Here is a 111569-nt window from a genome sequence, read left to right on the forward strand (position 1 = left end):
GTGACCTATCGCGTGCAGGGGGGCAACCAGGCGCCGCGCATGGTGCCGGTGGCCTGGCTCGCGGCGGCCGAGCGCATCCGCGCCGAGCCGCCGGGCCTGCCTGGCTGGCTGCTGGTGGATCTGCCCCGCAACGAGGCGCTGCTGGTGATCGAGGCGCAGGGCATGGCGGTGCGGCTGCCGGCGGGCGACGTACTGCCGATGCTGGGCGGCATCCCGCCGGGCACACGCATGGCGCCGGCAGGCAGCGGCACGGTGGCCGGGCATCGCTGCGAGATCTGGCAGGTCAGCCGCCAGGACGCCGCGGGGACCGTCTGCCTGACGAAGGATGGCGTGATCCTGCGGGCCGAAGGCGCGCGGGACAATCGGCGGGGCCGCCTGGAGGCAACGCGAGTGGCCTATGGGCGCCAGGACCCGAAGCAGTTCCAGCTTCCCGCCGGTCTGCCGGTGGTGAACCTGCCACCGGCGCTGCTGTCCGGTCTGCTGGGCGGCCGCTGAAGGCTCAGGCCTGCAGGAGGCGCTCGAAGGCGGCGAGGCGCGCCAGCAGGACGAGGGCAGCGGCATAATAGGTCTGTGCCTCCCGCACGCGCGGCAGGTCGGCGGGCCCAGCCTCCGGGTCCTGCACCAGCCGGGCAATCGCCCGGATGCCGGCATCTGCTGCGTAAGGGGCCAGGCTGTTGGAGACCAGCTCTGTCCAGGCCGGCATGTCCTGGGGGGGGGCGGCGCCCCAGAACTGCGCAGCCGCCCGTGCGGCCGGCTCGTGCGCCAGGCCCGCCCAGGCGAGGTAGAGCGGCACCCGCACGGCGTCGTAGGAGAAGCGCGGTGGCCAACCCTGCGCCGGCCTGGGCCTGCCGCCATCGCCGCCCCGGGAAAGCTGCACCCAGTCGGCCGGCAGACCCCAGCGCCCGAAGCGTGCCTGGCGCAGCAGGGTCAGCCCAGTCTGCTGCACGCCGAGCCAGTCGGCACTGGGCATCAGGTTCGCGAACTCGGCGAATGCAGGAAACACGTAGTAGGACGGGTTGATCACCACATAGCCCGGGTGCTCAAAGCCGAAGGCGGCAGGCAGCAGCAGCGGCTGGCCACCGGCATTCCGCACGCAGGCCTGGTGCAGGTCCCGGACAATCCTGCGGCTCAGCTCCTGCAGCTCCGGCCGGTCCCAGCGCCGCGCGCCGCGCGCCGCGGCCCAGGCGATGAACACGTCGCCATCCGTGGCGTTGTTCTGGTCCTCCACGGGAACGGGGCGGCCTGGGCGCCAGGACCAGGCATGCAGCGAGTCATAGGGGCGGGCCAGCTCGCGCCGGGTCCAGGACAGGATGCGGTTGAAGCTGGACTGGTCGTCGAAGGCCTCGGCAAACAGCAACCCCCAGCCCTGGCCCTCGGAATGGGAGCTGTTCTGGTTCGCCGTATCCACCACCCGGCCCTCGGGCGTCACATAGAGGCGCTTGAACTCTTCCCATTCCTCCGCCCCGCCCAGGCGGGGCTGGGGCGAGAACTCCACGTTGCGAGCGGGGCGCGGGAGCCCGGTGAGCAAGGCCGCACTCAGTACAACCAGCCCGTGCCGCCTCGTTGTGGCCAGCATGAAAAACTCCCAGGCGGCCTGCCACAAGACACGCGGCCGCGACAGGGGAGATTTACCTTTGCCTCTAATACGCGCACAAGTTGAATCACAAACATTTTATAGTTGCCGATCCAGCCTGTCTCACAAAGCGGGCGTTGTGTCTCCGGCCGGACCTGAACGGCGCAGCGGCAGGAGCGCGGCCGCGAAAGCCGCCGCCAGCGCCACCGAGCAGAGCCACCAGCTCTGCCAGACTCCGAAGCTGGCGAGGAAGGTGACAAAGGCCGAAGCCATGGCGCCGCAGGCCGCTGCGGCTGCGGCCAGCCACCGCGCCGCGAGGCCCAGCAGCAGCAATGCCGTGGCGGCCAGAAGGCTGCCCGCCCAGCCGAGCTCCAGCCGGATCTGCAGCGGCCCGTTGTGGGGGTGCAACGGCATCAGCTCCAGATGGGGCGCGGCGAACCAGACATCCAAAGCGGGGCTGTGCACACCCAGCCGCGCCAACCGTTCCGGCTCGGGATGGCCCTTGCCGCCGGGCAGGGCACGCGCCGCCTCCATGCCCCAGCCCTGCAGCGGCTTCAGGGCGGCCGCCTCAAGGGCGAAGTCCCAGATCACCAGCCGGTGGATGGCGGAAGGCGGGAGGCGCTCCACCACCGGCGCCACCCGCGCCAGCGCGCTCGGAAGGGCGAGGGGCGTGGCCACCACCACCAGCGCCATCGCCGTGCCGAGGAGCAGCGGCACGGTGCGCGGCTGGTGGCGGCGCCGGGTCTCGACAGCCGCGGCGGCCACGGCAGCCAGTCCGGCCAGCATGGCGATCCGTGCCGTGTCGCCCGGCAGCCAGAGCACGATGCCGCCACCAAGGACCAGCAGCACGGCTTGCAGGCGCGGCGGGAAAGCGGTCCCGGCCAGCAACGGCAGCAACAGCGCCAGCAGCGAGATGGCAGGCTTCAGCCCGAAGGCCAGTTCCGGTGGGATCGTCCGCAGGCCGCGCACGGCCGCGCGCAGGCCAGAGTCGGTGGCGTGGTCGAGCACCGCCGCGGCGAGGCCGAGGACGAGGCCGGCCAGCAGCGCGTGGCCGAAAAGCCGGCGGTTCTCAGGGCTGTCGGCGGCGGCGGCGCGGCCGGCGGCGCCGGTCAGCAACACCAGCCCCATGAGGGAAAGGCCGGCGGTCAGCGCACGGCCCGGCTCCAGCGCCCAGAGCGCCGAGGCCGTGCCCCAGGCACCCAGCGCCAGCCCCGCCCAGACGGCGCCGCCGCGCGGCCAGGGCCAGGCCCCATGCGCGCGCCGCGCCAGCAGCACGCAGGCCACCAGGGCAAGCAGCGCCACCGGCGTCATCGCCTTGGATTGCAGGACCGCCGCCAGCGGCGCCACCAGCGCCGCAATGGCGAGCGGCGCGGTCGGTGCGCCCCAGTCGAAACGGGGGCGCGAGACGCGGTGGATCAAACGACGGTCAGCCCCTCGCGGCGGAGCTGGGCGGAGAGCGCATCGAGGGCGCGGCCGAACTTCTCCACCATCTCCTCCACCTCGGCCGCGGAGATCACCAGCGGCGGCGAGAAGGCGATGCTGTCATTCGGCAACGCGCGCAGGATCAGCCCGTGCTCCTCGCCCAGCGCGACCAGGCGGGCGGCGATCTTGCGGGCCGGGTCGAAGTTGCGGTGCTCCGCCAGGTCCTCAACCAGCTCGACCGCCCCCACGAGGCCGACGCCGCGCACCTCGCCCACCAGCGGGTGGTCGGTGAGGCGCTCGCGCAGGCGGCGCTGCATCAGCGCGCCAACCTCGGCGGCATGGGCGACGAGGTTCTGTTCGTCGTAGATCTTCAGCGTCTCGACCGCGACCGCGGCGGAAACCGGATGGCCGGAATAGGTGAAGCCATGGCCCCAGGTGCCGATCTGGTGGCTGCCGTCGGCCAGCGCCTCGAAGACGCGCTCATTCACCATCACCGCCGAGATCGGCAGGAAGGAGGAGGAGAGGGCCTTGGCGCAGGTCAGGATGTCCGGCCGCATCCCCATGGTCTGGCTGCCCCAGTAGTTGCCGGTGCGGCCGAAGCCGCAGATCACCTCGTCCGCCACCAGCAGCACGTCGTGCTTGCGCAGCACGGCCTGGATCTTCTCGAAATAGGTGGCGGGCGGCACGATCACGCCGCCGGCGCCCATCACCGGCTCGGCGAAGAAGGCGGCGACCGTCTCCGGGCCTTCCGCGACGATCATCGCGTCCAGCTCCTCGGCGAGGCGGGTGGCGAAATCCTCCTCGGACTCGCCGGGGCGCCCCTCGTGGTAGAAGTGCGGCGTCGCGGTGTGCAGGATGCCGGCGATCGGCAGGTCGAACAGCTTGTGGTTGGCCGGCAGGCCGGTCAGGCTGGCGGAGGCGATGGTGACGCCGTGGTAGCCCTTCTTGCGGGCGATCACCTTCTTCTTCTGCGGCCGGCCCATCGCGTTGTTGACGTACCAGATCATCTTCAGCGCGCTGTCATTCGCCTCCGAACCGGAGTTCGCGAAGAACACCTTGCTCATCGGCACCGGGGCGCGCTCGATCAGCATCTCGGCCAGCTCGATCATCGGCATGTGCGAGCGGCCGGTGAAGGCGTGGTAGAAGGGCAGCTTGCGCATCTGCTCGGTCGCGGCGCGCACCAGCCGCTCATTCTCGAAGCCGAGCGAGGCGCACCACAGGCCGGCCACCGTCTCGATATATTCTTTCCCCGCCTCGTCGGTGACGCGCACGCCCTTGCCGCTGGTGATGATCAGCGGGCCCTTTTCGCGGTGCACCTTCTGGTCCGTGTAGGGATGCAGGACATGGGCGATGTCCCGCGCGGCCGGCGAGTTGGCACCATGGGCGGGAGAGGCGGGCGGCGGAGGGGTCATGGCGGCGATCCTGCGGTAACGGGAAGTCACCAGACTACGCCTGCGGCACAGGATCGCAACCATGCTGCATTGGCCCGGAGATGGGGACGGATGCATGCCCCGCCCGCATGCCCGGCACGGCGGAATCGGCGGAACCCCGGCTGGCGGCCCTGATCTTCTCAGTACTGCCGTCCGCTGCCGGACAGCGGCATCGCACCGCCTCCGGGCAGGAAGGCAGGGGCGGAGCAGGCGCGACATGGTCCCGCCACCGGACATAGGGCGGCCGCCCTTCCCGCCGGCCAACCTGCGCAACCCTGGGACATGCCAGAATGGCCCGGCGCGGGAAGCAGGCACCGGACCCGCATGACCGCAGGAATGGCCAGGAACCGCAGCAGGAGCATGGCGGGCAGGGCGGTTCCGGCAAGGCCTCGCTGGAGGCGCGGAAGTGCCGCGACGCGAAGGGCGAGATCCATCGCCACCCCCAGAGCTACATGGAGGACGACCTCTCCCCGTGGGGGGTGGAAAAGGTGCATCGCCAGCCGCACGCTCTCGGGCTTCCGACCATTCTTGAGGTCCGGGACAACTCCGAGTGCCTGGCCGAGGAGCCCGGCGTCCCGCGGCGTTGAGGCGAGGGCGGGGCAGGGCGCTGGGCGACAGGTCCGCGCCCTCCCTGCCGGGCCGCCCGGCGAGAGCCGCGTCGGACATTCGTCAAGCGCCTGTCACGGAGCGGTCACGGCACCGTCGCATCCGTCCCCTATGGGGCGCTCGGACGCAATCCCCCGGCGGCGGCGGAATCGCCACCGGTCGGGGCCCAGCCGAGGGACGCCGGAATGCCGCCCAGCCCCGCCCAGCGCCGCTATCGCGCCCTTTTCCTCTCCGACACCCATCTCGGGATGCGCGGCTGCCGGGCCGACCTGCTGCTCGACTTCCTCAGGCAGGTGGAGTGCGAACACCTCTACCTGATTGGCGACATCGTGGATGGCTGGCGCCTCCGCCGCTCCTGGTACTGGGATCCGCTGCATGACCAGGTGATCCGTCGCGTGCTGGCGATGGCGCGCACCGGCACGCGCGTCACCTACATCCCCGGCAACCATGACGAGGTGTTCCGCGACTGGGCGGGGCCGGAATTCGCCGTGGCCGGCGTCAACCTCGTGCTGGAGGCCGAGCATGTGGCCGCCGACGGCCGCCGCTTCCTGCTGATCCATGGCGACGAGTTCGACAGCGTGGTGCGCTACGCCACGCTGCTCGCCCATCTCGGCGACGGAGCCTATGACGCCGCGCTCACCGCCAACCGCTGGTTCAACGCCGTGCGCCGGCGGCTGGGCTATCCCTACTGGTCGCTCTCGCAATGGCTGAAGCGGCAGGTGAAGGGGGCGGTGAAGGCGATCGACCGCTTCGAGGTGGCGCTGGCCGAGGAGGCCCGCCGCCGCGGCTTCGACGGTGTGATCTGCGGCCATATCCACCATGCCGAGATGCGCATGGTGAACGGCATCGCCTACATGAACGACGGCGACTGGGTGGAGAGCTGCAGTGCGCTGGCCGAGCATGCCGATGGCCGCTTCGAGCTGATCGACTGGGCCGCCGAGCAGCGCCGCCGCCATGGCGCGCCGCCGGTGCTGCCGGCGCCCACCCTGGTCTCCGCGCCCTGATGCGGCTGCTGGTCGTCTCCGACGCCTGGGCGCCCCAGGTGAACGGCGTGGTGCGCACCCTCACCATGACCACCGAGGCGCTGCGCCAGGGCGGCGACGCGGTGCTGGTGCTTGGCCCCGACCGCTTTCCCGGCCTGCCCGCGCCGGGCGAGCCGGCCCTTCGGCTGGCATTCTGCCCGCGCCGCCGCCTCGCCGCGCTGGTGTCGGAATTCGCGCCGCAGGCGGTGCACATCGCCACCGAAGGGCCGCTGGGCTGGACCATGCGCGGACTTTGCCGCGCATGGGGCTGGCGCTTCACCACCGCTTTCCATACTCGCTTTCCCGACTACCTCCGGGTGAGGTTCGGGGTGCCGGCGGCGCTGTCCTGGCGGGTGCTGCGTCGCTTCCACGCGCCGGCCGCCGGCACCTTCGTCGCCACCGAGGCGCTGCGCGAGGAACTGGCGGCGCAAGGCTTCGGCCATCTGCGGCGCTGGTCGCGCGGGGTGGACACGGCGCTGTTCCGGCCCGGCCTGCCGGACGCCTTTCCCGGTCTGCCGCGCCCCGTTTTCCTCCAGGCCGGCCGCATCGCCGCCGAGAAGGGGGTGGAACGCTTCCTGGCGCTGGACCTGCCCGGCTCGAAGGTGGTGGTGGGCGATGGCCCTGCGCGCGCGGCCCTGCAACGCCGCTTCCCGCAGGCGCACTTCACCGGATTCCTGCGTGGCGAGGCGCTGGCGGCGGCCTATGCCTCGGCTGACGTCTTCGTCTTTCCCTCCCGCACCGACACCTTCGGCCTGGTGCTGCTGGAGGCGCTGGCCTGCGGCACGCCGCTCGCCGCGCACCCGCAGCCCGGCCCGCTGGCGGTGACCGCGGGTGCCGCCGAACCCGTGGGCGCGCTCGACGAGGACCTGCGTGCCGCCTGCCTGCGCGCACTGGAGATCTCCCCCGCCGCCTGCCGTGCGCAGGCGGAGCGCTTCTCCTGGGCGGCCTGCGCCGCGCAGTTCCGCGCCCAGCTCGTGCCATTGCGTGGCTGAGCCGGGCGCGGGCGACCTTCAGCCGGCCGGCGTGTAGCGCCAGACGCTGGCGGGCGGGATGTTCCAGGGCGTCCAGGCCTCGCGCTGGGCCTGGAGCTGCAGCTTGCGCCAGGGCAGGGGCGAGGTGACGCAGTAGCTGTAGAGCAGGAAGCCGCGCCCTTCCGCCACCGACTGCACGCTCTGCAGGAAATGGCGCTGGCGCTCGATGGGCAGCAGCACCAGCGGGATGCCGCAGATGACCGTGCCGATACGCTGCCGCGCCTCGGGCGGCAGGCTGCGGGCCAGATCGAAGGCGTCGCCGCAGACCACCCGGACGCCCGGCAGCGTCTCGCGCAGCCAGGCTGCCATGCTGGGCACGATCTCCACGACGATCAGCCGCTCCGGCGGCACGCCGTGCCGCAGCAGCGCGCGGGAGAGGACGCCGGTGCCGGCGCCCAGTTCGAGGACGTATTCCTCCGGCTCCCGCCTCACCAGTTCGGCGACGCGCCGGCACAGGACAGGGGAGGAGGGCACCACCGAGCCCATCTGCAGCGGATTGGCCAGCCACCGGCGCAGGAACAGGGTGGCGTTGGCACGGTGGCGGGGCGCTGCCGCCAGCGGGCGGGGCAGGGTGTCGCGCATGTCAGGGCTCCCAGGCGCAGGAGCACCCCGTTAGCCGCCGGTCCGTGGCATCCGCGTGATGGGCCGGTGACGTTCCCGCGAAAGCCCGGCGATGCATCCATCAGCCCTGGCAGGGCGTTGCCCCAGCGGAGAACGGATTTGGTTCACGGAAGCCCGAATGCCTGTCACCCTGCGCCGCCGGTTCGCGCCGCAGCACCCGCTGTGCCCGGCGGCCGGATTTCAGTGCCGCAGGTGACGCAGGCGGCGGATCAGGGAGACGAGCCGATCCGGCAGGGGCTCGCGGGCAGCATCCTGGTACTGCTCGCGAATCCGTTCGTCGAGCCATCGCTGGCCCGCCGCTTCTTCCGGCGAGGCCGCGGGAGCGCGGGGGGCGGCTTCGGCCGCGTCGGGGCGCTGCGGGCCTTCCTCGGGAGGCGAGGGCGGAAAAGCGGGTTTGGCCATCGGCGTATTCTTCCAGCGTGGCATTCAGCTTACTGGAACTGGCAGGCTCATGACGATGTGAAAAGTGGCGTTCCCGGTATTCCTTGCCGTTTCCGGAACACTGTTGCAGGCCAGCTTCAGGATCGGGAAGCGGCCCGCATGGCGCGGAGAGGATGGTGGCGATGGCGCTGAACCCCGATGAGGCGGAAGGGCTCCTCAGCGAGTTGTGCCTTTATGCCCGGGCGGCGACTGGCTCCGGAGCGCTGGCGAATCGGGTGGTCGAGGCTGCGCTGCTCCACTTGGCGAAGGCCCCGCCGCGCATCAGCGATCCGCCGGCGCGGCTGCACCTCTTCCAGGCCGTCCAGGACCAGCTCGGCGCGTTGCCGGCGCCCGGGCAGGGCGCTGAAGGCATGGCCGACCTCGTGGCGCTGCTGGCAGGCGAGGCGCCCGCCCGCCCGCGGCAGCCCGGCCGGGCCGGGAACTTCGCAGATGCCTGGCTTTCCCGTCGGCTGGGACGCCTCTCCCCCCTGCGCCGCGAGGTGCTCCTGCTCTACCACCTGATCGGCTTCAGCACGGCCGAGATCGCCTGCATCATCCGGCGGGACGCTCCCTCCGTGGAGGCGATGCTGCGCGCGAGCTGGAAGCAGCTGGCGCCGCCGCCGCAGGCCGATATCCTGATCATCGAGGACGAGATGCTGATCGCGCTCGACCTCTCCATGCTGATGCGGGATCTGGGTCACCGTGTGCGCGGCATCGCCGCCGACCGCGCCGAGGCGGAGGCACTGCTGCAGCAGGGCGTGCCGGATCTGATCCTTTCCGACCTGCGGCTCGGCCTGCAACGGGACGAAGGCCAGCGCATCGTGGCCGCGCTGGGCGACGAAATTGCCGTGCCGGTGGTCTATGTCACCGCCTGCCCGGAGGATGCCCCCGGCACCGCGGATGATGGCCGGCCCGTCTATGTGGTGCCGAAGCCGTTCTGCAGCCTGAGCCTGAGCCTTGCGGTGTGCGACGCGCTGGCGGCGGCCGGGGAGCGGGACGGGAGCCTGAACTGAGGCGCGGCCGCTGCAACCTGCCCGGTCGCCATGGGTTGCTCCTGCATGGCCCGCCCCTCTTCGCCGGGCCCATGACAGGAGAATGACCATGTCGGCCACGGAGCCCCGCAAGGCGGATCGCACCCCCAGCGAAACGGATGCTGACAAGACGCGCGACGAGAAGCGGACGGACAACGAACTGGAAAAGGCTCTGGAAGACACCTTCCCCGCCAGCGATCCGCCCGCCACCTCCGACCCGAGCACGTCGGTCGGCTGGGAGAAGCCGGAGGGGTCCGGCAAGGGCTGAAGACCGGGCCGGCCTCACGGGGCCGGCCTTTATTTTCACCCCGCCGCCTGCGGCGGAAGGCGGATCTCGAAATGCGTCGCCGGCGCCCGCTCGATCACCAGCTCGCCCTCGAGCTGCTGCGCGCAGGACTGCACCAGCAGCATGCCGAAGCCCGCCGCCCGCATCGGCTCCAGCTCCTCGAAACCGACCCCGTCATCCTCCACCCAGAGCCGGAAGCCCTCCGGCACCTGCCGGAAGCCGACCACGATGCGCCCCGGCGTATCGGCGGAAAAGGCGTGGCGAACCGCGTTGCCCACCAGCTCGACAATGGCCAGGCCGAGCAGCAGGGCGCGGTCGGCGGGCAGGAGGGTGGCATCGGCCTCCACCGTCAGGGTGATGCCGCGATCGGCGGTGTAGACGCGCGCCAGATGATTGCAGATCCCGTGCAGATAGGCATCGAAGGCCACCTGCCCCTCGGCGCCACCCTGGGAGAGACTCTCGTGCAGCGCCGCCATGCCGTCCATGCGGTGAATGGCGCCTTCCAGCACCGGGCGCAGCCCCGGGTCGACGCGACGCGACTGCAGGCGCAGCAGGCTCGCCGTAAGCTGGAAGTTGTTCTTCACCCGGTGGGCCAGCTCCCGGTAGACCAGCTCCTGCCGGGCCAGCGCCTGCTGGCAGGCCTGCTCCATCCGCCGCTGTGGAGTGATGTCGATCAGCACGCCGGCAAGGCCGCCGGACTCACCCTGGGGAAGGCCGCGCATCAGCCGCCAGCGTGGCTTGCCATCGGCCGAGAGCACACGGAACTCCATGGCCAACTCGGGGCTGCGGCCGGCGAGCGCGGTGCTGGCGGCCGTGCGGAGCGCACCGACATCATCGGGGTCCAGCATGGTGTAGAACTGGCCGGCGCTCACCGGCTGCGCCCTCGGTTGCTGGCCCAGCAGCGCCCAGGCGCGGTCCGAGAGGTTCAGCGTGCTGCCATCGGCGGGCCATTCCCACTCGCCGATGCCTGCCAGATCCTGCACGCAGTGCAGGCGCTTCTGCAGGGCCTCCACCTCGTTCAGGGCCTGGTGCAGTTCGCCCGCCGCGAAAGCCACCGCCGTGCCGCTCAGCAGCGCGAGCAGCAGGCCGCAGGCCTCGGCAGGGGCGGAGCCGGTGGCCTGCAGCAGCCAGGCCTGGGTCAGCGCCTCCACGCCCACCACCGCCAGACCGGCTGGCCGGCCGGAAACCGTTCCCGCCAGCAGGATCGCCGGATAGAACAGCACGAGGCCCACCGCCGGCTGGCAGACGTCCAGCAGCGCCGCCCGGGCCAGCAGGCTTGCACCGGCACAGGCCAGCGCCACGGCGAGGCCGCCGCCGACGGTCGACATTCTAGGGAGCCGGGCAAAGATTCGGATCACGGGCACTTCATGGTCACAGCGCTCCTGCCGGATGCCGTTCGGCGGACCGGGGGGCGGGGAAACACCGGTGCAGCAGAGCTGGCAGGCGGCCCAAGCCTATGGCGCAAATCACGGCCGCATCCCAGGGAGGCGGCGCATCACGCTTGCGGGACCGTGACGGTTGCCTGCCCTTCACCCATTCACAACTGTGCCGCCATTCGGGTGCAGCACCTGGCCGGTCATGTAGGAGGCATCCGGCCCGGCCAGGAAGACGTAGCAAGGCGCCACCTCATCCGGCTCGCCGGGGCGGCCAAGCGGCGTGCTCTCGCCATGCTTCGCCGTCTTTTCCGCATCATAGCTGGCAGGAATCAGCGGCGTGCGGATCGGCCCCGGCGCCACGGCGTTCACCCGGACGCCCCGCGGGGCCAGCGAGATCGCCAGCGAGCGGGTGAGGCCGACGATCGCCGCCTTGGTCGAGGCGTAGTCGATCAGCGTGGGATGGCCATGATAGGCGGTGACGGAGGTCGAATTGACGATCGCGCCGCCTGCCGGGATGTGTGGCAGCGCCGCGCGGGTGACCCAGAACTGGGCAAGGATGTTGGTGCGGAAGGTGCGCTCCACCTGCTCGACCGGGATGGTGGCGAAGTCATGGTGAACGTGTTGCTCGCCGGCGTTGTTCACCAGGATGTCGATGCGGCCGAAGCGCGCCACGACCTCCCGCACCAGCCGCTCCGCCACGGCGGGGTCGCCGAGGTCACCGTGGCAGAGCAGGACCTGGCGGCCCGCCGCCTCGACCAGCCGTCCCGTCTCGCGCGCATCGTCATGCTCCTCCAGATAGGCGATGGCGACGTCCGCACCTTCCCGTGCGAAGCCGGCGGCCACCGCACGGCCGATGCCGCTGTCGCCGCCGGTGATCAGCGCCACCTTGCCTTCCAGCTTGCCGGCGGCGCGGTAGTCGCGCATCGCGGAACGGGGGGCGGGGTCCATCGCCCATTCGCGCCCGGGCTGGCGGGGCTGCACGGCGGGAGGGGGATCCTGCGGCTCGGTCATGACGCATCCTTCCGGGAGAGATGGCGGCGATGGGCCGGAACGCACGGAGAGGAGGCGCCCGGCCCGGGGCTTCCCGGCGCGGGCCGTGGAAGGCGCGGCGCGGGGCAGGCCAGGAAAGGCTCCTTCCGCGGATGCGACGGCCGGCGCTGCCGAGAACCCCTGCGGCTCCTGCCGGTTGCATCCCTCGGAGCCGGAGGCGCACCAGGGGGGAGGTTGCCGGCTTCCTGTCATCGAAGCTTCACACAACTGCAATGGAAGCGTCGCCTCCCTCGCCTAGAAGGCCCCCAACCGAGTTCGCCCGCAAGCCGTGAGCACGCGGTGGCCGGGCGCAGGAACGGAGAGACACGGTGAGCAATCGGCTTATGGCTCTGGCTGCGGGCATGGTGGCAACGATCGGCCTTTCGGCCGCGGGACATGCGCAGCAGGCGAGCATCACCGGCGCGGGTGCCAGCTTCCCCGCCCCGCTCTACCAGAAGTGGGGTGAGGCGGCCCGCGAGCCGACGGGCATCCAGCTGAACTACCAGTCGGTTGGCTCGGGTGCCGGCCAGGCGCAGATCCGCAACCGCACGGTTGACTTCGGTGCCTCTGACGCCCCGATGACGAACGAGCAGCTCGAGGAGAACAAGCTCCTCCAGTTCCCCTCCACCATGGGCAGCCTGGTGGCGGTGGTGAACGTGCCGGGCGTCGAGGACGGCAAGATGCGGCTGACCGGCGAGGTGCTGGCCGACATCTATCTCGGCAAGATCACCAAGTGGAATGATCCCCGCCTCGTCGAGCTGAACAAGGACCTGAAGCTGCCGAACCTGGCGATCGCTCCGGTGTACCGGGCGGACGGCTCCGGCACCACCTATGTCTGGGTTTCCTACCTCTCGGCCGTCGCGCCCGAGTTCAAGGACAAGGTCGGCGTCGGCACCTCCGTGAAGTGGGCCACCGGCACGGGCGCCCGCGGCAACGAGGGCGTGGCCGGCATGGTGCGCAACGTGCGGGGCGCCATCGGCTATGTCGAATACGCCTATGCCCACCAGAACAAGCTGATCGCCACCCAGCTGCGCAACAAGGCCGGCCAGTTCGTCAGCCCGACCACCGAGACCTTCGAGGCGGCCGCCTCCCATGCCGACTGGTCGGTGCCGAACTTCGCCGCCAACCTGGTGGACACCCAGGGCGAGAAGTCCTGGCCGATCGTCTCGCCGACCTTCATCCTGCTGCCGAAGAACCCGCAGGACGCGGCCCGCGAGCAGAACGTGATGAAGTTCTTCGACTGGGCCTATCGCGAGGGCGACAGCCTGGCCAGCCAGCTCGACTACATCCCGCTGCCGCAGGCCGTGGAGGACCAGGTCCGCGCCAAGTGGGCGCAGATCACGGTGGATGGCAAGCCCCTCTGGCCTGCCAAGTAAGACTGGCTGTAGACCGGAACGGAGGACGGGCAGTGCCGGAAGGTGCTGCCCGCTTCGCCACTCCAGGGCGCTGACGCGGCGCCCGACATCCCGGCGCAACGGAGCTCGACATTGCAGCAGGCCGTACCTGTTCCCGCGAACGCCCCGCCCGGCGGCACCGCCCGCCCCTCCGCACTCGGCGGCCGGGGTTCGGGGGCGACGGGCGATGCCATCTTCGCCGTGGCCTGCCGCTGCGCGGGCGTTTTCGTCCTGCTGCTGCTCGGCGCCATCATCGTGGAGCTTTTCCTGGGCGGGATGCAGGCCTTCAGGACCTTCGGCCTGAGCTTCGTCACCTCGACCGAGTGGGACCCGGTGCAGGAGCTGTTCGGCGCCGGCGTGTCCATCTACGGCACTGTCGTCACGGCCGTGCTGGCGCTGCTCCTCGCGGTCCCCGTGGCCTTCGGCGTCGCCTTCTACCTGACCGAGCTGGCGCCCAACTGGCTGCGCCGCCCGGTCGGCATGGCCATCGAGCTGCTGGCCGCCATCCCCTCGATCATCTACGGCATGTGGGGCTTCTTCGTGATCGTCCCGCTGATGTCGATCTATATCCAGCCCTTCTTCATCGACACCCTCGGCGAATTGCCGCTCATCGGCGAGCTGTTCTCGGGGGCGCCCTTCGGCACCGGCATCTTCACCGCGGCGCTGATCCTGGCGATCATGGTGCTGCCCTTCATCGCCGCCACCATGCGCGACGTGTTCGAGACCGTGCCGGCGGTGTTCAAGGAGAGCGCCTACGGCCTGGGCTGCACCCAGTGGGAAGTGGTGCGCAGGGTGGTGCTGCCCTATACGCGGATCTCGGTGGTTGGCGGCATCATGCTCGGCCTCGGCCGCGCCCTGGGCGAGACCATGGCGGTCACCTTCGTCATCGGCAACGCCAACCGCATCTCCACCAGCCTGTTCGGTCCGGGAAACACCATCGCATCGGTGATCGCGCTGGAATTCGGCGAGGCGCAGCTCGGCAGCCTGAAGCTCTCGGCACTGCTGGGGCTCGGCTTCATCCTCTTCGTCATTTCCTTCATCGTGCTGGCCGCCTCGCGCTTCCTGCTGCGCACGCGGCTGCAGGGCTGAACCCAATGAGCGCAACGACCCTGTCGCACGCGACCTCGCCGGCCAAGGACCCGAAGGTGGCCGCCGCGCTCGGCCGGCGCCGCCGCCAGGTGGCGCTGGCGGTGAAGGCCGCCTGCTACGCCGCCACGGCCCTCGGCCTGCTGCTGCTGCTCTCGATCCTGGTGACGCTGTTCTGGAACGGCTTCTCGGCCCTGTCGCTGAGCGTGTTCACCACCGTCACCAAGCCGCCCGGCTCGAATGGCGGCCTGCTGAACCCGATCATCGGCAGCCTGATCCAGACCGTCATCGGCACGGCCGTCGGCACGCCGATCGGCCTGCTGGTCGGCACCTATCTCGCTGAGTACGACAAGGGCTCGCCGCTGGCCAACGCGGTGCGCTTCGTCTCCGACATCCTGCTCTCGGCGCCCTCGATCCTCATCGGCCTGTTCGTCTACCAGAGCCTGGTCGTGCCCTTCGGCGGGTTCTCCGGCTGGGCCGGCTCGGCGGCGCTTGCGGTGATCGTCATCCCCATCGTCGTCCGCACCACGGAGGACATGCTGCGCCTGCTGCCGGACACGCTGCGCGAGGCGGTGATCGGGCTCGGCGCGCCGAAGTGGAAGATGATCACCCTGGTCTGCTGGCGGGCTGCGGCGAGCGGCATCATGACCGGCATTCTGCTGGCGATCGCCCGTGTGGCCGGCGAAACGGCCCCGCTGCTGTTCACCTCGCTCGGCAACCTGAACTGGTCGGTCAACCTGAGCGCGCCGATGTCCAGCCTGCCGATCACCATCTTCGCCTATGCCGGATCGCCCTATGAGGACTGGATCGCACTGGCCTGGGCGGGTGCCTTGATCATCACGCTTGGCGTGCTCGGGCTCAACATCATCGCGCGCCTCGCGCTGCGCGGCAGGAAGTGAGGACACCATGGGCGATTCCGTGACCCAGACCACCCCCGCGGATGCCGCGGGCCTCGGCGGGCTGCGGGCCCGCTCCGGGGCGGCGCTCAACGAGGCGCGGCTTTCGGTGCGCGAGCTGGACTTCTACTATGGGGCCCACAAGGCGCTGAAGAACATCAGCCTCGACCTGCCGGACCGGCAGGTGACAGGCATGATCGGCCCCTCCGGCTGCGGCAAGTCCACCCTGCTGCGGGTGCTCAACCGCATGTACAGCCTCTATCCGGGCCAGCGGGCCACCGGGCAGGTGCTGCTGGACGGCAAGAACATCCTCGACGCCGATGTGGACATGAACGCGCTGCGCTCCCGCATCGGCATGGTGTTCCAGAAGCCGACGCCCTTCCCGATGACGATCTACGAGAACATCGCCTTCGGCATCCGGCTGCACGAGCGGCTCTCCCGCGCGCAGATGGACGAGCGGGTGGAATGGGCGCTCACCCGCGCCGCCATCTGGGGCGAGGTGAAGGACCGGCTGAACACCAACGCCATGGGCCTCTCGGGCGGGCAGCAGCAGCGGCTCTGCATCGCCCGCACCATCGCCGTGCGGCCGGAGGTGATCCTGCTCGACGAGCCGACCTCGGCGCTCGATCCGCTCTCCACGCTGAAGATCGAGGAGTTGATCGACGAGCTGAAACGTGACTTCACCATCGCCATCGTCACGCACAACATGCAGCAGGCGGCGCGCTGCGCCGACCAGGTGGCCTTCTTCTATCTCGGCGAGCTGATCGAGATCGCGCCGGCGGAGCAGATGTTCACCGCGCCCAAGCGGAAGCAGACGCAGGAATACATCACCGGCCGGTTCGGCTGACCGGGGGAAGGCCATGGAAAACCCGCAAAGCGAGCACATCGTGCGATCCTATGAAGAGCAGCTGAAGCGCCTGCGCGAGCTGGTGGCTCGCATGGGTGGCCTCGCCGAGCGCCAGGTGGCCGATGCCGTCACCGCGCTCATCCGCCGCGACGTCGAACTGGCCAGCGAGGTGATCGGCCGCGATGGCGAGATCGATGCGCTGGAAAGCGAGATCGAGAACTTCTGTGTCCGCCTGCTGGCGCTGCGCCAGCCGATGGCGGCCGACCTGCGGCTGATCGTCGCGGCGATGAAGATCTCGACCGACATCGAGCGCATTGGCGACTACGCCCGCAACGCGGCGAAGCGCGCCATCGTCATCGCGCAGCAGCCGCAACTCGGCAGCCTGAACGGCTTCCAGTGGATGGCCAAGCTGGTGCAGGAGAACCTGAAGGACGCGATGGACGCGCTGGTCAAGGAAGACCCGGCGGTGGCTGAACGCGTCTGGGGCGCCGACGCACCGGTGGACGACATCTACAACGGCATCTTCCGCGAGATGCTGACACACATGATGGAGGACCCGCGCAACATCACGGCGGCCACCCATCTGCTGTTCATCGCGAAGAACCTGGAGCGCATCGGCGACCACGCGACCAACATCGCCGAGACCGTGCACTACGCGCTGCTCGGGCGGAACCTGCCGGAGGACCGGCCGAAGTCGGATTCCTCCGCCTATACCGTTGTCCGGCCGCCGGTCTGAGCGGACGAAGAAGGGCCGCCCCGATGGCTGAACCGAATACCGGCCTCTCCCGCCCGACCATCCTGGTGGTGGAGGACGAGGCACCGCTGCTGACGCTGCTGCGCTACAACCTGGAGAAGCAGGGCTTCCAGGTGGACGAGGCCGCCGATGGCCAGGAGGCGCTGATGCGCGTGGCCGAGGCGCCGCCCGACCTCGTGCTGCTGGACTGGATGCTGCCGGCGCTCTCCGGGCTTGAGGTGTGCCGCCAGCTCCGCCGCCGCCCGGATACCCGCAGCATGCCCATCATCATGGTCACCGCCCGCACCGAGGACCAGGACGCGGTGCGGGCGCTCGACACCGGCGCCGATGACTACATCGCCAAGCCCTTCGTCATGGAGGCGCTGCTGGCGCGCATCCGCGCGCTGCTGCGCCGCTCCGGCAGCATCGCGGCCAAGGGCACGCTGAGCTGGCATGACGTGACGATGGACCAGGATGCACATCGCGTCTCGCGCGGTGGCCGCGCGCTGCATCTCGGCCCCACCGAGTACCGGCTGCTGGAGTTCTTCCTGCAGCACCCGGGCCGTGTCTTCTCGCGCGAGCAGCTGCTGGACGCCGTCTGGGGCCGCGACATCCATGTCGAGCCGCGCACGGTGGACGTGCATATCCGCCGGCTGCGCAAGGCGGTGAACGGGGAGGGCGAGGTGGACATCATCCGCACCGTCCGCAGCGCCGGCTACGCCCTCGATCTGGAAGATCGCTGACGGGAGAGGTCCGGGCGGGGTGAGGAACCCCGCCCGGCGGCGGCTCAGCGCCGGCGCCCGTCCAGGCTCAGGGCGCCCGGGCCGGCGAACACCAGATACAGGAAGATGAAGCAGAACAGGATGGCCGCGTCGCCGCCATTCAGGACGGGGAAGAAGCTGCGCGGCGCGTGCGCCATGAAATAGGCCACCGCCATCTGCCCCGCGAGCACGAAGGCGGCCGGCCGCGTGAACAGGCCCAGCACCAGTAGCAGTCCGCCGAAGAGTTCGAGAACCCCCGCCACCCAGGAGAGCGTGAAGGCGGCGGGCAGGCTGCCGCTCGCGGGCGGCGCCGGAAAGCCCAGCAGCTTTTGGGTGCCGTGCTCGATGAACAGCAGCGCGGCCATGATGCGCAGCGCGGCCAGTGCATAGGGCGCCAGGCGCTGCAAGGCGGAGGATGTCGCCAAGGTTGTTCTCCTTCGGGTTGAAACATGGTCCCGCTCTCAGGCCGGCAGATGGCCTCGGGCGGCAAGGGGCAAAATAGGCTCCCCCCCCCCGTCAGGGGCGCCAGGGCAGAGTGCCGGCCGGCAGGCGCCGCCCGAGCAGCGTGGCCGCCGCCATCAGCCCCGCCACCAGCAGCAGAGAGAGGCAGGAGACCGCCGCCGCCTGCGGGCTCTGGCCGCCGTCCTGCAGGTTGAACACCAGCACGCCGAGCGTCACCGTGCCGGGGCCGCGCAGCAGGCTGCTGACCGTCACCTCGTTCACCGCCAGCAGCATGACGAGGATCGCGCCTGCCGCCAGCGCAGGGGCGAGGGGCGGCAGGTGGATCACCACCAGGCGCAGCATCGGCCCCGCTCCCATGCCGCGCGCGGCGTGTTCCAGCGCCGGGTCCAGCCGCGCCGCCGCGGCGGCCACCGGCCGCAGGGCGAGGGCCTGGAAGCGGGCCAGGTAGGCGAAGAGGATCAGGCCCAGCGTGCCATAGACGGCGCCGCCGCCCGGCAGCCCGAGCACCAGCAGGATGACGGAGACGGCGGTGCAGGCGCCGGGCAGGGCATAGGGAAGGTCGGCCCCCATCGTCGCCCAGCGCACGGGGCGGTGGCGCAGGGCCAGCGCGACGGGCAGCGCCGCGAGGGCGAGCAGCAGGGCCGCGACGCCCGACAGGAGAAGAGAGTTGCCGAGCGCCGCGAAGGTATGCGCGCCAGGGGCCAGGGTGGCGGCGAAGTGCCGCAGCGTGATGGTGGCCGGCGAGACCGGCACGCCCATCGCCGGCACCAGCGCCGAGACCGTCAGCGCGGCGAGGGGCAGCGCCAGCACCAGCGCCAGATAGAGACCGAGCGGAACCAGGGCGGCACGGGCGAGGGGGCTGGCGGCGATCGGCTCGAAGGGCCGGCCCGCTGCCCAGCCGGAGCGCCGCGCCGCCACGAACTGCGTCAGCAGGCCGGGCAGGGCGAGCAGCGCCAGCAGCAGCGACAGCACCGCCACCTGCGACAGCGCCGCCGGTCCGGTGGCGGAGAGCCGCTGCCAGATCAGCACCGTCAGCAGGGTATAGCGGCCGGGAATGCCAAGCAGCGCGGCGATGCCGAAATTGCCCAGCGCCGCCACGAAGGCGAGGCCCGCCCCTGCCAGCACGCCCGGCAGCAGCAGCGGCCAGACCACTCGCCGCAGCGCCACGCCGGGGCTGGCGCCCATGCCGCGGGCGGCGGGCAGCAATTCGCCCGGCACCCGGCGCACCAGCGCGGCGATCGCCAGCAGCACCAGCGGCGCGCCCTGGATGCCGAGCAGCAGCATCATGCCGCCCGCGCCGTAGAACGGGTTGGTGGTGCCCAGCGGCGGGGCGAGGCCGAGCGCCAGCAGCAGCGGCGAGGAGGGGCCGCCCATCTGGATGAAGGCCAGCGCCAGGATCTGCGCCGGCACCAGCAGCGGCAGGATGCAGAGGAAGATCAGCCCGCGCCGCCATGGGAGGTCGCGCAGCAGCAGCAGCCCGGCCTGGGCGGTGCCCAGCAGGGTGGCCAGCACTGCCGCACCGCCCGCCACCAGGAGGCTGCGCCCGGCGGCGCGCCAGACGCCCGCGTCTTCGAACAGCCGGGGCAGGGCCGGGCCGACGGCCTCGGCCAGCAGGCGCAGCGCCGGCGCCAAGCCGACCAGGCTCAGCCAGACCAGTGCCAAGGTCGGGAAGACAGGCAGCCGCCAGCGCTGGCGCAGGGCGGCGCCGCGCAGCCGCAGGGGTTTCGACGTCGCCCGCGAGGGCGCCGCCGGAGGGTTACTGACCGACAATCTGGTTGAAGCGGCGCAGATCCTGCTCCCGGTTCTCCACCGCCTGATGAGCGTCGAAGGGCAGCAGCTTGATGGTCTTGGGGTCGGGGAAGCCCTCCGGCGGCGCCACATTGGGATCCGCCGGCAGGAAGCCCTGGCTGGAGGCCAGTTCCTGACCCTCCTTGGAGAGCAGGAAGGAGATGAAGGCGGCCGCCGCCTCCGGGTTCTTGCTGGACTTCAGGATCGCCGCCGGTTCGGTAATGGCGCTGACGCCCTCCTCCGGGAAGATGAAACGCACCGGGGCGCCCTTCGCCGCCTCGCGGATCGGCATGTAGTCCACCACCATGCCGAAGGCGCGCTCGCCGCCGGCCACCGCCTGCATCACCGCGCCATTGCCGCCGCGCGGCTGCAGCCCGGCCTTGGCCAGCTTCTCCCAGTAGTCCCAGCCGAGCCCGGGCGCCTGCGCCACCGCCTGGACATGGATCGCCGCCGCGCCGGAGACGCTGGGCGAAGGCATGGCGGTCATGTTCCGTGCCTCGGGGCGAAGCAGGTCGGCCCAGCTCTTCGGGGTGAAGGGGGCGCGGGTGTTCATCACGATGCCGGTGGTCAGCAGCTTGGTGCCGAAATAGGTGCGGCCGGCGTCATGCACGGCGGCGGGCGTGTTGCCCGTCTGCACCTCCGGGCTCGGCCGCAGCAGGCCCTCCTGCTTCAGCCCCTCGAAGGTCAGGCTGTCGGCCAGCAGCAGCACGTCGGCCTTCGGTGCGCCAGCGGCGATCTCGGCCCGCAGGCGCGGCATGATCTGGTTGGTGCCGCCGCGGACCCACTCGACCTTCACCTGCGGATAGCGCTTCTGGAACAGCTCCACGGTGCGCGCGGCATCCGGCTCAAGCTGGCTGGTGTAGAGCACCAGCGAGCCGGAAGGCTCCGCCTGGGCCGTGGTGGCGGCCAGGGGCAGGAAGGGGGTCGCCAGGACCGAGAGGCCCAGCAGCAGAAAGCTCGAACGCCGCATCATGTCGTGTCCTTACCCGGGAAGGCGGCGTTCCACCTAGCCGTCCCGGCGTGGTTCGGGCAGGGGGGACTGATGAAGTTTCGATGAAGGGCCCTCCGGAGCGCCCCGTTTACAGCCGCGGGGGCGGCTCGTAAGAGCGAAGGTGAGGGCGCGGCCTCGCCTGCCCAAGGCGGCAGCCGGTGCGCCCGAGGGAACGGAACCGAGGGAAGCCCGATCATGAGCGACGCCGACGACATCCTCTTCGAGACGCTGGAGGGCGGGATTGCCCGCGTCACCTTCAACCGGCCCCAGGCGCGCAACGCCTTCACCTTCGCCATGTACGAGCGGCTGGGCGCCTTCTGCGAGGAGGTCGCGGAGGACAAGTCGGTCCGCGCCATCATCCTGACCGGCGCGGGCGACAAGGCCTTCGCCGCCGGCACCGACATCAACCAGTTCCGCGCCTTCAAGACGCCCGAGGACGCGATCCAGTACGAGGAGCGGATCGGCCGCATCGTCACCAAGCTGGAGTCCTGCCCGAAGCCGATCATCGCCGCCATCAACGGGGCCTGCACCGGCGGCGGCGGGGCCATCGCAGCCTCCTGCGACATCCGGGTCGGCGCGGCGAATGCCCGATTCGGCTTCCCGATCGCCCGGACGCTCGGCAACATTCTCTCCATGGGGGCCTTCTCGCGGCTGGTGGCGCTGGTCGGCCCCTCCCGCGTCAAGGAGATGATCTTCACCGCCCGCCTCTATGACGCGGAGGAGGCGAAGTCGATGGGCCTGCTGCACGAGGTGGTGCCGGAGGGCGGCGACCTGCAGGCGCGCGCCCTGGAGCTGGCCCGCACCATCGCCAACAATGCCCCGCTGACGCTGCGCGCCACCAAGGAGGCGATCGCCCGGCTGCGGCCGCAGATCAGCTCCGAGGAGGGCCGCGACCTGGTGCTGATGTGCTACATGAGCCAGGACTTCCGCGAAGGCATGGACGCCTTCCTGAACAAGCGCACCCCGGTCTGGAAAGGCGAATGACCCGCGGCGGGGGAGGGTTCTCCCCCGGGCGCCCCATGTCCATCTGAAGCATTCAGCTACCGGAGGCCGGCCGCCCTGGCCGGCTTCCCCAGAGAAGGCCGTCTCCCCGATGATCCCCCGCCTTGCCGCCTTGCCCGCTCCGGCCGCGCCCGCCCTGGCCTTCCTGGACGAGCTGCGGCTGCGCGGCTTCGCCGGCGAAATCTCCGCCCGCTTCGACGACCGCACCGTCATGGCGACGGACAACTCCATCTATCAGCGCCAGCCGCAGGCCGTGGTCTTCCCGCGCGATGCGGAGGATCTGGTGCGGATCGCGAAGGTCTCGGCCGATCCCCGCTTCGCCGGCGTGCATTTCGCCCCGCGCGGCGGCGGCACCGGCACCAACGGCCAATCGCTGACCGACGGCATCGTGGTGGATGTCTCCCGCCACATGAACCGCATCCTGGAGATCAACCAGGAGGAGGGCTGGGTGCGGGTCGAGCCCGGCCTGGTGAAGGACGCGCTGAACGCGGCGCTGAAGCCGCTCGGCCTGTTCTTCGCCCCCGAATGCTCCACCAGCAACCGGGCGACGCTCGGCGGCATGATCAGCACCGATGCCTGCGGCCAGGGCTCCTGCCTCTACGGCAAGACGCGCGACCACGTGCTGGCGCTGAAGGTCGTGCTGCTGGACGGCACGGTGTGGGATTCCGCGCCGCTGGACGAGGCGGCGCTGACCACCGTCGCCCGCCGGCAGGACATGGTGGGCGCCATCCACCGCGTCGCCGACGGCATCGCGCGCGAGCAGGCGCAGCTCATCGCCGACCGCTTCCCGCCGCTGAACCGCTGCCTGACCGGCTACGACCTCGCCCATCTGCGCGACGACCAGGGGCGATTCAACCTGAACGCGGTGCTCTGCGGCTCCGAGGGCACGCTGGCGATGATCGCCGAGGCGAAGATCCGCGTGCTGCCCATCCCGAAGCGCAGCGCGCTGATCAACCTGCGCTACGACAGCTTCGACGCCGCCCTGCGTGACGCCCGCACGCTGATGGCGCTCGGCGCCGCATCGGTGGAGACGGTGGATAGCAAGGTGCTCGGCCTGGCGCGTGACGACATCGTCTGGGAGGGCATCAAGGAGTTCTTCCCCGACGATCCGGAAGGTGCGGCCGCCGGCATCAACCTGATCGAGTTCGTCGGCGACACCGAGGCGGAGGTGCGCGCCAGGCTCGACCCGGTGGAGGACCTGCTGAAGGCCGAAGGCCGCGCCGCCGGCCGGCGCGGCTACACCGTCGCCTGGGACGCGGCGGGCGAGCGCATCCAGGGCATGCGCAAGCGCGGCGTCGGGCTGCTCGGCAACATGCAGGGCGAGAAGCGGCCGATCCCCTTCGTCGAGGACACCGCCGTGCCGCCGGAGAACCTGGCGGACTATATCGCCGAGTTCCGCGCGGCGCTGGACCGGCGCGGCCTGGAATACGGCATGTTCGGCCATGTGGATGCCGGCGTGCTGCATGTGCGCCCGGCCATCGACATGAAGGCCGAGGGCGCCGAGCGGATGATCCGCGAGGTTTCCGACGAGGTCTTCGCCCTGACCCGCAAGTATGGCGGCCTGCTCTGGGGCGAGCATGGCAAGGGCGTGCGCTCGGAATACGTGCCGGAGGTCTTCGGTCCGCTCTATCCCAGCCTGCAGGCCCTGAAGGCGGCCTTCGACCCGCGCAACCAGCTCAACCCCGGCAAGATCGCGGCGCCGGATGGCGAGGCGCTGCTGGCCATCGACAAGGTGCCGATGCGCGGCCAGCTCGACCGCACCATTCCGCAGCCGGTGCGCGCCGCCTATGACGAGGCGCTGCACTGCAACGGCAACGGCGCCTGCTTCAACTGGGACCCGCTGGACGCGATGTGCCCCTCCTTCAAGGCGATGGGCGACCGGCGCCACTCGCCGAAGGGCCGCGCCAGCCTGTTCCGCGAATGGCTGCGGCAGCTCTCGGACGCGGGCGTGGACCCGGCCGCCGAGGCCGAGCGGCTGCGCGCCGGCACCGGTGCGGGCGGCTTCTGGTCCCGCCTGCGCAACACGCTGGCGCGGAACAAGGGCGAGGTGGACTTCTCCAACGAGGTGAAGGACGCCATGGATGGCTGCCTCGCCTGCAAGTCCTGCTCCGGCCAGTGCCCGATCAAGGTGGACGTACCGAGCTTCCGCGCGAAGTTCCTGGAACTCTACTACGGCCGCTACCTGCGCCCGCCGAAGGACCATGCGGTGGGCAGCCTGGAATGGATGCTGCCGCTCGGCGCGCGGATGCCGGGCCTCGCCAATGCGCTGCTCGGCAGCGCCGTGGGGCGCTGGATGACGGCGAAGGTGGGTCTGGTGGATGCGCCGCTGCTCAGCGGCATCGATCTGCCGCGGGAGGCTGCCGCGCGTGGCGTCGCGCTCGCCACACGGGAGGCATTGGCCGGGGTGCCGGAGGGCGAGCGCGAGCGGCATGTCGTCATCGTGCAGGATGCCTTCACCACCCATTTCGAGACGGGTCTGGTGCTGGACTTCGCCGAGGCGCTGCAGCGCATGGGCTTCACGCCCTGGCTGGCGCCCTTCCGCCCGAACGGCAAGCCGCTGCACGTGCATGGCTTTCTCGGCGCCTTCCGCCGGCAGGCGCAGGCGAACACCGACATGCTTCGCGAACTGGCGCAGAGCGGCGTGGCGCTGATCGGCATCGACCCCTCGATGACGCTGACCTATCGCGGCGAGTATCCGGGCATGGTGCGCAACGTTCCGCGCGTGCTGCTGCCGCAGGAGTTCCTTGCGAAGCGCCTCGCTTTGTTGCCGCAGCTGCCGGCGGGGGAGGGCTTCGCGCTGCTGCCGCATTGCACCGAGCGCACCAATGCCGCCGGTTCCGTCAAGGAGTGGCAGGCGGTCTTCGCCCGGCTTGGAGCACCGCTGAAGGTGCTGGCCTCGGGCTGCTGTGGCATGTCCGGCACCTATGGGCACGAGGCGGAGCACCAGGAGGTCTCCCGCCGGCTCTATGAGCTGGGCTGGCAGCAGCATGTGGCGGCGGAAGGCGAGCGCCTGCTCGTCACCGGCTATTCCTGCCGTAGTCAGGTGAAGCGCTTCGAGGGCGTATCGCTGAAGCACCCGATTCAGGCCTTGCTGCTGCGCCTGCGCGAAGCGCCCACTGTGGTTGAGCCGGCACCGCAGCAGGTGGCGGCGTAAAACTCGAAGGAAAAAGAAGGGGGCCTGGGGGAATTCATTCCCCCAGACTTCCCTGTTCCAGGAATGCCCGCACCAGCCGCGCGCGGGCCGCATTGCGCGTCCAGAGCAACCCGAGGCGCCGGGGCGGGAAGGGGCGGGGCAGGCTGTGCTTCGCAAGCGCCAGCCCCGCCGGCCAGGGTGGCGCCCAGTCCGGCACCAGCGAGACGCCCAGACCGCGATCCACCATGACGGCGATGGCATCCAGCGCATCGAGTTCGAAGCGGTCGCGCGGGCGGATGCGCGCCTCGCGCAGGTAGCGGTCGGCGAGGCGGCCGCCCCACTGGTTGCGGTCGTAGCGGATGAAGGGTTCGCTGCTGAGCAGCGCGTGCGGGTCGGTCTGCCGCAGGGCGGCGGGAGCCAGCACGACCAGCGGCTCCTCGCGCAGCAGGCGCCATTCGCAGCTTTTCGGCAGGGCGAATTCCGGCTGCACGATCAGCGCCGCGTCCAGCTCGCCCAGCAGCACGCGGCGGTAAAGCTCCGTGGAGATGCCGGGGGAAATATGCATCTCCAGTTGCGGATAGCGCGTGGCCATGCGGGCCAGCATGGCGGGAAGCAGGCCGGTCAGGGCGGTGGCGATGGCGCCGAGGCGCAGCTCGCCGGCCAGGCCGCCGCCGGCGGCGCTGTCGCGCAGGTCGCGCACCTCCCGCAGCAGGATGCGGGCGCGCTCCAGGATGGCGAGGCCCGCCTCGGAGGCAGCGACGCTGCGGCCGGCGCGCAGCAGCAGCGGCGCCTCCAGCTCGGCCTCCAGCGCGCGGATGCGCTGGGCCAGGGCGGCGGGCGTCAGGTGCAGGCGGCGGGCCGCGGCGGCGATCGAACCTTCCTCGACCACGGCCACGAAGCTCTCCAGGAAGCGCGTGTCCATCGGAAAGGAAAACTATCTTCCGAAAGCGGGAAAGGAAGGGTTTTTCTTTGCCCTCGCCCTGTCCAGACTGGCCGCTGAACCGACTTGGGAGAATGGCCATGGATCTGGGCCTCAAGGGCCGGACGGCGCTGGTGCTGGGCGCCGGCGGCGGTCTGGGCGGCGCCATCGCCAAGGCGCTGGCGGCCGAGGGCGCGAAGCTGGCGCTGGCCGATATCAGCGCCGAGGGGCTGAAGCGCATCGAGGGCGAGGTGAAGGCGCTCGGCGCCGAGGCGATGGCCATCGAATGGGACCTCGCCGACCTCGCCGCGATCGACGGCCACGTGCAGCGGATCGAGGAGACGCTCGGCCCGGTGCAGGTGCTGGTGAACAACACCGGCGGCCCGCCGCCGACGCCGGCCAGCGGCCAGGACCCGGCGCTCTGGGCGAAGCACTTCAACGCCATGGTGCTCTCCGTCATCGCGCTGACCGACCGCGTGCTGCCGGGCATGAAGGCGGCGAAGTGGGGCCGCGTCATCACCAGCACCTCCTCGGGCGTGGTGGCGCCGATCCCCAATCTCGGCATCTCCAACGCGCTGCGCTCGACGCTGGTGGGCTGGTCCAAGACGCTCTCGCGCGAGGTGGCGCGGGACGGCATCACGGTGAACATCGTGCTGCCCGGCCGCGTGGCGACCGACCGCATCAGGTTCCTCGACGAGCAGAAGGCGAAGCGCGAGGGCCGCGCGGTGGAGGAGGTCTCCGCCGAGAGCACCGGCTCCATCCCCGCTGGCCGCTACGGCAAGCCGGAGGAGTATGGCGACGTGGTGGCCTTCCTCGCCTCGGCGCGCGCCTCCTACGTGAACGGCTCGGTCATCCGCGTGGATGGCGGGCTGATCCCCAGCATCTGAGACTGCAACAGGACCTTCCGACAATGGCCGTGGACGTTCTTCCGCTCGACCCGAAGATCATCGAGACCCTTTCCGGCATCTCCACCGCGACGCTGACGACGGTGCTGCTGAAGAAGGGCCTGCGCAACGTGTGGATGCGCGGCACCCGCCCGCTGAAGCCGGGCCAGCCGCGCCTCGTCGGCCGTGCCTTCACGCTGCGCTTCGTGCCCGCGCGCGAGGACCTGGCGACGCCGGCCTCCTGGTCCAACCCGATCTCCACCCGCTCGGCGATCGAGGCGATGCCCGAGGGCGTCATCGCCATCGCCGACGCGATGGGCGTGACCGATGCCGGCATCTTCGGCGACATCCTCTGCGCGCGCATGGCGAAGCGGAAGGTGGCGGCGCTGATCACCGATGGCGTGGTGCGCGACGGGGCCGGCGTCATCGGCACCGGCCTGCCGGTGTGGTGCCAGGGCAACGCGGCGCCGCCCTCGGTGGCCGGCCTCACCTTCATCAACTGGCAGGAGCCGGTGGGCTGCGGCGGCGTCGCCGTCTTCCCGAACGATGTCGTGGTCGTGGATGACGACGGCGCCGTGCTGATCCCGCAGGCGCTGGTGGACGAGGTGACCGGGCTCGCCGCCGAACAGGAGGCGCAGGAGAGCTGGATCATGGGCGAGGTGGAAGGCGGCGCGGCGCTGCCGGGCCTCTATCCGCCGAATGCCGAGAACAAGGCGCGCTACGAGGCGAGCCGCAGGAAGAGCTGACCGGCCCCTGGCGCCACGCCCTCCGGGAGAGGGGGCGGGCGCCGCGTGGCGCCTGGAGGAAAGGAACCGGAATGATGAACCTGACGCGTCGCAGCCTCGGGCTGCTGGGGGCGGGCGCCCTGCTGGCCCGCCCGGCGCTTGCCGCCACCACCTGGCCGGGTGACCGGCCGATCATGGTGATCGTGCCCTATCCGCCGGGCGGCGGGGTGGACCAGATGGCGCGGATGATCCTGCCCGCCGTGCAGCGCCATCTGCCCGGAGCCACCTTCGTGGTGGAGAACCGGCCGGGCGCCGGCAGCCAGATCGGCATGGAGGCCGCCTTCAACGCGCGCCCCGATGGCTACACGCTGGGTGCGGTCTCCTCGCCGGCGCTGATGACGATCCCCTTCGAGCGGCCGGTCCGCTACAAGGTGAACGAGCTCTCCTACATCGCGAATGTGGTGGATGATCCCGGCGGGCTCTGGGTGAACAAGGACTCCCCCATCCGCGACCTCGCCGACCTGCTGGCGCGCGCGAAGAAGGAGCCGGGAATGCTGAGCCTCGGCACCACCGGCATCGGCTCGGACGACCATCTGCTGATGCTGCTGGTGGAGGAGGCAGTGCCGGGCGCCCGCTTCAGCCATGTGCCCTTCAACGGCGCGGCGCCGCTGCAGACCGCCGTGCTGGGCGGTCATCTCGATCTCGGCTGCTTCAACGTCAGCGAGGGCCTGCCGGGCTTCCGCGACGGGCGCTTCCGCTGCCTCGCGCAGGGCGGCGCGGAACGCGATCCCTCCTTGCCCGAGGTGCCGACGCTGAAGGAGCAGGGCGTCTCCGTGGTGGCGACCGCTCAGCGCGGCATCGTCGGGCCGCCGGGCCTGCCGGAGGAGATGCAGCGGAAGTTGACGGCGGCCTTCGCCGCGGCCCTGGCGGACCCGCAATTCCTGGCGGATGCCAAGCGTGCGGGCCTGCCGGTGCAGGGCGCGGTCGGCGCGCAGTACCGCGAGGCGGTGCTTGGCCTGGACGGCAAGCTGCAGGATATGTGGGCCCGCAAGCCCTGGCGCGACCAGTAAGGGCGCGCGACGCCGTGGCCGCTCCATGCGGCCACGGCAGGCGGGTTCAGACCGCCTTCTTCAGGTTCGGCGAGGCCTTGAAGCGCACGGTCTTGCCAGCCTTCACCTTCACCGGCTCGCCGGTGCGCGGGTTCACCGCCTTGCGCGCCTTGGTCTTGCGCACGGAGAAGGTGCCGAAGCTCGGCAGGGTGAAGCCGCCGCTCTTCTTCATCTCCTTGATGATCGCCGCGACCAGGTCGCTCGCCGCGCGATTGGCGGCGACGCCGGTGCAGCCGACGGAATCCTGGATCACCTGGGAGAGGAAGGCTTTCGACATCTGTGTGTGACTCTCGTTGCTGGCAGCGGGCTTTTTTTGACCGCCGGAATCGTTGGCGGCGCTGCTTAGCAAGTGCCGAAGCCGCTGGCCAGCATTCCCGTGCCGCTGCTGCTTCAAAACGGCGGTGCGCGGCAGACTCCGGGCAGAGGGCGTGCGGGGGCGGCGCCGCCCCCGCCCATGCTAGAGCATTTTGTTTTGACGAGCATCTTCACCCGTTCCGATGATGCCATCGGAGCGGGATCTGCTCTAGCTGGCGGCGGCCAGGCTGCCGGTGTCGCGGGATGCCTTCCAGGCGGTGAGCCGCGCCAGCGCCTCGTCCAGCACCTCCATCCGCTTGCAGAAGGCGAAGCGCACGAAGTGGTGCGGCGCATCCGCCCCTGCATAGAAGGCGGAGACCGGAATCGCCGTCACCTTTGCCGTCTCGGTGATGTGGCGGCAGAAGGCCACGTCATCGCCCGCGAATCCGAGCGGCGTGAAGTCGGCGGTAACGAAGTAGCTGCCCTGGCTGGTCAGCACGCCGAAGCCGAGTGCCGCCAGCCCGGCCGAAAGCCGGTCGCGCTTCGCCTGCAGGTCGGCGGCGAGTTCGGTGAAGTAGCGATCATCCTTCGCCAGGCCGACGGCCACCGCGCGCTGCAAATTCGGCGCGGTGGTGAAGGTCAGGTTCTGGTGCGCCTTGGCGACATTTGGCGCCAGGCTGCGGTCGCAGGTGATGTAGCCGACCTTCCAGCCCGTGAGGTTGAAGGTCTTGCCCGCCGAGCCGATACGCAGGCAGCGCTCGCGCATGCCCGGCAGGGTCATCAGCGGAATGTGCTTCCAGCCGTCGAAGGTCAGGTGCTCATAGACCTCGTCGCAGATGGCGTAGGTGTCGTGCCGCTGGCACAGCTCGGCGATGAAGGCGAGCTCGGCGGCGGTGAACACCTTGCTGGCCGGGTTCATCGGCGAGTTGAGCAGGATCGCCTTGGTCTTGGGGCCGAAGGCGGCGGCCAGCTCGGCCCGCGGCAGCTCCCATTTGGGCGGCGAGAGGCGCACCAGCTTCGGCACCGCACCGAGCAGCTTCACCACCGGCAGGTAGGTGTCGTAGAGCGGCTCCAGCAGCACCACCTCGTCGCCCGGGTTCAGCACCGCCATCAGGCAGGCCGTCAGGGCCTCGGTGGCGCCGGAGGTCACCACCACCTCGGCGTTCGGGTCGATCTCCAGCCCGTAGAAGCGCCGATTCGCGGCCGCCACCGCCTGGCGCAGCTCGGGCAGGCCGGTCAGCGGGGGATACTGGTTGCGGTTGTCGAGCAGCGCCTCGGCGGCGGCGCGCACCACGTCCTCCGGCCCATCATAGTCGGGGAAGCCCTGGCCGAGATTGATCGCGCCATGCTGCACGGCCAGGGCCGACATCACGGTGAAGACGGTGGTTCCGGTGGCGGAGAGCAGGTCGTTCTGCGGCTTCATCGAAGGGTGCGGTATCCCTGAAGGCGCCCCATGGCGGAGGGTCGGGGCTGGCGCGGCCCGACGCTCCGGGGCTGTCGAACCCCGCGCCCCGGCCTCGGGCGAAGCGGGGATAATGGGTGCCTCGGCCCTGGCGTGCAACCATTCCTGGCGCATGGCTGCCACTTCGGCAGGCAGCCTGCCTTATCGGCGGGCGAAGCCCTGTCTAAGCTTCCGCAAAAACCCTTCCCATCCCATTGCCGGCTTGGCCTGCCTCATGCAACACAGCAACTCGAACCGCCCCGGCGCCCGTGACGGTCAAGGAAGGGGCGGCAACCCGGGAGGAGGAAAGGACGGCACGCACCCCGCGGCGGCGATCAGCGCCGAAAAGGGGGGTGGGCCGGAACGGAGCCGATGAAGAAGATCGAGGCGATCATCAAGCCCTTCAAGCTCGATGAGGTGAAGGACGCGCTGCACGAGATCGGGCTGCAGGGCCTGACGGTGCTCGAGGCGAAGGGATTCGGCCGCCAGAAGGGTCACACCGAGCTGTACCGCGGCGCCGAATACGTCGTCGACTTTCTGCCCAAGGTGAAGATCGAGGTGGTCTGCTCCGACGACGTGGCCGAGCGCGCCATCGAGGCCATCCAGGCCGCGGCGCGCACCGGGCGGATCGGCGACGGCAAGATCTTCGTCTCCGACGTGCAGGAGGTGATCCGCATCCGCACCGGCGAACGGGGCGAGGACGCGGTCTAAGCGCAGGTTTTCCGGCCGCCCCCGCCTGGGGAGGCGGTTGGCCGGCTGAGGCGGCGGCAGGGGGCGGCTCTTCGGGGCACCCCCTGCCCATGCCGCCGCGGGGACGGGGGAGGGCCCTGGTCCCGCGGACTTCTTGAAGTGTCTTAGGGGAACAGGACCGCACACGATGGCGAAGAAGCCTACCGCAGTGTCCAGCAATGCCGTCTCCAAGGTCATGGAGATGATCAAGGAGAACAGCGTCGAGTACGTGGACTTCCGGTTCACGGACCCGCGCGGCAAGTGGCAACACACCGCCCAGCACGTCTCCACCATCGAGGAGGAGATCTTCACGGACGGCATCATGTTCGACGGCTCCTCGATCGCCGGCTGGAAGGCGATCAACGAGTCCGACATGATCCTGATGCCGGATGCGGCATCCGCCTGCATGGACCCGTTCGCCGCGAAGCCGCAGCTGATCCTGTTCTGCGACATCATCGAGCCCTCCACCGGTCAGGCCTACAACCGCGACCCGCGCTCGACCGCGAAGAAGGCCGAGGCCTATCTCGCCTCCACCGGCATCGGTGACACCGCCTTCTTCGGCCCCGAGGCCGAGTTCTTCATTTTCGACAACGTGAAGTTCGGCACGGGTGGCAACTACGGCATCTACCAGCTCGACAGCGTCGAGGGTCCGGGTGCCAGCCTGAAGGATTTCCCCGAGGGCAACATGGGCCACCGCCCGGTGGTCAAGGGCGGCTACTTCCCGGTCCCGCCGGTCGACAGCGAGAGCGACCTGCGCGCCGAGATGCTCTCGACCATGATCGAGATGGGCGTCGCCGGCGAGAAGCACCACCACGAGGTGGCGCAGTCGCAGCATGAGCTCGGCACGAAGTTCGGTCCGCTGGTGCAGCAGGCCGACCACATGCAGATCTACAAGTACGTCATCCACAACGTCGCGCACAGCTACGGCAAGACGGCGACCTTCATGCCGAAGCCGATCTATGGCGACAACGGCTCGGGCATGCACGTGCACCAGTCGATCTGGAAGGCGGGCAAGCCGGTCTTTGCCGGCAACGGCTATGCCGACCTGTCCGACCAGGCGCTGTGGTACATCGGCGGCATCATCAAGCACGCCAAGGCGCTGAACGCCTTCACCAACCCGTCCACCAACTCCTACAAGCGCCTGATCCCGGGCTTCGAGGCGCCGGTGCTGCTGGCCTATTCCGCCCGCAACCGCTCGGCCTCCTGCCGCATCCCCTACGCGACGAGCCCGAAGGCGAAGCGCGTCGAGGTCCGCTTCCCCGACCCGACCGCCAACCCCTACCTGGCCTTCGCCGCCATGCTGATGGCCGGCCTCGATGGCATCAAGAACAAGATCCATCCGGGCGAGGCGATGGACAAGGACCTCTACGACCTGCCGCCGGAGGAGCTGAAGGGCATCCCGACGGTCTGCGGCTCGCTGCGCGAGGCGCTGGAGTCGCTCGCCGCCGACCACGAGTTCCTGCTCGCCGGCGACGTCTTCACCCAGGACCAGATCGAGAGCTACATCGAGCTGAAGTGGTCCGAGGTGTACAAGTTCGAGCACACCCCGCACCCGGTCGAGTTCGAGATGTACTACTCCGTCTGAACCGCGCAGCGGTTTGGACCGTCTGAACCGCGCTGCGGTTTGGGCAAACGGAAGCGCCCCGGGGGAAACCCCGGGGCGTTTTTTCTTGGGCCGGAAGACTCAGGCGGCCCGGTCGGCGGCCTCCCGCGCCGCCGCGGGCTTGCCGAAGCGGCTGAGGTTGGCGTCGCCCCAGTCCTTCAGGGCAAGCAGGATGGGCTCGATGCTGCGCCCCAGGGGGGAGAGGCTGTACTCCACCTTGGGCGGCACCTGGGCATAGACGCGGCGCTCGATCAGCCCATCCTCCTCCAGTTCCCGCAGCTGATTTGTCAGCATGCGCTGCGTGACGCCGGGGATCTGCCGCCGGATCTCGTTGAAGCGCAGGGTGCCGCCCAGGAGGTGGAACAGCACCACGCATTTCCACTTGCCGTCGATCAGGCTGATCGCCGCTTCCACCGCGCAGCCGGGATTGCAGTCGAGGCGCAGGTGCCGGGCCTTGGCCATCACGGTATCCTTTTCAACACTATGGGCGGTGCTTGTGCGTATTGGCTCCTCACGACGGTAGGCACAGTTGGAGGCCATTGCAAACGGAGCGAAGCCGATGAAAGCCGTTGCCTATCAGTCCGCCGGTCCGCTGGAGCGCGCGGACGCGCTGGTCGACGTCCAGCTCGACAAGCCGGTGCCGCACGGGCGGGATCTCCTGGTCGAGGTCCAGGCCATCTCGGTCAACCCGGCCGACTACAAGGTCCGGCGCAGCGTTCCGGCCGAGCCGGGGCAGTGGAAGGTGCTTGGTTGGGACGCCGTCGGGACGGTGGTCGCCGCCGGCGAGGGCGTGCGCTCCTTCAACCCCGGGGACGAGGTCTTCTATGCAGGATCGCTGATCCGCCCAGGGACCAACAGCGAGTTCCACCTGGTCGATGAGCGCATCGTCGGCCGCAAGCCGGCCTCGCTCACGGCGGCGGAGGCGGCGGCGCTGCCGCTGACCGCGATCACGGCCTGGGAAATGCTGTTCGACCGCCTGGACGTGGCGCGGCCCGTGCCCGGCGCGGCCAAGGCCGTCCTGATCATCGGCGGTGCCGGCGGCGTCGGTTCGCTGGCGATCCAGCTGCTTCGCGCGCTGACCGACCTGACGGTGATCGCGACCGCCTCACGCCCGGAGACCCGAAGCTGGGTGAAGGAGCTGGGCGCGCATCACGTGGTGGATCACCATGCGCCACTGGCCGCTCAGGTGGCGGCCTTGGGGATCGGGGCGCCGGCCTTCGTCTTCTCGACCAATGAAACGCATCGCCAGCTCGACGAGATCGCCGCGCTGATCGCGCCGCAGGGCCGCTTCGGCCTGATCGACGATCCGGAGACGCTGGATGTCGTGGGCTTCAAGCGCAAGTCGGTCTCGATCCACTGGGAGCTGATGTTCACGCGCCCGATCTTCGAAACCGCCGACATGGAGGAGCAGGGCAAGCTGCTGAACAGGCTCGCCGGGCTGGTGGATGCGGGCCGTATCCGCACCACGCTGACCGAGCGGATGTCGCCGATCAACGCGGCCAATCTCAGGAAGGCGCATGCGCTGCTGGAAAGCGGCAAGGCCAAAGGCAAGATCGTGCTGGAAGGCTTCTGAAGCGCGGCGGGGGCAGGAGCGGCACGAAGGCCGCTCCTGCCCATCCTCAGGCCACGGCTAGGTGCTTCGCGCCATCCCGCAGCGAGGCCTCGCTGATGCGGATACCGAGCCCCGGCGCATCCGGCACCACCACCGCGCCGTCCTTGTTGGGAATGCGCTCCTCCAGCACGTCCTCGGTCAGCACGTGGTGTGGCATGTAGAACTCGCAGCCGAGCGAGATGCCGGGCGTGGCCGCGATGAGCTGCGTGCCGGCGGCGAGCGCGATGCCGCCCTCCCACAGCGTGCCGCCATAGCCCGGCAGGCCGGCGGTGTCGGCAATGGCCATCATCGCCTGCGCCTTCAGCAGCCCGCCGCATTTCATCAGCTTGACCGAGATGGCGTCCGCCGCCTGCCGCCGCACCACTTCCAGCAGGTCGGTGGCGTCGAAGCAGCTCTCGTCAGCCAGGACGGGCGTGTCGAGCGCATGGGCGAAGCCGGCCATGGCATCGAGGTGGCGGCGCGGCACTGGCTGCTCGATGAAGGTGGGGCGGAAGCGGTCCACGTCGCGCAGGATGGTCATGGCGCCGAAGGGCTCCAGCGCCTGGTTGTAGTCGAGGCGCAGGTCCACCTTGTCGCCGAAGGCGCCGCGGATGGCCTCCAGATGCGCCATGTCCTCGGCATGCGGCTTCACGCCGGTCTTCACCTTGAACAGCCGGTGGCCGCCGGCGACCATGGTGTGCATCCGCTCCAGATCGGCGCCGAAGTCCGGATCGGCGATGGAGAAGGAGAGGGGGATGCTGTCGCGCACGCGGCCGCCGAGCAGGTCGGCCACGCTCATCCCGGTGGATTTCCCGAGGATGTCGAGCAGCGCCATTTCCACCGCCACCTTGCTCTCGGGGTGGCCGACCAGGGTGCGGTCCATCGCCGCCATCAGCGTCCTGAGCCGCCGCGCATCGGCGCCGAGGATCAGCGGCCGCAGGTAGCGGTCGAGCGCGGCAAAGGCGCCCTCCGGCGTGCCGGTGAAGACTTCCCAGGGGGCGGCCTCGCCCCAGCCCACGACGCCGTCCCGCGTGGTCAGCTCCAGCAGCACCCGCCGGACGCTGCCCTTCACGGCGCCCACGCCCTGGGCGCGGGCCATCTTGATCGGGCTTTCCACCAGGAAAACCCGCATGCGGTCGATGATGGGAGCCTGGCTCATCTCAGTTCTCGCGCTGGCGGTGGAAGTGGGAGAGGAAGGCGCGCGTCGCCTCCTCGCGCGGCGCGTCGATCACCTGCCGCGCCGGGCCGTCCTCCAGGATGACGCCGTCCCGCAGGAAGACGACGCGGTCGGCCACCTCGCGCGCGAAGGCGATCTCGTGGGTCACGATCACCATGGTCATGCCCTCGGCGGCGAGCGACTGCATGACGCCCAGCACCTCGCCCACCAGCTCGGGGTCGAGCGCGCTGGTGGCCTCGTCGAACAGCATCACCGCCGGCTCCATGGCCAGCGCGCGGGCGATGGCGACGCGCTGCTTCTGCCCGCCCGAGAGCCGGCTCGGATACTGCTCGACCTTGTCGGCCAGCCCGACCTTGGCGAGCAGGTTGCGCGCCAGCGCCTCGGCCTGCGGCTTCGCCATCCGGCGCACCGTGACGGGGCCTTCCATCACATTGGCCAGCGCCGACATGTGCGGGAAGAGGTTGAACTGCTGGAAGACCATGCCGGTCGCGGCGCGGAACTTCGCCATCTCGCCGGTGCCGGGCAGGCTGGCGCCCTCACCGAAGCGGAAGCTCCGCGCGCCGACGCGCACGGCGCCGCCATCCGGCACCACCAGCAGGTTCAGGCAGCGCAGCAGGGTGGACTTGCCGGAGCCGGAGGGGCCGATCAGCGCGACCACCTCGCCGGGCGCCACCGTCAGGTCCACGCTGCGCAGCACGGTGTGGTCGCCGAAGACCTTCTTCAGCCCGGCGACCTCGATCATCGGAGCGGTGCTCATCGGGGCGGCTCCTCTCAATCGGCCCGCGCCAGGCGGCGCTCCAGGCGGCCGACCAGCAGTGTCAGCGGGAACAGCACGGCGAAATAGAGGACGGCGACCAGGGTATAGATCTCCAGCGGCCGGTAGCTGTCATGCGCGGCGGCCTGGCCCTGGTAGAGCAGGTCCGGCACCGCCAGCACCGAGACCAGCGAGGTGTTCTTGAGCTGGATGATGGACTGGTTCATCAGGGGCGGCACCATGCGCTTGAGCGCCTGCGGCAGCACGATGCGGCGCATGGCCTGGCCGGGCGTCATGCCCAGAGCGAGTGCGGCCTCGGTCTGTCCCGCCTCGATGGAGGCGATGCCGCCGCGCACGATCTCGGCGTAGAAGGCGCCGCCATAGAGGGAGAGGGCGAGCACGGCGGCGGTGGTCGCCGTCATCTCGATGCCGGCCAGGATCGGCAGGGCGTAGTAGAACCAGACGAGCTGCACGAGGATCGGCGTGCAGCGGAACACCTCGACATAGGCCTGCGCCAGCCAGCGAAGCGGTGCGAAGCGCGCGAGGCGCAGCAGCCCCGCGGCCAGCCCGACGACGAGCCCGAGCACGACGATGGCGATGGTGAAGGCGAGGGTGACGAGGAGGCCGTTCCAGAAGAGCCAGCGATAGCTCCAGAGGATCGAGAAGTCCCATTGGTACATCGGGCAGGGCGTCCGTTGAGCAGGCGGCAGCGTCCGGCACCGGAGCGATGGCCGTGCAGCTCCGGGACCCTGCCGGGAATGCAGGGGTCCGGGGAGGCTCAGCCTCCCCGGCGGGGAAGTCCAGAAGGGGCGGCGCCCCTTCTGGCTGCGCTCAGAGCGTGATGCCCGGCGGGAAGTCGGACTCCGAGATGCCCACCAGTTCCATGTTCTTCAGGATCACGGAGCGGACGAAGCCCAGCCCCTTGTTGAACTCGATCCAGGTATTGACGAAGTCGCGCCAGGTCTTGTCCTGCTCGCGGCGGAAGCCGGCATTGGAGGTGGTGGCGAAGACCGGCTGCGGCACGACGACATGGCCGACATTGGGGTTCTTCTTCACCGCCGTCAGCGCCAGCATCATCACCAGGCACTGCGCGTCCACGCGGCCGGCCTGCACGGCCATGGTCGCCTCGTCCACCGACTTGAAGCGGCTGATCTGCGCCTTCGGCAGCAGGCGCGTCGCCACCTGGTCCTGCGAGGAGCCGACATCGGTGGAGATGCGCATCTCCGGCTTGTTCAGCTCGTCCCACGTCTTGGGCTCGAAGCCCTTCTTGGCGATGAAGCTGAAGGCGTTGCTGAAGCAGGGGACGGAGAAGTCGATGACCAGCGCGCGCTTCGGCGTCGGGTTCAGGCCGAAGAAGATGTCGATCTTGTTGGACTGCAGGTCGAGGACGGCGTTGCCCCAGGTGGTCTCGGACAGTTCCAGCTCGGCCTCAAGCTCCTCGGCGAGGGCGGTGACGAGGTCGATGTAGAAGCCGCTCCATTTCCCGCTGGCGAGGTCCTTGTGATAGTAGGGCGCCGCGCCGGCGACCGCGGCGGTGCGCAGCTTCTTGGTGCGGCGGATGCGCTCGAAGGTGGATTCGCCGCTCGCGCCCTGGGCGGCGGCGGGCGTGGCGGCGGAGGCCGCGGCAGCGAGGGCGAAGCCCGCGGCGGTCCCGATCATGCGGCGTGACACCATGGTTCCTGTCTCCTGTTGCGGCGCGCGCATGCGGCACTGTGCCGGAGCGTCGCGGCCGGTCGTGGGGCATCCCTGTTGTCCTGGCGGAGCCGCCTGCGCGGCTTTTCCCGCTTCATAGACCGAGTTTGCCGCGCCGGGGAGGGTAGGGCCATGACCCACCGGCTGTTAAACGCCCTTCGCCACCGGTAATCTTGTTGCACCACAGAAATCGCGGGAGCAGCCGCCTTGGATCGTTTCTTTGGCCTCGCCCAGCGCGGGACCACACCGCGCCAGGAAGTTCTGGCCGGCCTCGCCACCTTTCTCACCATGGCCTACATCGTCGTCGTCAATCCTGGGATGATGGCGGCGGCCGGCATCGACCATGGCGCCGCCTTCGTCGCCACCTGCCTGGCGGCGGCGATCGGCTCCACGCTGATGGGCCTGCTGGCCAACTATCCGATCGCCCTGGCGCCGGGCATGGGGCTGAACGCCTATTTCGCCTTCGCCGTGGTCGGCGGCATGGGCGTGCCCTGGCAGGCGGCATTGGGCGCGGTGTTCATCTCCGGCATGATCTTCTTCGCGGTCTCGGTCACCGGCTTCCGCGAGTGGCTGATCAACTCCATCCCGCTTTCCCTGAAGCTCGGCATCGCCGCCGGCATCGGCTTCTTCCTCGGGCTGATCGGCCTGCGCGGCATGGGGCTGGTGGTGGACAACCCGGCGACGCTGGTGGCCATGGGCTCGCTGCACCAGCCCGCCACGCTGCTCTCCTGCCTCGGCTTCGTGCTGATCGCCGGCCTGGTGGCGCGGGGCATCACCGGGGGCATCGTCATCGGCATCATCGTCACGGCGCTGCTCGGCATTCCCTTCGGCCTGACCGAGTTCCAGGGCATCTTCTCCATGCCCCCTTCGCTGGCGCCGACCTTCCTGCAGATGGACCTGGCCGGCGCCCTCGGAATCGGCCTGGTCGGCATCGTCTTCACCTTCTTCATCGTGGACCTGCTGGACAATGCCGGCACGCTGATCGCCACCACGCACCGCGCCGGGCTGATGCGGAAGGATGGCTCGGTGCCGCATCTCGGCCGCGCGCTGATGGCGGATTCGGGCGGCGCGATGATCGGCGCCGTGCTCGGCACCTCCACCACCGTCTCCTATATCGAGAGCGCGGCGGGCGTGCAGGCCGGCGGCCGCACCGGGCTGACGGCGCTCACCGTCGCCGTGCTGTTCCTGCTGACGCTGTTCCTGGCGCCGCTGGCCACCTCGATCCCCGGCTTCGCCACCGCCCCGGCGCTGGTGCTGGTGGCCTGCCTGATGGCACAGGGCCTGCGGGATATCGCCTGGGAGGAGCCGACCGAATACCTGCCGGCCATCGTCACGGCGCTGGCCATGCCCTTCACCTTCTCGATCGCCTCAGGCATCGGGGTGGGCTTCATCGCCTTCGCGCTGGTCAAGCTGGTGGCCGGGCGAGGCCGCGAGGTGGGCGGCGCGGTCTGGCTGATCGCCGCCGCCTCCGCGTTGCGCTTCTATCTGGAGACCTGAGGCCGGGGCGGTCCACCTGCCTTTTCGGCCATGCAAAAGCCCGGGGGAAGTCTTCCCCCGGGCTTCTTGCTGTCCGCGATCCGCCCCGCGGGCCGGGGCGGCATGCTCACTCAGTCCGTCGCCTCCGCCAACTCCAGCAGGGCGCGGCCGTCGCGCCGGGCGCGGGCCATCTGGGTGCCGCCGCAACGCGGGGCGCCGAGCACGGTGCTGTCCGGATTCACCACCTGCAGCTTGGCCTCGACGCGGCAGACCAGCTTGATGGAGGTCGGACCGCCACCGTTCCAGCGGCGCAGGGCGTCGGCCCAGTTGCCGGCGGCCTCGTATTGCTGGCGCAGGTAGCGGGCCGCCCAGTCGGCGGATTTCTGCGGGTCCAGCGGCCAGTCGCTGCCGCGCGGGGCATGCACCTGGGCATTCACCTGCACGCAGCCGGCCATTACCGATTGGCGTGCCGAGGCGCCGGTCAGCAGCCGTCGCGCTTCGGCGCGGGAATCGGGATAATAGGCACGGCCGCCGATGTTCAGCGCATGCGCGTGCAGCCCGGACTCGGCCAGGGCAACCGCCACCAGCAGCCCGTCGGGCAGGTCATACCTCGCCTCGGCCGCGCGGACGGCGTCGAGGCAGGCTGAGCGCGGCCCGGCCATGGCAGGGCTGCTCATCAGAAGCGGCGCTCCGAACAGGAAGGCGCCGATGGCAAGCCCCAGCCACCGTGATGGCGGCATCTGCTTTCGGGGGCGTGGTGTGTGGCCTCTCGGGCGAGGCGGGAAGGCGCTCCTTGCCTCTTGGCAGTGGAACGCCGCGGGGCGTGGGTGGCGCGGGTGCGCCACCCTGCGGATCGCGGGCGTCATACCCTTCCGCTAGCACAGGCTTCTCCGCGGGGGGAAGCAAAACCTCCCCCGGCCCTTCGCGGGGATCGCCTCAGGCGATCTCGCGAACCAGCTTGGCGCGCAGGGCGCGGGCGAAATCCGGCCGGCCGCCGGCCTCCATCACGAAAGCGCCCGGGCCGCCGATCACCTCGGCGGCATAGCGCTCCGAAAGGCCTGGGTTCGCCTGCTCGATGGCCAGGGCGTTGATGGTGACGCCGGCTGCCACCGCGGCGTCCCGCGCCGCCGGGGCGGGGCGCCGGCTGCGCATGTCCGGTGCGTCGCCGGAGAGGTCGATCACCCGCCGGGTGGCCTCATAGGGCACCCGCTCCAGCAGGGCCGCCGCGTGCTCGATGGCGTCGCCGATGGCGTTCCAGCTCTGGCGGGAGCGCGGCGCCTCCCGCAGCGCGGCCGCCAGGAGGGCGGCACTCGCCGCGTCCGTCACCCGGTGCCAGGGCACCACCGTCTCCGCCCCGCCCGGCGCGCCCCATTCCACCAGGGTGATCGCGATGGCGCCGACCAGTCCCCCGGTGATGGCGGCGAGCACCGCCGGATGCGTCACCGCCTCGGCGCAGCCCTCCCGCTGCAGGCGGAACTCCCCGGGGCTGATGCTGCCCGAGGCGTCCACCGCCAGCACCAGCGCCACGTCCACCGGCGGGCCGGCGGCACGGAGCGGGCGGGCGGGCAGCAGCGCCGGCGCGGCGAGGAGGGGCGCGGCGAGGAAAGGGCGACGTCGCATGTGGGCGCTCCCTGCATTGGGCCGATCCAGCCTCCGGTGCCGGCGCGGCACGGGTCAAGCGCAATCTCGGAACCGCCCGGACGGCGGGCAGGGCTGACGCGCGCTTGGGCAGATGCGCCGCAACTCGGGATGGCGGCCATGCTTTGATCGGCTGCAGGCGCCTTGCGCCGGACCCGTGTGCCTTGCTCAACTCGTCACATCGTTGTTCCCTGGGCGGTACCCTTGCGGGACCAAGGCCCTGGCCGTGCAGGGCGACACGTTGCGCAACCGTCGAGGATGCCGGATCTGAACGTGGCCGATCGCCCCGCCTCCGCTTTCGATGAGATGAACGCCGATGGCGGCATCCGTCCCCCCTATGCCGAAATGGCCCGCTTTCTCGAGGCAACCGGCCAGGCCGCCCTGGAGCAGAAGCGCCGCGAGGCGGAAGTGCTGTTCCGCCGCATCGGCGTCACCTTCGCCGTCTATACCGAGGGGGGCGACCCGGAGCGGCTGATCCCCTTCGATGTCATCCCCCGCATCCTCTCGCGCGAGGAATGGGAGCGGCTGGCCCAAGGACTGGAGCAGCGTGTGCGGGCGCTGAACGCCTTCCTGGCCGACGTCTATGGCCCGCAGGAGATCATCAAGGCCGGCCGCATCCCGGCCGAGCTGGTGCTGGAGAACGAGGGCTACCTGCCTGAGATGGTGGACTTCACCCCGCCGGGCGGGGTCTATACCGTGATCTCCGGCATCGACCTGGTGCGCACCGGCCCGGACCAGTTCTACGTGCTGGAGGACAATTGCCGCACCCCCTCCGGCGTCTCCTACATGCTGGAGAACCGGGAGGCGATGCTGCGCCTCTTCCCCGGCGCCTTCGCCCGCCACCGCATCGCTCCGGTCAGCCACTATCCCGAGGAGCTGCTGGAGACGCTGAAGAGCATCGCCCCGCCGAACTGCCCGGGCGACCCCAAGGTCGTGGTGCTGACCCCCGGCTCCTACAACAGCGCCTATTACGAGCACTCCTTCCTGGCCGATGAAATGGGCGTCGAGCTGGTGGAGGGGGCCGACCTCTTCGTGCGTGACAAGGTCGTCTACATGCGCACGACCGCCGGGGCGCAGCGGGTGGACGTCATCTACCGCCGCATCGACGACGATTTCCTCGACCCCGAGGTGTTCCACCCGGATTCCGTCCTCGGCGTGCCGGGACTGATGGCCGCCTACCGCGCCGGCAACGTATCCCTGGCCAATGCGCCCGGCGCCGGCATCGCCGATGACAAGGCGGTCTATCCCTATGTGCCGGAGATGGTGCGCTTCTATCTGAAGGAGGAGCCGATCCTGGCCAATGTCCCCACCTTCATGTGCGAGCGCGAAGCGGATCGCGACTACGTCCTCGCCAATCTCGACAAGCTGGTGGTGAAGCTGGCGCGCGGCTCGGGCGGCTACGGCATGCTGGTCGGCCCGCATGCGACGGAGGAGCAGCGCGCGGATTTCGCCGCCCGCATCCGTGCCCGCCCCGGCGACTATATCGCGCAGCCGACCCTGGCGCTCTCCACCGTGCCGACGCTCTGCGAGGACGGCGTCGAGCCGCGCCATGTGGACCTGCGGCCCTTCGTGCTGTTCGGCCGCACCGTGCGCATGGTGCCGGGCGGGCTGACCCGCGTGGCGCTGCGCAAGGGTTCGCTGGTGGTCAATTCCAGCCAGGGCGGCGGTACCAAGGACACCTGGGTGCTGGATGAGGCGCCGGATGAAGGGCCGGTTCAGTCGCAGGACGGAAGGGGCATGACCCAGGGGGACATGACTCAGAGCCTGGGCGGGATGACGCAGCGCATGACCGGGCCAGGGCCGGCGCCGGCCAACGACACCCGCGCCGGGGAGGGCTGAGGCCATGCTCTCCCGCACCGCCGACAGCCTGTTCTGGCTGGGCCGCTATTCCGAGCGGGCCGGCAATGTCGCGCGCGGCCTCGCCGCCACGCTCCGCATGGCGCTGCTGACCCAGGCGCTGAGCGGCGCCGAGAAGGAGTGGCGCGCGCTGATGGTCGCCGCCGGCTGCGAGCCGGGCTTTCGCGAGCGCCACCCGGGCATGCTGCAGGAGGACGCCGTCCACTGGCTGACGCTGGATCCGGCCAACCCCGCCGGCATCGCGGCCTGCATCGAGGCGGCGCGGCGCAATGCCCGCATCGTCCGCACCGCGCTCACCGTGGACATGTGGTCGGCGATCAACGACACCTGGATCGAGTTCCGCCGGCTCGATGGCAGCGCCATCCGCGGCGACCGGCTGCCGGGCTTCCTGGACTGGGTGACCTCGCGCACGCTGCTGTTCAACGGCGCTGCCGCCGACACCATGCTGCGCAACGACGCCTGGCGGTTCACCCATCTCGGCACCATCCTCGAGCGCGCCGACAACACCGCCCGCCTGCTCGACGCGCGGCACGCCGCCTTCGCCAAGGGCGCGGCGGCGGACGCCGCCTGCTACGCGCAGTGGCAGGCGGTGTTGCGCTCGGTGGCGGCGCTGCGCGCCTTCCAGCACGTCTATCACGCGCGGCTCGACCCGCAGCGGGTGGCGGAGCTGCTGATCCTGCGGCCCGAGCTGCCGCGCTCGCTGCTCGCCTGCTACCGCCGGGTGGAGCAGACGCTGCAGGCCATCGCCCTCGCCAATGGCGGGGCGCAGGGCGAGTGCCATCGCCTCGCCGGCGCGCTGCATGCGCGGCTGCGCTATGGCCGCATCGAGGCGATCATGGAGGGCGGGCTGCACGGCTTCCTGACCGGCGTGATCGACGAGAACATCCGCCTCGGCCAGGAGATCGCCGCCTCCTACCTGAACGGGCGCGCCGCATGACCTACTGCGTCGGGCTCTGGCTGGAGCGGGGGCTGGTGATGCTCGCCGATACCCGCACCAATGCGGGGGTGGACAACATCTCGACCTATTCGAAGATGTACACCACCGCCGTGCCGGGCGAGCGGATGCTCTGCATGATGGCGGCGGGCAACCTCGCCATCACCCAGGCGGTATGGAGCCGGCTGAGCGAGGGCGTGCTGCTGGAGGGGGAGAAGCAGACGCTGCACAGCGTCGGCAGCATGTTCCGTGCGGCGCAGCTGGTGGGCGCGGCGATCCGCGCCGTCTATGAGGCGGACGGGCCGACGCTGCGGGCGCAGGAGGTGGGCTTCGACGTCTCCATCATGCTCGGCGGGCAGATCGCCGGCGGGCCGCAGCGGCTCTATCTCGTCTATGCCGCCGGCAACTTCATCGAGGCGACGCCCGACACGCCCTACCTGCAGATCGGCGAGCACAAATACGGCAAGCCCATCCTCGACCGCGCGCTGAACCACCGCACCAGCCTGGAGGACGGCGTGACGCTCACCCTGGTGAGCATGGACAGCACGCTGCGTTCCAACCTGACGGTGGGCCTGCCGCTGGACCTGCTGGTCTACGAGGCCGGCAGCCTGGAGGTCCGCCTGCAGCGGCGGATCACCGAGGAGGAGCCCTATTTCCAGGACCTGCGCGAACGTTGGTCCGACGCCTTGCGCGAGGCCTACCGGCAGATGCCGGCGCCCGACTGGCTCTGACCGTTCTGCAACCCGGGAGGGTGGTTCCTGCGCCGTCTTCGTGCGTTGCGGGCAGTTCACGTCACGTCCGCGTGCTCACCCGTCCCGAAAGACGGCGAAATCTCACATCTCGCGCCAGGACACGCTACTCCGGTGAGGCCCCGCCTGCCGGGGCAGCCCGGATGCAGGAGAAGCTGAGCCGCGATGCAGAACGAAGCGCAGATGCCCTGGACCGCCAGCCATGCGTCCCGCGCCGCCGCCCGGGCGCCCGCCGCCTGGGGACGGCTGCGCCGCGCCGCGCGGCTGCTGCCGCTGTTGCTGGCGGCGCCGCTGATCTCCGCTCCGCCGGCGGTGGCGAAGGAATCCTTCACCACCCTCAGCGCCTATTCCGCCAACAACCCGCAGCTGATCCAGCAGTTCGAGAAGTGGCTGGGCTGCCCTGTTTCGCATCTGATGGTCTTCACCGACCAGGCGACCTGGGAGGGCATCGGCTGGCCGCAATGGTTCATCGACCAGTTCCGCGCGCTGGACAAGCCGGTGCTGTGGTCGGTGGCGATGATCCCGCACCATTCGAGCCTGAAGGCGGCGGCGAGCGGCGCCTACAACCGCTACTACGTCACCGCCGCGCAGGCGCTGGCCAAGACCAAGCCCTGGCCGGACGGCACCATCAAGGTCCGCCTGGGCTGGGAGATGAACGGCGACTGGTTCCCCTGGGCCGCGCGCGGCAAGGAGAAGGACTTCGTCGCCACCTTCCGCCATATCGTCGATGCCTTCCGCTCCGTCTCGGACAAGTTCCGCTTCGAGTGGAACATCAACTACGGCGAGTCGATGGACCCGCTGAAAGCCTATCCGGGGGACGACTACGTCGACGTCATCGGCATGGACTTCTACTGGAAGCACCAGTACCTGCCGAGCGATCCGGTGAAGGCCTTCGAGACGATCCGCGACAACCGCTACGGCCTGCGCTTCATCGAGGATTTCGCGGCGAAGCGCGGCAAGCCCACCGCCTATTCGGAATGGGGCATCCAGGGCGACAATGCCGCCCCCTTCATCGAGCTGTTCCGCGACTGGGTCAGCCGGCACAACGTGCTCTACACCAACTACTGGAACCACGACGCCGACTACGAGGGGCAGCTCTCCAGCGGCCGCTGGCCAGCCAGCGAGGCGGCCTTCCGCGCGGCCTTCTGCCCGGTTCCCGGCAAGGCCGCCGGCATCGCCCGGAAGCCCTGAGGGGCGAAAATCCGGCGGGGCTTGTGCAGCCTTTCGCCCCGCCCACCTCTTTCAGCAACATGGCTGCGCCGCACCCGGAACGCTGGATCCGCGTCACCCCTGAGGGGCTCTATTGCGAGCCCGGGGATTTCCACATCGACCCGGCCCTGCCGGTGCCGCGCGCCGTGGTCAGCCACGGCCATTCCGACCACGCCCGCCCCGGCCATGGCGCCGTGCTCGCCACGCCCGAGACGCTGGCCATCATGACGGCGCGGCTGGGCGAGGGCCGGGCGGGCGAGAGCCAGGTGCCGCTGCGCTACCACGAGCCGCTGGTGCAGAAGGGCGTGCGCATCACGCTGGTGCCGGCCGGGCATGTGCTGGGCTCGGCGCAGGTGGTGCTGGAATGGGAGGGCAGCCGCCTCGTCGTCTCCGGCGACTACAAGCGCCAGCCCGACCCCACCTGCGCGCCCTTCGAGCCGGTGCCCTGCGACGTCTTCGTCACCGAGGCCACCTTCGCCCTGCCGGTCTTCCGTCATCCGCCGGCGGAGCAGGAGATCCGGCGGCTGCTGGAGAGCGTGGCGCTGTTCCCGGAGCGGGCGCATCTCGTCGGCTGCTATGCGCTCGGCAAGTGCCAGCGGCTGATCGCCACGCTGCGCCAGGCCGGCTGGGACCGCCCGCTCTATCTGCACGGCGCGCAGGCCAGCATGTGCGCGCTCTACGAGCGCTTCGGCATCGGCCTCGGCGAGCTGCGCCCGGTGCCGCGCCCGCAGAAGCGTGGCGAGAGCGTGCTGCCCGGCGAGATCGTCCTCGCGCCACCTTCCGCCGAGGCCAGCCCCTGGGCGCGCCGCCTCGCCGACCCGGTGACGGCGCTGGCCTCCGGCTGGATGCGCGTGCGGCAGCGGGCCAAGGCGCGTGGCGTGGAACTCCCCCTGATCGTCAGCGACCATGCCGACTGGGACGACCTGCTCGCCACCATCGCCGAGGTCGGCGCGCCGGAGGTCTGGGTGACGCATGGCCGGGAGGAGGCGCTGATCCACGCGCTCGCCGGGCGCGGGGTGCGCGGCCGCGCGCTGCACCTGCTCGGCCGCGACGAGGACGAGACGGCGGAAGACACCGCCGCGCCCGAGGACGCCGAGGCCACGGCATGAGCCTGCCCGCCTTCGCCGAGCTGCTGGAGCGGCTGGTCTTCACCCCCGGCCGCAACGCCAAGCTTGCCCTGCTGCGCCGCTGGTTCGCCACCCAGCCCGACCCGGACCGCGGCGTCGGGCTGGCCGCCATCGCCGGGGAGCTCGCCTTCTCCACCGCCAAGCCGGCCCTGGTGCGGGATTTGGTGGCGACACGAATAGATCCGGTGCTGCTGGCCTGGAGTCATGACTATGTCGGCGACTTCGCCGAGACGGTGGCGCTGATCTGGCCCGAGCCGCCGGCCCGCCCCAACCGCCTGCCGCCCGACCTCTCCGAGGTGGTCGAGGCGCTGGAACTGCTGCCGAAGGGCCAGGTGCCGGCGCAACTCGCCGAATGGCTGGACGTGCTCGACCCCGGCGGACGGCTGGCGCTGATCAAGCTGGTCACCGGCGGCCTGCGCGTCGGCGCCTCGGCGCGGCTGGCGCGGCAGGCGCTGGCGGAGTGGTCGGGGCAGCCGGTGGAGGAGATCGAGGAGGTCTGGCACGGCGTGCCGCCGCCCTACCTGCCGCTCTTCGCCTGGCTGGAAGGGCGGGGACCGCGCCCCGATCCACGTGACGCGCCCGTCTTCCGCTCGCCCATGCTGGCGCAGCCGCTGGAGGCGGCCGACCTTGCGGCGCTCGACCACGCCGCCTTCCGCGCCGAGTGGAAATGGGACGGGGTGCGCGTGCAGGCCGCCGCCGGGCCCGGCGGACGCCGCCTGTGGTCGCGCACCGGCGAGGACATGTCCGACGCTTTCCCCGAGATCCTGGAGGCGCTGGACTTCGAGGCGGTCGTGGATGGCGAGCTGCTGGTGATCCGCGAGGGCGTGGTCGCGCCCTTCGCCGACCTGCAGCAGCGGCTCAATCGCAAGGTCGTCGGCCCCAGGATGCTGCGCGACTATCCCGCCGGGCTGCGGCTCTACGACCTGCTCTTCGAGGCCGGCGAGGACCTCCGCCCGCTGCCCTTCGACGCCCGGCGCGAGCGGCTGGAGGCCTGGTTCGCCCGCACCCGCCCGGCGCGGATGGACCTTTCGCCGCAGGTTGCCTTCGCCTCGGCGGAGCAGCTCGCGGCGCTGCGCGAGGGTGCCCGCGCCGCCGGCATCGAGGGGCTGATGCTGAAGCGCGGCAATGCGCCCTATGTCGCCGGGCGCCCCAAGGGCCTGTGGTGGAAGTGGAAGCGCGCCCCGCTCGCGGTGGATGCGGTGCTGATGTACGCGCAGCGCGGCCACGGCAAGCGCAGCAGCACCTACAGCGACTACACCTTCGGCCTCTGGCGGCCGGACGGGCAGGGGGGCGAGGAGCTGGTGCCGGTCGGCAAGGCCTATTCCGGCTATACGGACCAGGAGCTGGTCTGGCTCGACCGCTGGATCCGCAACCACACCACCGGCCGCTTCGGTCCGGTGCGGGAGGTGGAGAAGGCATTGGTGCTGGAGGTGGTGTTCGACGCCGCGCAGCTTTCCAGCCGCCATAAATCCGGCGTCGCCATGCGCTTTCCGCGTATTTCCCGCCTGCGCCCGGACAAGCCCGCCGCCGAGGCCGACCGGCTGGAGACGCTGATGGCCATGGTGGAAGGCAGCGAGAATAACTTGACCTGAGCGGGAACCGCGCCGCGCCTGCGGCGTTGCCCCTGCGGAACCGCCCAGGGCGGGAATCGCAGGAGGGTGTCAATATGCTGAAATGGGCTTTGATTTTCCTGGTCATCTCCCTGATTGCCGGTGGTCTGGGCTTCACCGGCGTCTCCGCTGCGACAGGAAAGATCGCCAAGATCCTGTTCGCCATCTTCCTTATCCTGTTTGTCATCTTCCTGATCATGGCCCTGATGGGCGGCGCAGCCATCGCCTGAGCAGGCGCGGGTGCCCTGTTGACGGCGGGGCGCGCGCGGATTATTTCCGCCCGGCCCGGCGCCATTCGGCGCCCGGCAGGTGGGTGTGGCGGCCTTAGCTCAGTTGGTAGAGCGCCAGGTTGTGGTCTTGGATGTCACGGGTTCGAGTCCCGTAGGTCGCCCCAGTCCCACCCCTTTCCTGATGCATCGCCGGACATCGCCCTCCATGCTCTCCGTGGAGGCTCTTGCCGATGCCTGAAGCGCTGCACGTTGCTCTCAACGCCTTCATCGCGCTGCTGGTGATCCTGGACCCGCCGGGACTGGCTGTCCTGTTCCTCGGCATGACGCCGGACGACACGCCGGTGTCCCGCCGCCGGCAGGCGCGGCGGGCCGTGGGCATCGCGGCGGTGATCCTCATCGCCTTCGCCCTGTTCGGCGGCCTCGTGCTGCGCGCGATGGGCATCGGCATGCCCGCGATGAAGGTGGCGGGCGGCCTGCTGCTCTTCGTGCTGGCCACCAACATGGCGCTGGGCAACACCGCGCCGCGCGCCTCCTCGGAGGAGCGGCAGGCGGCGGCCCACGAACCGGACATCAGCGTCTTTCCCCTGGCGATTCCCCTGCTGGCCGGCCCCGGCGCGATGACCACCATGGTGCTGATGCGCCAGCAGGCCGGCGATGATCCCTGGCGGCTGGCCGGCGTGCTGGTGGCCCTGCTGGCCGCGCTGGCGGTCACGCTGGCGACGCTCTGGGCGGCGGTGCCGGTCGGGCGCCTGCTGGGCGCGACCGGCGGCCAGGTGGTCGGCCGCGTCCTGGGTGTGATCCTGGCCGCGCTGGCGGCGCAGATCGCGCTGGATGGCCTGCGCGCCAGCCTGTTCTGACGGAGGGCGGGGGCCGGGGTGACATTCTTCTCCCGCCGGCTCCTCCCGCCGGGCATCCCGGTGGGGTTCCGGGGGCGGCGCCCCTGGCCGGCTTCAGCTTCGCAGCCGGTCCAGCAGCAGCAGCGCGCCGCCCGCGATCAACCCCCAGAAGGCCGCCCCGATTCCGAACAGCGCCAGCCCCGAGGCGGTGGTGACGAAAGTGAGCACGGCGGGCAGCCGGTCCCGCTCATGCGCCATGGCGGCGGTCAGCGCGCCGCCCAGGCTGCCGAGCAGTGCCAGCCCGGCCACCGCCTCGATCAGCAGCGGCGGCGAGGCGGCGATGAAGGCGGCCGCGAAGCTGGCGCCAAGCCCGAGCAGCATGTAGCTGACCCCCGCCGCCGCCGAGGCGACCCAGCGCCGCGCCGGGTCGGGATGCGCGTCCGGTCCGGCGCAGAGCGCGGCGGTGATGGCGGCCAGGTTGATCGAATGCGCACCGAAGGGGGCGATCACCGCGCTGGCCGCGCCGGTGACGGAGAAGATCGGGCCCGGTTCCGGCCGGAAGCCCTGGGAGTGCAGCACGGCGAGGCCGGGCACGTTCTGCGAGGCCATGGTGACCAGGAACAGCGGCAGCGCGATGCCGATGGCGGCGCCGAGGCTGGGATGCGGCGTCACCCAGGCGAGGCGCGGCATGATCGCGCCCAGCGCGCCCTGTGGGAGAGGGGTAGCAAGCAGGATCATCGCCGCCGCGACCACCACGGCCACCGGCACGGCATAAAGTCGGGCGAAACGCCAGGCGAGCGCCCAGGCCAGCACCACCGGCAGGGCCAGGGCGGGCAGGGCGCCCACCGCGCGCACCGGCGCGAGGCAGATCTCCAGCAGCACGCCGGCCAGCATGGCGCTGGCGAGGCTGGGCGGGATGGCGGCGACGGCGCGGCCGAAGGGGCGCCACAGCCCGGCCAGCAGGATCAGCAGACCGGTGAGCATGAAGGCGCCCACCGCCACAGGGAAGCCGCCCTCCGGCGCGCCGGTGGAGACCAGCAGCGCCGCGCCGGGGGTGGACCAGGCAAGCACCACCGGCATCCGGTGGCGCAGGCTGAGCCAGAGGCCGAGCGCACCCTGCGCCATGCAGAGCGCCAGCAGGCCGGAGGCGGCCTCGGCCGGGCTGGCGCCCATCGCCGCGAAGCCCTGGAGCACCACGGTGAAGGAGGAGGCGAAGCCGACCACCGCCGCCAGCACGCCCGCGATCACGGGCTGCACCAGCCCTCCCTTCCGTTCCACCATGCGCTGACCTCTTCCGGCGACCTGGATGAGCGGGGGAGGGTAGCGTAATGTTGGATCCAATCAACGGCCGGATTTTGGATGAAGCCAGCACCCGACCCTGTCTCGCCGCTCGATGCCCTGGCCGCCAGCGCCGCCCCGCGCTGGCGCACCGCGACCGAGTTCGTGGAGGCGACGCTGAAGGCAGCCATCCTGGAAGGGCGGCTGCCCGGCGGCACGCCGCTGCGGCAGGAAGAACTGGCCGAGCGGCTGGGCGTCAGCCGGATGCCGGTGCGCGAGGCGCTGCGGCAGCTTGAGGCGCAGGCGCTGGTGGAGGTGCTGCCGCATCGCGGCGCCGTGGTGGCGGAAATCTCCGCCGCCGACGCGGCGGACCTCTTCGCCATCCGCCGCGCGCTGGAGCCGGCGGCGCTGCGCCTTTCCATCCCGCATCTGACCGAGGCGCAGCGTGACCAGGCCGGGGCGCTGATCACCGCGATGGATGTCGAACCCGATCCGGGCAGGATGGGGCTGCTGAACCGGCAGTTCCATATGGCGCTCTACGCCGCCGCCGGGCACCCCCGCCTGCTGGCCCTGACCGAGCAGCACCTCGCCGCCTTCGACCGCTACCTCCGTTTCCACCTTGCGGCGCAGGGGCGGGAGCGCATGGCGCAGCAGGACCACCGCGCCATGCTGGAGGCCGCCGCGCGGGGCGAGGCCGCTGCGGCGGCGGCCATTCTGGAGGCCCATCTCGACCAGGCCGCCGAGGCCATCGCCCGCTTCTTCGCGGCGCGGGAGGCGGGCGCGGCGTGAGAGACGGCCACTCGCAACAAAAGCTTCACCGAATCGCCATTCGACTGACGCCCTGTTAACGTTTTCTGCCGCCCGCCCGGCGGCCCTCTCCCGTGCCGCCGCCTGCTGACCGGGATGTGACACCATGCCAGACACCAACCTGCCCCAGGGCGGGCACAAGCCGTTGGAACTTGAGGATATCGGCAGCAATCCGCAGCCGCGGAACACGATCGGGGAGCTGATCGAGCGCCGCCTGTCCCGCCGCGCGGCGCTGCGCGGGCTGATGGGCGCGGCGGCGACCGCGACGCTGGCGGATCAGCTCCTCGTCTCCGGCAGCCGCGCCCTGGCGGCGGAGGCCAGCCCGTCCAGCCTGGGCTTCAAGGAGCTGTCCCACCAGCTCACCGAGCGCGACGCGGTGCCGGAGGGCTACGAGATTCAGACGGTGATCCGCTGGGGCGACCCGGTGCTGCCCGACGCGCCCCGCTTCGACCCGCGCAACCAGAGCGCCGAGGCGCAGGCCGCCCAGTTCGGCTACAACAACGACTACGTGGACTTCTTCCCGCTGCCGCGCGGCAGCCGGAGCTCGGATCACGGCCTGCTGGCAGTGAACCACGAATATGCCGACACGCAGCTCATGTTCCCCGACATGGGGGACGACGAAGCGGCTCGCCTGAAGTCCAGCCGCGCCCAGGCGCTGGTGGAGATGGCAGCGCATGGCATGTCGATCGTCGAGATCCGCCGGGAGAACGGCCGCTGGGCGCCGGTGAAGGCCGCGAGCCTCAACCGCCGCATCACCGCCGAGACGCCGATCCGCATCAGCGGCCCCGCCGCCGGCCACGACCGGATGAAGACCAGCGCCGACCCGGCCGGCCGCCTGGCGCTCGGCACGCTGAACAACTGCGCCGGCGGCAATACGCCCTGGGGCACCGTCATCACCTGCGAAGAGAACTTCAACCAGTATTTCGGCGGCGCCGCCGCCAAGACCGGCGCGCAGGCGGCGATGTACAAGCGCTACGGCATCGTCGAGCAGGCCAGCTATTCCTGGCCGCAGCACGTGGAGCGCTTCAACCTCGACAAGGAGCCCAACGAGCCGAACCGCTTCGGCTGGGTGGTCGAGTTCGACCCCTACGACCCCGGGAGCCAGCCGGTGAAGCGCACCGCGCTCGGCCGCTTCAAGCACGAGGGCTGCACCCACGCCATCTCCGCCGATGGCCGGGTGGTCTTCTACATGGGCGACGATGAGCGCTTCGACTATGTCTACAAGTTCGTCACCGCGCGCCCCTGGAACCCGGACGATCCCGCCGCCAACCGCGACCTGCTGGACGAGGGCACGCTCTATGTCGCCCGCTTGCAGGATGACGGCCGCATGGAATGGCTGCCGCTGGTGCATGGCCAGGGTCCGCTGACCGCCGCGAACGGCTTCAACAGCCAGGCCGAGGTGCTGATCGAGACGCGCCGCGCCGCCGATCTGCTGAAGGCCACCCCGATGGACCGGCCGGAGGATGTGCAGGCCAATCCGGTGAACGGCCATGTCTATGCGATGCTGACCAACAACACCCGCCGCAAGCCGGAGCAGGTGGACAAGGCCAATCCGCGCGCCGCCAATGCGCATGGCCATGTCATCGAGATGATCCCGCCCGGCGCCGGCACCGACAAGGTGGATCATGCGGCGACCGAGGGCCGCTGGGAGATCTTCCTGGTCGCCGGCAAGCCCGGCGTGGACCCTGGCGCCACCTACCACCAGGGCACCAGCGCCGAGGGCTGGCTCTCCTGCCCGGACAACTGCACCTTCGACAGCAAGGGCCGCATCTGGATCGCGACCGATGGCGCGCCAGGCACCTCCAAGGTGGCCGACGGCCTCTACGCCGCCGATACCGACGGCCAGGGCCGTGCGCTGACCCGCCTGTTCTACCAGGCGCCCACCGGCGCCGAGGTCTGCGGCCCCTGCTTCACGCCGGATGACGAGACGGTCTTCCTGGCCATCCAGCACCCCGGCGACGACAAGGGCAGCAGCTTCGCCAACCCTTCGACGCGCTGGCCGGATTTCGATCCCGCCATGCCGCCGCGTCCTTCGATCATCGCCATCGTCAAGCGCGGGGGTGGCAAGATCGGCGCCTGAGAAGCCGGCACGGGGCCTGGCGCAACCGCCGGACCCCGCGCTGCTTGATTGCGCGGGGCGAAGGGGCAATCTGGGAGGCATGGAACAAGCCTCTTCCCCGCCGCTGGGCCGGCCGGATGGCCTGGGTTCGCCGCCGCAGAATGGCGGCGAGGCGCCGCGCGCCGCCGCTCCGGAGCGGCCGGACCTCTGGGGCCGCCGGGAAGGCCCCCGTGAAGGGCGCTCCAACGGTCCCTGGGCGGAGCAGCCCGGCCCCTGGAACCCGCGCCGGAACCCTCGCATGCCGCCGCCGCGCGGCTGGCGCCGGCCGCGCCCCGCCGGCGGGCCTGGCGCCGCGCCGGGCTGGCCCGGCCGCGGCGAGACGCTGCGCCGCATCGGCGGCTTCGCCCTGCTGGGCTGCTCGCTCTGGCTGGTCGCCATCCTCGCCTTCTTCCAGGCGATCATCGGGATGTTCTCGTGATGGAAACCGGCATCATGGAGCAGCTCCGGCTGCAGTTCCGCCAACTGCGCGGCGCGCTGCTGGTGCTGACGGCCCTGCCGCTGGTGCCGGCGCTGCTGTTCAACCTGATCGGTGGCGCGCAGAAGCCGATCCTGGGCACGCTGCTCGGCCTCGGCCTGCTGGTGCTCGCCGTCCGCAAGCTGCGGCGTGGCCATGTGCGCGCCGCCGGGCTGCTGGTGGGCGCGGCCACCGCCGTGGTCGCCGGCATGGCAGGGCATGTGGCGCCGGTGGCCGCCGTGGTGTTCGGCGCCATGGCCTATTTCGGCACCCAGCTTCTCTACACCCATGCTGAGCCCGCCGAGGTGGAGCCGCCGCCGCAGCCTGCTTCCGCCGAGCCGCGTCCCGACCCGCTGGCGGTGCCCCGCCCGCGGCTTGCCGCGCTGGAGGGCGCCGATCCCCGGCTGCGCCCCGCCGTGGCGGCGCTGCGCGAGCTGTTCGCCGAGCTGGAGCGACGGCCTGAGGCGAACGCCGAGGCGCGCCGTTTCCTGAACCTGCAGCTTGACGGGCTGGAGCGGATCGATGCCCGTCTGCGCCTCGGCGCCGAGCCGCCGGAGAGCCTGTCGCGGCTGGTGGAGGACATGGCGCGCGGCAGCACGGCCATGCGCGACCGTTTGCGGGCCGAGGAAAGCGTTGCGCTGGAGATCCAGGTGAAGGTGCTGGCCGACCGGCTGCGTGAGGAGGGCTACGCATGAGTTCCGACCAACTGGCTGAAAGCGCGCTGGACCGCGGCGTGCCTGCGGAGAAGGTGGAGTCGCTGGCCGCCGCGATCGACCTCTCGGACCCGGCGACCATCCTGCGCTTCGGCGCCGACGCGCAGAACCGCGCTGCCGCGGCGGCCGATGCCATGCTCGGCGCCGCCCGCAACCAGACCACCGGCGAGGCCGGCGAGGCGCTCTCCGGCCTGCTCGCCACGCTGCGCGGCTTCGATGTGACGCAGCTCGGCGAGAAGCGCGGCCTCCTCGCCCGCATGCTCGGGCGCGGCAAGGCCGAGGCGGTGGCCATCATCCAGCGCTATGAAGGGGTGCGTGGGCAGATCGAGACGGTGGGCGACCGGCTTGACAGCCACCGCACGCGGCTGCTGGAGGATGTCGAGCGGCTGGAGCGCCTCTATGCCGCGACGCTGGACTGGTTCCACGCCCTGGCCGAGCACATCGCCGCCGGCGAGGTGGTGCTGGCGCGCACCGATGCCGAGGCCATCCCTGCCGCCGAGCGCGCCGCCGCCGACCTGAAGGACACGCTGGCGCCGCAGAAGCTGCGCGACCTGCGCGCCGCGCGCGACGAGCTGGACCGCCGCGTGCACGACCTGCGGCTGACCCGGCAGGTGGCGATGCAGGCGCTGCCCGGCCTGCGGCTGATCCAGGAGAACGACAAGGCCCTGGCGGCCAAGATCCTCTCGGTGCTCAGCAACACCGTGCCGCTCTGGCGCACGCAGCTTGCCCAGGCGCTGGCCATCCAGAACATGCGCGAGGCCGGCGCGGCGGTGCGCGCCGCCACCGACCTCACCAACCGCCTGCTCACCGCCAATGCCGAGACGCTGCGGCAGGGCAATGCCGAGGCGCGGGTGGAGCTGGAGCGCGGGGTCTTCGACCTGGCTGCCGTGCAGCAGGCCAATGCCGCCCTGGTGGCGACGCTGGAGGACAGCCTGCGCATCGCCGAGGAGGGCCGCGCCACCCGCCTGCAGGCCACCAAGGATCTGGCCCAGGCGGAGGCGGAGATCCGCCGCGCGTTGACCGCCGTCCGCCCCAGCGCGGAGGTCACGCGGCGCTGACGACAGTTTTCGCGCGGGTGGTCTTGACCGCGGCCGCCGCAGGGGTTCCCCTTCCTCATCAAAGGATAGGAGGAACGCCATGCGTGGCTGGGCTGTCGTCGAGGCCGGGGCGCCGCTGCAGAATGTCGAACTGCCGCTGCCCGAACTGACCGGCGAGGAAGTGCTGGTCGAGGTGACGCATTGCGGCGTCTGCCACTCGGACCTGCATATCTGGGAGGGTAGCTACGACATGGGCAGCCGCGGCAAGATGTCGCTGGCCGACCGTGGCGTGACCCTGCCGCTGGCCATGGGCCATGAGGTGGTCGGCAAGGTGGTGAAGCTCGGCCCCGAGGCCAAGGGCGTCTCGCCGGGTGACATGCGGGTGGTCTTCCCCTGGCTCGGCTGCGGCAAGTGCGACCGCTGCCAGGCGGGCAACGACAATCTCTGCGCCGTCGCCGCGCGCAGCATCGGCGTGTTCCAGAACGGCGGCTATGCGACGCATGTCATCGCGCGCAGCCCGCGGCACCTGGTGGCCTTCGACGGCATCCGGCCCGAGGTGGCGGCGACCTATGCCTGCTCCGGCATCACCGTCTATTCCGCCATCCGCAAGGTGATGCCGATGCCGGCCGACCGGCCGATCGTCATCGTCGGCGCCGGCGGGCTCGGGCTGAACGCCATCGAGATCCTGAAGGCGCTCGGCCACAAGCGCATCTGCGTGGTGGACGTCGCGGCCGACAAGCTGGAGACGGCGAAGCAGGCCGGCGCGACCGACACCGTGCTGGCCGAGAGCGAGGACACCGCGGCGCGCATCATCGGCGCCTGCGGCGGCCCGGTCGAGGCGATCATCGACCTCGTCAACGGCACCAGCACGGCGCGCTTCTCGTTCGACGCGCTGGTGAAGGGCGGCAAGCTGATCCAGGTCGGGCTGTTCGGCGGCGAGCTGAGCATCCCGCTGCCGATCATGCCGACCAAGGCCATCACCATCCAGGGCAGCTATGTCGGCAACCCGCAGGAACTGCGCGAGGTCGTGGCGCTGGCGCAGGAGGGCAAGCTCTCGCCGCTGCCGGTGACGACCGAGCCGGCCAGCGAGGTGAACAACGTGCTGAACCGCCTGAAGGACGGCAAGGTGCGCGGCCGCGTGGTGCTGACCGCGGCCTGAAACCGACAAAAAGAAGATGGGGGTCCGGGGGAATTCCTTCCCCCGGACTTTTTTGTCCTCTCAGCCGGTCAGCACATCCTCCACCCAGCGTGCCCAGCACAGCAGCGCCGCATCCTCGCCGAAGGGTGCAACAAGCTGCACGCCAAGCGGCATTCCCGCCGCCCCCGTGCCGGCGGGCAGGCTGATGCAGGGGCCGTGCAGGGCGGTCCAGAGCGCATTGCAGGCCGGGTCGCCCGTGGCTTCGAGCCCAAGTGGCGCCTCGGAGGGCGCGGCGGCGGTCAGCAGCACGTCGAAGCTGTCCATCAGCGCCCGGAAGGCCTGACGCCCCGCGGCGAAGGCCGTGCGCGCGGCGATCAGCTCCGCGACAGGCAGGCCGGCGGCCCAGTCCAGCCGCTCGTTCAGCACCGGCGAGATCAGCGCGCGGGCGGTGGCGCGTTCCCAGGCGAGGGAGAGCGCGGTTTCCCCGTTCATCACCACCGGATGCGCCTGCACCACCGCCTGGAGCGCCGGGGGCAGGGTGATGCGCGTCACCCGGGCGCCGGCGCGGGCGCAGCGTTCCGCCACCTCCTCGATGCGCGCGGCGCTGTCCGGGCTGAGCAGCGACTCGCCCGGCCCGAAGCAGAGGGCGATGCGCGGCGCGCTCTCGGCGCGGGCAGTGAGGTCGAGCCGCGTCAGGGCGCCGGCGAAGAGGGCGCAGTCCTCCACCACGCGGCCGAAGACGCCGATGGTGTCGAGGCTTTCGCTCATCACCTTCATGCCGGCGCGGTGGATCAGGCCGTGGGAGGGCTTGAAGCCCGTCACCCCGCAATAGGCCGCCGGGCGCAGCACGGAGCCGGCGGTCTGGGTGCCGAAGGCCAGCGGGAAGAAGCCCGCCGCCACGCCTGCCGCCGAGCCCTGGCTGGAGCCGCCGGGCGTGCGGGCGGGGTCGTGCGGATTGCTCGTCGGGCCGGGGTGGCGGGTGGCGAACTCGGTCGTCACCGTCTTGCCCATGATGATGCCACCGGCCGCGCGGGTCAGCGCCACGGCGGAGGCGTCGGCGCGCGGCCGGTGCCCGGCCCAGATCGGCGAGCCGTATTCGGAGGGCAGGTCGGCGGTGTCCAGCACGTCCTTCACGCCGACCGGCAGGCCGGCGAGCGGGCCGCCATGCGGCCGGGCGGCGGCGCGGCGGGGCAGGGCGGGTTCGAGGCTGCTGAAGGCGCGGACCACCGGCTCGCGCGCGGCGATGCGGTCCAGGCAGGCTTCCACCAGCGCGGCGGGGGCGAGGCGGCCGGCGGCGATGCGGCGGGCGGCCTCGGCGGCGGGGAGATCGGCGGGGTTCGTCATGCGGCGAGGATGCGCGGAGGTTGCGCAGGCGGTCCAGTACCTGTCGACGCCCCGGGGCGCGGAGCTGCCGTTGCCAGGGGCAGCGAATGGGCCACAATAGCTGCCGGAGCAGACGGGCGCTGCCTTTGGGGCGGCTGGCGGGGAGGGCCACCCATGCTGGAGGCACGGACGATCGGCATCAGCATCGCGCGTGATTGGCAGGAGGTCTACGACGCCATCTGGCGGCCGGAGGACTTTCCGAAATGGGCCGCCGGCCTCAGCCAGGCCGCTTTGCAACGCGATGGCGATGCCTGGCGGGCGCAGGGCCCGGAAGGGCCGGTGCGGATCCGCTTCACCGGGCGAAATCCCTTCGGCGTGATGGACCATGTCGTGGAGACCGGTGCCGGGCCGGAGGTCTATGTGCCGATGCGGGTCATCCCGAACCAGGGCGGGACCGAGGTGATGCTGACCCTGTTCCGCCAGCCCGGCATGTCGGAGGCGAAGTTCGCCGAGGATGCCGCCTGGATGGCGCGCGATCTGGAGGCTCTCCGCGCCCTGCTGACCGGCGGCTGAGCGGCTACTCCGCCGGCGCCAGCACCGGCACCGCTTCCGGCTCCATGCGCTGGGCGTAGCGGCGGGCGAGGGTGGCGCAGACGAAGAGCTGGATCTGGTGGAACAGCATCACCGGCAGCACGATCATGCTGACCACATCGCCGGGAAAGAGGATGTTGGCCATCGGGATGCCGCTGGCGATGCTTTTCTTGGAGCCGCAGAACACCGCCACCACCTCGTCCGCCCGGCACAGGCCGAGGGCGCGGCTGGCCAGCAGCGTGGCGCCCAGCACCGCCGCCAGCAGCACCGCATCCAGCAGCAGGATCGTGACCAGGACGCCGGGCGTGATCTGCCCCCAGATTCCGGCCACCATGCCCTCGCTGAAGGCGCCATAGACGACGAGCAGGATCGAGCCGCGGTCCACCAGGCCGGTCAGCGCCTTGTGCCGCTGCAGCCAGCGCCCGGCGAAGGGCCGCACCGCCTGGCCCGCCGCGAAGGGCAGCAGCAGGTGCAGGGCGATGTCGGAGAGCGCCCCGGCGCTGAAGCCGCCATGGCCGGCCCGCAGCAGCAGGGCGGTGAGCAGCGGCGTCAGCACCATTCCGGCAAGGTTGGAGAGCGTTGCCGCGCAGAGCGCCGCCGGCACGTTGCCGCGCGCGATCGAGGTGAAGGCGATGGAGGACTGCACTGTGGAGGGTAGCACGCAGATGAACATCAGCCCGAGCGCCAGCGCCGGGGGCACGAAGGCGCCCACTGTCGCCATGGTCACCAGCCCGAGCAGCGGGAAGAGGAGATAGGTGGCGGCGAAGATCAGCGCCTGGAGGCGCCAGTGCAGCAGCCCCTCCAGCAGGTTCCGCGGCGCCAGCCGGGTGCCATAGAGGAAGAACAGCATCGCCACGGCGGCGGTGGTGGCCTGCCCCAGCACCGCCGCTCCGGCGCCGTGCGCAGGGAGCAGCGCCGCCAGTGCCACCGTCGCCGCCAGCATCACCAGGAAAGGGTCGAGCGGCAGTCGGGGGAGGCGGGGGGCCATGTCGGTGTCTCGATTCGTGCGGGTGCTTCCGAGGTAGGCCGCGCCGCAGTATTCCGCCAGCGAATGACCCGGGATAACAGCCAACACGAAACGTGATAACAAGGCACCATGCTGCCGCCCCTGCTGCTCCGCTCCTTCCTGGCCGTGGCCGAGACGCGCTCCTTCACCCGGGCGGCGCAGCGCCTCGGGCTGCGCCAGTCCACCGTCAGTCAGCACGTCCGCAAGCTGGAGGCGGCGGTGGGCCGCGCGCTCTTCGCGCGCGACACCCATGCCGTGGCGCTGACGCCGGACGGCGACGCGCTGATGGACTTCGCGCGCGGCGTGCTGGAGGCGAACGAGCGGATGGAGCGCTTCCTGGCCGGCGCGCATCTGCGCGGCCGCATCCGGCTGGGCGCCTCGGAGGATTTCGTCTCCGCCCGGCTGGCGGAGGTGCTGGCCGAGTTCACCCAGGCGCATAGCGGCGTGGACCTGGAGCTGACGGTCGGCCTCAGCGGCACGCTCTACGAACGCTTCGATGCCGGCGAGCTGGACGTGATCGTGGTCAAGCGCCGGGCGGGCGACCCGCGCGGCGCCTTCGCCTGGCGCGAGCAACTGGCCTGGGTAGGGCGCCCCGGCCTGCGGCCGGACCCGGCGCAACCCTTGCCGCTGGTGCTCTTTCCGCCGCCCAGCATCACCCGCGCGCTGGCGCTGCAGGCGCTGGAGCAGGCGGGCCGCACCTGGCGCGTGGCCTGCACCAGCCCGAGCCTCAGCGGCCTGCGTGCGGCGGCCATGGCAGGGCTCGGGGTGGCGCCGCACTCCACCCGGCTGCTGCCGCCGGGCCTGGCGCCGCTGCCGCCCTCCCGGCATCTGCCGGAGTTGGGGCAGATCGAGTTCGTGGTGATCGGGCCGGGGCCGCAGCACCGCCTCGCCTCGGCGCTGGTGACGGCGCTGCTGCGGCACCCCGGCCGGCTGCATCCCGGCCCGGCCTGAGCCGCGCTCCCCCTCTGGCGGCGGAGCCTGCGCCTCCCCATCTCCGGCCAATGTCCAGGACATCCCATGCGGACGTGCGCGACGACATTCCGGTCGCCGTATCGGCCGACGGCGTGCTGCTCTACGCCGTTCCCTGCCGCCCCGAGTCGCTTCCGGCGGTGACGCCACACGCCCTCAGCCTCGCCTGGGCGGCGGCACGCGCCGCCGCGACCGCCGAGGCCTGGGGCCCCCACCGCAGCCTGCGCTTCGAGGGCGGCCCGGTGCTGGCCCTGGCCGATGCCGATGCCGCCTGCTGGGCCGAGGCGGTGGACCGCACGGTGGGCCTGACGCATCTCGCCGGCCTCTCGCTCTGCCTGCGCCTGCTGGCGCTGGTCGAGCTCCTGGGGCGGGCGCGCTGGATGACCGGCCTCTTCGCCATCGACTCCGACGGGATCGAGCTGCATCCGGCGCTGCTGGCCGCCGCGGCGAATCTGCCGCTCGACCACGCGGCCCGGTTCGACGAACGCGGCATGAAGCGTCTATTGTCGCGGCGCATCGCCGGCGCCGGCGGCGCGGCGGAGGAATAGAGGGGCGGCAACCGTCCCGCGTCCCGGCATGCCGCCTGCGCGGCGCCCGCCCCTGAAGACCTGCCGGAGCGCACCATGAAACGCCTTGTCCTCCCCCTGCTGCTGCTGACGGCCGCCTGTGCCGGCATGGCGCCCCGCACCGCCGAGGAGCGCCAGCAGGATGCCGCGCGCGCCGCCTGCCGGCAGGAGGCGGAGCGGATGATGCGCACCCGCGAGCGTGGCCAGACCATGCGGGTGGACGAGGCCGAGTCCCGGCTCGGTGCCGGTCCCTTCACCGGCAGCAGCCTCGCCGGCTCGATGAACACCGAGCGCCTCGGCGCCCGCTTCGAGCAGGACCAGCTCATCCAGGAATGCCTGCGTGGCCGGCAGGATGGCGCCATGCCGGGGACGGCCGCGCCGCCGGCCGGAGGGGCGGGCCGGGGCTCCTGAGCTGCCGGTCTTCCGGTCGCCCTTCGGCGCGCTGACCCGCGCACTGGCGACCCGCAACGCCCGCATCTTCTTCGGCGCCAGCCTCGCCTCCTGGACGGGGCTCTGGATGCACCGCATCGCCGTCGCCTGGCTGACCTGGGAGCTGACCCACAGCGCGCTCTGGGTCGGCCTCGTCGCCTTCTGCGACCTGGCGCCGGCCGCGGTGATCAGCCCCTTCGCCGGCGCCATCGCCGACCGCGCGGACCGGCTTCGCCTCGCCACCATCGCGCAGGCGGTGATCGCGCTGGAGGCGGCGAGCGTGGCGACGCTCATCGCCACCGGCAACATGCGGATCGAGTTCCTGCTGGCGCTGGAACTCTGCTCCGGCACCGCCGCCAGCTTCGCCCAGCCGGCGCGGCAGACGCTGATGCCCGGCATCGTCGGCCCCGCCGACCTGCCGGCGGCCGTCGCCTGCAACTCGCTCGTGTTCAACGTGGCGCGGTTCATCGGCCCGGCCCTGGCCGGGCCGGTGATCGCCGCCTTCGGCGTGGCGCCCGCCATTGCCTGCAACGCGATCGCCTATGGCAGCGCGGTGCTGACCATGCCGCTGCTGAAGGTGGATCCGGCGCATCGCCGCGGCCATCCGGCCACGGCCAGCCTGCTCGGCGAGGTGAAGGAAGGCTTCACCTATGTCGCGCGCCATCCCGGCCTTGGGCCGCTGCTCGGCTATGCGGCGCTCATCGGCGTGCTGCTGCGCTGCGTGCAGGAGCTGCTGCCGCCTTTCGTGGAGCGCAATTTCGGCCGTGGCGCCGAATCCCTGGCCATGCTGACCGCCTGCTTCGGCGTCGGCGCGCTGGTCTCCGGCCTCTGGCTGGCGGCGCGCGGACGGGTCGCCGGGGCCACGCGCATCGCCATCCTGGCCGGGCTGTGGCAGGCGCTGGCGGTCGTTGGCTTCGTCGCCACCGGCTGGTTTCCCTTCGGCCTGCTCTGCGCGGCGCTGATCGGCGCCTCCGCCTCGCTGCACGGCATCTCCGTCCAGCAGCTCGCGCAGACGGCGGCGGTGCCGGAGATGCGCGGCCGCGTGCTGGCGCTCTGGGGGCAGATCACCCGTGCCTGCCCGGCGCTCGGCGCCCTGCTGCTGGGCGCCTCGGGGGAGGCCTTCGGCCTGCGCATTCCCACGCTGGTCGGCGCCGGCCTCGGCCTCGCCGTCTTTGCCTGGGGCTGGACACGCTATCGGACCATCGAGGCGGCGCTGGAGAATGCGCCGGAACAAGGAGAGAGCAGGCATGTTGCAGGCGGCGATCATCGGCATGGGCCGCTGGGGGCGCACCCTGGTGGAGAGTGTCCAGGGGAGCAGCGAGGCGGGGATCCGCTTCGTGGCGGGGCAGACGCGCAGCCCGGAGAAGGTGAAGGACTGGTCGGCGGAGAAGAACATCCGCCTGCTCGACGGCTACGACGCCGTTCTGGCTGATCCCGAGGTGCAGGCGGTGGTGCTGGCCACGCCGCACAAGCTGCACGCCGAGCAGGTGATCGCCGCTGCCCGCGCCGGCAAGCATGTCTTCGTCGAGAAGCCCTTCACCCTGACCAAGGCCAGCGCCGAGGCGGCCGTCGCGGCCTGCCGCGAGGCGGGCGTGGTGCTGGCGCTCGGCCACAACCGGCGCTTCCTGCCGGCGGTGGCGGAGATCAAGGCGATGCTGTCGGATGGCCGCATCGGCACGCTGCTGCATGTCGAGGGGCAGTTCAGCGGCCCCGGCGCCGCCGGCTACAAGCCGGGCATGTGGCGCGCCGACCGCGCGGAGAGCCCGCTCGGCGGAATGGGCGGCATGGGCATCCACATGATCGACATGATGATCAACCTGGCCGGTCCGATCGCCGAGGTCGCCGTGCACAGCACCGCGCGCGTGCTGGACAACGGCCTGGACGACACCACCGCCATGCTCTGCCGCTTCCGGAGCGGCGCCACCGGCACCTTCGCGACCCTGGCCTATGCACCGCGCTGCTGGCGCGTGGCGCTTTACGGCTCCGAGGGCTGGGTGGAGCTGACCGACCACGAGCACATGATCTATCGCCCGCGCGAGGGGGAGGGCTTCGTGCGCGACTACCCGAAGACCGATATCGAGCGCGCCGAGCTGGCCGCCTTCGCCGCCGCGGCGGCGGGCGGGCCGGCCTATCCGCTGCCGGTGGAGCAGGCCATCCATGGCGTGTCGGTCTACGAGACGATGATCGTCTCCGCCGCCTCCGAGGGGGGCAACCGCGCCGTCCCCTGAGGGTGGTCCCGGCGATTCCCGGGCGGGGGTGGTTCCCACCCGGGCCGAAGCCGGGCTAGAAGCGGCTGACCTCGTGTCGGTGCCGGGGGCTATTCCCCGGCACCGGACTCACCGCAGGGAGCGCGTTGAACCATGGCCAAGATTACCCGCCACGACAGCAATAAGATCCTCTCCGGCGCCGTCGAGTACCACAACTTCGTCTTTCTCGCCGGCATGACGGCCGACGACCTGTCGCAGGACGTGGTCGGCCAGACCAAGCAGGTGCTGGCGAAGATCGACGCCGCCCTGGAAGGCCACGGCACCGACAAGACCCGCCTGCTGCAGGCCCAGATCTGGCTGAAGGACATCCGCGACCGCGGGGCGATGAACGAGCTCTGGTCGGCCTGGCTGCCGGAAGGCGGCGCGCCGGTCCGCGCCTGCGTCGAGGCCAATATGGCGGACCCCCGCCACCTGGTGGAGATCATGGTGACGGCCTGCCGCTGAGCGGCTGCCGCCACCATAAAATCCGGATCTGCAATGAACGGCGCCGCGGGAAACTTCCGCGGCGCCGAATTTTTTTTCTTTTCTAGAGGCTTGCATTGCGGTGTTGCAGTTCTGCCGCAACACTGTGGCTTCTTGCTCGCGAAGTCGCGAGTCTAGGATTAACTTCATATTAACAGCCCGGTGGCAGCGCCGAAAACTGCGAATCACATCCCATTGCGCCATGTATCAGCCAGGTGGGATTGCCGCTCCCTTCCCCCCCTTGCTACCCGAAACAGGCCGCGACGAGAGCGCGGTGGGGACATAGCGATGGGGGTCGCATGCGGGGCAGCAGCACAGCGGTGGCGTTCGCGCTTCTGGTCGGGACGTTTTGCGCCGTTTCGACGGATGCGGACGCGACGACCAGTCGAAAGGCGCGGGAGACGCTCAAGCAGCCGCGGGTGACGCTGCAGCAGACCTCCGCGCGCAGCGTCAAGCCGACGACGCTGAAGCTGCATGCCGGCCGTCGCACCGCCGCCGCATCCACGCACGAATCCTTCGCGACGCCGATCTCCTGCGTGCCCTATGCCCGCTCCGTCACCGGCCTGGACATCACCGGCAACGCCTATACTTGGTGGGCCAGCGCGGCGGGCCTCTATGCCCGCGGCCACAAGCCGGAGCGCGGCGCGGTGCTGAGCTTCAAGTCCTCGGGCGGGATGCGGCTCGGCCATGTCGCCGTGGTCTCGCGCGTCGTCAGCGCGCGCGAGATCCTGGTGGACCATGCCAACTGGGAAGGCCCGGGGATCCGCAAGGGTACGGTGATGCGCGGCGTCTCCGTCATTGACGTGTCGCCACAGAATGACTGGACCGAGGTCCGGGTGCAGATCGGCCGCAGCGACGAGGCCTATGGCCGCGTCTATCCGACCAACGGCTTCATCTTCAATCGCGCACCCAACGCGCTCCGCATGGCTGCCACGAGCGGCGACTTCGAGGAGGTGGCGGAGGCGCCGCTCCAGGCCGGCGCGCATGCCGAGCACATGGCCGAAGCCGTCCGCAGCCTGAATCTCGACGCCGCCCGCTGAGGGCCTGACTGCCGCCTCCGGGCGGCGCGCCCCGGCCTCATCGCTCTGCCCGGGATCGGCGCAGGCGAAGGACTGCCGCCGCCCCAGCGTGCCATTTGCGCGCCACGCGCGCCCGGAGCATTCTCCGCGCCTGCTGGGCTGAAGGAGTCGCTGATGGCCGTGATCGCGCCGCATGCCGCGCATTGGGGCAGTTTCGATGCCGTGGTGGAGCAGGGCCGCCTCGTGGGTGTCCGCCCCTTCGCTCGGGACCCCAATCCGGGGCGGCTGATCGAGGCCGTGCCGGATGTCGTGCATGCGCCGAGCCGCATCGACCGGCCCCATATCCGCGCCGGCTGGCTGCGCGGCGAGCGGCGCGGCGCCGCGCGGGGCGACCGCGATTTCGTGCCGGTTTCCTGGGACCAGGCCATCCGCCTTGCCGCGGAGGAGAGCGCGCGGGTGCGCGCCGAGCACGGCCACGCCGCCATCTTCGGCGGCTCCTACGGCTGGTCGTCGGCCGGACGCTTCCACCACGCCAAGAGCCAGCTCCAGCGCTTCCTCGGCCTCGGCGGCGGCTACACCACGCAGGTGACGAACTACTCCTACGGCGCCGGCATGACGCTGATGCCGCACATCCTCGGCACCAATGACGTGATCCAGGGCCCCGTCACCAGCTGGCCGAGCATCGAGAAGCACACGCGGCTGATGCTCTGCCTGGGCGGCCTGCCGCTGAAGAATGCGCTGATCACCGCCGGCGGCGCCGGCGCGCATGAATACGTGCCCTGGCTGCGGCGGGTGGTGGAGGCGGGGGTGCGCTTCGTCAACATCTCGCCCTTCCGTGGCGACGCGCCCGACTTCCTGGGCGCCGAGTGGGTGCCGATCCGCCCCAACACGGACACCGCGCTGCTCCTCGGCATGATGCACGCGCTGGTCGCGGAGGGCCTGGAGGATCGCGGCTTCCTTGCCACCCACTGCACGGGGTGGGAGCGGCTGCGGTCCTACATTCTCGGCGAGAGCGACGGCACGCCGAAGACGCCGGAATGGGCCGCCGCCATCACCGAGGTTCCGGCCGAGACGATCCGCGCCCTGGCCTGGGAGGCGGCGCGGCTGCCCACCATGCTGACCGCCACCTGGTCCATCCAGCGCGCCGAGCATGGCGAGCAGCCCTGGTGGGCGCTGGTGGCGCTGGCTGCCACGCTCGGCGGCATCGGCCGGCCGGGGCAGGGGGTGATGTTCGGCTATGGCTCGATGAACGGCATGGGTACGCCGCGCCGCGCGCTGCCCTCCGTCTCGCTGCCCGCCACCCGCAATCCGGCGGGCCTCTCCATTCCCGTCGCCCGCGTCACCGAGTTGCTGGAGCGGCCGGGCGATGTGCTGCAGTACAACGGGCGGGACATCATCCTGCCCGATATCCGCCTGATCTGGTGGGCCGGCGGCAACCCCTTCCACCACCACCAGGACCTCAACCGCCTGCTGCGCGCCTGGAACCGTGCCGAGACCATCATCGTGCAGGAGCCCTGGTGGACGGCCGCCGCGCGCCATGCCGACATCGTGCTGCCCGCCACCACGACGCTGGAGCGCAACGACATCGGCTCTTCCTCGGCGGACCGCTTCCTGCGCGCCATGCACCGGGCCATCCCGCCGCAGGGCCAGGCGCGCAACGACCACGACATGCTGGCGGACATGGCCGAGCATCTCGGCTTCCGCGACCGCTTCGCCGAGCAGCGCGACGAGGGCGCCTGGCTGCGCCACCTGTACGAGCGCTGGCGGCAGGCCTGCGGCCGCCTCGGCTTCGAGGCGCCGGACTTCGACCGCTTCTGGGCCGAGGGCCATGTCGAGGTGCCACCGCCGGAGGAGGATTTCGTGCTCTTCTCCGACTTCGCCGCCGACCCGGAGGCGCATCCGCTGAACACGCCCTCGGGGAAGGTGGAGCTGTATTCCGAAACCATCGCCGGCTTCGGCTACGCGGAGATCGGCGGCCATCCACGCTGGCAGGAGCCGACGGAATATCTCGGCGCGCCGCTGGCCGGCCGCTTCCCGCTGCACCTTCTCTCCTATCAGCCCGCGACACGCCTGCACGGCCAGCTCGACCCCGGACGCGTCGCGGCGGAGAGCAAGATCCAGGGCCGGGAGCCGCTGCTGATGCATCCCGAGGATGCCGCCGCGCGGGGCCTCGCGGAGGGCGACATCGTCCGCGTCTTCAACGCGCGCGGCGCCTGCCTCGCCGGGCTGCGGCTCAGCGAGGGCCTGCGGCGCGGCGTCGTGGCCATGGCCACCGGCGCCTGGTGGGACCCGGCGCCCGAGGCGGAGGGGCTGGACGTGCACGGCAATCCCAACGTGCTGACCCAGGATGTCGGTACCTCGCGGCTCGGCCAGGGCAGCGCGGCGCAATCCTGCCTGGTGGAGGTGGCGCGCTTCGCCGGTGCGCTGCCGCCGGTGACGGTCCATGCCGCGCCGCGCCCCTTGGAGGTGGTGTCGTGAAGGCGCTCACCCGTCGCGCATTGCTCGCCGCCGGGGCGGCGCTGCCTGCCCTGGCGGCCGCGGCACAGGTGGCGCGCATCTCCACGCTGGACATGCCGCCGCTGCGCATGCCGGTGAAGCTGGACGACACCGTCGCCCCTGGCTATCGCCGCAACGTGCTGGTCCGCTGGGGCGACCGCGTCACCTATGACGCCGCGCCCTGGAACCCTCAGCAGCCCACGCCCGCCGCCGCCGCCACGCAGTTCGGCTGGGACGCGAGGATCTGCGGCATGGTGGTGCCGCCGGTGGGCGCCGACGGCGTGGAGCGCGCGGTGCTGGCCGTCGCGCACCCCACGGCGGACCCGGCCATGGCCTTCCCCGGCGGGCAGGATCGCCCTGCGGTGGCGGCGATGATGCAGGGCGCCTCGCTGCTGAACGTGGAGAAGCAGGGCGGCCGCTGGGTGGTCGTGGATGGTGGCTACCAGGCCCGCCGCCTGTCGGCCGAGACGCTCTGCCGCATCACTGGCCCGGCGGCACAGGTTGTCGGCGGGATGGTGCAGGGGCTGCTGGCGGTTTCCGGCGGCTGCCCCACCCCCTGGGGCACGCAATTGCTGGCGGAAGGCGATCCGGCCCCGTGGATGGCGCGCCTCGGCACACTGGACCCGCGCTTCACCGAGGGCATGCACTTCGGCTGGGTGGCCGAGCTGGACCCGATGGACCCTGGCGCCGTGCCCGCCAAGCGCACCGCGCTCGCCCGCTTCCCACGGGGGGACGCGGCGGCGGCACTGAGCCGCGACGGCCGCGCGGTGGTCTATCTCTCGGACCGGCGGGTCTTCGGCCACCTGTTCCGCTTCGTCTCGGACGGGCCGGCGAATGCGCCCGGCGCGCTCGACCTCGGCACGCTGTCCGTCGCCCGCTATGAGGCCGGGCGGCTGCGCTGGGAGCCGCTGCCGCGCACCGTGGACATGCTGCTGAACCCGCTCGCCTATGCCGCCCAGGCCGGCGCCATCGGCTTCGACGTGCCGAGCGGGCTGGCGGTGGACCCGCATTCGGGCTGGCTCTACCTCGCCTGCAACGGCAACGCCGCACGCCGCCCCGATCAGGTGGACCGGCTGAATCCGCGCGCGGGCAACCGCTCCGGGCATATCGTCGAGATCATCCCCGAGGGCGGCGACCATGGGGCCGACGAGGCGGCGGCCGGTGTGATGCTGCTTGGCGGCGCGCCGCCACCGCGCTTCGCGGGCCTGGCGGGCAGTTGGCCCGACGCCCCCGCCACCCTCGCCGTGGACGGCGCCGGGCGGCTCTGGATCGGCACCGACCATGCCGGGCTGGTCGGCCCGCAACCCGACATCCTGTTCGGCTGCGACACCGCCGGGCCAGGCCGGGGGCTGCCGCTGCCGCTCTACGGCGCTCCCCGGGCCGCGGCGATCGGCGGCGCGGCGATGAGCCCGGACGGGATGACCCTCTTCGCCGTGGTGCGCACGCCGGGCGCCGAGCCGGGCGCGAGCTACGCCCGCCCCGGCACGCGCTGGCCGGCCTTCGATCCCCGCCTGCCGCCCCGCACCACGCTGGTCGCCTTCAGCACCACCAGCGGTGCGCCGGTGGGGGGCTAGAGCAGATCCTGTTCCGACGGCATCATCGGAACGGGTGAAGATGCTCGTCAAAACAAACGACTAGAGTATTTTCGGTGAGCCAAAGCGAACGGAAAATGCTCTAGGGCGCGCAGGCTTTCGCCTGGGCTGCCGCCTTGGTCTGGAGGCTGAGCTCCGGGTGCCGGGTGACGCCGGGCGAGGCGAGATCCCCGCTGACCACCACCGGCACGAGGACGCGCAGGAGCGCATCCTGCAACGGATTGGGCGTCAGGGTGAGGTTCAGCCTGGACTGGGCAAGCTGCACCGTGCCCTCGCCGACGATCACCACCTGCGGGATCTGGACGACGAGCTGCTCCACCTGCACCACGCCGTGGCGGATCGGGAGATCGGCCACGGCGCAGACCACCGGCGTGGGTCCGCTGCCCCCGCCGCTGCCCAGCAGGAAGCCGAGCGTCTCGACGAGGTCCATCGAGATGTGCGGGAGGCCGGACAGGTCGAGGCTCCCCTCGGAGACGCGGAAGTTTGCCCTGCCGCCGAGCCCTGCCAGGATCTCGGGCCGCGTGGCGCCCTGGCTCCGCAGGTCAAGCGACGCGGTGGCGAAGCTTCCCGTCAGCCACTCGATGCCGAGGGGCGCCAGGACAGGCGCCAGCGACAACCCGCTTGCCTCCAGCCGCAGGCTGCTCTGCACGGAGCCGGCTTCGTCGGCGGCGATGGTGGTCGCGCCTTCGGCCATGCCGCCCGCAATCTCCAGGCGCAGCGGCTCGATATGGAGCCGGCCGTCCTGCAGGTTGGCGGTCATGCGGAGCGCGGCTGGCTCGCCGGGCAGGCCTTCAAGCTGTTGCACCTGCAGTGTGCCGCTGGCATCCGCCTGGCGGAGCCATGCCGCAGGCATTCGCGCCGGCTGTGGCGCGGAGGAGGCGACGCCGCCTGCGCCCGGGGTGGCGACGAGCCACTCGAAATCGGCCAGGGCGATGCGCGGCGCGATGAGGTCGAAGGAGAGGCGCGGCCGCGGCTGGGCGTTGCGCACCAGGCTGGCGCTGCCGCGCAGTTCGCTGCTGCCCAGGCGCGCCAGCATGTCCCGCAGGTTCCATCCCTGACCATCGCCAGTGGCGTGCGCCGTGAGGTGAAAGGGCGGTGTGGGCTCCGCCGGAAGACCGATGGCGCCGAGCAGCGGCGCAAGACTGTCGCCGTCCCCCCTGAGGCGGAGGTCGGCGCTCGCGAGGTCCAGGGGATTGCCGAGATGTCCGTCCGCCGAGAGGCGGGCGGTCTCGGGACCGAGCTTCACCTGGACCGGGAAGGGGGTCCCGTCGGTTCGGATGCTGCGGAGCAGGGCGTCGGGCGACCCGGTCCGGCCGGTGAAGGGAACCGGTGCGCCGCCACGGAGGCTGGCCATGCCCCTGAAGTCTGTGCCGCCGTTCTCCTCCTGCATGTGCAGTGCGAAAGCCCGGACCTCTCCTTCAGTTCCCGGCGAGGCCAGGGAGTCCACGGAGAGCTGCCCGCCTGTGACCTCGACCGCCTGCAGCGCGGCAAGACGGGCCAGCAGGTCGTGCCCGGCCTTTCCGCTGGCGGGGCTTCCGTCCTTCTGCGCCTGCGGCAGGTTCCATTGTCCCTGCTGGTTCCGCGCGAGGTGTAGCACCGGCTGCCGCAGGCGAACCCGGTCCGGCATCAGCTGCAGGCGGAGCAGGTCCCAGAGGTCGAAGGTGATGTCGCTGCGGCCGATGCGCAGCATCTGAGCGGCGGGGCTCCAGGCCAGGTCGGCCACCCGAAGCTCCTGCGCCGTGACGGTGGTGTAGCGCCCCCAGTCGACCGTCACGGGACCGACCTTCACCGCACGCCCGACGAGGGCGGAACCGCCTCTCTCAATGGCCAGGGCCGCCAGGTGGCCGCCGAAAAAGGCGAGCACAACGGCAAGCGCTGCCACCAGGGCCAGCAACGCGGTGGCGGTCACGGATGCAGCGCGTGCAATCGTCGTCATTCCAGCCCCGGCATCCGATGGGACCCGCATCGGCCGCCACCGCTCCCACAACCGTGCAGCGGAGCATCAGTTGCGCGGCGCCCCCGATCCGGCCGGTGGGCAACTGAGGGGGAGCCTCAGACGCGGGCGGCCTGGAAGGCGGCGGCGGCGCGGTCCTCCGCCTGCTCGATCCGGGCGAAATCGCCGCGGAGCGCCTTCAGCGCGTGCCGCTCCTGCTCGATCTCGGAGGCCGTACGGAAGCCGATCCGCCGCAACACCGGGACGGGCGGGCACCATCCCTGCACGGCATGCTGGAACAGGAAGGCCGTCACCAGCGCCGGGAGCATCAGCCAGCGCCGGTCCAGCGTCGCGCCCAGAATGATGCCGGTAAAGGCCAGGCTGGAGGCATTGGCCTCCAGGCTCCGCTCGATATCCCATTCATGGTCCAGTTCCGCCAGGCGGGCCGGGATCTCGGCCGGATGGCGCGCGAAATAGGCGATCCGCGCCTCGGTCTCGTGCCGGATCCTGCGGTTCACGGCGGTGGTGGTGTGGAGCGAGACACGCTCCGTCGTCGCTGGCAGCATGGTTAGGGCTCCCCTGCGGGCATTTGCTCCCCAACACGCGGACGGCTCCGGCGGTTTCGGCGCCGGAGCCATCCGGCCGGGGAGGCCATCAGGAGGTGGCGCTGCGCGGCGCCCTGGCCTCCCGCCGCGTGATGCGCAGCGTGAGGTAGCCCAGCAGCCCCGCCAGCAGGGAGCCGGCAAGGATGCCGAACTTCACCCGGTCCTGCAGCTCGGGTGCGTCGGCGAAGGCGAGCAGACCGATGAACAGGCTCATGGTGAAGCCGATACCGCAAAGCAGGGAGACGCCGAGAAGCTGCCCCCAGCCCGCTCCGGCGGGGAGGTCCGCGGCGCCGAGCCGGATCATCGCCGCCGAGGCGCCGAACACGCCGATCACCTTGCCCAGCACGAGGCCGCCGGCCACACCGAGGGTCAGCGGCTCCAGCAGCACCGCCGGGCTGATGCCCTCGAAGGAGACGCCCGCATTGGCGAAGCCGAAGATCGGCACGATGATGAAGGCGACGGGAGCGGCGAGCGCGTGCTCCAGCCGGTGCAGGGGGGATTCCGCGCCGCTGGCCTCCGGGCTGCCGGGCGTCAGCTGGATGGGAATGGTGAGCGCCAGCAGCACGCCGGCCAGGGTGGCATGCACGCCGGAGCGCAGCACCAGCACCCAGAGCACGGCGCCCAGCAGCAGATAGGGCGCCAGGGAACGCACGCCGCCGCGGTTCATGCCGTAGAGCACCGCCAGCACCAGCGCCGCCCCGCCCAGATCCAGCAGCGAGAGATCGCCGGTGTAGAACAGGGCGATGATGACCACGGCGCCGAGGTCGTCGATGATCGCCAGCGCCGCGAGGAACACCTTCAGCGAGGCCGGCACGCGCTGGCCGAGCAGCGACAGCACGCCGAGCGCGAAGGCGATGTCGGTGGCGGCGGGGATGGCCCAGCCGCGCAACGCCTGCGCGTCGCCGCTGTTGAAGGCGACATAGATCAGCGCCGGCGCCACCATGCCGCCGGCCGCCGCCACGCCTGGCAGCACCCGCCGGCTCCAGCTCGAAAGCTGGCCATCCAGCATCTCGCGCTTGATCTCAAGCCCGACCATCAGGAAGAAGACCGCCATCAGCGCGTCATTGATCCAGTGCTGCAGGTTCAGCGGACCGACATAGCTGGACAAGGCGCCGAAATAGGCCGGCGCCAGCGGTGAGTTGGCCACCAGGATGGCAAGCGCCGCGACGCCCATCAGCACCAGACCGCCCGCGGCCTCGCTGTCGAGGAAGTTCCGCAGCATCGAGCGGATCCGGCCTCTTGCGGCGCGCTTTGCCATTCCGTCCATTGTCGATCCCTTGTCCGTTCCGCCGCCGGACGCCCCTGCGGGCGCGGGTGCAGCCGGCGGTAAGCGATGTATTAAAATTAGTTCATGATACCTGCCCGTAAGGTCAACGGAAAGGGCGGCCAGCCCGTTGCACGCCATGGGAGTTCTATTCGCGGTGCCAGGCCTGCGCCGGGAGCGCCCACCATGTCGCTCCGGCCGCCTGTCCGGCGCGCCGCGACCATTTCGAAACAGGGATGGAAAGGCCTCTTCGGTTCACTTATTGTTCTTTTTGTGCCGATGCCGGGTCATCGTCTCTTGCATGGATGTTCTTTTTATGTTCGCATCCCCGCCATGCCGATGCCGTCCTCCGCCCCCTTTGCTCCGGCCGCCTGGACCCCTCCGCTGACCCCGGCGGACCCCCCATCCTGGCGCGCGGCAGCTGGCGGGGCGCAACGGCACGGCAGAGCGCGGGCAGGGTGGGTTTCCCTGCCCGCGCTTCCCCGGCTGCTGCGGGAGATCATGCTGGGCGCGGTGCTCGGCATCCTCGGCGGCTGGCTGGCGGGCTGGATCGCCGCCTGGCTCCTGCTCTGAGGGCCCGTCCTCAGACAGAAAGATAGCGGGCGCGCAGCGACGCATCCGCGAGCAGCGCCGCCATGCGCCCTTCATGCCGCACCTGCCCGACTTCCAGGATGCAGGCACGGTCGGCCACCGCGCCGGCGAAGGGCAGGTTCTGCTCGGAGAGCAGGATGGAGAGACCCTCCGCCTTCAGCTCCGCGATGGCCTCGGCCATGCGCTCGACCACCACCGGCGCCAGCCCCTCGGAAGGTTCATCCAGCAGCAGCAGGCGCGGATTGCCCATCAGCGTGCGGGCGATGGTGAGCATCTGCTGCTCGCCGCCGCTCATCCGGCCGCCGGGGCGGTGGCGCAGCGCGCCGAGGCTCGGGAACAGGGCGAAGAGGCGTTCCGCCGTCCAGGGGCGCAGGCCGGGGCGGGCGGGGCGGCGGCCCACCTCCAGGTTCTCCAGCACGGTGAGATCGGCGAAGATGCGCCGTTCCTCCGGCACATAGCCGATCCCGGCGCGGGCAATGGCATGCGGCGGCCGTCCGGCCAGTGGCGCGCCCTCGAAGGTCACCGATCCGCCGCTCGGCGGCACCAGTCCCATGATGGCCTTCATCGTGGTGCTCTTGCCCGCGCCGTTGCGGCCGAGCAGGCAGACCACCTCGCCCTTGCCGACCGCGAGCGAGACGCCGTGCAGGATATGCGCGCGGCCGTAATGCGCGTGCAGCCCTTCCACCGCCAGCATCAGGCCGGCGCCCCGCCGAGATAGACCTGCCGCACCCGCGGGTCGGCCCGCACCGCCTCCGGCGTGCCGCCGGCGATCAGCCGGCCGCGGTCCAGCACCAGGACGCGGTCGGCATGGGTGAAGACCACGTCCATGTCATGCTCGGTGAACAGCACGGCGATGTTGCCCGCCCGCGCGATGGCGGCCGTCTCCGCCATCAGCGCCACGCGCTCGGCGGGCGCCATGCCGGCGGTGGGCTCGTCCATCAGCAGCAGATGCGGCTGGTTGGCCAGCGCCATGGCCAGTTCCAGCCGCTTCAGGTCGCCATAGGCCAGCACGCCGCAGGGCCGCCCAGCCTGGTCCGCCATGCCGACGCGCGCCAGCAGCGCCTCGGCCTCCGCCGTGAACTGCCGCGCCGCCGGATGCCAGAGGCCGAGCAGCCGGCGGGCATGGGAGAGCAGCGCCATCCGCACATTGTCCAGCACTGTCATGGAGGCGAAGGTGGCGGTGATCTGAAAGGTGCGCCCCACCCCGAGGCGCCAGATGGCGCGCGGCGGCAGGCCGGTGACATCGCGCCCGGCCAGCCGCACCCGCCCGGCATCGGGGCGGATCTGGCCGTTCAGCATGTTGAAGCAGGTGCTCTTGCCGGCGCCGTTGGGGCCGATCAGCGCCAGCATCTCTCCCGGGGCGAGCGCGAAGGAGACGCCGTCCACCGCGCGCACGCCGCCCCAGGCCTTCACCAGCGCCTCCGCCTCCAGCGCCGGCGTCATGCGGCATCCTTGCGGCGGAAGGCGCCCGCGAGGCCGCGCGGGAAGAACAGCACCAGCGCCAGGATGACGAGGCCGAGCAGCAGGCGCCAATAGTCCGTCACGCGGGCGAGCTGCTCCTGCAGCCCGGCATAGGCGATGGCGCCGATGATCGGCCCGTTCAGCGTCTGCACGCCGCCGAGCAGCACCATCAGCAGCGCGTCCACGCTGCGCGGGATGTCGAGCACCGAGGGAAACACGCTGCCCTTGCCATAGGCGAAGAGCGCGCCGGCGATGCCGGCCATGGCGGCGGCGAAGGCGAAGGCCAGCCAGCGGACGCGGAAGGCATCGATGCCAATCGCCTCGGCGCGCAGCGCGGAATCCCGCTGCGCCCGCAGTGCCATGCCGAAGGGCGCGTGGATGGCCCGCCGCAGCAGCCAGACCGCCGCGCCGCAGAGCGCCAGGGACAGGTAAAAGAAGGCCAGCCGCCCGCGCGCCCATTCGCTTGGCCAGAGGCCGAGGATGCCGTTGTCGCCGCCCGTCACCTCGATCCACTGGAAGGCGATGCTCCAGGCGATCTGCGCGAAGGCGAGGGTGAGCATGGCGGAATAGACGCCCGAAAGCCGCACGCAGAACCAGCCGAACAGCAGCCCGACCAGCCCGGCGGCGAAGGGCGCGGCGAGCAGGCCAAGCTCCATCGGCGCGGCGAAATGGCGGAACAGCAGCGCCGCGGCATAGGCGCCGGCGCCGAAATAGGCGGCGTGGCCGAAGCTCGCCATGCCGCCCGGCCCCATGATGAAGTGCAGGCTGGCGGCAAAGAGCACGAAGCTGGCGAAATCGGCCAGCAGGATCAGCGGATACTCGCCAAGGAAGGGCGGCAGCATGAGCAGCAGCGCCAGGGCGAGCAGCGCGACGGGCCGCAGCGCGCGCGGCATGGCGGGGGGCAGGGGAAGGGCGGTTTCGCTGGACGGCGGCGCGCCGGAGGGCTTGCGGCCGAGCAATCCGTAGGGCCGCAGCACCAGCACCACGGCCATCACCAGGAAGACCAGCACCAGCGTGATGCGCGGGAAAACAAGAATCCCGAAGGCGTGCAACTCGCCGATCAGCAGCGCAGCGAGGAAGGCGCCGGGCAGGCTGCCGAGGCCGCCCACCACCACCACCACGAAAGCCTCGACGATGACGGCCATGTCCATGTGCAGCGTGACGGCCTCACGCGGCAGTTGCAGCGCGCCGCCAAGCCCCGCCAGCGCCGCGCCGAGGAAGAACACCCCGGTGAACAGCAGCCGCTGATCCACGCCGAGCGCCGCCACCATCTCGCGGTCCTGCGTGGCGGCGCGCAGCAGGATGCCGAAGCGCGTACGGTGGAACAGCAGCCAGAGCAGCCCCAGCACCACCGGCCCGACGGCGATCAGGAACAGCTCGTAGCGCGGGAAGCGCAGGCCGAGGATCTCCACCGCGCCCCGCAGCAGCGGCGCGCGCGGGCCGAACTTGTCGTCGGGGCCCCAGAGGAACAGCGCCACGTCCTGCACGATCAGCACCAGCGCGAAGGTGGCGAGCAGCTGGAACAGCTCGGGCGCGCCATAGATCCGGCGCAGCACCGTCATCTCCACCAGCGCGCCGAGCGCGCCCACCGCCAGCGCCGCCAGCAGGATGGCGCCCCAGAAGCCCCAGAACCCGCCCAGATCAGCCAGTGGCCCGGCGCCGGTGAGCGTCCAGGCCAGGTAGGCGCCGAGCATGAACAGGCTGCCATGCGCGAAGTTGACGATCCGGCTGACGCCGAAGATCACCGTCAGCCCGGAGGCCACCAGGAACAGCGAGGAGGCGCTGGCCAGTCCGTTCAGCGCCTGGACAGCGAGGTCCTCCAAGGCGCGATCAGCCCTGCGGCCGCCACTCCCTCACCTGCGCGTCGGAGGGCAGGTAGTTGGCACCGTCGGCGTAGCGCCAATCCACCATCTTGCCGGCCTTGCCCTCCAGCCTGGTGCGGCCGACGAAGGCGCCCAGCGTGGACTGGTGGTCGATGGCGCGGAACTCCACCTCGCCGGTGCCATAGGCGGTCTGGAAGCGGATGCCCTCGAAGGCCTTGACCATGGCTTCGGTCTCGGTGCCGCCGGCCTTGCGCAGCATGGCCGCGATGGCCTGGACATTGTCATGCCCGACCACCGAGCCGCAGCGCGGCAGCGCGTCGTAACGCTTGCGGTAGGCGTCGCGGAAGGCGGTGTGGACCGGGTTGTTCAGGTCGTCGCGCGGATAGCCGGTGACGATCCAGCCCTCCGGGCACTCCTCGCCGAGCGGCTCCAGGTATTCCGGCTCGCCGCTCAGCATGGAGGCGACGCTACGCCCGTCGAACAACCCGCGCGTGTTGCCCTGGCGGACGAAGTTCAGCAGGTCGGTGCCGAAGGTGACGTTGAAGATGGCCTCGGGCCGCATCCGCTCCAGCGCCTGCACCGTGGCGCCGGCATCGATGCGGCCGAGCGCCGGGAACTGCTCGCCGACGAACTCCACATCCGGCCGCCTCGCCTTCAGCAGGTCGCGGAACCACCTCACGGCGGACTGGCCGTATTCGTAGTTCGGCGCGACGGTGGCCCAGCGCTTCGCCGGCAGCTTGGCCGCCTCCTCCACCAGCATGGCGGCCTGCATGTAGGTGCTGGGGCGCAGCCGGAAGGTGTAGCGGTTGCCCTTGGACCAGACGAGCGCATCGGTCAGCGGCTCGCTGGCGGCGTAGAGAACCTTGTTCTGCGCGGCGTAGTCGCCCAGCGCCAGCCCGACATTGGAGAGGTAGCCGCCGGCCAGCAGCGCCACCTTCTCGGCGCTCACCAACTCGCCGGCGAGGCGCACGGCGTCCTCCGGCTTGCCGGCGTCGTCGCGGAAGACGGTCTCCAGCGGCCGGCCGTCGATGCCGCCGGCGGCGTTGATCTGCTCCTGCGCCAGCAGCCAGCCGTTGCGGTAGGGGCCGAGGAAGGCCGGCTGCGCCGTGTAGGAGTTGATCTCGCCGATGCGGATCGGGTTGCCCCCTGGGCCGCTCTGGGCGCGCAGCACGGCGGGCGCGGCGAGCGTGCCGATGGCGATGCCGGCCAGCAGGTCGCGGCGGCGAACATGCGGGGTGGTGGGGCGGCGATCCATCATCGGCATTCCTTCTGGCGGCCGGCCCCGGCGGGGGGCCTCTCTGGAACCTTGGCCCGGTGTAGTCCTCCGGGCCGGTGCTGCAACGGGAAAACGGCGTGCCCTCAGGCGGTGCAGGCGCGCAGGCGCTCGGGCACCTGCGCCAGCGTGGCCTCCTCGGCATTGGCGAAAGCGAGCCGCAGGTGGCGCTCCTGCCCCGGGCCGAAGAAGGGGCCGGGCAAAGTGAGCAGGCCGTGACGGGCGGCCAGCGCCTCGGCGGTGGCGAGGGCATCGGGCTGCCCTTCCGGCAGGCGCAGATAGGCGAAATAGGTGCCCAGCGCGTCGATCCGCCAGTCCGGCGCGGCGGCCATGGCGGCGCGGAACGCCGCCGCGCGCCCGGCCATGATGGCACGGTTGCCGGCGCGCCATTCGGCCAGCGCGGGCACCGCCCAGGCCAGCGCCGCCTGCGGCGGACGTGGCGGGCAGATCTGCATGGTGTCCACCACCTTCATCAGCTCGGCGCGGAAGGCGCCGCCGCCGACGACCGCACCGATCCGGTGGCCGGGAATGCAGTAGGACTTGGCGAAGGAGTAGAGCTGCACCACGCCATCCCGCCAGCCCGGGTCCTGGAACAGGTCGTGCGGCGGCGTGCCGCCTTCGGGCAGGAAGTCGCGGTAGGTCTCGTCCAGCACCAGCCAGACGCCGCGCGCGCGGCAAAGCGCGGCGATCTCGGCGATCACCGCGGGCGGGTAGATCGCGCCGGTCGGGTTGTTGGGCGAGACCAGCACCACGGCGCGCACCGCGGGCGTCAGCGCGGCGGCGAGGCGCGCCGGGTCGGGCACGAAGCCGTCCTCCGCGCGGGTCTCGAAGGGCAGGGCGGCAATGCCGAGCAGCTCCAGCGCCATGCGGTGGTTGAAGTACCAGGGCGTGGGCAGCAGCACGGCATCGCCGCTGCCGGCCAGCACCGTCATGGCCATGGTGAAGGCCAGGTTGCAGCCGGCGGTGATGGTGACGTCCGCCGCCGGGAGCGGGGCGCGGTAGAAGCCCGCCAGGTCCGCCGCCAGCGCCTCGCGCAGCGCCGCGTCGCCCTCGATGGCGCCATAGCCGGCGGCCGCGCGGCTCCCGGCGGCCTCGGCCAGCCGCTCCAGCAGCGCCGGGTGCGGCGGATAGCCCGGCACCGCCTGGGTCAGGTCGAGCATCGGTCCGGCGCCGCCGTCATAGCGCGCCGCCCAGGCGCGGGCGGCGGGGATCGGCGGGGCGGCGGTGGCGCGGACGCGGGGCGAGAGGCGGGGGCTTGGCATGGCGGCGGAGAGTGTCACGCTCGCGCCGTGTCGCCTACCCGCCTTGCATGCGGTTTCAGCCGCTTTCGCCCGCCGGGCGGCCGGTGACATGCCGCCAGTGGTGCCAGAGCAGCCGCGCCGCCAGCGAGCGCCAGGGGCGCCATGCCTCCGCCATGGCGACGAGCTGCTTCGGCTTCGGCCGCCCGGGCAGCCCCTTCAGCGCCTGGGCGCCGCCCGCCAGCGCCACGTCGCCGAAAGGAAAGATGTCGGCGCGTTGCTCGGCGAAGAGCAGGTGGACCTGCGCCGTCCAGGGGCCGAGGCCGCGCTGCGCGGCCAGATGGGCGAGCGCCACCTCGTCCGTCATCTCCTCCAGCCGGTCGAGCCGCAGGGTGCCGGCGAGGCAGGCCTCCGCCAGCCCGCGCAGATGCGCGACCTTGGGGCGGGAGAGGCCGGCGGTGCGGAGCTGCTCCTCGGTCAGCGCCAGGAGCCCGGCCGGCTCCAGCGCGCCGGGCAGCGCGGCGAAGCGGCGCCAGATGGCATCCGCCGCGATGAAGCTGATCTGCTGACCGACCACGGTGCGCGCCAGCCCGCCGAAGCCGCGCGGCCGGCTGCGCCAGACCAGCGGCCCGGCTGCCGGCTCGATGCGCGCGAAGTCGGGGTCCTGGGCGCAGAGCAGGGCGATGCCCTCGCGGGCCCAGGCGGGGGGAGCGGGTTCGGCAATCTGCATCCGGGCAGCGTCTTGCATGGATTCGCCTGGGGCGGGACATGTCCCAGGCGCTCTGCACGCAACGAATTGCAACAGGGCGCGGGCCGGCAAAAGCCTGTAACATGGACGGCAGGCATCGTTGCCATATCCCCACTATGGTCGAGAACATGGAACCGCCGCCGCACATCCTCGTCGTCGACGACGACCGGGAAATCCGCGATCTGCTCTCGAAATTCCTCGAGCGCCAGTCCTGCCGCGTCACCGCCGCGCGGGACGCGCGCGAGGCACGCCGCCTCTGGCCGCTCGGGCGCTATCACCTGGTGGTGCTGGACCTGATGCTCCCGGGGGAGTCGGGACTCGACTTCGCGCGCTGGCTGCGCAGCCAGTCGGACGTCCCGATCGTCATGCTCACCGCCATGAGCGAGGAGACCGACCGCATCGTCGGGCTGGAGCTGGGCGCCGACGACTACGTGGCCAAGCCCTTCAACCCGCGCGAGCTGCTGGCGCGCATCCGTGCCGTGCTGCGCCGGGCCAGCGGCGAGGGCAATGCCGCCCAGCAGCCTACGGCCAAGGCGATCCGCTTCGCCGGCTGGACGCTGGAGCCGGCCCGCCGCCGCCTGCTGAACCCGGAGGGCGTCGAGGTGCCGCTGACCGGCGGTGAGTACGAACTGCTGATGGTGTTGGTGGACCGCTCCAACCGCGTGCTGACGCGGGACATGCTGATGGACCTGCTGCGCGGCCGGCAGGCCGGGCCCTTCGACCGCGCGATCGACGTCGCCGTCTCGCGCCTGCGCCGCAAGCTGGAGGACGACGGGCGCAACCCGACGCTGATCAAAACCGTCCGCGGCGGCGGCTACGTGCTGGCCGCCACGGTGGAGAAGGTGAACGACCGGCCCTCCGTCACGGCGCAGAACGACGATCGTCCGATCGGCGCGCCGGGCGCCTGAGCCGGGCATGATCCGCCGCCTGCTGCCGCACAGCCTGGCCGGGCGCACGGCGCTGTTCCTCACGCTCGCACTGATGCTGGTGCAGGCGGCCGGGCTGACCATCCATGCCCTCGACCGCGTGGACCTGCAGCGCTTCGCCCTCTCGCGCGAGATCACTGCGCGCGCCCTTGGCCTCTGGCGCACCGCCGTGCTGGCGCCGCCCGACCGGCGGCTCGCCATGCTGGAGGATATCGACCTGCCGCCGGGCCTCTTCGCCGAGTTGAGCGACCTGCCGGCGGTGCGGCCGGGCATGCCGCACGCCTCGCAGGCGCTGATCCGGCTGTTCCAGGTGGACCTGGTGGCCGCCAGCCCGCCGCGCTTCCGCCCGCGCCAGGCGCTGGTGGCCAACGGGCCGCGCCCCGGCGTGCTGGTGCTCGCGCTGCAGCTCAATGACGGGCCCTGGCTGAATCTGCAGATGGCCCTGCCGCCGCCGCGCCCCTGGCACTCCGAGACCTTCCTGATCGCCTTCTTCCTGATGACCGGCGCGGCGCTGGCGCTGATCCTCTGGGCAACCCGGCGGCTGACGCGCCCCGTCTCGGCCCTGGCGCGCGCCGCCGAGCGGCTGGGCCGCGACGTGAACGCGCCGCCGCTGCCGGAGCGCGGCCCCTCCGAGGTCGCCACCGCCGCCCGCGCCTTCAACACCATGGCGGAGCGCATCCGCCGCTTCGTCGGCGACCGCACGCAGATGCTGGCCGCCATCGGCCACGACCTGCGCACGCCGATCACCCGCCTGCGGCTGCGCGCCGAGTTCCTGGAGGATGACGAGCAGCGCCGGAAGATGCTGGCCGATCTCGACGAGATGGAGGCCATGGTGAACGCCACCCTGGCCTTCGCCCGCGACGATTCCGCCACCGAGCCCTCGGTGCCGCTCGACCTTGCCGCGCTCTGCCGCACCGTGCTGGACGAGGCCGCCGATGCCCGGCCGGAAGTGGAGCCGGAGGCGGTGAGCTATACCGGGCCGGAGCGGCTGCGCATCCGCGCCCGGCCGATCGCGCTGAAGCGGGCGCTCGCCAACCTCGTCGGCAACGCGCTGAACTATGGCGGCTCGGCCCGGATCCTGCTGGACGGGCCGGGGCGGGGCGCCGAGGCTTCGTTGGTGCGGCTGCGCGTCGAGGATGACGGCCCCGGCATCCCCGAGGAGTCGCTGGAGGCCGTGTTCCAGCCCTTCCGCCGGCTGGAGACCAGCCGCAACCGCGAAACCGGCGGCACCGGCCTGGGCCTGCCCATCGCGCGCAACATCCTGCGCGCCCATGGCGGCGACGTGGTGCTGCGCAACCGCCCCCGCGGCGGCCTGACGGCGGTGGTGACGCTGCCGGTCTGAGCCGGCTTCATCCGTTCTGGCCGGAGGGCCTCGGGAAAGGCCGGACCTGCACGCGGGTGCGATGATCCGCCGCGGCGCGCGTCCCGTCCGGGTTCTGCCCGCGGTGGTAGTGGCGCTGCCAGCCCTGGGCACGGGCCTCGCTGCCGGGTTCGCGCAGTTCGGCGTTGAAGCGGTTGCGCCCCTCGCGCCACGCGCGGTGGGCGGCCTCCAGCGCCGGGTCCTCGGCCAGCGGGCGCGTCTCCGGGCGGGTTTCTCCGACGAGGCCGCGCTGCAACGGAAAGAAGAAGCAGACCGGCTCGCCCGGCAGGAAGCGGACCACGTGGTCCGGCCGGGTGAAGCGCCAGTTCATGGTGAAGGTCATCGGCGACCAGTCGCTCTCCACCAGCCCGGAGAGCGGCGCGATGCCGTCCTTCACCCCATTGGGCGGGCCGGAGACCCAGAGGCCGATGCCGGGGTCGGTGCGCAGCAGCGTGGCGATGGGGAAAGTGAGGATACCGGCGCCGAAATGGCTGGCCGGTGCGACGCCGCCGGGCTTCAGCACGCGGATCGTCACATCCTCCGGCCGGTCGCCACCGTTCCACCAGGCCTCGAAGCCGGTCTTCCCCTGCACCTCCCAGCCATGGCCATTGGCGATGGTCAGCGGCAGGCAGCGATAGGCGAAGCCGCCGGGGGTGGCATCCATCCAGTCCCGCCGCGGCCCGGCGGGGCGGATCGGCGGCAGGGGCTGGTCCAGCTCATAGGCGATCAGCCGGGGCTGCGGCTTCTCCGCCATGCCCACCTCCCGTGCAATGACGGCTGCAGGATAGGGCAGGGCGGGTTAGCGAAGCGTTTCAGCGCTCCAGCAGGCGGCGGAGCTTGCGCACGGCGCTGTCCGGCGTGGTCAGCACCGGCAGGCCGGTGGCCGCCGCGACCGCACCCGCCGCCCGCGCTAGGCTGAACTGCGCCAGCGCCACTGCGTCACAGCCGGCGAAGGCGTGGCGGGCCGCTTCGGCCGCCAGCCGGTCATGCGCCGCGCCGTCTCCGGCATCGAGCGCGGCCAGCGCGCCTTCCGCATGGCAGGGCACCAGAGTGACGCCCGGCGGGAATTCGGGGGGCATGGAAGCCAGCGTCGGCGCGAAGCTGGCCAGCAGGCCGATGCGCTTCCCCGCCGCGACGGCCTCCTCGACCATCGCCTCATTGGGCTTCAGCACCGGCATCGGCGCGAGGTCGCGCGCCACGGCCTCGATGCAGGGGCCGAAGGCGGAGCAGGTGAACAGGATGCCGCGCGCGCCGGTGCCTGCGGCATAGCGGGCGAGGGTCAGGAAGCGCCCGGTCATCGCGGGGGTGAGGCGGCCCTCCCGCGCCAGGTCGGCGGAGAGGCTGTCATCCAGCAGGTTCATCGGCCGCGCCTCCGGCCAGAGCCGGGCCAGCGCGGCCTCGATCGGCGGCGGCGAGTGCCGCAGCGCGTGGATCAGGGCGATGCGCATGGCCTCAGCGGCACCGGGGTGCAGGTGGGGCAGGTGGCATCATGGGGCGTCTCCTCTCTGTCTGGCGCAGCTTGGCACCCTCAGCGCTGCCCTGGCCAGACGCGGCGGCCCGCCATGGGGCCGCCGCCGGAGGTTCAGCCCGGCGCTGGCCGGGCCTGCGCCCGCCGCGCCAGGGCGAGGCGGGCCGCCTCGGTACCCGGGATCTGGTCGCCGCGCAGCGAATGGCCGGCCGTCTCGATCATGAAGACCAGTGCGACCATGCCGACCACGCAAGCGGCCATCATGAAATAGGCCGGCATGAGTTCATCGCCCGTCAGCCCGATCAGCCAGGAGTTCACCGCTGGCGCTGTGCCGCCGAACAACGAGGTGGAGACGTTGTAGGCGATGGCGAAGCCGGCGAAGCGGACCGGCGTCGGGAACATCGCCGGGAAGGTGGCGGAGATGGTGGCGAGCTGCGGCGCATAGAGGAAGCCGAGCGCCGCGAAGCCCAGGATGGCGCCGAGGAAGCTGGCTTCCATCAGGTGGTAGAGCGGGATCACCAGCACGAACAGGCCGATCAGCGAGAACCACCACAGCGGCTTGCGGCCCACCCGGTCGGACAGCATGCCGGCGAAGGGCAGCAGGATCATCATGAACAGCATGCCGATGATCGGCACGAAGAGCGCCTGCTGGGTGGTGAGACCAAGCCGCCGCTCCAGGTAGGTCGGCATGTAGCTCAGCAGCGTGTAGTTCACCACGTTCAGCGCGACGACCAGGCCGCCCATCACCAGCAGCGGCTTCCAGTAGGTGCTGAGCAGGTGCTTCAGCTCGCTGCCGGCGCTGGGCTCCTTGGCGCTCGTCGCTTCCATCTCCTGGAAGACCGGCGTGTCCTCCATCTTCGAGCGCAGATACATGCCGACCATGCCCAGCGGCCCGGCGACCAGGAAGGGCAGGCGCCAGCCCCAGCTTTGCATGGCCTCATCGCCCAGCACCAGGGAGAAGCCCAGCATCAGCAGCGCGCCGAAGGAGAAGCCGGCCAGCGTGCCCACCTCCAGGAAGCTGCCGCAGAAGCCGCGCTGGTCGTCCGGGGCGTATTCGGCCATGAAGGTGGCGGCACCCCCGTACTCGCCGCCGGTGGAGAAACCCTGGACCATGCGCAGCACGATCAGGATGGCCGTCGCCCAGAGGCCGATGCTGTCATAGGAGGGGATCAGGCCGACGCAGAAGGTGGCCCCAGCCATCAGCAGGATGGTGATGGCCAGCACGGCCTTGCGGCCGAGCCGATCGCCCAGCGGCCCCCAGAAGAACCCGCCCAGCGGCCGCACCAGGAAGGAAATCGCGAAGGTGGCGAGCGCGAAGAGCGTCGCTTCCGCCGCCTCGCCGGGAAAGAGGGCGGCGGAGATGTAGGTCACGCCATAGGCGTAGATGCCGTAGTCGAACCATTCGGTGGCGTTGCCGACCGCCGAGGCGGCGATCGCCTTCCGCAGCACGCCCGGCGGAGGATGCGCGCTCATGTGCCGCGCGGGTCCGTGTTCATCCTGCATTCGTGTCCTCCTGACAGTATCCGCCGCAAGCTAAGCCCGGGCTCGCGGCCTCAAGGGTTCTCCGGTGAGAGGGGATCGAGCCCGGCCGACATCGGCGTGGTGTGCGGCAGCGCCTGGTAGGACTGCTGCTGCTCGCCGGGCGGGGCGGGGCGCGCCGCCAGGCGCCACAGGCCGAAGGCGACGGCCGCCGCGGCGCCGGCCGCGATGAAGAGGAAGAGTCCGGCGGAGCCGAACGCCGACATGCTCGCCGCCCCGGCCAGCGGCCCGGCCGCCGCGCCCGCGGAATAGACCAGCACCAGCCCGGCACTCGCGCCGATCCGCTCGGCCGCCGTGAGGCGGTCATTGGTATGCGCGACGCAGAGCGGATAGAGCGCGAAGCTCAGGCCGCCGAAGATGCCCCCCAGTATCAGCAGCAGCGTCCCGGGCGCGCCCAGCAGCGCGATGGCGAGGGCGACGCCCGCAGTGCCCGCGAAGACGCCCAGGATCACCGTGCGGCGGTCGAAGTGATCGGAAAGCCAGCCGAGCGGCCATTGCAGCGTCACGCCGCCCAGGATCACGGAACTCATGAAGGCCGCCGTGGCGGCGAGGTCAAGCCCCATGCGCTGCGCATGCACCGCGCCCAGCCCGTAGAAGGCGCCGAGGACAATGCCGGTGATCGCGGCGCCGACCATGCCGAGGGGCGAGGCCATGTAAAGGCGGCGCATCGAGAGCGCCTGATAGTCGCCGAGCACGGGGCTGCTCGCGCGGGTCAGCGCCACCGGCAGCACCGCCAGCGAGACCAGGATGGAAGCCAGCAGGAAGGGGCGCCCGGGACTGCCCGCACTGAGGTTCAGCAGGAACTGCCCGAGGCCCTGGCCGGCGTAGAGGGCGACCATGTAGGCGGCGAGCACCGAGCCCCGCTCGGTGGGGCTGGCGCGGTCGTTCAGCCAGCTCTCCAGGCAGACATAGACGCCGGCGATGCAGAAGCCGTCGATCAGCCGCAGCGCCGCCCAGAGTCCCGCCGATTCATACAGCGCATAGGCCAGCGTGCTGGCCGAGAGCAGCGAAACGAAGAAGGCGAAGGCACGGATATGCCCGACGCGGCGGATCACCGTCGCCGCCTGCAGCGAGCCGAGGGTCAGGCCGGCGAAGTAGGCCGAACCCACAAGGCCGATCACCGCGGCGCCGGTGCCCACGGCTTCCAGGCGAACGCTCACCAGCGTCGGCATGAAGCCGCCGCCGGCCATCAGGATGAAGATCGAGATCAGCAGGCTCTGCACCGGCCGGATGGCGTTGAACATAACGCCGCAACGACCTGCACCGCTCTGGGTTCCATTCCGCCGTGCATGACGCGGCGATCCGGGCGCGAAAGGCGCGGCGGGCGCCGCGCCCCCGACCCGGGGTGGCGGAATGCAGCCAGACTTTCATCCCGTTGGGGCACTACGGGATATCCCGGATGGCGTTGACAGCCCCCGTATGCCCCTGGTGTGTTGGGCTGCCTGCAACAGATACGGCTTACACGGCCGATGAAAGCCGGAGCGGATTCATTCACGCCGGCATGGGAGTTATTGGGGATGCGACGAACCGAACGGGCGGCTGCCGCCCTCCTTGCCACGCTCTGCCTGGGTGCGATTGCGCCGGCGCAGGCGCAGGACCTGACGCTCGCGGTCGCCGCGCCTGCCACGTCCTTCGATCCGCACTACCACACGCTGACGCCCAATGCGGCGCTGTCCGACCATGTCTTCGAAGCCCTGGTGGAGCGCACGGCCGAGGGCCGGCCGGTTCCTGGCCTGGCGGTGAGCTGGAAGGCGGTGGACGACCAGACCTGGGAGTTCAAGCTGCGTGAAGGCGTGAAGTGGCAGAACGGCGAGGACTTCACCGCCGAGGACGTGGTGAACACCATCAACCGCGTGCCGAAGGTGCTGAACAGCCCCGGCTCCTACGCGCTCTATACCCGCGCGATCGACCGCATGGAGGTGGTGGACCCGCACACCATTCGCTTCCACACCAAAACGGTCTATCCGCTGCTGCCGACCGACATGACGCAGATCGCGATCATCTGGCGCGGCCTGGGCGACGAGGTTTCCACCAGCGACTTCAACGGCGGCAAGGCGGCGATCGGCACCGGCCGCTACAAGCTGGAGCGCTACGACCAAGGCAACCGCGCCATCTTCGTCCGCAACGACGCCTACTGGGGCGACAAGCCGACCTGGGGCCGCGTGGACTACCGCATGATCGCCAATGACGGCGCGCGCGTCGCGGCGCTGCAGGCGGGCGACGTGGACTTCATCGACAGCGTGCCGACGCAGGATGTCAGCAAGCTGGAGAAGGAGAAGGGGATCCACATCTCCCGCGCCAACAGCCTGCGCAGCATCCTGATGCGCACCGACTTCCGCGAGCAGACACCCTATATCTCCGGCCCGAACGGCGAGAAGCTGGACAAGAACCCGCTGCTCGACCGGCGCGTGCGCGAGGCGCTCTCCATCGCCATCAACCGCAAGGCCATCGTGGACCGCATCATGTCGGGCGCCGCGAGCCCGACCGGCCAGATGATGCCGGAAGGCACCTTCGGCTATAACCCGAACGTGCCGCCGCCGCCCTATGATCCGGCCCGCGCGAAGAAGCTGCTGGCCGAGGCGGGCTTCCCCAACGGCCTGACCATCACGCTCCTGGCGCCGAACAACCGCTACATCAATGATTCGCTGATCGCGCAGGCGGTCGGCCAGATGTGGGCGCGCATCGGCGTGAAGACCAATGTGGATGCGATGCCCTCCAGCGTCTTCTTCCAGCGCACAGCGCAGCAGGACAACTCGGTCTCGCTGAGCGGCTGGGCGAATTCGGTGGGTGAGCCATCGCCGGGCCTGAAGAGCCAGTTCGGCACGCGCGACCGCACCAAGGGCTGGGGCGCGGTGAACCACACGCTGTACTCCAACAAGGAGTACGACGCGCTGCTCACCAAGGCGCTGCAGGTGGTGGACGAGGAGAAGCGGGAGTCGATGTTCCAGGACCTCGTGGCGATCCTGGCCAAGGACTACGCCTATATCCCGCTGCACCACCAGGTGAACCTGTGGGCGATGCGCGACAAGCTCGAGCACACCCCGCGCGCTGACGAAATGACGCGCGCGCTGGACATCACGCCGAAGAAGTGATCCGCCGCTGGGGCCGGGCGGAGCGATCCGCCCGGCCCTTCCTGATTCAGGCGAGCTTCAGCTCCTCCTGCACCAGGCTGACCCAGTAGCCGACGCCGTAGGGAATGGCGTCGTCGTTGAAGTTGTAGGTCGGCGTGTGCAGGCCCTCGGACGTCGCGCCGCCCGCGCCCTGGCCGAGGAACATGAAGGCGCCCGCCTTCTTCTCCAGCATGAAGGCGAAGTCCTCGCCGCCGGTCACCGGCTGCGCCTCGTCGTTCACCTGTCCGACGCCGACCAGGGCTGCCGCGGCCTGGGCGGCGATGCCGGTCTGCTCGGCATGGTTCACCAGCGGCGTGCCCTTGCGGCTGTACTCCACCTCGGCCGTGCAGCCGAAGGTCGCGGCCAGCCCCTCGGCCAGCTCGCGCATCCGTCGCTCCATGGTGTCGCGCACCGTCGGCAGGTAGGAGCGCGCGGTGCCGCCGATGCGGATCTCGGCCGGCATCACATTGGTGGAGCCGAAGGAGCCGCCCGCGATGGCGCCGACGCTGATGACTGCGGAATCAACCGCCGCGATGTTGCGGCTGACCACGGTCTGCAGCGCCAGGATGAACTGCGCCTGCAGCACCGTCACGTCGGTCGAGAGGTGCGGCGTGGCGCCGCCATGCCCGCCGGTGCCCTTGAAGGTGACCAGCCAGCGGTCCGGCGCCGCCATGAACGGGCCGGGGCGGATGGCGAACTGGCCGAGCGGCAGGCCAGGCTCGTTGTGCAGGCCATAGACGGCATCCACCGGAAAGCGCGCGAACAGCCCGTCGGCCAGCATGGCCAGGGCGCCGCCGCGGCCTTCCTCGGCCGGCTGGAAGATGAACTGAACGGTGCCGCCGAAGTCGCGGTGCTCCGAGAGATACTTCGCGGCGCCGAGCAGCATGGTGGTGTGACCGTCATGGCCGCAGGCATGCATGGTGCCGGGATTGGCGGAGGCGTAGGGCAGGCCGGTGGCCTCGTTGATCAGCAGCGCGTCCATGTCGGCGCGCAGGCCGATGGCGCGCTGGCCGGGCTGCTTCCCCTTCAGCGTGCCGACCACGCCGTAACGGCCGACGCCCTCGGTGACCTCCAGCCCCCATTCCTTCAGCTTGGCGGCGACCAGACCGGCGGTGCGGGCCTCCTCCATGCCGATCTCGGGGTGGGCGTGGATGTCCTGGCGAATGGCGGCCAGTTCCGGCTGCATGGCGCGCAGCGCGGCGAGAAGCGTATCGTTCACGTGGTGATCTCCCGGTTGCCCGGCGCGCGGCGGGCAGGGCCGTCCGCGCCAGCGAAGGGGCTTACATGCCGCCGGCAACGCCGTCTGGAAAGGGCGAAGGCGGGGAAAAGTCGGGCGGGAAAGCTGTGCCGGCCTGTCACCCCAGCGCCCCTGCGTTGACCGCCGGCGAAGCGCCTGCCTAGGCTCTGGCCCATCATCCCGAGGACGACCATGCCGAACCAGGACGGGACCCGCCTTCCATTCCAGCAGGTGGACGTGTTCGCCTCGCAGCCGCTGCGCGGCAATCCGCTCGCGGTGGTCGTCGGCGCCGATGCGCTGGGCGACGAGCGGATGGCGGCCTTCGCCAACTGGACGAACCTGAGCGAGACGACCTTCCTGCTGCAGCCACGACAGGCCGGGGCCGACTACCGCCTCCGCATCTTCACGCCCTCAGCCGAGCTGCCCTTCGCCGGGCATCCGACGCTGGGGAGCTGCCATGTCTGGCTGGCCTCCGGTGGGGTGCCGAGGGGCGGCGACATCATCCAGGAATGCGAGGCCGGCCTCATCCGCATCCGCCGTGGCGCCGCGGGCCAGCTCTTCTTCGCGGCGCCTCCGCTGCGCCGAGGCGGGCCGCTGGAGCCGGGGCTGCTGGCGAAGGTCGCCAGGGGGCTGGGCCTGGCGCCGGATGCCGTTGTCGCCTCAAGCTGGGTGGACAACGGGCCGGGCTGGCTGGCGGTGCTGCTGCGCTCGCGGGCCGAGGTGCTGGCGGTGCGCCCGGACTATGCGGCCCTGGGCGGGCTGCGGGTGGGCGTGGCCGGGGCCTGGGACGAGATGGCCGATGGCGCCGAGGCGCAGTTCGAGGTGCGCGCCTTCACCGCCGGGGGCTATGAGGACCCGGTGACCGGCAGCCTGAATGCCAGCCTCGCCCAGTGGCTGATCGGCAGCGGGATCGCGCCGCCCAGCTATGTCGCCAGCCAGGGCACGGCGCTGGGACGGGCCGGGCGCGTGCAGGTCGAGCGGGATGGGGCCGAGATCTGGGTCGGCGGCGCGGTGACGAGCTGCATCGAGGGGACGGTGCGGCTTTGAGTCCGCCCCCTCCGGCCGCTGCGGCGAGACGTTCAGCAGGGGAGCGAAGCGATGGACAAGGATGAACTGACGGCCTGGGCGCTGGCGAATGGCTGGCAGATGCTTGGCGGCCATCCCAGCCTGACCAAGCCGTCGGCGCCGAAGGAGGCGATCGTGCGGCTGGTGCTCAAGGCCACGGTGGCGAACCTGGAGGTGAAGAAGCCGGCCGGGAAATGGGAGAAGGTCGGCGGCGAAAGCTACGCCAAGATCACGCCGGACGAGGAGGAGGGCCTGCCGCGGGGCCTGGGCTTCGAGAAGGTGCCGAGCATCACCAAGCTGATGCAGGACAACCGCGACCGGATGGTGTTCGCGAAGTTCGGCGGCTGAGGCGGGGTCATTCGCCCGCCGCGGCCAGCATCCGCGACACCGCCTCGCCGCGGCCGAGCGCGAAGAGCACGGCGTCGATCGGCGGCGACTGGGTGCTGCCGGTCAGCGCCGCGCGCAGCGGCTGGGCGATGGCGCCAAGCTTCACGCCCTTCACATCGGCATAGTCGCGCAGCCACTTGTCGAGGTCGGCGCGCTCCCAGGGCGCGTCGGTCAGGAACACGGCGAGGTCCTTCAGCCGCTCCCTGGCCTCGGGCGTCAGCAGCGCCTCGGCCTTGGGCTCGAAGGGCAGGGGGATGTTCGCCACCGCGAAAGCGGCCATGTCGGCGGCCTCGTTCAGCGTGCGGGCGCGCGGCATGATGTCCGGCACCAGCAACTGCACGCGCTCGGCGCCCTCGGTGCCGAAGCCGATCGAGGGGCGCTTGGCCAGGATCTCCAGCACGCGGTGGGCCAAGGCGTCGGGGTCCATCTGCCGCAGGTACTGCGCGTTCAGGTGCGTCAGCTTGGCGTAGTCCATCCGGCTGGCGGCGCGGCCGACATCCTTCAGGTCGAAGAGTTCGATGGCCCGCTCGCGCGGCACGAACTCCTCGTCGCCATGGCCCCAGCCGAGCCGCAGCAGATAGTTGCAGACGGCCTCGGGGAGGAAGCCCTGGTCGCGGAACTCCAGGGCGCCGACGGCGCCGTGCCGCTTCGAGAGCTTGGCGCCGTCCGCGCCGTGGATCAGCGGGATATGCGCGAAATGCGGCCGCGCCCAGCCCATGGCGTCGTAGATCATCGCCTGGCGGAAGGTGTTGGTCAGGTGGTCGTCGCCGCGGATGACATGGGTGATGTCCATGTCGTGGTCGTCCACCACCACGGCATGCAGGTAAGTCGGCGTGCCGTCCGAGCGCAGGATGACCATGTCGTCCAGCTCGCTGTTCTGCACGCGCACCTCGCCCTGCACGAGGTCGTGGATCACCGTCTCGCCCTCGCGCGGGGCCTTGATGCGGATGACGGGCTTCACGCCGGCCGGCGCCTCGGCGGGGTCGCGGTCGCGCCAGCGGCCGTCATAGCGCGGCGGGCGGCCTTCCTTCATGGCCGTCTCGCGCATCTCCGCCAGCTCTTCCGGCGTGGTGTAGCAGGAATAGGCCTTGCCCTGGGCCAGCAGCTCGCGCGCCACCTCGGCATGCCGCGCCTCGCGCGCGGTCTGCATCACCGGCGGCTCGTCCGGCGAGAGGCCGAGCCATTCCAGGCTCTCGATGATCTGCCGCACCGCCTCGGGCGTGGAGCGGGCGCGGTCGGTGTCCTCGATGCGCAGCAGGTATTTCCCGCCATGGTGGCGCGCGAAGAGGAAGTTGAAGAGCGCGGTGCGCGCGCCCCCGATGTGCAGATACCCGGTCGGGGAGGGGGCGAAACGGGTGCGTACGGTCATTGCTCGGCCAGTTCCTTCGAGCGGATGCTTTTAACACTCCTGGCCCTGCCTGTAGAGTGCGCGCATAGGTTGAGAAGCCATGAGCGACACTGACGCGATTTCCGTTCCCCTGCCGCTGGACGGCCCCCCGGCCTCCTGGCGGCCTGCCGCCGTCGTGCAACGCCTGCGGGAACTCCTGGAGGCGGAGTGGAGCCGTCTGCCGCTCTGGCTGCCGGTGGCGCTTGGCGCCGGCATCCTCACCTACTTCGCCCAGCGCAGCGAACCGGGGCCGTTCTGGGGTGCGCTCGCGGCGCCGCTGCTGCTCGGCGCCGTGCTGCTGCGTGGAAGGCCGATACTGGCCTGGATCCTGGCGCTGGCCGGCATGGCCGCGCTGGGCTTCGGCGTCGCCGGCTGGCAGGCGGCCCGCCTGCCCGCGCCGCTGGACCTTCCCAGGCGCGCCGTGGTGCTCGAAGGCCGGGTGGAGGCGGTGGAAACCCTCCCGAAGGGGCTGCGCCTCACGCTGGGCGAGGTCCGCCTCGGCCCTGGTGAGCTACCTTTGGCGCGGCGGATCCGAATCCGCCTGCGCACCAACGATCCGCTGCACCCGGCACCGGGCGAACAGCTGCGCCTGCGCGCCCTGGTGCGCGAGCCCTCCGTACCGCCGGCGCCGGGCGGATGGGACTTCCAGCGGGACGCCTTCTTCAGCGGCCTGGGCGGCTCCGGCTTCGCCCTCGGACCGGCAGAGCGGATCGGCGAGGCGGCCCAGACGCCCCGCTTCGCCGCCGCCCGGTCCTGGCTGGAAGGGCGCGTGCTTGCCGTCCTGCCCGGCGGCGCGGGGGCGGTGGCCGCGGCGCTGCTGACCGGCGGGCAGAGCGCCATCCCGGCACCCGACATGCAGGCGATGCGCGATTCCGGGCTGGCGCACCTGCTCTCGGTCTCAGGGCTGCACATCGCCATCGTCATGGGGCTGGGATTCGGCATCGTCCGCTTCGGCGTCGCGCTGGTGCCGGCGCTGGCGCTCCGCTGGGACAGCAAGCGGATCGCCGCGCCGGGCGCGCTGCTGCTGGGTGGCGCCTATATGCTGCTGACCGGCGCACAGGTGCCGATGCAGCGCTCCTTCGCCATGGCGGCGCTGGTGACCTTCGGCATCCTGATCGGCCGGCGGGCGCTCTCCCTGCGCGCCCTGGCGCTGGCCGCGGCGGCGGTGATGCTGATGCAGCCGGCGGCGCTGCTCGGCCCTTCCTTCCAGATGAGCTTCGCCGCCGTGCTGGTGCTGATCGCCGGTGCGGAGGCCACCGGACCGCTCCTGGCGCGCTGGCGGCAGGGCGCCGAATGGTGGCGTCGCCCGGCCCTGGTGCTGCTGGGAATGGTGCTGACCTCACTGCTCGCCGGGTTGGCCACCATGCCCTATGGCCTGCACCATTTCGGCCGGCTGCAGCTCTACGGACTGGCCGCCAACATGGTGGCGGTGCCGCTGACCTCCATCCTGGTGATGCCGGCCGGGATGCTGGCGGTGGCGCTGATGCCGCTGGGCCTGGAAGCCTGGCCGCTGGCGGCGATGGGCTGGGGCGTGGAGGGCATCCTGACGGTGGCGCGTACCGTGGCCGCCTGGCCGGGCGCGGCGCTGACCGCCATGCCGATCCCGCCCTGGGGGCTTCTGCTGACCAGCTTCGGCCTGCTCTGGCTCTGCCTCTGGCAGACCCGCTGGCGGCTGCTCGGCCTGCCGCTGGCGGCGGCCGGCCTGCTCAGCGCCGCGACGGTGACGCCGCCCGACATCCTCGTCTCGGCCGATGCGCGGCTGATCGCGCTGCGCACGCCGCAGGGGGTGGTGCTGCAGCGCGCCAGCGGCGCCTCGAACTTCCTGCGCGACAACTGGCTGCGCGGCTGGGGGGAGGAGGAGGCCGAGCTTCTGCCCAGCGCAGGGGAGCATGAGGAGGAGGGGCTGGACTGCCCCGGGCTCGACTGCCGCTTCCAGCCGCACCCGGACGGACCGGCCGCGATGCTGCTGCGCGTGACCAAGCCGCGGCGGGGAGAGAAGGCCGCCTCCGTCCAGGCAGCGCGGGCCTGCGGGCAGGCGGCGGTGCTGGTCTCGGCCGAGCCGATCCGAGGCCGCTGCCCGGGCACGGCCGTGGTGGACCGCTTCAGCGTCTGGCGGGACGGGCCGCACGCCATCTGGCTGGGCCGTGGCGGCGTGCGGGTGGTCTCGGACCGTGACTGGCGCGGGGCGCGGCCCTGGGTGCCGCCGCCGCCCCGCCCGGCCTGGGCGAAGGATCAGTAGCGGCGCAGCAGCCCGACCAGGCGGCCCTGCACCTTCACCCGGTCGGGGCCGAAGATGCGCGTCTCGTAGCGCGGATTGGCAGCTTCCAGCGCGATGGAGTTGCCCTTCCGGCGCAGCCGCTTCAGCGTCACCTCGGCCTCGTCCACCAGCGCGACCACGACGCTGCCGTTCTCCGCCATGTCGTCGCGACGGATGATGACGGTGTCGCCGTCGAGGATGCCGGCGCCCTCCATCGAGTCGCCGGAGACCTCCAGCGCGTAGTGCTCGCCCCCGCCGAGCAGCGCCGCCGGCACCTCGACGCTGGTGCCCTGGTCGCGCAGCGCCTCGATCGGCTGGCCGGCGGCGATGCGGCCATAGAGCGGCAGATGCACCGCTGCGGCCTCGTTGGCGCCGCGCGCCACGCCGGGAAGGTTGGAGGCGAAGGTACCCCGGATGACATTGGGCGCGAAGGCCGGGCGTGCCGCCGGGGCGGGCTCGGCGCGCGCCAGCGTGGCGGGCGCAGTGCTCTCCGGCAGGCGGATCACCTCCAGCGCACGGGCGCGGTGGGCGCGGCGGCGCAGGAAGCCGCGCTCCTCAAGGGCGGTGATCAGGCGGTGGATGCCGGACTTCGAGCGGAGCTTCAGCGCCTCCTTCATCTCCTCGAAGGAGGGCGAGAAGCCGGTGTCCCGCAGGTGCCGGTCGATGAACATCAGCAACTCGTGTTGCTTGCGCGTGAGCATGCGGGGCTCCCTGCCTGCGGCGATGGCCGCGAACAAAGCGGCAACCGTCATAGTGTTCTACGAAAGTTCCCGCCTGCCGGTCAACCGGCATTCGCCCTGATTTCCGCCACTTGGGGTGTGGAAAAGTGTCAGAGGCCCAGATCGGAGAGGCTGATCACCTCCACCGGCGCGCCCGCCGCGAGAGGAGGCGCATGGGGTGTCCGCCGCAGCAGGGCGCCGCTCTCGGCCAGCACGCGCAGCATGGAGCTGTCCTGGCGGTTGGCGGCGGTGGCCACCCACTGACCATCCGGCGCCTGATGCAGCCGCGCGCGCATGTAGTCCTCGCGCCTGTCGTTCGCGGGCAGGTCGGCGCCGGCGATGGCGCGGCGCAGCGGCGGCGCGGCGGGTGGCAGCCCGGCCAGCACGGCCAGCGCCGGCCAGAGGAAGATGACGCCGCAGACCAGCGCCGAGACCGGGTTGCCGGGCAGGCCGAGCAGCGGCGTCTCGCCCAGATGCCCCCAGATCAGCGGCTTGCCCGGCCGCATGGCGATCTTCCAGAAGTCGAGCGTGAAGCCGCGCGGGCCGAGCGCCTGCTGCACCAGGTCGTGCTCGCCGACGCTGGCGCCGCCTGTGGTGACCATCAGGTCGCAGAAGCGGGCGGCCTCGGCGGCGGCGCCGATGGCGGCCGTGTCATCGCGGGCGATCGGCAGCACCAGAGGTTCGGCCCCGGCCGCACGCACCAGCGCCGCGAGAGCATGCGCGTTCGAGGAGACGATGCCACCCGGCGGCAGAGGTTCGCCCGGCAGCACGATCTCGTCGCCGGTGGCCAGGATGCCGATGCGGGGGCGGCGATGCACGGTCAGCCAGGGATGGTTGCTGGCGGCGGCGAGGCCGATGTCGCGCGCCGTCAGGCGGCGGCCGGGGGCGACCAGCGTCTCGCCGGCGGTGAAGTCCAGCCCGGCGCGGCGGATCCAGCGGCCGGGCTGCACCGTTTCGCGCACCAGCACCCGGTGCTCGGCGGCCTCGGCATCCTCCTGCAGCAGGATGCCGTCGGCTCCCGCGGGCACCAGACCGCCGGTGAAGATCCGCACGGCTTCACCGGCGCCCACGCTGCCGGCGAAGGGATGCCCGGCCGGGGCGGCGCCGACCACCCGCAGCCACGCGCCTTCCACGGCCTCGGCGGCGCGCACGGCATAGCCGTCCATGGCGGAGACATCGGCCGGCGGCTGGGTCAGGCGGGCGGCGACCGGCGCGGCGAGCACCCGGTTCCAGGCTTCGGCGAGGGCCACGGTTTCGGTCCCGGCCGGCTTCAGCATGGCCAGGATGCGGCTGCGGGCTTCCTCTACCGAAATCATCAAGGCGCCTCCCAAAGTCCTGATTTTCCGCCTTCCTTGCGAGCGAGGTGCACGTCCGTGATGTGCATGCCGCGGTCGATGGCCTTGCACATGTCATAGACCGTCAGCGCGGCGACCGTGACGGCGGTGAGCGCCTCCATCTCGACCCCGGTGGGGCCGGTGGTCTTCACCCGCGCCTCGATGGCCACGGCATCCGGTACCTCGGGCGTCAGCTCCAGCTTCACCGAGGTCAGCGCCAGCGGGTGGCAGAGCGGAATGAGGTCGGCCGTGCGCTTGGCGGCCATGATGCCGGCGATGCGGGCCACGCCCAGCACGTCGCCCTTGCCCAGGCCGCCGGCCCGGATGGCGGCCAGCGTCTCCGGCGCCATCCGCACCCGGCCGCGCGCGACGGCGAGCCGTTCGGTGGCCGGCTTGGCGGAGACGTCCACCATGACAGCCTTTCCCTCCGCGTCGAAATGCGTCAGGCCGCTCCTGGGGGCGGGCGCCGCGCGCGGCGGGTCGAAGCCTTCGCCGCCCTCGCTCATCCCGCTTCCACCATGGCGCGGGCGGCGGCGGTGACGTCCGGCTGGCGCAGCAGATGCTCGCCCACCAGGATGCAGCGGGCGCCGGCGAGGGCCATCCGGTGCACATCCTCGGGGTTGCGCAGGCCGCTCTCGGCCACCGGGATGCGGTCGGCGGGAACCAGCGGGGCGAGCGCCTCCGCCGTGGCGAGGTCGGTCTTCAGCGTGCGCAGGTTGCGGTTGTTGATGCCGATCAGCCGGGTGTTCAGGCCGAGCGCGCGGTCCAGCTCGCGCTGGTCATGCACCTCCGCCAGCACCGCCATGTCCAGGCTGCGGGCCACCTCCTCCAGCTCGCGCGCCTGGGCATCCGAGAGGGCCGCCATGATCAGCAGGATGCAGTCCGCGCCCATCGCGCGGGCCTCGAACACCTGATAGGGGTCGATCATGAAGTCCTTGCGCAGGGCGGGCAGCGAGCAGGCGCCGCGCGCCACCACGAGATCGGCCGGGCTGCCCTGGAAATGCGGTCCGTCGGTCAGCACCGAGAGGCAGGCGGCGCCCGCCGCCTCATAGGCGCGGGCCAGCGCCGCCGGCTCGAAGGGGTCGCGGATCAGTCCGCCCGAGGGGGAGGCCTTCTTGATCTCGGCGATCAATCCGATGCGCCCCTCGGCCACGGCGGAGCAGAGGGCGCCGGTGAAGTCGCGCGGCGGCTCCACGTCACGGGCGCGGCGCTCGATCTCCGAAAGGGGCGTGGCGGCGGCCCGCTCGCGCACTTCCACTTCCTTGTCGGCAAGGATGCGCAGCAGGGTGTCGGGCAGGGTATCGACGTTCATGACCATCTCTCGGCGCGGACGCGCGCAGGCAACAAAGAGGGGGAGGGGGCTGGGTTTCAGCCCGGCGCGGTCTCGGCGGGGGGATGCGTGGCGCGGCGCAGCTGTTCCAGCACCGCGAGCGCCGCGCCCTCGTCGATGGAGCGGGCGGCGCGTTCGGCCGCGGCAGGGAGATCGGTCGTCTCGCCTGCGACGACAAGGGCTGCCGCCGCGTTCAGCACGACGCAATCGCGATAGGGGCCATGCATGCCGCGCAGCAGGGCCTCCAGCGCGGCGGCATTCTCCATCGGGTCGCCGCCTTTCAGCGCCTCGGCCGGCGCTTCCGGCAGCCCGGCATCGGCAGGGCGGATGGTGAACTCGCGGATCGCGCCGTTGTGCAGCTCGACCACCTGGCTCGGGCCGGCCAGCGTCAGCTCATCCAGCCCCTGCCCGTGCACGAGCCAGGCGCGCTCGGTACCGATGCGCAGGAGGGTCTCCGCCATCGGGCGCAGCCATTGCGGGGCGAAGGCGCCGGTCATCTGCCGCTTTACCCGGGCCGGATTGGTCAGCGGCCCCAGCAGGTTGAAGATGGTGCGCGTGCCCAGTTCCACGCGCGGCCCGGCGGCGTGGCGCAGCGCGGCGTGGTGGCGGGGCGCCATCAGGAACACCATTCCGGCCTGCCGCAGCACATCCGGCAGCAGCGGCAGCGGCACGTCGAGGTTGATGCCCAGCGCCGCCAGCGCGTCCGAGGCGCCGGACCTGGAAGAGAGGGCGCGGTTGCCGTGCTTGGCCACCTTCACCCCCGCGCCGGCCACCACCATGGCGGCGGCGGTGGAGATGTTCAGCGTGCCCGCGCCATCGCCCCCGGTGCCGACGATGTCGATGGTACCCGGCGGCGCCTCGATGGCCGCCATCCGGGCGGTCATGGCGCGCGCGGCGCCGGTCATCTCGGCCACTGTCTCGCCACGCACCCGCATGGCCATCAGCATGCCGGCGATCTGCGCGGGGGTGGCCTCGCCCTCCATGATCTGGCCGAAGGCCTGCTCCGCCTCGGCCTCGGAGAGCGTTTCACCCAGCGCCAGGCGGGCGAGGACGGGCTTCAGCGTCAGCATGCCCTGCCTGCCATGGCAGCAGCGGCGCGCAAGGGTGTGACGATACGGAAGAACCGGTCCATCGGCTCGCTCTGCCGGAACATGATGCTGCGATCCTCCTGTGGGGCATGGTGCGCCAGCATCGGCGAGGCCGGCCGCAACGGGAGGCTAGCCTTTGCGCTCATCGGACAACAAGGGGAGATGAATCTCCCCCTGACGTCAGCGACGCCGCTCTTTCGTGGCGCATGGGAAAGTTGAAAAACAAAGGAATAGAGTACGGTTTTGCAGCGAATATTCAGCCTTGCCGTCCTGGGGGGAGCGCCTGCGCGCGCAGGTGATCCCCGTTCACCGCGGGGTCACCTGCTCCAGAAGGGCCTCGTTGTAGGTGACCTCCGCCCGCGCGCGCAGAGCATCGAGATACTGCGCCTCCAGGTCGTTCAGCATCGCCTGCTCGACGGCATCGCGCACGCGGCCCACCGCCAGCGGGTCGCCGTCCGGGTTGAAGGGCATCACCTGCACGGGCTGCGCCACCGCGAAGCCATCCGCCGTCTCGGCCATGGTGGCCTGGTCCGGCGGGGTGTCGAAAACCGGGCGCAGCAGTTCGGCCGGCAGCCGTAGACCGGGCTGCGGCTGCCGGCTGAAGGGGCCGACGCGCTGCACCGGGAGGTCTGCCTCGCGTGCCGCCTCGGCCAGCGGCCTGCCACCCTTCACCGCCGTCAGCAGCGCCGCCGCGCGCTCCTCCTGGGCATGGCGGCGGGCATTGGCCAGCCAGGCCTCGCGCACCTGCGCCTCGACCTGCTCGAAGGGGCGCAGCGCGGCGGGGATGATCTCCTTCAGCTCGAAGGCGAAGAGGGCGGTCTGCCCGGCCTCGGCGAGGCGCGGCGCGTCGCCCTGCTGTGCGGCGAAGACGGCGCGCAGCGCGATGTCCTCGGCCGCGCCGCTCAGCGGCAGGTCGGCGGGGGTGCCGGCCTGGGTCTGGCCCGAGGCGTCGGTGGTCACCTCGGCCAGGGCGAGGCCGAAACGCTGGGCCGCCTCCGCCAGGGTGGCGCCGCCGGCGAGGGCGTCCTCCACCTGGTTGGCACGCTCATAGGCGAGATCGGCCGCGCGCTCCCGGCGGACCATGGCGGCCAGCTCGTCGCGCACCGCGTCGAAGCCGCGCACCTGCTCGGGTTGGATATCGGTCACCTTCAGCACGTGCCAGCCGAAGCTGGTCCGCACGGGATCGCTGATGCCGTTCTCCGGCAGGGCGAAGGCGGCCTGCGCCAGCTCCGGCACCGGCAGCCCGCTGCGGTCGGTGGTGCCGAGCGAGACCGCCTGGCCGCCTGCCTGCTGGGCCGCCGCCTCGATGCCGGCGAAGTCGGCGCCGCCGCGCCACTGCTCGGCCACCGCCTGCGCCTTCTCCTGGCTGGGCAGCAGGGCCTGCTCGATGGTGCGGCGTTCCGGCGCCTCGAACTCGTTGCGGTGCGCCTCGTAGGCGGCGCGCAGCTCCTCCTCGGTCGGCTTGATCTCGGCGGCCACCGTCTCGGGCGAAAGCACCGCGAGGGTGTAGCGGCGGTACTGGGGGGAGGAGAAGCGGTCGGGGTTGTTCTCGTGGAAGCGCCGGAGCTGGACCTCCTCGGGCGCCGCCGGCTCGGGGGCGGCGGCGAAGGGCAGCAGCACCAGATCGGCCACGCGCTGCTCGCGCTCCCAGGCCAGCAGCGGCTTGGTCAGCGCATCCGGCCCGGCAGCACCGGCGCGCACCGCGCCGACGAGCTGCTGGCGCTGCAGATCGGCCCGCAGCAGGTTGAGGAACTCGCCTTCGCTCAGGCCGTTGTTGCGCAGGAAGCCGTCGAACAGCGGGCGGCTGAAGCGGCCATCGGCGCCGTGGAAGGCGGGAATGCCGAAAATGTAGTCGCGCAGGGCCGTCTCAGGCACCGCGATGTTCATGCGCGCCGCCTCCTGGCGCTGCACGCGATCCAGAACGAGCTGCTCCACCGCCTGCCGGCCGACGGCCTGCGCCATGCGCGGGTTCATCTCGAAGCTCGGGCCGAGCTGGCGCTGCATCCGCAGCATTTCCCGGCGCGCCGCCTGCTGGGCTTCCGTCAGCTCGATGGGATCGCCGCCGACCCGGGCGACCGCGGTGTCGGTGCCGATCCGGCGGACGATGTCCTCGATCCCCCAAATACCGAAGGAAAGGATCAGGAGAAGGAACAGGGCCTTGGCAAACCAGGTGCCGGCAAGGCGTCGCAGCGCAGTGAGCATCGTGATCCGTCTGGATGGAGGCGGCCGGACCATAGGGAAAACGCGCCCGGTTGCCAAACATGGCCGCCCCCTGTAGCGCGGCGGGGAAGGATTTTCGTCCGAATCAGGAAGCAAGGAGCCGAGCATGACCCCTGGTGTGCGCACGATGATCGCCGGGAACTGGAAGATGCACGGCACCCTGGCGGAGGCCACGGCCCTGGCGCAGGGTGTCGCTGCCGGGGCGGGAGGGGCGGCGGAGCTGCTGGTCTGCCCGCCGTTCCCGCATCTGGCGGCGGTGAAGATGGCCATGGTGGGCAGTGCGGTCGGCCTCGGCGCGCAGGACTGCCACGCCAAGGCGAAGGGCCCCCATACCGGGGACGTCTCGGCGGCCATGCTGAAGGATGTCGGCGCGAGCTATGTGATTCTCGGCCATTCCGAGCGCCGCGCCGACCACGGGGAGAGCGATGCCGCAGTGAAGGCCAAGGCCGAGGCGGCGCTGGCCGAGGGCCTGACGCCGATCGTCTGCGTGGGCGAGAGCGAGGCGCAGCGGCTGGCCGGGGATGCGGAGCCGGTGGTGGCCGGGCAACTCGCCGGCAGCCTGCCCGAGGGCTTCGGCGCGGCCGGCGGCGTGGTCGCCTATGAGCCGGTCTGGGCCATCGGTACCGGCCGCACCCCGACGGATGAGGACATCGCCGCCATGCATGCCCGCATCCGGGCGGAGCTGGTGCGCGCCTTCGGCGCCGCGGGGGAGGGGCTGCGCATCCTCTATGGCGGCTCGGTGAAGCCCAGCAATGCCAAGGCGATCCTGGCCCTGCCCCATGTGGATGGCGCGCTGGTCGGCGGCGCCAGCCTGGTGGCGGCCGACTTCCTGGCGATCGCCGCCGCCGTCGCGTGACGGCGGCGGCGGGGCCGCTCAGGCGGCCCGCAGGCTGCCGAGGAAGCCGCTGACCTCCTGGCGCAGGGTGCCGAGCTGGCCGGTGACGCCGGCCGCCGCCGTCTGCACCTGCTGCGCGGCGCTGCCGGTGGTGCCGGCGGCGCCGGCCACCCGCTCCAGCTCCTGCGAGACCTCCCCGGTGCGGGCCGCGGCCTGGCTGACGTTCTGGGCGATCTCCCGCATCGCGGCGGTCTGCTCCTCGACCGCCGCGGCAATGGCGCTGGCGATGCTGTCCACCGAGGAGACCGTGCCGGCGATGCCGCGCACCCGCTCCACCGCCTGCGCCGTCTCCTCCTGGATGGTGGCGATCTGGCTGCGGATCTCCTCGGTCGCCTTGGCGGTCTGCGCCGCGAGGCTCTTCACCTCGGAGGCGACCACCGCGAAGCCCTTGCCGGATTCACCGGCCCGCGCCGCCTCGATGGTGGCGTTGAGCGCCAGAAGGTTGGTCTGGCCGGCGATCTGCTCGATCAGCTGCACCACGTCACCGACCTGCCGGGCGGCCTCGGCGAGGCCCTGCACCGAAGCGTCGGTGCGCTGGGCATCCGCCACGGCGGCGCGGATCACGCCGGAGGCCTCGGTCACCTGGCGGCCGATCTCGGCGCTGCTGCTGGTCATCTCCTCCACCGCCGCGGCAACGCCATTGACGTTGGTGGCGGCGCTCCCGGCGCTGCGCAGCGCGCCCTCGGTGCCGGTGCGGGCGCTCTCGGCGGCCTGCACCATGGTGGCGGCGACGCCGCGCAGACCCTCGCCGGCCTCCGCAAGACGGCCGACAATCTGGCCCACCGAGCTGTCGAGCCGGGCGGCCAGCGCCTCCAGGGAGGCGCGCTTCTCCGCCGCCGCCTCCTGTTCGCGGCGGGCGGTCTCGGCCTCCAGGCTACGCTTGGCGAGGGCGTTCTCGCGCAGCACGGCGAGGGCGGCGGCCATTTCACCGATTTCGTCGCCGCGGCCGGTCTCCGGCACCGCGCCATCCAGCTCCCCGCCCGAGATGCGCGCCATGCCCTGGGCAAGCCGGCGCAGCGCGCCGCCGATGTCGCGCGCGATGAGCCAGGCGCCGAGTCCCGTCAGCGCCAGCAGGGCGGTCGCGGCGAGGCCGAAGCGCAGGATGACGGCGTTGAACTCCGCATCCAGGTCGTCGGCATAGGCGCCGGAGGCGAGGATCATGTTCCAGGGGGCGAAGTGGCGGGCGAAGACCAGCTTCTCAAGCGGCTCCCTCTGCCCCGGCTTCGGGTACCAGTAGGAGCCGGTCCCGCCCTGCGGCCCCGTCAGCGCGGCGCTGCGCAACACCTCGGGAATGACATTGCCGAAGTGGTCCCGCGTCGTGCTGATCTTGCCCTCGGCGGCCGGTGTCGCTGGCGAGAGGAAGGTGAACCCGTCCATCCCATAGGCCAGGACATAGCCGGTGCCGCCATCGAAGCGGAAGGAACGGGCCTGCTGGCGGAAGCGTTCGGTCGCCTCGTCGCGCGTCAGGCTGCCGGCGGCAACCTGCTTCTCCAGCGTCTCCGCGACGCTGCGGACGATCTCGACCGCAGCGCGCAGCTTGTCCACGCGGTCCTCCCGCATGCGGCTTCGGATCACCTCCGCCGAGGCGCCGAACAGCAGCAGCACGGTCAGTGCCGAAAGGCCCAGCAGGATCACGAACTTGGATCGGATACGCAGCCGATGAAGCAGATGCACGGGGTTCACCTCCATTCTTCGCGGCGCCGGGCGCCGCCTCTCCGGGCATGGTGACCTCCGGCGCCTAACGGAAGCTTGCTGCGGCTGCGAAGCGATGGGCCGGAAACCGGCCTATGACCGTGCCAGCGCAAGATCTCACGAAATGTTGAGAGCAATGCAGGCTCTTTTCTTACAAGCCACATAGCGCGACACTTCTCCATCATGTCGAACAACCAGACCGCGCAGGCGCTTGCCGCGCTTGAATCCGCCCGCCGCGAAACCGAGGCCAGCCTGCTCGAATGGCTGCGCATCCCCAGTGTCAGCGCCCAGCCCGCCCATGCGCCCGACTGCCGTGCCGCCGCCGAATGGCTGGCGCGCGAACTGGGCGAACTCGGCTTTCAGGCACGGCTGCGCGACACGCCCGGCCATCCCGTGGTGATCGCCGCCCATCCCGGCCCCGGCGGCGATGCGCCGCATGTGCTGATCTACGGCCATTACGACGTGCAGCCGCCGGAGCCGCTGGCCCTGTGGGACAGCCCGCCCTTCGCGCCGGTCATCACTGAAGGACCGCGGGGGCCGCGCATCGTCGCCCGCGGTGCGGTGGACGACAAAGGCCAGGTGATGACCTGGCTGGCCGCGCTGCGCGCCTGGAACACGACGGCCGGCGGCCCGCCGGTGCGCGTCAGCGTGCTGGTTGAGGGCGAGGAGGAGGTCGGCAGCCCGAACCTCGACGCCGTGCTGGAGGCGGAGAAGGCCACGCTTGCCGCCGATTTCGCGCTGATCAGCGACACCAACATGTGGGACCCGCAGACGCCGGCGCTGACCGTCAGCCTGCGCGGCATGGTCTATGTGCAGATCGACTTGAAGCTCGGCGATCGCGACCTGCATTCCGGCCTGTTCGGCGGTTCGGCCGGCAATGTGCTGAACCTGCTGACCCGCATCCTCGGCGAGCTGAAGGATGCCGAGGGGCGCATCCAGATCCCGGACTTCTATGACGGCGTGGCCGAGCCGACGGTCGAGCAGCGCGCCGCCTGGGAGGCGCTGGGCTTCGACGAAGCCGCCTTCCTTGGCACCCAGGGCCTCTCCGTGCCGGGCGGCGAGAAGGGCCGTAGCGCGCCGGAGCGGCTCTGGGCGCGCCCGACCGCCGACATCAACGGCATCTGGGGCGGCTACATGGGCGAGGGGTCCAAGACCGTCATCGCCTGCGAGGGTCACGCCAAGCTCTCCTGCCGGCTGGTGGCGGGGCAGGACCCGGCGAAGATCGTCGAAGGCATTCGTGCCTTCGTGCAGGCCCGCCTGCCGGCGGACGCGAAGTTCGAGCTGCAGGTCTTCGGCATGGCGCCGGCCGTCTCCGTGCCGTCCGACTCGCCCTGGCTGAAGGCGGCGGAGGAGGTGCTGCTGGAGGAGTTCGGCAGGCCGGCGGTGCGTGCCGGTGGCGGCGGCTCGATCCCGGTGGCCTCCAGCCTGAAGGGCATCCTGGGGCTGGACAGCCTGCTGATGGGCTTCGGCCTGGATGACGACCAGGTTCACAGCCCGAATGAGAAGTTCGAACTGAGCTGCCTGCATGCCGGGGCGCGCAGCCATGTGCGGCTGCTCGGGAAGCTCGGAAGGTAAAAGAAGGCTTGGGGGAAGGAATTCCCGTCGGACGCAGTGCGTCCGACCCCCCATCTTCTTTTTGTCAGTTTGGCGCAGCGCGGGCCGCTTGCGCGGGAAACCCGAGGAAAAAAGATGGGGGGCCTGGGGGGAATTCATTCCCCCCAGCCTTGTTTCAGCCCTTGGACACCGCCGCGCGGATGGCGCCGAGGGTTTCCTCGATCATCCCGGCCGTCACGTCGAGATGCGTGCAGGCCCGGATGCGCCCGCCCAGCATGGAGAGGTGGATGCCCTGGAGGCGCAGCGCGCCGACCAGGTCCGCCGCCGAGAGGCCGGTGCCGGAGGGGTCGAAGAACACCAGGTTGGTGTCCGGCTCCTCGACCTTCATGCCGGAGATCTGCCGCAGGCCGCGCGCCAGCGCCTTGGCGTTGGCATGGTCCTCGGTGAGGCGGTCGATGTTGTGGTCCAGCGCGTAGAGGCAGGCGGCGGCGCAGATGCCGGCCTGCCGCATCGAGCCGCCCAGCCGCTGCTTCCAGCGCCAGGCCTGGCCGATGAACTCGGCGGAGCCGCAGAGTACCGCGCCGAGCGGGGCGCCCAGGCCCTTGGTGAAGTCCAGCCAGACGGAGTCGAAGCCGGCCACCATCTCGGCGGCGGGAATGCCGGCACCGACCACGGCGTTCATCAGCCGGGCGCCGTCCATATGCGTGGCCCAGCCCTGCTCACGCGCCACGGCGACGACGGAGTCGAGCTGCTCCTGCGGCCAGATGCCGCCGCCGCCGATATTGGCGGTCTGCTCCACCTCCAGCAGGCGCTGCGGCGGGCTGTAGCGGCCGCCCGGACGGATGGCGGCGCGCAGGGTGTCGGCGTCGAACATGCCGCGCGCGCCCTTCAGGGGATGGATCTGCACGCCCGTGGTGGCCGCGTGGGTGCCGCCCTCGCTGGAGAGGATATGCGCCGTCTCATGCGCCAGCACCTCGTCGCCGGCGTGGCAATGGGTGCGGATGGCGATGACGTTGCACATGGTGCCGGAGGGCAGGAAGACCGCCGCTTCCTTGCCCATCAGCGCCGCCATGCGGTCGCAGAGGGCGTTCACCGTCGGGTCGTCGCCAAACTGCTCGTCGCCCACTTCGGCGGCCATCATGGCCTCCTTCATGGCCCGGCTCGGGCGGGTCTGCGTGTCCGAATAGAGATTGATGCGGACCGGCGGGGCGCCGACTGGGGGGCGGGACGGGGCATGCACCATCGGGGCGGACCTTTGCTGGAAGACGGGCTCAGTCGGAGAGGTCGGTGATCGAGACGTAGAGCCACCGGGCCAGCCGGTAGATCACGAACAGCACGACCAGCGCCGCGAGCGCAGGGAAGAGCCAGCCGGGCAGGTCCTGCAGCAGGACCGGGCCGGTGGACTGCCAATAGGTGAGGGCCGCCAGGGCGGCGAGCAGGATCAGGGCGAGCGGCATCGGTGCCGGCAGCATGGCAGGGGCAACCGGCGCCGTCAGCCCCTTACGGCCGGCGCCGGGCGGGTTTTATGGCGCGGCCGGCGAGTTGCCCGGCACAGGCGAACCCTCGGCCGTGCGGGCGTACCCGTCCCGCCCGTAGAGCGCCATGGCGCGCCGCTCGAAGGCGCGGACCATCAGCCGCACCGCCTCGTTGAAGACGGTGCCGATCACGGCCTGCAACAGCCGCGAGCGGAACTCGAAATCGACGAAGAAATCGACCTCGGTGCCGCCCTCGACCGGGTTGAAGGTCCAGTTGTTGTTGAGGTAGCGGAAGGGGCCGTTCTCGTAGCGCACGCGGATGCTGTGCGGCCGCTCCAGCAGCACCCGCGAGCGGAAGGTCTCGCGGAACATCTTGAAGCCGATGGTCAGGTCGGCCAGCAGTTCGTTCTCGGTGTGTGAGACGACCCGCGCGCCGACGCACCAGGGCAGGAACTCCGGGTAGCGGCGGACATCCGCCACCAGGTTGTACATCTGCTCAGGGCTGTAGCGCAGGATGCGCTTCTCGGCATGGGTCGGCATCAGGCAGCAACGCCGCCGCGGAGCTTGGCGTTGCGCGCCTCCCGCAGGGCCGCGAAGTCGCGGTCCGCGTGGTAGGAGGAGCGGGTCAGCGGCGTGGCGGAAACCAGCAGGAAGCCCTTGCCGCGGGCCATGCGGGCATAGTCCTCGAACTCGGCCGGCTCGACGAAGCGGTCCACCGCCGCGTGCTTCACCGTGGGCTGGAGATACTGGCCGATGGTGAGGAAGTCGATCTCGGCGCTGCGCATGTCATCCATCACCTGCAGCACCTCGGTCCGCGTCTCGCCCAGGCCGACCATCAGGCCGGACTTGGTGAAGATCGAGGGGTCCAGCTCCTTCACCCGGTCCAGCAGGCGCAGCGAGTGGAAGTAGCGGGCGCCGGGGCGGATGCTGGGATAGAGCTTCGGCACCGTCTCCAGGTTGTGGTTGAAGACGTCCGGCTTCGCGGCGACCACCACCTCCAGCGCGCCGTCCTTGCGCAGGAAGTCGGGGGTCAGGATCTCGATGGTGGTCTCGGGCGCCGCCGAGCGGATGGCGGCGATCACGGCGGCGAAATGGGCGGCGCCGCCATCGGCCAGGTCGTCCCGGTCCACGCTGGTGATGACCACATGGCGCAGGCCGAGCTTGGCCACGGCATCGGCCACGCGGCGCGGCTCATCGGCGTCCAACTGCTTGGGCTGGCCGGTGGTGATGTTGCAGAAGGAGCAGGCGCGGGTGCAGATCTCGCCCATGATCATCATGGTGGCGTGGCGCTGCGACCAGCACTCCCCGATGTTCGGGCAGGCCGCCTCCTCGCACACCGTCACCAGCTTGTTGTCGCGCATGAGGCCGCGCGTCTCGTGGTAGATCGGGTGGGTCGGCGCCTTGACCCGGATCCAGTCCGGCTTGCGTTTGATCGGGTTGTCCGGGCGGTGCGCCTTCTCGGGGTGGCGCAGCGGCTTCGGGGCGGCGCCCTCGGCGCCGGCGACGGCGCCGCCGGCCCGGTGATCGATCAGGATACGGGTGGCCATTCGGGATTCTGGCTCCTTGCCGGTCGGCCCGCGCCGGTCGGTTCCGGAGCGGGCCGCTGGCCGTGCTCTATAGAGGCAATCCGGGCGCGGAGGCGAGGGGTGCGCCCCGCGCCACGCCTGGCTCAGATGTGGAGCACCTGCCCATAGGCATCAAGCACCGCCTCGTGCATGGTCTCGGAGACGGTGGGGTGCGGGAAGACGGTGTGCATCAGCTCCGCCTCGGTGGTCTCGAGCGTCCGGGCGATGGTGTAGCCCTGGATCATCTCGGTGACCTCGGGCCCGACCATATGGGCGCCGAGCAGCGCGCCGGTCTTGGCGTCGAACACCGTCTTGGCGAAGCCCTCCGGCTCGCCAAGCGCGATGGCCTTGCCGTTGCCGATGAAGGGGAAGCGGCCGACCCGTACCTCGTAGCCCATTTCCTTGGCGCGGGCCTCCGTGAGCCCGACGGAGGCCACCTGCGGGCGGCAATAGGTGCAGCCCGGGATGTTGCCGGTATCCGTGGGGTGCGGGTGCATGCCGGCGATGGCCTCGACGGTGACGACGCCCTCATGCATGGCCTTGTGGGCCAGCCAGGGCGGGCCGGTCAGGTCGCCGATGGCCCAGACGCCGTCCTCGCCGGTGCGGCCGAGCGGGTCGGTGACGACATGCGTCTTCTCGACTTTGATCCTGGTGCCTTCGAGGCCGATGTTCTCGACATTGCCGACGATGCCGACCGCCGAGATCAGCCGGTCGGCCTGGATCTCCTGCACCTTGCCATTGGCCTCGACCACCGCGGTCACGCCATCGGCCGACTTGCGCACGCCCTGGATGCGGGCGCCGGTCAGCACCTTCATGCCCTGCTTGGTGAAGGACTTCTGCACGAAAGCGGAGACCTCGGCATCCTCCACCGGCAGGATGCGGTCCATCACCTCGATCAGCGTGACCTCGGCGCCCATGTTCAGGAAGAAGGAGGCGAACTCGCTGCCGATGGCGCCGGAGCCGACCACGATCAGCTTCTTCGGCATGATGTCGGGCACCAGCGCCTCGCGGTAGCTCCAGATGAGCTTGCCGTCCGGCTCCATGCCGGGAATGACGCGGGCGCGGGCGCCGGTGGCCAGGATGATGTTCTTGGCCTGCAGCTCGGTGGCGGGCTGGCCGTCCTTGCTCACGGTGAGCTTGCCGGGACCGGCCAGCTTGCCGCTGCCGTCGAACACCGTGATCTTGTGCTTCTTCATCAGGCCGCGCACGCCCGAGGAGAGCTGCCCGGAGACCTGCCGCGAGCGCTTCACCACCGCGTTGAAGTCGAAGCGCACATTGTCCGCCGCGAAGCCATAGGGGCCGAGATTGTGCAGGAGGTGGTTGATCTCGGAGGCGCGCAGCAGCGCCTTGGTGGGGATGCAGCCCCAGTTGAGGCAGATGCCGCCGAGATGCTCGCGCTCCACCACGGCGGTCTTCATCTTGAGCTGCGCGGCGCGGATGGCGGCGACATAGCCACCGGGGCCGCCGCCCACCACCACCAGATCGAACTGCTCGGCCATGCTCTCCGGCTCCCTTGAGGCGGTGTCTCAGCCGGCCAGCGCGCGCAGCGCTTCACCGGAGAGGCGTTGATCGGTCCATTCCTCGCGCCCGACCGCGCCGATCCGCCGGTAGAAGGCGATTGCCGGCGCGTTCCAGTCGAGCACGTTCCATTCCACCCAGGCATGGCCGCTTTCCAGGGCCTTCCGCGCCGCGGCGCGGAAGAAGGCGAGGCCAATGCCACGCCGGCGATGCTCCGGATCGACGAAGACGTCCTCGATCCAGAGGCCGGAGCGACCGGCGAAGGTGCTGAAGGTCTCGTACCACAGGCAGACGCCGACGGCCTCGCCGTCCACCTCCGCCAGCAGCCCCTGGATGCGGCGGGTGGCCAGCGCGCCGTAGTAGTCCTGCGCGGTGGCCACCACCTCGTGCCCCAGCTTCTCGTAGTCCGCCAGCGCCTGCACGAGGCGGAGGACGTCCTCCGCGTCGCGCGGGCGCAGTTCGCGCAGGGCGAAGCCGGGCGCGCCGCTCACAGCATCAGGCTCAGCGGGTCCTCGACCACCTTCTTGAAGGCGGCGATCCATTCGGCGGCCAGCGCGCCGTCCACCACCCGGTGATCCACCGAGAGGGTGCAGGTCATCACCGTGGCGATGGCCAGCGCGCCGTCCTTCACCACCGGGCGCTGCTGCCCGGCGCTGACCGCCAGGATGCCGGCCTGCGGCGGGTTGATGATGGCCGCGAAGTCCGTCACCCCGTACA

The 111569-nt window shown here is 71.2% G+C and carries 105 protein-coding genes, 1 tRNA gene and 1 pseudogene (2 of these 107 cut by a window edge); 55 read left to right on the plus strand and 52 right to left on the minus strand.

From position 1 onward, the window contains the following. Positions 1-495 carry the 3' portion of a hypothetical protein gene (locus QMO56_RS03485; protein WP_283523646.1) on the plus strand. 111 nt of this gene lie to the left of the window's left edge, so 495 of the gene's 606 nt are visible here — the last part of the coding sequence; the start codon falls outside the window, past its left edge; the stop codon is at positions 493-495. Positions 496-499: 4 nt separating this feature from the next. On the opposite strand, the gene QMO56_RS03490 is transcribed toward QMO56_RS03485, so the two are convergent. The 3 genes from QMO56_RS03490 to QMO56_RS03500 all read right to left on the minus strand — a co-directional run bounded on the left by QMO56_RS03490 (position 500) and on the right by QMO56_RS03500 (position 4407). After that, positions 500-1576 (minus strand): glycosyl hydrolase family 8, encoded by a 1077-nt coding sequence (locus tag QMO56_RS03490; protein ID WP_283523647.1) that lies wholly within the window; start codon positions 1574-1576, stop codon positions 500-502. Positions 1577-1696: 120 nt separating this feature from the next. After that, positions 1697-2992 carry an O-antigen ligase family protein gene (locus tag QMO56_RS03495; protein WP_283523648.1) on the minus strand — a complete coding sequence of 432 codons (1296 nt, stop codon included), beginning with the start codon at positions 2990-2992 and terminating at the stop codon, positions 1697-1699. Then, positions 2989-4407, minus strand: coding sequence for an aspartate aminotransferase family protein (locus QMO56_RS03500; RefSeq protein WP_283523649.1), 1419 nt, complete (start codon positions 4405-4407; stop codon positions 2989-2991). Before QMO56_RS03500 ends, QMO56_RS03495 begins: the two co-directional genes overlap by 4 nt. 308 nt (positions 4408-4715) lie before the next feature. Here QMO56_RS03500 and QMO56_RS03505 point away from each other — a divergent pair, with 308 nt between their 5' ends. The 3 genes from QMO56_RS03505 to QMO56_RS03515 all read left to right on the plus strand — a co-directional run bounded on the left by QMO56_RS03505 (position 4716) and on the right by QMO56_RS03515 (position 7045). Beyond that, positions 4716-5012: a hypothetical protein gene (locus QMO56_RS03505; RefSeq protein ID WP_283523650.1), complete on the plus strand. Its 297-nt coding sequence runs from the start codon at positions 4716-4718 to the stop codon at positions 5010-5012. Positions 5013-5216: 204 nt separating this feature from the next. Further along, complete coding sequence (locus QMO56_RS03510; RefSeq protein WP_283523651.1) at positions 5217-6035, plus strand: UDP-2,3-diacylglucosamine diphosphatase; 819 nt, start codon at positions 5217-5219, stop codon at positions 6033-6035. Beyond that, positions 6035-7045 carry a glycosyltransferase family 1 protein gene (locus QMO56_RS03515; RefSeq protein ID WP_283523652.1) on the plus strand — a complete coding sequence of 337 codons (1011 nt, stop codon included), beginning with the start codon at positions 6035-6037 and terminating at the stop codon, positions 7043-7045. The genes QMO56_RS03510 and QMO56_RS03515 overlap by 1 nt, the downstream gene beginning before the upstream one ends. 18 nt (positions 7046-7063) lie before the next feature. Here the strand turns inward: QMO56_RS03515 and QMO56_RS03520 are convergent, their stop codons facing one another. Together QMO56_RS03520 and QMO56_RS03525 are read right to left on the minus strand one after the other, a co-directional pair. Next, positions 7064-7666 (minus strand): class I SAM-dependent methyltransferase, encoded by a 603-nt coding sequence (locus tag QMO56_RS03520; RefSeq protein WP_283523653.1) that lies wholly within the window; start codon positions 7664-7666, stop codon positions 7064-7066. A gap of 219 nt (positions 7667-7885) precedes the next feature. Continuing rightward, positions 7886-8107, minus strand: coding sequence for a NepR family anti-sigma factor (locus QMO56_RS03525; protein ID WP_283523654.1), 222 nt, complete (start codon positions 8105-8107; stop codon positions 7886-7888). 161 nt (positions 8108-8268) lie between these two features. On the opposite strand from QMO56_RS03525, the gene QMO56_RS03530 reads away from it, so the two are divergent. Together QMO56_RS03530 and QMO56_RS03535 are read left to right on the plus strand one after the other, a co-directional pair. Beyond that, positions 8269-9138 (plus strand): sigma factor-like helix-turn-helix DNA-binding protein, encoded by an 870-nt coding sequence (locus tag QMO56_RS03530; protein WP_283523655.1) that lies wholly within the window; start codon positions 8269-8271, stop codon positions 9136-9138. 88 nt (positions 9139-9226) lie between these two features. After that, on the plus strand, positions 9227-9424 hold the full coding sequence (locus tag QMO56_RS03535) for a hypothetical protein (protein ID WP_283523656.1): 198 nt from the start codon (positions 9227-9229) through the stop codon (positions 9422-9424). Positions 9425-9459: 35 nt separating this feature from the next. On the opposite strand, the gene QMO56_RS03540 is transcribed toward QMO56_RS03535, so the two are convergent. Further along, positions 9460-10770, minus strand: coding sequence for a sensor histidine kinase (locus QMO56_RS03540; protein ID WP_283523657.1), 1311 nt, complete (start codon positions 10768-10770; stop codon positions 9460-9462). Between the two features lie 201 nt (positions 10771-10971). Further along, positions 10972-11829: a glucose 1-dehydrogenase gene (locus QMO56_RS03545; RefSeq protein WP_283523658.1), complete on the minus strand. Its 858-nt coding sequence runs from the start codon at positions 11827-11829 to the stop codon at positions 10972-10974. Positions 11830-12176: 347 nt separating this feature from the next. Here QMO56_RS03545 and pstS point away from each other — a divergent pair, with 347 nt between their 5' ends. From pstS to phoB, 6 genes are all read left to right on the plus strand, one after another. After that, on the plus strand, positions 12177-13223 hold the full coding sequence (pstS, locus tag QMO56_RS03550; RefSeq protein WP_408906498.1) for a phosphate ABC transporter substrate-binding protein PstS: 1047 nt from the start codon (positions 12177-12179) through the stop codon (positions 13221-13223). Positions 13224-13334: 111 nt separating this feature from the next. Continuing rightward, on the plus strand, positions 13335-14330 hold the full coding sequence (gene pstC, locus QMO56_RS03555; protein WP_283523659.1) for a phosphate ABC transporter permease subunit PstC: 996 nt from the start codon (positions 13335-13337) through the stop codon (positions 14328-14330). Between the two features lie 5 nt (positions 14331-14335). Continuing rightward, positions 14336-15226 (plus strand): phosphate ABC transporter permease PstA, encoded by an 891-nt coding sequence (gene pstA / locus QMO56_RS03560; protein ID WP_283523660.1) that lies wholly within the window; start codon positions 14336-14338, stop codon positions 15224-15226. A 7-nt stretch (positions 15227-15233) separates the two neighbouring features. Further along, positions 15234-16070: a phosphate ABC transporter ATP-binding protein PstB gene (gene pstB / locus QMO56_RS03565; RefSeq protein WP_283523661.1), complete on the plus strand. Its 837-nt coding sequence runs from the start codon at positions 15234-15236 to the stop codon at positions 16068-16070. Positions 16071-16083: 13 nt separating this feature from the next. Continuing rightward, a complete protein-coding gene (gene phoU, locus QMO56_RS03570; protein WP_283523662.1) occupies positions 16084-16806 on the plus strand; it encodes a phosphate signaling complex protein PhoU in 723 nt (240 codons plus the stop codon). 23 nt (positions 16807-16829) lie between these two features. Next, positions 16830-17546 (plus strand): phosphate regulon transcriptional regulator PhoB, encoded by a 717-nt coding sequence (gene phoB / locus QMO56_RS03575; RefSeq protein WP_283523663.1) that lies wholly within the window; start codon positions 16830-16832, stop codon positions 17544-17546. Between the two features lie 44 nt (positions 17547-17590). On the opposite strand, the gene QMO56_RS03580 is transcribed toward phoB, so the two are convergent. The 3 genes from QMO56_RS03580 to QMO56_RS03590 form a co-directional block, all read right to left on the minus strand. Further along, complete coding sequence (locus QMO56_RS03580; RefSeq protein WP_283523664.1) at positions 17591-17989, minus strand: DoxX family protein; 399 nt, start codon at positions 17987-17989, stop codon at positions 17591-17593. Positions 17990-18080: 91 nt separating this feature from the next. Then, positions 18081-19796 carry an iron ABC transporter permease gene (locus QMO56_RS03585; RefSeq protein WP_283523665.1) on the minus strand — a complete coding sequence of 572 codons (1716 nt, stop codon included), beginning with the start codon at positions 19794-19796 and terminating at the stop codon, positions 18081-18083. Then, complete coding sequence (locus QMO56_RS03590) at positions 19783-20787, minus strand: ABC transporter substrate-binding protein (protein WP_283523666.1); 1005 nt, start codon at positions 20785-20787, stop codon at positions 19783-19785. The genes QMO56_RS03585 and QMO56_RS03590 overlap by 14 nt, the downstream gene beginning before the upstream one ends. Positions 20788-21000: 213 nt before the next feature. Between QMO56_RS03590 and QMO56_RS03595 the strand changes: the two genes are divergently transcribed. Both QMO56_RS03595 and QMO56_RS03600 read left to right on the plus strand, forming a co-directional pair. Beyond that, complete coding sequence (locus tag QMO56_RS03595) at positions 21001-21789, plus strand: enoyl-CoA hydratase/isomerase family protein (RefSeq protein ID WP_283523667.1); 789 nt, start codon at positions 21001-21003, stop codon at positions 21787-21789. Between the two features lie 109 nt (positions 21790-21898). Continuing rightward, entirely contained in the window at positions 21899-24961 is a 3063-nt protein-coding gene (locus tag QMO56_RS03600; RefSeq protein ID WP_283523668.1) for an FAD-binding and (Fe-S)-binding domain-containing protein, read from the plus strand. 34 nt (positions 24962-24995) lie between these two features. Here the strand turns inward: QMO56_RS03600 and QMO56_RS03605 are convergent, their stop codons facing one another. Beyond that, positions 24996-25862, minus strand: a complete 867-nt coding sequence (locus tag QMO56_RS03605) for a LysR family transcriptional regulator (protein WP_283523669.1) — start codon at positions 25860-25862, stop codon at positions 24996-24998. A 98-nt stretch (positions 25863-25960) separates the two neighbouring features. Here QMO56_RS03605 and QMO56_RS03610 point away from each other — a divergent pair, with 98 nt between their 5' ends. The 3 genes from QMO56_RS03610 to QMO56_RS03620 all read left to right on the plus strand — a co-directional run bounded on the left by QMO56_RS03610 (position 25961) and on the right by QMO56_RS03620 (position 28538). Further along, on the plus strand, positions 25961-26746 hold the full coding sequence (locus QMO56_RS03610; RefSeq protein WP_283523670.1) for an SDR family oxidoreductase: 786 nt from the start codon (positions 25961-25963) through the stop codon (positions 26744-26746). Positions 26747-26769: 23 nt separating this feature from the next. Further along, the gene (locus QMO56_RS03615) at positions 26770-27489 is read left to right on the plus strand and encodes a ribonuclease activity regulator RraA (protein ID WP_283523671.1); all 720 of its coding nucleotides are present in this window, start codon (positions 26770-26772) and stop codon (positions 27487-27489) included. A gap of 74 nt (positions 27490-27563) precedes the next feature. Continuing rightward, complete coding sequence (locus QMO56_RS03620; protein ID WP_283523672.1) at positions 27564-28538, plus strand: tripartite tricarboxylate transporter substrate binding protein; 975 nt, start codon at positions 27564-27566, stop codon at positions 28536-28538. 46 nt (positions 28539-28584) lie between these two features. Here the strand turns inward: QMO56_RS03620 and QMO56_RS03625 are convergent, their stop codons facing one another. Both QMO56_RS03625 and QMO56_RS03630 read right to left on the minus strand, forming a co-directional pair. Continuing rightward, the gene (locus tag QMO56_RS03625) at positions 28585-28854 is read right to left on the minus strand and encodes an HU family DNA-binding protein (RefSeq protein WP_283523673.1); all 270 of its coding nucleotides are present in this window, start codon (positions 28852-28854) and stop codon (positions 28585-28587) included. A 246-nt stretch (positions 28855-29100) separates the two neighbouring features. After that, on the minus strand, positions 29101-30294 hold the full coding sequence (locus tag QMO56_RS03630; RefSeq protein WP_283523674.1) for an aminotransferase: 1194 nt from the start codon (positions 30292-30294) through the stop codon (positions 29101-29103). 390 nt (positions 30295-30684) lie between these two features. On the opposite strand from QMO56_RS03630, the gene QMO56_RS03635 reads away from it, so the two are divergent. Further along, positions 30685-31023: a P-II family nitrogen regulator gene (locus QMO56_RS03635; RefSeq protein ID WP_160935019.1), complete on the plus strand. Its 339-nt coding sequence runs from the start codon at positions 30685-30687 to the stop codon at positions 31021-31023. Between the two features lie 166 nt (positions 31024-31189). Further along, positions 31190-32626: a type I glutamate--ammonia ligase gene (gene glnA / locus QMO56_RS03640; RefSeq protein WP_283523675.1), complete on the plus strand. Its 1437-nt coding sequence runs from the start codon at positions 31190-31192 to the stop codon at positions 32624-32626. A 99-nt stretch (positions 32627-32725) separates the two neighbouring features. Here the strand turns inward: glnA and QMO56_RS03645 are convergent, their stop codons facing one another. Further along, entirely contained in the window at positions 32726-33106 is a 381-nt protein-coding gene (locus QMO56_RS03645) for a helix-turn-helix domain-containing protein (RefSeq protein WP_283523676.1), read from the minus strand. A gap of 97 nt (positions 33107-33203) precedes the next feature. On the opposite strand from QMO56_RS03645, the gene QMO56_RS03650 reads away from it, so the two are divergent. Then, positions 33204-34217 (plus strand): zinc-binding alcohol dehydrogenase family protein, encoded by a 1014-nt coding sequence (locus tag QMO56_RS03650; RefSeq protein ID WP_283523677.1) that lies wholly within the window; start codon positions 33204-33206, stop codon positions 34215-34217. Between the two features lie 46 nt (positions 34218-34263). Here QMO56_RS03650 and QMO56_RS03655 read toward each other — a convergent pair whose 3' ends face one another. The 4 genes from QMO56_RS03655 to QMO56_RS03670 form a co-directional block, all read right to left on the minus strand. After that, complete coding sequence (locus QMO56_RS03655; RefSeq protein WP_283523678.1) at positions 34264-35394, minus strand: enolase C-terminal domain-like protein; 1131 nt, start codon at positions 35392-35394, stop codon at positions 34264-34266. A 1-nt stretch (position 35395) separates the two neighbouring features. Then, positions 35396-36169: an amino acid ABC transporter ATP-binding protein gene (locus QMO56_RS03660; protein WP_283523679.1), complete on the minus strand. Its 774-nt coding sequence runs from the start codon at positions 36167-36169 to the stop codon at positions 35396-35398. Between the two features lie 14 nt (positions 36170-36183). Further along, positions 36184-36846 (minus strand): ectoine/hydroxyectoine ABC transporter permease subunit EhuC, encoded by a 663-nt coding sequence (gene ehuC, locus QMO56_RS03665; RefSeq protein WP_283523680.1) that lies wholly within the window; start codon positions 36844-36846, stop codon positions 36184-36186. A 151-nt stretch (positions 36847-36997) separates the two neighbouring features. After that, entirely contained in the window at positions 36998-37840 is an 843-nt protein-coding gene (locus QMO56_RS03670) for a transporter substrate-binding domain-containing protein (RefSeq protein WP_283523681.1), read from the minus strand. Positions 37841-38065: 225 nt separating this feature from the next. Between QMO56_RS03670 and QMO56_RS03675 the strand changes: the two genes are divergently transcribed. Continuing rightward, the gene (locus tag QMO56_RS03675) at positions 38066-39355 is read left to right on the plus strand and encodes an NCS2 family permease (RefSeq protein WP_283523682.1); all 1290 of its coding nucleotides are present in this window, start codon (positions 38066-38068) and stop codon (positions 39353-39355) included. A gap of 110 nt (positions 39356-39465) precedes the next feature. Here QMO56_RS03675 and QMO56_RS03680 read toward each other — a convergent pair whose 3' ends face one another. Both QMO56_RS03680 and QMO56_RS03685 read right to left on the minus strand, forming a co-directional pair. Beyond that, entirely contained in the window at positions 39466-40011 is a 546-nt protein-coding gene (locus tag QMO56_RS03680; protein ID WP_283523683.1) for a transglycosylase SLT domain-containing protein, read from the minus strand. 259 nt (positions 40012-40270) lie between these two features. Then, a complete protein-coding gene (locus QMO56_RS03685) occupies positions 40271-40954 on the minus strand; it encodes a DUF1194 domain-containing protein (protein WP_283523684.1) in 684 nt (227 codons plus the stop codon). Positions 40955-41278: 324 nt separating this feature from the next. Between QMO56_RS03685 and QMO56_RS03690 the strand changes: the two genes are divergently transcribed. The 9 genes from QMO56_RS03690 to QMO56_RS03730 all read left to right on the plus strand — a co-directional run bounded on the left by QMO56_RS03690 (position 41279) and on the right by QMO56_RS03730 (position 49545). Then, positions 41279-42811, plus strand: coding sequence for a circularly permuted type 2 ATP-grasp protein (locus tag QMO56_RS03690; RefSeq protein WP_283523792.1), 1533 nt, complete (start codon positions 41279-41281; stop codon positions 42809-42811). 4 nt (positions 42812-42815) lie between these two features. Then, positions 42816-43766, plus strand: a complete 951-nt coding sequence (locus QMO56_RS03695; protein ID WP_283523685.1) for an alpha-E domain-containing protein — start codon at positions 42816-42818, stop codon at positions 43764-43766. Further along, positions 43763-44494 (plus strand): peptidase, encoded by a 732-nt coding sequence (locus QMO56_RS03700; protein ID WP_283523686.1) that lies wholly within the window; start codon positions 43763-43765, stop codon positions 44492-44494. Before QMO56_RS03695 ends, QMO56_RS03700 begins: the two co-directional genes overlap by 4 nt. A 183-nt stretch (positions 44495-44677) precedes the next feature. Continuing rightward, positions 44678-45703: a glycoside hydrolase family 26 protein gene (locus QMO56_RS03705; protein ID WP_283523687.1), complete on the plus strand. Its 1026-nt coding sequence runs from the start codon at positions 44678-44680 to the stop codon at positions 45701-45703. Positions 45704-45762: 59 nt separating this feature from the next. After that, positions 45763-46830 (plus strand): ligase-associated DNA damage response exonuclease, encoded by a 1068-nt coding sequence (locus QMO56_RS03710; RefSeq protein ID WP_283523688.1) that lies wholly within the window; start codon positions 45763-45765, stop codon positions 46828-46830. Then, positions 46827-48440: a cisplatin damage response ATP-dependent DNA ligase gene (locus tag QMO56_RS03715; protein ID WP_283523689.1), complete on the plus strand. Its 1614-nt coding sequence runs from the start codon at positions 46827-46829 to the stop codon at positions 48438-48440. Before QMO56_RS03710 ends, QMO56_RS03715 begins: the two co-directional genes overlap by 4 nt. 74 nt (positions 48441-48514) lie before the next feature. Further along, on the plus strand, positions 48515-48688 hold the full coding sequence (locus QMO56_RS03720; RefSeq protein WP_283523690.1) for a DUF1328 domain-containing protein: 174 nt from the start codon (positions 48515-48517) through the stop codon (positions 48686-48688). 88 nt (positions 48689-48776) lie between these two features. Next, positions 48777-48852 (plus strand) — tRNA-His (locus QMO56_RS03725). 66 nt (positions 48853-48918) lie between these two features. Then, positions 48919-49545: a MarC family protein gene (locus tag QMO56_RS03730; protein WP_283523691.1), complete on the plus strand. Its 627-nt coding sequence runs from the start codon at positions 48919-48921 to the stop codon at positions 49543-49545. Between the two features lie 93 nt (positions 49546-49638). Here the strand turns inward: QMO56_RS03730 and QMO56_RS03735 are convergent, their stop codons facing one another. Continuing rightward, entirely contained in the window at positions 49639-50805 is a 1167-nt protein-coding gene (locus tag QMO56_RS03735; protein ID WP_283523692.1) for a benzoate/H(+) symporter BenE family transporter, read from the minus strand. 78 nt (positions 50806-50883) lie between these two features. Here QMO56_RS03735 and QMO56_RS03740 point away from each other — a divergent pair, with 78 nt between their 5' ends. The 6 genes from QMO56_RS03740 (at position 50884) to QMO56_RS03765 (ending at position 57091) form a co-directional block, all read left to right on the plus strand. Continuing rightward, positions 50884-51591, plus strand: a complete 708-nt coding sequence (locus tag QMO56_RS03740; RefSeq protein WP_283523693.1) for a GntR family transcriptional regulator — start codon at positions 50884-50886, stop codon at positions 51589-51591. A 124-nt stretch (positions 51592-51715) separates the two neighbouring features. Continuing rightward, positions 51716-53689 carry a PhoX family phosphatase gene (locus QMO56_RS03745; RefSeq protein WP_283523694.1) on the plus strand — a complete coding sequence of 658 codons (1974 nt, stop codon included), beginning with the start codon at positions 51716-51718 and terminating at the stop codon, positions 53687-53689. A 79-nt stretch (positions 53690-53768) separates the two neighbouring features. Next, a complete protein-coding gene (locus QMO56_RS03750; protein WP_283523695.1) occupies positions 53769-54146 on the plus strand; it encodes a hypothetical protein in 378 nt (125 codons plus the stop codon). Continuing rightward, positions 54146-54877, plus strand: coding sequence for a hypothetical protein (locus tag QMO56_RS03755; RefSeq protein WP_283523696.1), 732 nt, complete (start codon positions 54146-54148; stop codon positions 54875-54877). Before QMO56_RS03750 ends, QMO56_RS03755 begins: the two co-directional genes overlap by 1 nt. After that, complete coding sequence (locus QMO56_RS03760) at positions 54874-55953, plus strand: toxic anion resistance protein (protein WP_283523697.1); 1080 nt, start codon at positions 54874-54876, stop codon at positions 55951-55953. The genes QMO56_RS03755 and QMO56_RS03760 overlap by 4 nt, the downstream gene beginning before the upstream one ends. A 79-nt stretch (positions 55954-56032) precedes the next feature. Next, on the plus strand, positions 56033-57091 hold the full coding sequence (locus QMO56_RS03765) for an alcohol dehydrogenase (RefSeq protein ID WP_283523698.1): 1059 nt from the start codon (positions 56033-56035) through the stop codon (positions 57089-57091). Positions 57092-57151: 60 nt separating this feature from the next. Here QMO56_RS03765 and QMO56_RS03770 read toward each other — a convergent pair whose 3' ends face one another. Continuing rightward, entirely contained in the window at positions 57152-58414 is a 1263-nt protein-coding gene (locus tag QMO56_RS03770; protein ID WP_283523699.1) for an amidase, read from the minus strand. A gap of 153 nt (positions 58415-58567) precedes the next feature. On the opposite strand from QMO56_RS03770, the gene QMO56_RS03775 reads away from it, so the two are divergent. Then, positions 58568-58966, plus strand: coding sequence for a polyketide cyclase (locus QMO56_RS03775; protein ID WP_283523700.1), 399 nt, complete (start codon positions 58568-58570; stop codon positions 58964-58966). A gap of 4 nt (positions 58967-58970) precedes the next feature. On the opposite strand, the gene QMO56_RS03780 is transcribed toward QMO56_RS03775, so the two are convergent. Beyond that, complete coding sequence (locus QMO56_RS03780) at positions 58971-59972, minus strand: bile acid:sodium symporter family protein (RefSeq protein WP_283523701.1); 1002 nt, start codon at positions 59970-59972, stop codon at positions 58971-58973. A gap of 108 nt (positions 59973-60080) precedes the next feature. Here QMO56_RS03780 and QMO56_RS03785 point away from each other — a divergent pair, with 108 nt between their 5' ends. The 9 genes and pseudogenes from QMO56_RS03785 (at position 60081) to QMO56_RS03825 (ending at position 69772) form a co-directional block, all read left to right on the plus strand. Next, a complete protein-coding gene (locus QMO56_RS03785; protein WP_283523702.1) occupies positions 60081-60941 on the plus strand; it encodes a LysR family transcriptional regulator in 861 nt (286 codons plus the stop codon). A 74-nt stretch (positions 60942-61015) separates the two neighbouring features. Continuing rightward, positions 61016-61507 (plus strand): hypothetical protein, encoded by a 492-nt coding sequence (locus QMO56_RS03790; protein WP_283523703.1) that lies wholly within the window; start codon positions 61016-61018, stop codon positions 61505-61507. Positions 61508-61582: 75 nt separating this feature from the next. Further along, positions 61583-61936 carry a hypothetical protein gene (locus QMO56_RS03795; RefSeq protein ID WP_283523704.1) on the plus strand — a complete coding sequence of 118 codons (354 nt, stop codon included), beginning with the start codon at positions 61583-61585 and terminating at the stop codon, positions 61934-61936. Beyond that, a pseudogene (locus QMO56_RS03800) lies at positions 61878-63140 on the plus strand (MFS transporter); the annotation flags it as partial. The gene QMO56_RS03795 and the pseudogene QMO56_RS03800, both read left to right, overlap by 59 nt. Positions 63141-63225: 85 nt before the next feature. Beyond that, the gene (locus QMO56_RS03805; protein WP_283523793.1) at positions 63226-64182 is read left to right on the plus strand and encodes a Gfo/Idh/MocA family protein; all 957 of its coding nucleotides are present in this window, start codon (positions 63226-63228) and stop codon (positions 64180-64182) included. Between the two features lie 132 nt (positions 64183-64314). Next, positions 64315-64665 (plus strand): RidA family protein, encoded by a 351-nt coding sequence (locus QMO56_RS03810; protein ID WP_283523705.1) that lies wholly within the window; start codon positions 64315-64317, stop codon positions 64663-64665. A gap of 338 nt (positions 64666-65003) precedes the next feature. After that, complete coding sequence (locus QMO56_RS03815; RefSeq protein ID WP_283523706.1) at positions 65004-65723, plus strand: CHAP domain-containing protein; 720 nt, start codon at positions 65004-65006, stop codon at positions 65721-65723. 153 nt (positions 65724-65876) lie between these two features. Continuing rightward, positions 65877-68180 carry a molybdopterin-dependent oxidoreductase gene (locus QMO56_RS03820; RefSeq protein ID WP_283523707.1) on the plus strand — a complete coding sequence of 768 codons (2304 nt, stop codon included), beginning with the start codon at positions 65877-65879 and terminating at the stop codon, positions 68178-68180. Continuing rightward, positions 68177-69772, plus strand: a complete 1596-nt coding sequence (locus tag QMO56_RS03825) for a PhoX family phosphatase (RefSeq protein WP_283523708.1) — start codon at positions 68177-68179, stop codon at positions 69770-69772. Before QMO56_RS03820 ends, QMO56_RS03825 begins: the two co-directional genes overlap by 4 nt. 100 nt (positions 69773-69872) lie before the next feature. Here QMO56_RS03825 and QMO56_RS03830 read toward each other — a convergent pair whose 3' ends face one another. From QMO56_RS03830 to nhaA, 3 genes are all read right to left on the minus strand, one after another. Next, positions 69873-71726, minus strand: coding sequence for an AsmA family protein (locus QMO56_RS03830; protein WP_283523709.1), 1854 nt, complete (start codon positions 71724-71726; stop codon positions 69873-69875). A 116-nt stretch (positions 71727-71842) separates the two neighbouring features. Beyond that, entirely contained in the window at positions 71843-72289 is a 447-nt protein-coding gene (locus tag QMO56_RS03835; RefSeq protein ID WP_283523710.1) for a hypothetical protein, read from the minus strand. Between the two features lie 88 nt (positions 72290-72377). Continuing rightward, positions 72378-73586 (minus strand): Na+/H+ antiporter NhaA, encoded by a 1209-nt coding sequence (gene nhaA / locus QMO56_RS03840; RefSeq protein WP_283523794.1) that lies wholly within the window; start codon positions 73584-73586, stop codon positions 72378-72380. A 192-nt stretch (positions 73587-73778) separates the two neighbouring features. Between nhaA and QMO56_RS03845 the strand changes: the two genes are divergently transcribed. After that, a complete protein-coding gene (locus tag QMO56_RS03845) occupies positions 73779-74165 on the plus strand; it encodes a hypothetical protein (RefSeq protein WP_283523711.1) in 387 nt (128 codons plus the stop codon). 10 nt (positions 74166-74175) lie between these two features. Here the strand turns inward: QMO56_RS03845 and QMO56_RS03850 are convergent, their stop codons facing one another. The 6 genes from QMO56_RS03850 to QMO56_RS03875 all read right to left on the minus strand — a co-directional run bounded on the left by QMO56_RS03850 (position 74176) and on the right by QMO56_RS03875 (position 80726). Further along, positions 74176-74877, minus strand: a complete 702-nt coding sequence (locus tag QMO56_RS03850; protein WP_283523712.1) for an ABC transporter ATP-binding protein — start codon at positions 74875-74877, stop codon at positions 74176-74178. Then, positions 74877-75626 carry an ABC transporter ATP-binding protein gene (locus QMO56_RS03855; RefSeq protein ID WP_283523713.1) on the minus strand — a complete coding sequence of 250 codons (750 nt, stop codon included), beginning with the start codon at positions 75624-75626 and terminating at the stop codon, positions 74877-74879. Before QMO56_RS03855 ends, QMO56_RS03850 begins: the two co-directional genes overlap by 1 nt. After that, entirely contained in the window at positions 75623-77467 is a 1845-nt protein-coding gene (locus tag QMO56_RS03860; protein WP_283523714.1) for an ABC transporter permease, read from the minus strand. Before QMO56_RS03860 ends, QMO56_RS03855 begins: the two co-directional genes overlap by 4 nt. Positions 77468-77474: 7 nt before the next feature. Then, the gene (locus tag QMO56_RS03865; protein WP_283523715.1) at positions 77475-78725 is read right to left on the minus strand and encodes an ABC transporter substrate-binding protein; all 1251 of its coding nucleotides are present in this window, start codon (positions 78723-78725) and stop codon (positions 77475-77477) included. A gap of 101 nt (positions 78726-78826) precedes the next feature. Next, complete coding sequence (locus tag QMO56_RS03870) at positions 78827-80020, minus strand: aminotransferase (RefSeq protein ID WP_283523716.1); 1194 nt, start codon at positions 80018-80020, stop codon at positions 78827-78829. Positions 80021-80057: 37 nt separating this feature from the next. Continuing rightward, positions 80058-80726 (minus strand): DNA-3-methyladenine glycosylase, encoded by a 669-nt coding sequence (locus QMO56_RS03875; protein ID WP_283523717.1) that lies wholly within the window; start codon positions 80724-80726, stop codon positions 80058-80060. A 128-nt stretch (positions 80727-80854) separates the two neighbouring features. Here QMO56_RS03875 and QMO56_RS03880 point away from each other — a divergent pair, with 128 nt between their 5' ends. Both QMO56_RS03880 and QMO56_RS03885 read left to right on the plus strand, forming a co-directional pair. Next, positions 80855-81634, plus strand: coding sequence for a response regulator (locus tag QMO56_RS03880; RefSeq protein ID WP_283523795.1), 780 nt, complete (start codon positions 80855-80857; stop codon positions 81632-81634). 7 nt (positions 81635-81641) lie between these two features. Next, the gene (locus tag QMO56_RS03885) at positions 81642-82994 is read left to right on the plus strand and encodes an ATP-binding protein (RefSeq protein WP_283523718.1); all 1353 of its coding nucleotides are present in this window, start codon (positions 81642-81644) and stop codon (positions 82992-82994) included. Positions 82995-83001: 7 nt separating this feature from the next. Here the strand turns inward: QMO56_RS03885 and QMO56_RS03890 are convergent, their stop codons facing one another. The 4 genes from QMO56_RS03890 to QMO56_RS03905 form a co-directional block, all read right to left on the minus strand. After that, positions 83002-83766: a DUF6065 family protein gene (locus QMO56_RS03890; RefSeq protein WP_283523719.1), complete on the minus strand. Its 765-nt coding sequence runs from the start codon at positions 83764-83766 to the stop codon at positions 83002-83004. Positions 83767-83824: 58 nt separating this feature from the next. Next, positions 83825-84460 (minus strand): arylsulfatase, encoded by a 636-nt coding sequence (locus tag QMO56_RS03895; protein ID WP_283523720.1) that lies wholly within the window; start codon positions 84458-84460, stop codon positions 83825-83827. Positions 84461-84594: 134 nt separating this feature from the next. Further along, on the minus strand, positions 84595-85953 hold the full coding sequence (locus QMO56_RS03900) for an MFS transporter (RefSeq protein WP_283523721.1): 1359 nt from the start codon (positions 85951-85953) through the stop codon (positions 84595-84597). Positions 85954-86033: 80 nt separating this feature from the next. Then, positions 86034-87263, minus strand: coding sequence for an MFS transporter (locus tag QMO56_RS03905; RefSeq protein ID WP_283523722.1), 1230 nt, complete (start codon positions 87261-87263; stop codon positions 86034-86036). 273 nt (positions 87264-87536) lie between these two features. Between QMO56_RS03905 and QMO56_RS03910 the strand changes: the two genes are divergently transcribed. Then, entirely contained in the window at positions 87537-89111 is a 1575-nt protein-coding gene (locus tag QMO56_RS03910; protein ID WP_283523723.1) for an ABC transporter substrate-binding protein, read from the plus strand. Positions 89112-89157: 46 nt separating this feature from the next. Here the strand turns inward: QMO56_RS03910 and QMO56_RS03915 are convergent, their stop codons facing one another. Continuing rightward, positions 89158-90348, minus strand: coding sequence for a M20 aminoacylase family protein (locus QMO56_RS03915; protein ID WP_283523724.1), 1191 nt, complete (start codon positions 90346-90348; stop codon positions 89158-89160). Between the two features lie 210 nt (positions 90349-90558). Here QMO56_RS03915 and QMO56_RS03920 point away from each other — a divergent pair, with 210 nt between their 5' ends. Beyond that, the gene (locus tag QMO56_RS03920; RefSeq protein WP_283523725.1) at positions 90559-91413 is read left to right on the plus strand and encodes a PhzF family phenazine biosynthesis protein; all 855 of its coding nucleotides are present in this window, start codon (positions 90559-90561) and stop codon (positions 91411-91413) included. A 51-nt stretch (positions 91414-91464) separates the two neighbouring features. Then, entirely contained in the window at positions 91465-91779 is a 315-nt protein-coding gene (locus QMO56_RS03925; RefSeq protein ID WP_283523726.1) for a hypothetical protein, read from the plus strand. A gap of 7 nt (positions 91780-91786) precedes the next feature. Here the strand turns inward: QMO56_RS03925 and gltX are convergent, their stop codons facing one another. Further along, the gene (gene gltX, locus QMO56_RS03930; RefSeq protein WP_283523727.1) at positions 91787-93187 is read right to left on the minus strand and encodes a glutamate--tRNA ligase; all 1401 of its coding nucleotides are present in this window, start codon (positions 93185-93187) and stop codon (positions 91787-91789) included. A gap of 79 nt (positions 93188-93266) precedes the next feature. Here gltX and QMO56_RS03935 point away from each other — a divergent pair, with 79 nt between their 5' ends. Beyond that, complete coding sequence (locus tag QMO56_RS03935; protein WP_283523728.1) at positions 93267-95444, plus strand: ComEC/Rec2 family competence protein; 2178 nt, start codon at positions 93267-93269, stop codon at positions 95442-95444. On the opposite strand, the gene lexA is transcribed toward QMO56_RS03935, so the two are convergent. From lexA to QMO56_RS03965, 6 genes are all read right to left on the minus strand, one after another. Further along, positions 95438-96163 carry a transcriptional repressor LexA gene (gene lexA, locus QMO56_RS03940; protein ID WP_283523729.1) on the minus strand — a complete coding sequence of 242 codons (726 nt, stop codon included), beginning with the start codon at positions 96161-96163 and terminating at the stop codon, positions 95438-95440. The two genes, QMO56_RS03935 and lexA, sit on opposite strands and share 7 nt — an antisense overlap. A 128-nt stretch (positions 96164-96291) precedes the next feature. Further along, on the minus strand, positions 96292-97497 hold the full coding sequence (gene glp / locus QMO56_RS03945; RefSeq protein ID WP_283523796.1) for a gephyrin-like molybdotransferase Glp: 1206 nt from the start codon (positions 97495-97497) through the stop codon (positions 96292-96294). Beyond that, a complete protein-coding gene (moaC, locus tag QMO56_RS03950; protein WP_283523730.1) occupies positions 97497-98021 on the minus strand; it encodes a cyclic pyranopterin monophosphate synthase MoaC in 525 nt (174 codons plus the stop codon). Before moaC ends, glp begins: the two co-directional genes overlap by 1 nt. Next, positions 98018-98827, minus strand: a complete 810-nt coding sequence (trpC, locus tag QMO56_RS03955) for an indole-3-glycerol phosphate synthase TrpC (RefSeq protein WP_283523731.1) — start codon at positions 98825-98827, stop codon at positions 98018-98020. Before trpC ends, moaC begins: the two co-directional genes overlap by 4 nt. Before the next feature lie 56 nt (positions 98828-98883). Continuing rightward, positions 98884-99915, minus strand: a complete 1032-nt coding sequence (trpD, locus tag QMO56_RS03960) for an anthranilate phosphoribosyltransferase (protein WP_283523732.1) — start codon at positions 99913-99915, stop codon at positions 98884-98886. A 324-nt stretch (positions 99916-100239) separates the two neighbouring features. Beyond that, on the minus strand, positions 100240-102135 hold the full coding sequence (locus QMO56_RS03965; RefSeq protein WP_283523733.1) for a SurA N-terminal domain-containing protein: 1896 nt from the start codon (positions 102133-102135) through the stop codon (positions 100240-100242). A gap of 124 nt (positions 102136-102259) precedes the next feature. Between QMO56_RS03965 and tpiA the strand changes: the two genes are divergently transcribed. Then, positions 102260-103009 (plus strand): triose-phosphate isomerase, encoded by a 750-nt coding sequence (gene tpiA / locus QMO56_RS03970; protein ID WP_408906499.1) that lies wholly within the window; start codon positions 102260-102262, stop codon positions 103007-103009. A gap of 18 nt (positions 103010-103027) precedes the next feature. On the opposite strand, the gene QMO56_RS03975 is transcribed toward tpiA, so the two are convergent. Beyond that, on the minus strand, positions 103028-104722 hold the full coding sequence (locus QMO56_RS03975; protein ID WP_283523734.1) for a methyl-accepting chemotaxis protein: 1695 nt from the start codon (positions 104720-104722) through the stop codon (positions 103028-103030). A gap of 201 nt (positions 104723-104923) precedes the next feature. Between QMO56_RS03975 and QMO56_RS03980 the strand changes: the two genes are divergently transcribed. Next, complete coding sequence (locus tag QMO56_RS03980; RefSeq protein ID WP_283523735.1) at positions 104924-106315, plus strand: M20/M25/M40 family metallo-hydrolase; 1392 nt, start codon at positions 104924-104926, stop codon at positions 106313-106315. A 154-nt stretch (positions 106316-106469) separates the two neighbouring features. Here the strand turns inward: QMO56_RS03980 and QMO56_RS03985 are convergent, their stop codons facing one another. From QMO56_RS03985 to QMO56_RS04015, 7 genes are all read right to left on the minus strand, one after another. After that, positions 106470-107537: a low specificity L-threonine aldolase gene (locus QMO56_RS03985; protein WP_283523736.1), complete on the minus strand. Its 1068-nt coding sequence runs from the start codon at positions 107535-107537 to the stop codon at positions 106470-106472. 28 nt (positions 107538-107565) lie between these two features. Beyond that, a complete protein-coding gene (locus QMO56_RS03990; RefSeq protein WP_283523737.1) occupies positions 107566-107766 on the minus strand; it encodes a hypothetical protein in 201 nt (66 codons plus the stop codon). Positions 107767-107817: 51 nt separating this feature from the next. Then, on the minus strand, positions 107818-108309 hold the full coding sequence (locus QMO56_RS03995; protein ID WP_283523738.1) for a type II toxin-antitoxin system RatA family toxin: 492 nt from the start codon (positions 108307-108309) through the stop codon (positions 107818-107820). Then, entirely contained in the window at positions 108309-109316 is a 1008-nt protein-coding gene (gene lipA / locus QMO56_RS04000; protein WP_283523739.1) for a lipoyl synthase, read from the minus strand. The genes QMO56_RS03995 and lipA overlap by 1 nt, the downstream gene beginning before the upstream one ends. 122 nt (positions 109317-109438) lie before the next feature. Further along, on the minus strand, positions 109439-110833 hold the full coding sequence (gene lpdA, locus QMO56_RS04005; RefSeq protein ID WP_283523740.1) for a dihydrolipoyl dehydrogenase: 1395 nt from the start codon (positions 110831-110833) through the stop codon (positions 109439-109441). A 27-nt stretch (positions 110834-110860) separates the two neighbouring features. Further along, positions 110861-111343 (minus strand): GNAT family N-acetyltransferase, encoded by a 483-nt coding sequence (locus tag QMO56_RS04010; RefSeq protein ID WP_283523741.1) that lies wholly within the window; start codon positions 111341-111343, stop codon positions 110861-110863. Continuing rightward, on the minus strand, positions 111340-111569 hold the 3' portion of the coding sequence (locus QMO56_RS04015; protein WP_283523742.1) for a pyruvate dehydrogenase complex dihydrolipoamide acetyltransferase. Its footprint extends 1120 nt past the window's final position; only the last 230 of its 1350 coding nucleotides appear in the window; its start codon lies off the right edge, out of view; the stop codon is at positions 111340-111342. Before QMO56_RS04015 ends, QMO56_RS04010 begins: the two co-directional genes overlap by 4 nt.

The sequence above is a fragment of the Roseomonas sp. E05 genome (assembly GCF_030063475.1).
Lineage (GTDB): Bacteria > Pseudomonadota > Alphaproteobacteria > Acetobacterales > Acetobacteraceae > Pseudoroseomonas.

Coding starts and splice junctions, on each gene's coding strand:
- QMO56_RS03490 (WP_283523647.1), bottom strand. CDS start 1,576: ATGCTGGCCACAACGAGGCGGCACGGGCTGGTTGTACTGAGTGCGGCC.
- QMO56_RS03500 (WP_283523649.1), bottom strand. CDS start 4,407: ATGACCCCTCCGCCGCCCGCCTCTCCCGCCCATGGTGCCAACTCGCCG.
- QMO56_RS03505 (WP_283523650.1), top strand. CDS start 4,716: ATGGCCCGGCGCGGGAAGCAGGCACCGGACCCGCATGACCGCAGGAAT.
- QMO56_RS03510 (WP_283523651.1), top strand. CDS start 5,217: ATGCCGCCCAGCCCCGCCCAGCGCCGCTATCGCGCCCTTTTCCTCTCC.
- QMO56_RS03515 (WP_283523652.1), top strand. CDS start 6,035: ATGCGGCTGCTGGTCGTCTCCGACGCCTGGGCGCCCCAGGTGAACGGC.
- QMO56_RS03520 (WP_283523653.1), bottom strand. CDS start 7,666: ATGCGCGACACCCTGCCCCGCCCGCTGGCGGCAGCGCCCCGCCACCGT.
- QMO56_RS03525 (WP_283523654.1), bottom strand. CDS start 8,107: ATGGCCAAACCCGCTTTTCCGCCCTCGCCTCCCGAGGAAGGCCCGCAG.
- QMO56_RS03530 (WP_283523655.1), top strand. CDS start 8,269: ATGGCGCTGAACCCCGATGAGGCGGAAGGGCTCCTCAGCGAGTTGTGC.
- QMO56_RS03535 (WP_283523656.1), top strand. CDS start 9,227: ATGTCGGCCACGGAGCCCCGCAAGGCGGATCGCACCCCCAGCGAAACG.
- QMO56_RS03540 (WP_283523657.1), bottom strand. CDS start 10,770: ATGTCGACCGTCGGCGGCGGCCTCGCCGTGGCGCTGGCCTGTGCCGGT.
- QMO56_RS03545 (WP_283523658.1), bottom strand. CDS start 11,829: ATGACCGAGCCGCAGGATCCCCCTCCCGCCGTGCAGCCCCGCCAGCCC.
- pstA (WP_283523660.1), top strand. CDS start 14,336: ATGAGCGCAACGACCCTGTCGCACGCGACCTCGCCGGCCAAGGACCCG.
- pstB (WP_283523661.1), top strand. CDS start 15,234: ATGGGCGATTCCGTGACCCAGACCACCCCCGCGGATGCCGCGGGCCTC.
- phoU (WP_283523662.1), top strand. CDS start 16,084: ATGGAAAACCCGCAAAGCGAGCACATCGTGCGATCCTATGAAGAGCAG.
- phoB (WP_283523663.1), top strand. CDS start 16,830: ATGGCTGAACCGAATACCGGCCTCTCCCGCCCGACCATCCTGGTGGTG.
- QMO56_RS03590 (WP_283523666.1), bottom strand. CDS start 20,787: ATGATGCGGCGTTCGAGCTTTCTGCTGCTGGGCCTCTCGGTCCTGGCG.
- QMO56_RS03595 (WP_283523667.1), top strand. CDS start 21,001: ATGAGCGACGCCGACGACATCCTCTTCGAGACGCTGGAGGGCGGGATT.
- QMO56_RS03600 (WP_283523668.1), top strand. CDS start 21,899: ATGATCCCCCGCCTTGCCGCCTTGCCCGCTCCGGCCGCGCCCGCCCTG.
- QMO56_RS03605 (WP_283523669.1), bottom strand. CDS start 25,862: ATGGACACGCGCTTCCTGGAGAGCTTCGTGGCCGTGGTCGAGGAAGGT.
- QMO56_RS03610 (WP_283523670.1), top strand. CDS start 25,961: ATGGATCTGGGCCTCAAGGGCCGGACGGCGCTGGTGCTGGGCGCCGGC.
- QMO56_RS03615 (WP_283523671.1), top strand. CDS start 26,770: ATGGCCGTGGACGTTCTTCCGCTCGACCCGAAGATCATCGAGACCCTT.
- QMO56_RS03620 (WP_283523672.1), top strand. CDS start 27,564: ATGAACCTGACGCGTCGCAGCCTCGGGCTGCTGGGGGCGGGCGCCCTG.
- QMO56_RS03625 (WP_283523673.1), bottom strand. CDS start 28,854: ATGTCGAAAGCCTTCCTCTCCCAGGTGATCCAGGATTCCGTCGGCTGC.
- QMO56_RS03630 (WP_283523674.1), bottom strand. CDS start 30,294: ATGAAGCCGCAGAACGACCTGCTCTCCGCCACCGGAACCACCGTCTTC.
- QMO56_RS03635 (WP_160935019.1), top strand. CDS start 30,685: ATGAAGAAGATCGAGGCGATCATCAAGCCCTTCAAGCTCGATGAGGTG.
- glnA (WP_283523675.1), top strand. CDS start 31,190: ATGGCGAAGAAGCCTACCGCAGTGTCCAGCAATGCCGTCTCCAAGGTC.
- QMO56_RS03645 (WP_283523676.1), bottom strand. CDS start 33,106: ATGGCCAAGGCCCGGCACCTGCGCCTCGACTGCAATCCCGGCTGCGCG.
- QMO56_RS03650 (WP_283523677.1), top strand. CDS start 33,204: ATGAAAGCCGTTGCCTATCAGTCCGCCGGTCCGCTGGAGCGCGCGGAC.
- QMO56_RS03655 (WP_283523678.1), bottom strand. CDS start 35,394: ATGAGCCAGGCTCCCATCATCGACCGCATGCGGGTTTTCCTGGTGGAA.
- QMO56_RS03660 (WP_283523679.1), bottom strand. CDS start 36,169: ATGAGCACCGCTCCGATGATCGAGGTCGCCGGGCTGAAGAAGGTCTTC.
- ehuC (WP_283523680.1), bottom strand. CDS start 36,846: ATGTACCAATGGGACTTCTCGATCCTCTGGAGCTATCGCTGGCTCTTC.
- QMO56_RS03670 (WP_283523681.1), bottom strand. CDS start 37,840: ATGGTGTCACGCCGCATGATCGGGACCGCCGCGGGCTTCGCCCTCGCT.
- QMO56_RS03680 (WP_283523683.1), bottom strand. CDS start 40,011: ATGAGCAGCCCTGCCATGGCCGGGCCGCGCTCAGCCTGCCTCGACGCC.
- QMO56_RS03685 (WP_283523684.1), bottom strand. CDS start 40,954: ATGCGACGTCGCCCTTTCCTCGCCGCGCCCCTCCTCGCCGCGCCGGCG.
- QMO56_RS03690 (WP_283523792.1), top strand. CDS start 41,279: ATGAACGCCGATGGCGGCATCCGTCCCCCCTATGCCGAAATGGCCCGC.
- QMO56_RS03695 (WP_283523685.1), top strand. CDS start 42,816: ATGCTCTCCCGCACCGCCGACAGCCTGTTCTGGCTGGGCCGCTATTCC.
- QMO56_RS03700 (WP_283523686.1), top strand. CDS start 43,763: ATGACCTACTGCGTCGGGCTCTGGCTGGAGCGGGGGCTGGTGATGCTC.
- QMO56_RS03705 (WP_283523687.1), top strand. CDS start 44,678: ATGCAGAACGAAGCGCAGATGCCCTGGACCGCCAGCCATGCGTCCCGC.
- QMO56_RS03710 (WP_283523688.1), top strand. CDS start 45,763: ATGGCTGCGCCGCACCCGGAACGCTGGATCCGCGTCACCCCTGAGGGG.
- QMO56_RS03715 (WP_283523689.1), top strand. CDS start 46,827: ATGAGCCTGCCCGCCTTCGCCGAGCTGCTGGAGCGGCTGGTCTTCACC.
- QMO56_RS03720 (WP_283523690.1), top strand. CDS start 48,515: ATGCTGAAATGGGCTTTGATTTTCCTGGTCATCTCCCTGATTGCCGGT.
- QMO56_RS03730 (WP_283523691.1), top strand. CDS start 48,919: ATGCCTGAAGCGCTGCACGTTGCTCTCAACGCCTTCATCGCGCTGCTG.
- QMO56_RS03735 (WP_283523692.1), bottom strand. CDS start 50,805: ATGGTGGAACGGAAGGGAGGGCTGGTGCAGCCCGTGATCGCGGGCGTG.
- QMO56_RS03740 (WP_283523693.1), top strand. CDS start 50,884: ATGAAGCCAGCACCCGACCCTGTCTCGCCGCTCGATGCCCTGGCCGCC.
- QMO56_RS03745 (WP_283523694.1), top strand. CDS start 51,716: ATGCCAGACACCAACCTGCCCCAGGGCGGGCACAAGCCGTTGGAACTT.
- QMO56_RS03750 (WP_283523695.1), top strand. CDS start 53,769: ATGGAACAAGCCTCTTCCCCGCCGCTGGGCCGGCCGGATGGCCTGGGT.
- QMO56_RS03755 (WP_283523696.1), top strand. CDS start 54,146: ATGGAAACCGGCATCATGGAGCAGCTCCGGCTGCAGTTCCGCCAACTG.
- QMO56_RS03760 (WP_283523697.1), top strand. CDS start 54,874: ATGAGTTCCGACCAACTGGCTGAAAGCGCGCTGGACCGCGGCGTGCCT.
- QMO56_RS03765 (WP_283523698.1), top strand. CDS start 56,033: ATGCGTGGCTGGGCTGTCGTCGAGGCCGGGGCGCCGCTGCAGAATGTC.
- QMO56_RS03770 (WP_283523699.1), bottom strand. CDS start 58,414: ATGACGAACCCCGCCGATCTCCCCGCCGCCGAGGCCGCCCGCCGCATC.
- QMO56_RS03775 (WP_283523700.1), top strand. CDS start 58,568: ATGCTGGAGGCACGGACGATCGGCATCAGCATCGCGCGTGATTGGCAG.
- QMO56_RS03780 (WP_283523701.1), bottom strand. CDS start 59,972: ATGGCCCCCCGCCTCCCCCGACTGCCGCTCGACCCTTTCCTGGTGATG.
- QMO56_RS03785 (WP_283523702.1), top strand. CDS start 60,081: ATGCTGCCGCCCCTGCTGCTCCGCTCCTTCCTGGCCGTGGCCGAGACG.
- QMO56_RS03795 (WP_283523704.1), top strand. CDS start 61,583: ATGAAACGCCTTGTCCTCCCCCTGCTGCTGCTGACGGCCGCCTGTGCC.
- QMO56_RS03805 (WP_283523793.1), top strand. CDS start 63,226: ATGGGCCGCTGGGGGCGCACCCTGGTGGAGAGTGTCCAGGGGAGCAGC.
- QMO56_RS03810 (WP_283523705.1), top strand. CDS start 64,315: ATGGCCAAGATTACCCGCCACGACAGCAATAAGATCCTCTCCGGCGCC.
- QMO56_RS03820 (WP_283523707.1), top strand. CDS start 65,877: ATGGCCGTGATCGCGCCGCATGCCGCGCATTGGGGCAGTTTCGATGCC.
- QMO56_RS03830 (WP_283523709.1), bottom strand. CDS start 71,726: ATGACGACGATTGCACGCGCTGCATCCGTGACCGCCACCGCGTTGCTG.
- QMO56_RS03835 (WP_283523710.1), bottom strand. CDS start 72,289: ATGCTGCCAGCGACGACGGAGCGTGTCTCGCTCCACACCACCACCGCC.
- nhaA (WP_283523794.1), bottom strand. CDS start 73,586: ATGGCAAAGCGCGCCGCAAGAGGCCGGATCCGCTCGATGCTGCGGAAC.
- QMO56_RS03845 (WP_283523711.1), top strand. CDS start 73,779: ATGTCGCTCCGGCCGCCTGTCCGGCGCGCCGCGACCATTTCGAAACAG.
- QMO56_RS03850 (WP_283523712.1), bottom strand. CDS start 74,877: ATGCTGGCGGTGGAAGGGCTGCACGCGCATTACGGCCGCGCGCATATC.
- QMO56_RS03855 (WP_283523713.1), bottom strand. CDS start 75,626: ATGACGCCGGCGCTGGAGGCGGAGGCGCTGGTGAAGGCCTGGGGCGGC.
- QMO56_RS03865 (WP_283523715.1), bottom strand. CDS start 78,725: ATGATGGATCGCCGCCCCACCACCCCGCATGTTCGCCGCCGCGACCTG.
- QMO56_RS03875 (WP_283523717.1), bottom strand. CDS start 80,726: ATGCAAGACGCTGCCCGGATGCAGATTGCCGAACCCGCTCCCCCCGCC.
- QMO56_RS03880 (WP_283523795.1), top strand. CDS start 80,855: ATGGAACCGCCGCCGCACATCCTCGTCGTCGACGACGACCGGGAAATC.
- QMO56_RS03885 (WP_283523718.1), top strand. CDS start 81,642: ATGATCCGCCGCCTGCTGCCGCACAGCCTGGCCGGGCGCACGGCGCTG.
- QMO56_RS03890 (WP_283523719.1), bottom strand. CDS start 83,766: ATGGCGGAGAAGCCGCAGCCCCGGCTGATCGCCTATGAGCTGGACCAG.
- QMO56_RS03895 (WP_283523720.1), bottom strand. CDS start 84,460: ATGCGCATCGCCCTGATCCACGCGCTGCGGCACTCGCCGCCGCCGATC.
- QMO56_RS03900 (WP_283523721.1), bottom strand. CDS start 85,953: ATGAGCGCGCATCCTCCGCCGGGCGTGCTGCGGAAGGCGATCGCCGCC.
- QMO56_RS03905 (WP_283523722.1), bottom strand. CDS start 87,263: ATGTTCAACGCCATCCGGCCGGTGCAGAGCCTGCTGATCTCGATCTTC.
- QMO56_RS03910 (WP_283523723.1), top strand. CDS start 87,537: ATGCGACGAACCGAACGGGCGGCTGCCGCCCTCCTTGCCACGCTCTGC.
- QMO56_RS03920 (WP_283523725.1), top strand. CDS start 90,559: ATGCCGAACCAGGACGGGACCCGCCTTCCATTCCAGCAGGTGGACGTG.
- QMO56_RS03925 (WP_283523726.1), top strand. CDS start 91,465: ATGGACAAGGATGAACTGACGGCCTGGGCGCTGGCGAATGGCTGGCAG.
- gltX (WP_283523727.1), bottom strand. CDS start 93,187: ATGACCGTACGCACCCGTTTCGCCCCCTCCCCGACCGGGTATCTGCAC.
- QMO56_RS03935 (WP_283523728.1), top strand. CDS start 93,267: ATGAGCGACACTGACGCGATTTCCGTTCCCCTGCCGCTGGACGGCCCC.
- lexA (WP_283523729.1), bottom strand. CDS start 96,163: ATGCTCACGCGCAAGCAACACGAGTTGCTGATGTTCATCGACCGGCAC.
- glp (WP_283523796.1), bottom strand. CDS start 97,497: ATGATTTCGGTAGAGGAAGCCCGCAGCCGCATCCTGGCCATGCTGAAG.
- moaC (WP_283523730.1), bottom strand. CDS start 98,021: ATGAGCGAGGGCGGCGAAGGCTTCGACCCGCCGCGCGCGGCGCCCGCC.
- trpC (WP_283523731.1), bottom strand. CDS start 98,827: ATGAACGTCGATACCCTGCCCGACACCCTGCTGCGCATCCTTGCCGAC.
- trpD (WP_283523732.1), bottom strand. CDS start 99,915: ATGCTGACGCTGAAGCCCGTCCTCGCCCGCCTGGCGCTGGGTGAAACG.
- QMO56_RS03965 (WP_283523733.1), bottom strand. CDS start 102,135: ATGCTCACTGCGCTGCGACGCCTTGCCGGCACCTGGTTTGCCAAGGCC.
- tpiA (WP_408906499.1), top strand. CDS start 102,260: ATGACCCCTGGTGTGCGCACGATGATCGCCGGGAACTGGAAGATGCAC.
- QMO56_RS03980 (WP_283523735.1), top strand. CDS start 104,924: ATGTCGAACAACCAGACCGCGCAGGCGCTTGCCGCGCTTGAATCCGCC.
- QMO56_RS03985 (WP_283523736.1), bottom strand. CDS start 107,537: ATGGTGCATGCCCCGTCCCGCCCCCCAGTCGGCGCCCCGCCGGTCCGC.
- QMO56_RS03990 (WP_283523737.1), bottom strand. CDS start 107,766: ATGCTGCCGGCACCGATGCCGCTCGCCCTGATCCTGCTCGCCGCCCTG.
- QMO56_RS03995 (WP_283523738.1), bottom strand. CDS start 108,309: ATGCCGACCCATGCCGAGAAGCGCATCCTGCGCTACAGCCCTGAGCAG.
- lipA (WP_283523739.1), bottom strand. CDS start 109,316: ATGGCCACCCGTATCCTGATCGATCACCGGGCCGGCGGCGCCGTCGCC.
- lpdA (WP_283523740.1), bottom strand. CDS start 110,833: ATGGCCGAGCAGTTCGATCTGGTGGTGGTGGGCGGCGGCCCCGGTGGC.